The following is a 115,343-nucleotide window of genomic DNA, read 5'->3' on the forward strand; positions in this document are numbered from 1 at the left end:
ACTAACCTCCTCGGAGTCAAAGCTGTTATCACCGAGTCCTTCGAACGTATTCACCGCTCTAACCTCATTGGTATGGGCGTGATTCCACTGCAGTTCCCTGAAGGCGAGTCTCATGCAAGCCTCGGCTTGGATGGCACTGAGGTCTTTGACATCGAAGGCATCGAAGAGCTGAACAACGGAGTTACTCCAAAGACCGTTCATGTAACGGCTACAAAGGATTCCGGCGATAAGGTTGAATTCGATGCAGTCGTTCGTATCGATACACCAGGTGAGGCTGATTACTACCGTAACGGCGGTATCCTGCAATTCGTGCTCCGCCAGATGATTAAAGGCTAGTGTGCAGTCTTAATCATTTAGGATCATGAACTTCGAGGACTCCATTCTCGTTGAGTGGAGTCCTCGGTTCTTTAGACCAGATGGAAGGGGTCCTTCGTGCCCGTTGTAAGTAGCACCGAACTGACGTTGCGTCGCCAAGAGATCCTAGAAGGGGCTCGCAGGTGTTTCGCCGAGCACGGCTACGAGGGAGCGACCGTACGTCGTTTAGAAGAGACCATCGGGAAGTCTCGCGGCGCGATTTTTCATCATTTCAGCGACAAAGAAAATCTTTTTCTGGCGTTAGCGCGAGAAGACGCTGCGCGGATGGCAGAAGTTGTTGCAGAAAACGGTTTGGTTGAAGTCATGCGAGACATGCTTGACCATCCAGAACGCCACGATTGGCTAGCCACGCGGCTAGAGATCACCAAAATGCTCCGCACGGATCCGGCTTTTAGAGCTCGGTGGCAAGAGCATCAACGAGTGTTAGATGAAGCAGTAGTGACTCGCCTTGAGCGGAATGCGCATTTAGGAAGAATGCGTGACGACGTTCCCATACAGGTTCTTCACACCTACCTGGAAACAGTGATGGATGGCTTTATTTCCCGACTAGCCTCCGGGACCGCTACAGAAGATCTTGATCAAGTACTCGACCTTGTAGAAGAAACTGTGCGTTCTCACTCAAAGCCTACGTCGTAGGGCCCCACGCCAGACAAATCACATGATCACGGCACAGCATTCTGAAACTCTAGACCAAGTAGTCTAGAGTTTCTTCTATGGTCTCCGTTCTCTTAGTTTCTCCACGGTCTGGCGAGTCAGTGGCACACGCTGAATACAACGATGTCCTTCGCGCCACGGGCCTTTCTCCCGAACAGCTCACGCAGCGAATGCTGGATACCGCCGAAGCAACCGTGGGGTCTTTGGAAGGATTTGACGGAGTAATTGTCGGTGGTAGTCCGCTCAACGTTACCAACGATTCCTATGACCAATGGCAGATTCAAGTCCATTCAGAGTTACAGAAGCTTATCGACGCCCCTCTCCCAGCGTTTTTTATCTGTTACGGTACGGCGCTTGCTGTATCCCTGACAGGCGGAACCGTCGAGCGTTCACACCCTGAAGCATCTGGACCTACGATCGTTCAGCTCACTGTTGAGGGAAAACAAGACAGAATCACCCGCGATCTTCCCGCAGAGTTTAGCTCGCTCACCGGACACACAGAAAGTGCTGAGAGCCTCGGACACGGGGTTACATTATTAGCTACGGGACCCACTTGTCCGATCCAGATGGTTCGAATTAACAGCTCCACATGGGCGTGCCAGTTTCATGCAGAAATGGATGCCGCCGCGATGAAAACACGTATGGATTTCTATTTTGACTATGGGTATTTCACCCCCGAAGATTACGATTCCATCGTTGCGATGCTCCCCCATATTGACACGACGCATTCCAACAAAGTGCTACAAAATTTTGTTGAGGTCTGCCGGAACAACCGCTAGGTAACTCTCCCCCGAAAGATCCGCTTATGCGACCTCCCGCTAAGATAGCGTCATGTTCGCCATTATTTCCGTCACCGGTGCAGATCACACCGGAATCATTGCTGCAGTCGCTACCAAATGTGCAGAGCTTGAAATCAATATTAATAATGTGTCGCAGACAATCATGGATGGCTATTTCACCATGATTCTCCACGTCTCCTTTGACGATTCCGCGACAGACATCGCCACGATTCAAGAGCACATGGCAGGAGTGGAAAAGGATCAAAATCTGGTCATCCGGATTCAGTCCCAAGCCATTTTCGATGCTATGAACACAATCTAGCTCCTGAGGAACTTCAGACACATGACTACGCTTCATTCAAGCAGCAATATCTTGGAAACAATCGAGATGATTGAAAAGTATCGTCTTGATATCCGCACCGTGACTATGGGCATCAGCCTTCTAGATTGTGTCCGGGGAACGATGGAGGATACATGCGATGCGATTTATAATAAGATCACAACCGTAGCCAAAGATCTGGTATCCGAGTGTGAAGGTATCGAGCGCGAACTCGGGATCCCAATCGTCAACAAACGCATTTCCGTAACGCCCGTGGCCCTCATTGCTGCAGCTGTCGATGGCAGCCCTGTAGAAATTGCGAAGGCTCTCGATCGAGCGGCAAAGGCAGTGGGAGTCAACTTTATTGGCGGCTACTCCGCATTAGTCGAAAAGGGCATGACCTCAGGAGATAAGAAGCTTATTGATTCCATCCCTGAGGCGCTGACTGTCACGGACGTTGTTTGCTCTTCCGTGAATATTGGTTCCTCCCGCGCCGGCATCAACATGGATGCGGTAAGGGAAATGGGCAGGGTAATTAAAGAAGCAGCAGAACTGACTAAAGATAACAGTGCAATTGCTTGCGCTAAATTGGTCGTTTTTGCCAATGCAGTGGGCGATAACCCATTTATGGCCGGAGCTTTCCATGGTGTGGAAGAGCCAGACTGCGTGGTAAGCGTCGGTGTGTCTGGCCCTGGCGTTGTGGACAGGGCGCTTGGCTCTCTTGATGGAGCTAGCTTGGACCAGGTTGCAGAAGCCATTAAAAAGGCTGCTTTTAAAATCACCCGTGCAGGCCAACTGGTAGGAAATATGGCGTCCGAACGACTGGGAGTTCCTTTTGGCATCGTGGATCTCTCGCTGGCACCAACCGCGGAACTAGGTGATTCTGTTGCACACATTATGGAGCACATGGGACTCGATCAAGTAGGAACTCATGGAACAACCGCGGCTCTTGCGCTGCTTAATGATGCTGTTAAAAAGGGCGGTATGATGGCATGCTCCCGTGTGGGAGGACTCTCCGGCTCTTTCATCCCTGTTTCAGAAGACAAGGGCATGATCGATGCAGTACGCGCTGGAAATATTTCCGTGGATAAACTCGAAGCAATGACAGCGATCTGTTCGGTGGGCCTAGACATGATTGCTATTCCTGGAGATACCTCGGCAGAGCTGATTTCTGGCATGATCGCCGACGAAGCTGCAATCGGCGTCATGAACCATAAGACCACAGCCGTCCGCGTAATCCCTGTTCCTGGTACTCATCCTGGCGATGAAGTTAACTTTGGCGGCCTCCTGGGATACGCCCCGGTTATCCCCGTATCCACCGTTGATAATTCTGCCTTTATCCAGCGCGGTGGTTTCATCCCCGCTCCGGTACATGGTTTTAGGAACTAATCTTTTCTTCTAGCTTTATAGTGTGCTGAGTACCGCTATCCACCGATAGCTGCTCAGCACACTACTTTTTTATTCCGAAAGCCAAAAAAGCTGGTGCGCCCAGTCCCCCTATAAACGTAACTGGTAGCCACAACCATTTAGATCCCATTATTTTTTGAGCTGGAAGATGATAGAGAAAATGCCATGCAGCAGCCTTGCCTATCGCGTCCGCAACTAAAACAGAAATAACGATTTTTTGTTCAGTAGAGTTTAGGGTGAACCACTTTTTCATTTTCTTTCCATTCCATCGTGGCTATCGCCAACTAAGAAGCATCCTGTTGTATCCAATACTACGGGGTTCTTTTAGTTACCAACAGAGATTTACCTACAAAACCTACAAGCGACTTTATTACCTACAAAACCTACATCGGATACACTTAGGGATATGCGCAACCCTTTCCGCCCTAGCTTTGGAGTCAACCCCCTTGTTGTTGCCGGAAGAACTTCCATCGTGGATAACTTCGGCTTTGCACTAAGAGAAGGCATTGGCGCTCCCTATCGCTTCATACTTATTAGCGGGACTCGTGGAACCGGCAAAACCGTTCTCCTCAATCAACTAGAAGCAGAGGCCAAGGAATTGCAGTGGGAATGCGTTCGCGCCCGCGCGTCCGACCATGAACACCACGAGCTCATTCATGTCTCATTGCCACAGCTGCTTAAACAAGGACAACCTCGCGGGCCACATATAGGAGTTTCGGGCGTATCCATTGCCAATATTGGAGGGATAACCTTTGACAAGCCTTCTCAGTTGCCACCGCAGGTGTCGTTATGGTCGATAATGAATGATGTTGCAAAAGACCTCACTGCAAGAGGATCTGGCCTTTTGATCACAATGGATGAGGTGCAATCAGCATCACCCGAATCACTTCATTTCCTCATGGATGCCATCCAAGACTGCGTACGTAATGAATACAATATCGCGTTGGCCGTGGCGGGACTGCCGCTTGAGATATCAAAACTCCTTGCACATGAGGGAACCACATTCCTTCGTCGCGCAATGCATATCCCGATAGAAGCTTTGAATAATGATGATGTTCGCACAGCCATTGCCCAAACGGTCAGGCAGGGCGGAAAGGACATCGACAATCAGGCACTTAACACTCTTACCTACGCATGCCATGGGTACGCCTACCTCATTCAACTATGTGGTTCGATTGCATGGACCATGGCGGGATCTCATAACATATCTGAAGAGCACGTCAACAGATCCCTCCCCTTAGTCATCGAGCGCATGGGACAACAAGTTCATATGCCAGCGATGAAGGGCATCCCCTATCGTGAGATGCAATTCCTTATCAAACTTGCGGAATCTGAAGGGCCTGCCAATTTTAATGAACTGGGAGCCGAACTAGGTATACCAGGAAGCCAGCCTTCTACATATCGTAGGCGACTCCTTGACCGTGGCGTTATAGTTGCCACGGGGCGCGGACGCGCAGACTTTGCTCTCCCCTACCTGCGCGAGCACTTGAGGCTCAATGCCGAACAGTACCTGTAGCTGCTTGCGATTAAGTCAGTCATCACAGGTTGCGAATATTCAGCTTCCATGCGGGGTACCACCACTGGGGAAACAACCCAAAAACCTGTACCCGACATTCTCAGAAACCCCCGAATGAGAGCACGGGGGCCCTTAATATCACCCTTTCATTAGGGAAATAAATATTTTTCAGTGCCTTAATGTTGGTTTGTTGTCATGTCCCTATAAAAGTAGGCTACATATAAGACATCAACGAAAAAACATTTATTTTGCGTTGTCTCCCCCATTTAAATCTGAAGAAAATCTCAATTATTTTATTACCCATTCTTTCAAGGATGGCGATATGGAAAATTATGATGCTTACTAATGTAAAGCACGCCTCAGCCAAACGATTAACAAAAAACCCTTGGCTTAGTGTGCTGCTCGCCTTGCTTCTCATTGCAAGTTTCTCCCCTCTCCTAGCACAATCGCCTTCAGCTGCTGCACAAGAAACGTGTACAGGTGGTAGCTGGTCGAATATCAAATGGAAAGACGATAGTCCGAACATCAAGGACGGCAAATACGTAGGTCCGAGCGGATTTGCAGAAGTCCAATTTGATTGGAAAGCCAACAAAGACGCCAAAGCTGGCGATACTATTACTTTCACCCTTCCAAAAGAATTAAAAGCTGTGAACACTGGAACAGTTGCTCTTCGGGATAAAACTGGTGAGGTTGTTGCTACTGGTACGTGGTCCGGTAAAACTTTCGTTATCAAACTGACCGATTTTCAAAGTCATAACTTCAATGTGGAAGGCACCGCGTTCGTCTCTGTCTCATGGGACACTAACCAGAATTTTGACGGAGCCCTAAACTTCACCGGCTGCAATACTGGGAGCTTGTCAGGAAAATTTGAGCAGCGCGAGGGTGGGCTTTTCCACGATGACTCAAAAATCGGTGAATACACCGGTTACGATGAAAAGACTGGCAACTACAAAATCCAGTGGTCAGTAGGAATCGATCCTAAAAAGCATCAAAGCGACAATCATCGGGTTATTGTCACAGATAAAGCCCCTGAGGGGTGGAAGTTTACCTGTGACGCGAACGACACTAGCGGCTACTATCCAGTCTTTGTATCTTCCTTTATTCAGGGAGCAAATGGCCAAGCCCAACCTATCAAACATGCGATTTATGATGCTGGCGGGTACGCCAGTGCTGGCAATATTATTGGTGTTACTAATTTAAAAAATGAAGCAGCTCAATCAGGATATAATTACACAATTAACTGCACTCCGGGCGAAGTTTCCATTGAATTCCCACGTGGTTTGTACGAGCAGTCCGGTCCGGTGCTAACGCTTACGGCAGTAACAAAGACCAAGCCTGCTCCAGGTAGCATCGTGACGAACAAGGCCACAATCGACAATGTTGAGGTCGAAGGACACGTTCGTTTCCCCAACGCTGGTGGTCTAGGGCGCGGCAGCAAAGGTGGTTTCACCATCGAGAAAAACGTTGTAGGCACAGAAGAAGACAAGGCCAAGGAATATACATTCGACTACCAGTGCACATCTACTGCCGGTGGAATGGATAAAAATGGCCAAGTTAAGGTAAAACACGGCGACTTCGTGCATGTTAGCAACTTAGATAAAGGTCTAAAGTGCGCAGTCAAAGAACAAGACCCAGAGGTAGGAGAAGGCCGGAAGCTTACGACATCTTGGGTTGTGATCAATAAAGATAACCAGATCAGTAGTTTCGGTTCTGTTCCCCAGGTAGAGTTCACCGTTGATGAACCATACAACGAGGCTATCCATCTGGTTGCAACCAACAAATTTGAGCAAAAGCAAACCGGTAGTTTCACCCTTAAGAAAAAGGTAGAGGGTGTAAGCACCTCAGAGAAGTTCACGTTCAAGTGGGAATGCACAGCTAACGAGAGTACAAAGATCAGCGGTGAAAAGATGCTTGCTCATGATGAGGAAGCAAAAATTGAGAATCTCCCCCTCAATTCAACTTGTAAGATCACTGAAACGCCTGTGGAACTAGAAGGTTATACACATTCGTTGAGCTGGCTAACCAATGATGAAAAGAGCGGTTCTGACAATCCGTTCGCGGTAACTCCTCGTGATAACAGCTCCGAGATAACCCCACTGGTTGTAACTGCAGTGAATAAGTACACCCCTGTGGTACCTCCTGTAGAACCGACGTCTTCATCGTCTACGACTACGCAGACCACGGAACCAACGTCCTCGTCGTCTACGACTACGCAGACCACGGAACCAACGTCCTCGTCGTCTACGACTACGCAGACCACCGAACCGACATCCTCATCGTCCACCACCACGCAGACGACACACGCTATTCCACCGATTATTCCTATCCCAATCCCTATCCCGGTCCCTACGGTATTGCCCCCGGCACCTACTGTTTCGCCCAATGCCCCAACTCCGACGGCGACCCCTCAAGCACATCCTTCCTCTACAGCTCCACAGCCAGAACGCGGTAAAGGCGTGCTGGCGAAAACAGGTGCCTCTGTAATCTGGATGGCCTTGTTAGCTGTCCTGCTAGGCAGCCTTGGCGGCGTACTGATCTACATTACAAACGCTAAAAAGAAGAAATAACTTCTAGGCACTGAATCCACTAAATGCTCGGTCCTTAGTCATCAAACTAAGGACCGAGCATTTTTATCGTTGAAAATAAACACTAGCTAAGTGGTCAAAGCTTCTATTGCCCCTCATTGGTAACAACGGTTAATGTGCATGTGTTATTCAATGAGGTTATTCGCGAAACTTTTGCAGGTCAGGCTAAGCCAGTTCGACGATCTCCATGTAGGTCTCGCTCCATAGGTCTTCGTCTCCGTCAGGAAGCACTATGACGCGTTCGGGTTCTAGGGCTCGCACCGCTCCAGGGTCGTGAGTCACAAGCACCACAGCGCCTTTATAGGTTCGGAGTGCGTCAAGTACTTGTTCACGGGAAACCGGGTCAAGGTTGTTCGTTGGCTCGTCGAGAAGCAAGACGTTTGCACGCGAAGAAACCAAGGCTGCCAGCGCCAATCGTGTCTTCTCACCACCTGATAGCGTCCCAGCAGGCTGATCGAGCTGCTCACCGGTAAACATGAAGGCACCGAGGAGACCGCGGAGGTCTTGTTCGCCGGCTTCTGGGCAAGCATCGATAGTGTTCTGCCAGACAGATTTTTGTGGATCGATGGTGTCATGTTCCTGGGCAAAATAGCCGATTTTCAAGCCATGTCCGGAAACGATTCCGCCTTCACCATCCGTTCTTTCAACACCTGCAAGAAGCTTCAGAAGAGTCGTCTTACCAGCACCGTTGAATCCTAGGACCACTACTCGGGATCCTTTATCAATGGCCAGGTCCACGCCAGCAAATACTTCCAAAGAACCGTACATCTTGGTCAACCCGGTCGCATTCAGAGGGGTTTTCCCGCAAGGTGCTGGCTCGGGGAAAGAGATGTTAGCTACTCGGTCTGCAATGCGGATCTCATCAAGGTTGCCCATCATTTTTTCGGCGCGTGCCAGCATCTGTTTAGCAGCGGCAGCTTTGGTGGCTTTCGCCCCAAGTCGAGCGGCTTGATCCTTCAACGCGGCGGCTTTCTTCTCCGCGTTGGCCCGCTCACGACGGCGACGGGCCTCGTCAGTGGCTCGCGCATCTTTGTACTTAGAAAAGCTCATGTTGTAGATGTCGGCTTCGCCGCGCACAGCATCAAGGAACCAGACTTTATTACAGACCGCATCAAGCAGTTCTACATCGTGTGAAATCATGATGAGGCCACCCTCGTGCTTGCTCAAAAAATCGCGCAGCCACGTAATGGAATCGGCATCAAGGTGGTTCGTTGGCTCGTCGAGAAGCAATGTCGTGCTTGATTTTCCAGAGCCTGCCGACGCCGCGAAAAGGATTTGCGCCAGCTCTACCCTACGGCGTTGTCCGCCAGAAAGCGTCTTGAGTGGTTGGTCAAGGATCCGTGCGGGAAGACCCAAGTTATCGCAGATGCGAGCTGCTTCAGCAGCTGCCTCATAACCGCCAAGCGCATGATAGCGTTCCTCAAGCCGCGAATACTTGCGAATAGCGGCATCGCGCTTTTTATCATCCGTTGTGGTCTCCATGATTTCTTGCTGGCGTTCCATGGAGGTTTTGATTTGATCTAATCCACGCGCAGAAAGAACACGGTCGCGCGCGGATTGATCGATATTCCCCTCTCGCGAATCTTGCGGAAGATAACCAATGTCACCACTACGAGTCACTACGCCGGCATAGGGCTCAGTCTCCCCTGCCAAAATTCGCATCGTAGTAGTTTTGCCGGCACCGTTGCGGCCAACAAGTCCAATTCGATCTCCCGGCTGTACACGAAGATGCTGGCCAGGAGCATTCAGGAGGGTTCTTGCCCCTACACGGACTTCAAAATCATTGGTCACAATCACAACGGCGGATTATATCAAGTAACCATCCTTATCCTGTAACAGGATGTTGTTCCCCGCACATCATGGGACGCAGGGGGAACATATGCGAGCTATCGCATTAGGTTAAGAACCTAAACCGAGAAACCGAGGGCACGCAATTGGTCGCGGCCATCTTCCGTAATCATATGCGGGCCCCATGGAGGCATCCACACCCAATGAATGCTCAGCGACTCTGCGATCTTGTTTCCTACAACTGCAGATTGCGCCTGATCTTCTAGGACGTCGGTAAGCGGACACGCAGGCGAGGTAAGAGTCATGTTCACGTGTGCGTGAACGCCATCTACCATCCATACGTCATATACCAGGCCGAGGTCGACAACATTGATGCCTAGTTCGGGGTCAATGACATCACGAAGATACTCTTCTACATCGCTAGCTTTAGCAATGTCTTCCTCTGATTGCTCCGGACGCAAAGCACCTGCTGCGAGATCAGATTGTTCCTCAGAAGCTGCCTCGGTAGCGGCGCCATCAGATAGGTCTTCTGCTTGGGGCTCTACCGGAGTGCCCGCTGGCTCTTCCGTGGCTTTGTTTTCTACGTGTTCTTCGTTCACTTCTTCTCCTCTAAAGCATCAGCAGTGGCAGCCTGGAATGCTTTCCACCCCAGAAGCGCACACTTCACCCGCGCAGGATATTTGGACACTCCGGCAAAGGCAATGCCATCACCGATAAGGTCTTCATCTCCTTCTACCGTTCCGCGAGACGTAATCATTCGCTCAAATTCTTCGAGCTTATCCATGGCTTCTGCGACGCTCTTGCCCACGATTTCCTCCGCCATAACAGACGTGGAAGCTTGGCTAATGGAACAGCCTTCCGCGTCATAAGAAACGTCGGCGACGGTTAAGCCATCCTCTGAAAGATGCACCCGGAGTGTGATCTCATCGCCGCAGGAAGGGTTCACATGATGAACTTCGGACTCATAAGGTTCACGCAGACCGGCATGCATCGGGTTTTTATAGTGGTCAAGGATCACTTCTTGATACATGGACTCAAGGTTCATAGTGCTCCTCCTTCCGAGGCAGTAACTCCAAAGAATTTTTTAGCCGCTTCAATCGCCTCAACGAGTCGATCAATCTCTTCTAACGTGTTGTAGAAGTAGAAAGACGCTCGTGCAGTCGATTGCGCGTTAAGCGCACGGTGCACCGGCCACGCACAGTGATGTCCAACCCGAATGCACACACCGTGATCATCAAGAACTTGTCCAAGGTCATGTGGGTGTATTCCATCGACCTTAAAACTCACAGCAGAGCCACGATCTACATTGGTCGTAGGACCGTAAATACTGAGACCATCGATGCTACTGAGACGATTGAGCGCATAGTCCGTGAGCTTATGCTCATGACGAGCAATAGCGCTCATCCCTATCTCTTGCAAAAATTTTACAGCTTCCCCCAATCCCACCACTTGGCTGGTCATCTGTGTACCGGCTTCAAATCGTTGGGGAATGTCTGCAAACGTCGTTTTTTCCATAGTCACTACGGAAATCATCGAGCCACCGGTAAGGAAAGGCGGAAGTTGTTCCAGTAACTTTCGTTTTCCATAGACCGCGCCAACGCCACTCGGTCCGCACATTTTATGACCCGAGAATGCTGCAAAATCAACATCCAGATCGTGGAAATTTATCGGCATGTGCGGGACCGACTGACACGCATCGAGGACTACAAGCGCGCCTACCTCGCGGGCACGACGCACCAGCTCTGCAACCGGCGCTACTGCCCCTGTCACATTCGACTGATGCGTAAAAGCAACCACTTTTACCGTCTGATCAAGTTCTAGAGATTCAAGATCGATACGCCCGTCTTCGGTCACCGAGTACCACTTCAACGTGGCACCCGTGCGCGCACACAATTCTTGCCAAGGCACCAAATTAGCGTGATGCTCTAGCTCTGTTACTACTACAGTGTCGCCTTCCGTGACCTGGAGGTCACCGGCTCGGGGGTCTCCCAACACGTATGCGACTAGGTTAAGGGCTTCCGTAGCGTTTTTAGTGAACGCGATTTCGTCCCACGCAGCACCAACGAACCCTGCGATCGCGGCGCGAGCGTCTTCGTAGGCATCTGTGGCTTCCTCGGCAAGTTGGTAAGCGCCCCGGTGCACAGGAGCATTAGTGTGCAAAACAAAACGCTCTTCCGCGCGCCACACCCGCTCTGGGCGTTGCGACGTTGCACCGGAGTCCAAATAGACCAAGCTTTTACCATCGCGCACAGACCGCGACAATATAGGAAACTCTTGACGCAGCCGCTGCGTATCGAGTTCTCCTGACTCAGTCAGATATGCATTGCTCATGAGAGAAAACGATCGTATCCGTTAGCCTCAAGCTCATCGGCCAGTTCCGGGCCACCCGAGGTAATAATCTGGCCGTTGGCAAAGACATGCACGAAATCAGGCTGCACATAGTTAAGGATTCGCTTATAGTGCGTAATCATCAGGATGCCGCCATTGTTTTTCTCCTGATATCGGTTAATCCCTTCAGACACAATCCGAAGTGCATCTACGTCAAGTCCAGAGTCCGTCTCATCCATGACCGCAAACTTTGGGCGCAGCAAATCCAGCTGAAGGACCTCATGGCGCTTCTTTTCACCACCGGAGAAGCCCTCATTCACAGAGCGCTCACTAAAAGCCTTGTCGATTTTCAGATCTGCTTGCGCCTGTTTTACCTCTTTAACCCACTCACGCAACTTCGGAGCTTCTCCACGCACGGCGGTAGCTGCAGAGCGTAGGAAGTTAGCCATCGAAACTCCAGGAATTTCCGTGGGGTACTGCATGGCAAGGAAAAGACCTGCGCGAGCGCGCTCATCAACGTCTAGTTCCAGGATGTTCTCGCCGTCGAGAAGCACTTCGCCTTCCGTGATCTCGTAGCGAGGGTGTCCAGCAAGGGTGTAAGCGAGGGTAGATTTACCAGAGCCGTTGGGCCCCATGATTGCATGGGTCTCGCCGGACTTGATGGTGAGGTTTACCCCCTTGAGGATTTCTTTGGGCTGCGCGGTCTCATCAGTAGGTAGTACTTGGGCATGAAGGTTCTTGATTTCCAAGGTGCTCATTGGGTTTGTTCTCTTTTCGCTTCGTGTTATGGGCGCAATTTTTAGCGTGTTGCGGGAAGAACCCGGGCTAGGCTTATCGACGTTTCCTGCGCCCTGGGATCATCCATTGAGGGTTAACGCTGCTGCAGTGTGTTGAGTTCGACGGTAATGCGTTCTTCTAAATCATTTCGAACCGACTCCACCGGAATTCTTCCAATGACTTCGGAGAAGAAGCCCCGGACAATGAGCCGGCGAGCTTCATCTTCTGGGATTCCTCGGGAACGCAAATAAAATTCTTGCTCGTCATCAAAACGGCCAACGGTTGCAGCATGGCCGGCTCCTGCGATTTCCCCTGTTTCAATCTCCAGGTTAGGAATAGCATCTGCGCGAGCGCCGTCAGTCAGAACGAGATTTCGGTTAGCCTCATAGGTATCTGTGCCCTGTGCACCAGCGCGAATAAGAACATCTCCTACCCATGTGGCATGAGCATCAGGAAGCTTGGAGTTCTTGTCGCCTTGGATTGCGCCCTTGTACAGAACGTTAGAACGACAGTTGGGAACGGCATGATCTACGAGCAACCGCTGCTCAAAGTACTGTCCATCATCGGCAAAGTACACACCGAGCATCTCAGCATCCGCGCCTGGTTCTGTAAAACGGACACGAGGAACGAGTCGCACGACTTCGCCGCCGAAAACGGCAGCGTTATGACGGAAAACAGAGTCGCGTCCCAACACCGCTTGATGTCCTGAAAGGTGAACAGCATCATCGTTCCAGGAAGCATCAACAATAACTGTCAACCGAGCACCATCGCCCACAAGGAATTCAACGTTATCCGCATGCGTACCGGAACCGGTGTAGCGCAGGTCGATAAGAGCCTCAGCATTCGTACCGACTTCCACCACCAGGTGTCCAAAGGACGTGCTGCCATCGCCTTTACCTTCTACTTCAACGCGAATCGGCTCGTGCACCACAGCACCTGCGGCAACAGTCAAGAGATTAGCCTTGTCTGCTGATGTGAAAGCTTGAGCACCAACGCGATCAATGGGAGCCCCCGTGCGTCCAACCCTAGCGTCAGTCTTCTCCACCTGCTCGTGGGTAACTCCCTGTGCTTCCTCAGGGATAGTGATGCTTACGTTGGGAGTGGTTGCCGGGGCAAAGGTGCCGTCGTGAAGCCCGCGGAGGCGGCGGAGCGAAATAAAACGCCATACTTCATCTTTGCCGCGTGGGACGTCAAAATCATTAACGTCAAAGGATGAGAATAGATCGCCTTTGTTGTTGTGAACAGTACCGCGAGACTGTTGTTGTACCTGAGACATCGGAGTTAACCCACCGACCCTTCCATCTGCAATTCGATCAGTCGGTTAAGCTCCAGCGCGTACTCCATGGGGAGTTCCTTGGCGATTGGCTCAACAAATCCACGGACAATCATCGCCATGGCCTCGTCTTCTGCGATGCCACGCGATTGTAGATAAAACAGCTGTTCCTCTGACACCTGGGACACAGTAGCTTCATGTCCGAGAGAAACGTGGTCATTACGTATGTCGTTATACGGATACGTATCAGACCTAGAGATGTTATCCACCAACAACGCATCGCACTCGACGTTGGACACCGAATGGTGTGCGTTTGCGGACACACGCACCAGGCCTCGATAAGCGGCCCGTCCGCCAGAACGAGCAACAGACTTGGAGACGATGTTTGAGGAGGTATAAGGAGCCATGTGCTGCATTTTTGCTCCGGTGTCCTGAATCTGCCCCTCACCCGCAAAAGCAGCTGAAAGAACCTCGCCCTTAGCGTGAGGGCCAACCATCCATACAGCTGGGTACTTCATGGTGATCTTGGAACCAATGTTTCCATCAACCCATTCCATAGTCGCGCCTTCTTCGACTTTGGAACGCTGAGTAACCAAATTCAAAACGTTATTGGACCAGTTCTGAATAGTGGTATAGCGGCAACGAGCATTCTTTTTAACGATGATCTCTACGACCGCTGAATGCAAAGAATCAGACTGATAAATCGGTGCCGTACATCCCTCGACGTAGTGCACATACGCGCCCTCATCAACGATGATCAAAGTGCGCTCAAACTGTCCCATGTTTTCCGTATTGATACGGAAGTAAGCCTGAAGCGGAATTTCTACGTGTACGCCCTTGGGGACGTAAACAAAGGAACCGCCTGACCATACTGCGGAGTTAAGCGCCGAGAATTTATTGTCGCCGGCAGGAACTACAGTCCCAAAATACTCGCGGAATAATTCCGGGTGCTCACGCAGAGCCGTATCCGTATCAAGGAAGATAACGCCTTGCTCTTCCAGATCCTCCCGAATCTGGTGATAGACGACCTCGGACTCGTACTGAGCCGCTACGCCGGCAACAAGGCGCTGCTTCTCCGCCTCTGGGATACCGAGCTTGTCGTAGGTATTCTTAATATCTTCCGGAAGATCATCCCAGGTTGTTGCCTGTTTTTCCGTCGACCGCACATAGTACTTAAAGTCGTCGAAATTAATAAAGGAAAGGTCTGGTCCCCATGTTGGCATGGGCTTTTTCTCAAAGGTATTGAGCGCCTTTAAGCGTTGCTCTAGCATCCATTCCGGCTCGTTCTTCTGAGCAGAAATGTAGCGAACAACGTCCTCATCCAAACCACGTCGAGCATTCTGACCTGCTTCGTCAGAGTCATGCCAGCCGTAGTTGTACGGGCCCATGGACTCGATGATCTCATCGTCAGTCGAAGGTGCAGTTACACCAAGGTTCGGTGCCTTCGGCGTCGCCTGAGTCATGAACCACTCCTTTCATTGGGAGTCTTAGTTGTGGGGGTCAGAATTGGAGTTATCGGAATGTTGGTCGTGCATATGTCATGACCTTCAGCGATTGAAGCTAGCGGTTGCACATGGTGTCCCAGCAACATCGCAATGGCCTCATGCTCGGCTTCACAGAGCTCCGGGAACTCTGCTGCAACACCGGCAATGGGGCAATGATGCTGGCATATCTGGACACCATTCGCGGCGTTGGTCAGCGTTGCGGCGTAACCGCTCTCTGAAAATGCTTCTACCAAAGCAGATGCGGCTTTTTCCAAAGAGTCAGCATCTTCCACCGTGGGGATTTCAATCCCCTCGACAATTGTTGCAACGCGCTTACGCGCAAACTCTTTCACTGCGGTTTCGCCACCAGTTTCTTTCAATGTGGCTAGCGCCTGAGCAGCCAAAGAATCATAATCATGACCAAACTGCCCGCGCCCAGCTGCTGTAAGCCTGAAGCTTTTTGCAGGGCGACCGCGAGTTTTATCACCGGCGGTTTTCCTAGGTCGAGATATTTCAGCAAGGCCTTCCTCAACCAAGATATCGACATGGCGTCGAATGCCCGTTGCAGAAAGCCCGAGGGTTTCCCCTAGTTGAGTCGCAGTGACAGGACCAGACTTGAGCATAACCAGCATGATCTGTCGACGAGTCTCGCCATCAGTACTTCGCGTTTCCGTAACAGGATGATTCACTTTTCCTGAGGCTTTTCCGCGAGAAACCGATAAACCCCGCATGGTCGGTGTGGTTCCCATAGTCTTTGTGTCACCTTCTTCCATTCCAAAAGTTTCGTTGGATAGAACGCCCTACGGGACGTTATCCGCGGACACCATTTAGCAACATTAATATGTCGGTATTCATTCCAGCAACATGGACCCACCATAAAAGTGCTGGTTAGCACACCCTAACCAACCTTTGTCCCCCTCGGCATCGCCTTTAGATTTATCAGTTAAAACTTTCTACAGTCGACAGAGAAATAATCATGTCTAAAGAAAATAACTACGGCGACCACCTTTCCCCCTGCCGCATCCCTAACACTCATCTCTCTATCATCAACCCTGCCACGGCTCTACCGCTAGTATTTACGCTGTGAAGCTCAATCCCCATAAACTTTGGCAGTCCCTACGCGATGAGTTGCCCTCCTTAGGTCTACCCGGTTCACGTTCTGCCGAGCTTCATATATCTGCACATAGTGCATCGCCGGATCACGCAGATTTAAAGGACGGCTCGAAGATCCCGACCTTGGGTGAACACCATCCTTACCAAGGCGGCTCTACCCTCATTAATGCCGTCACCGGTGCCGATCTTTTGGATCCTGCAGCGCCACCAAAGCATAAAGCAGAGAGCATTCCCATAGCCTTCCCGAGAGAGCGCGCCGCTTCGGACTTAACTTTTTCAGAGTTACGCCGGTTTGCCATGTTCAGATGGATGGGAGCATTGGGGGCCCTGCTACTTGGCTTCGGCGCACTCGGAGCAGGTGCTCTCCCAGTAGTCAACAATCCATACACCAGCTTTATCGGCGGATCCATTATGGCCCGGATGCTTCAAAGCTCAATGATCGTTTGCTTTATTGGCGTAGCACTCCTCGTCATTTCCTGGCTTCTCATAGCACCCTTCACGGGAGCCCTTCCATCAAGGACCCGGCAGATCAGCAAGGGTGATGACGCTCGAATAGTAAGCATGTCTTTGCTCTGGCGAACATTTGCAGCATGGAGCCTTCCCATACTGCTCAGCGCCCCCATGTTCACCCAAGACATCTATTCATACTTAGCCAATGGCGCAATAGTCCGGATGGGGCTCGACCCTTATTCTGCAGGTCCGATAGATCTTTTAGGCACCGACCACCCCCTGGCCCGTAGTGTCCCCTTTATCTGGGCTCATTCCCCCTCTCCATATGGCCCTGTAGCGCTAGGTTTAGCTTCTTTCATCAGTCAGATCACCGGAGATAGCATTGCTTGGGGAGTGTTCCTACACCGTACCCTTTCCATCGCCGGCATCGCCCTTGCAGGCTGGGCCATCTCCCGGCTTGCGACGCGTTGCAAGGTAGCGCCTCAAGCGGCTTTATGGCTGGGAATACTGAACCCTTTGACTATCTTGCATCTGGTTGGCGGCATCCATAATGAAGCTATCCTCTTAGGGCTCCTTCTAGCCGGTTTTGAGCTTGGACTACGCGGCTGCAACTACTTAAGAGTAGGGATATTCGGACATGCAGCACTTTATCTCGGAGCTTCTGGCTTGCTGATTTCATGCGCGGGCATGGTGAAGGTAACCGGGTTTATTGGTCTCGGCTTCACGGGAATGGCTATCGCACGCTCTTTCCGTTTCCGCGAGCGTAGCCATGGCTTCTCCCTGGCATGCGCTGTGGGTATTCAAATTGCACTCCTAATACTCTCCATTCTCGTCATAACTTTTGTTTCAGGCATAGGGCTTGGCTGGGTTCACGCACAAGGTGGCGCTGTAGCAATTCGAAGTTGGATGTCTCTCTCTACTGCTGTTGGCGTTGCTGCCGGATGGTTTGGCATGCTGCTTGGGCTTGGCGATCAGACAGAGGCTATGTTGCAAATAACTCGCGGCTGCGGAATTTTACTAGCGGGTGTATTCATGCTCAGAATGCTGCTCGCAACATATTGGGGGCGCATACCCGCGATTGGCGGCCTTGGGGTTGCAACTTTTGTTTTAGTTGTCTTCTTCCCTGTGGTTCACCCTTGGTACATGCTATGGGCGATTCTTCCATTATCTGCATGGGCCAATAGGGCTTTCTTCCGCATGGGAGTCACGTTATATTCGGCGCTGCTCTCCTTCTTTGTCCTACCCCGAGGGCTTTCCCTACCCCCCGGCACCGTACTTTCGATTTACTTTACGGCAGCCCTTGGTTTGACTGTTCTTTTATTCCTCCTATGGTGGTCGTTTAAACGTGCTCGGCGTTGATGTTTTACACTTTCTAGTGTGACTACGTTCAACTCGACTTCTTCCGAGCCAACTGCGTCTTCTTCCCCTGTTCTTGAGCTAACTCAAGTGGTCAAGCGTTTTGGCACGAAGGAAGCCGTTGCAGGTTTAAGCCTTCGGGCTTACCCTGGCCAGGTTTTAGCATTCCTAGGCCCCAACGGTGCAGGTAAAACAACCACCATTGAAATGTGCGAGGGTTTCCAAAAACCAACTTCAGGCAGCATCCGCGTACTTGGCATCGATCCAGCAAAACACCCAGATGCTGTGCGCCAAAAAGTCGGAATAATGTTGCAAGGAGGGGGCTCCTATTCAGGCATTCGCGTACAGGAAATGCTTAACCTCACTGCGTCTTATAGCAAAGACCCACTCGACACAGATTGGTTACTTCACGTACTAGGCCTAGACTCGCACCGCACCACAACGTATCGGCGCCTCTCAGGCGGTCAAAAACAGCGGTTATCCCTAGCTCTCGCCTTAGTTGGCAGACCACAGCTCGTTTTTCTCGACGAACCCACCGCCGGCATGGATGCCCAATCCCGCCTGGTCGTTTGGAAACTCATCCGTTCGCTTAAAGCGGATGGTGTCACAGTCATCCTTACGACGCATCTCATGGATGAGGCTCAAGCACTGGCAGATCGAGTCGCGATTATCAATCAAGGGCAACTGGTCGCAGAAGGGACCACAGAGGAGCTCCGCACGAACGAAAAAGGCGGAACTTCTGCGGTCTTTTCCACCTCGACAGCTCTTCCTCTGAGTAACGACTCTCTCAAGGACCTTGCAGTACAGGAAATTAAGCCGCTTCATTACGGCGTTACTGGCGAGCTATCACCCGATACCCTCGCTAGGCTTTCTGCAGCTGCTGCAAAAGAAAACGTTCTTATCACGTCTTGGGAAACCAGGACAAAAAGCCTTGAGGACATATTTTTAGATTTAACCGGCCGTGAGCTGAGGAGTTAACGTGACACCACATCACCAACAAGAAAGCGCACTTTCGGCTGATTTTTTCCCGCCGGGAACATTCACCCCTAATCCGCAACGGGCCAGTGTTGCACGCATGGTGTGGTCGCAGGGGTTTGTCGAGGCCAAATTATTTCTAAGGCACGGAGAGCAGCAGCTTCTCAGCTTTATTATTCCCCTCGGAATGCTCTTAGCCCTGGCGTATTTACCGCTTCTCGACGATCCCAACCCCCTGACCAAGGGCTTTCCCATGATGCTTGCCCTCGCCTCTATGAGCTCAGGTTTTACTGGTCAAGCCATCTCCCTGGCATTTGACCGCCGTTACGGCGCTCTCCAGCGAACTGGAGCAAGCGGCGTTCCTGCATGGACGATCGTTTCAGGCAAAGTCCTGGGTGTTCTCTCGGTCAGTTTTATCCAGATAATGGTCCTCGGGGTGGTAGCGCTTGCTTTAGGGTGGACAACCACGACAGCAGGAGCCGCTATAGGCCTCCTAGTCTTTTTTATAGGTGTTGCGGCTTTTACATCACTCGGTTTGTTGATGGGCGGAACTCTGTCCTCCGAATTAGTTCTAGGGCTAGCTAACTTAATTTGGGTTGTACTCGTCGGAGTCGCCTCTTATATCTTGTTTCAGGGTTCTGCTGAGCCAACGATGTGGCTGAAATTAATCCCGTCTGTAGCCTTGTCTGACGGCCTCTATTCAGGTTTTCGCGGGTCCTTCCCCATCGAAGATGTGATTATTTTGTTGGGTTGGTTATCTCTCGGTTCTGTTATGGCGAACCGCTGGTTTAAATTTTCTGGATAATTATTTCCCTACAAAAGCGTTGAGGTGGCGCATCACACGCCGAAGTTATCTCAATAAAATCGCCTAATCTCTATGTACTCGGTAGAATTTGACGCCGTGACTACCGTTGACAAACCAGCCAAGGCGGAATGGTTCCGTACTCTCGCCCCAAAGACTTCTACGCAACGTGCGCTAGCTATGGCGCTCCTTGTAGCCCAAGGATCGATCACGGTGACAGGTTCGATTGTTCGAGTTACCGGCTCAGGGTTAGGTTGCAATACGTGGCCTAATTGCCACCCTGGCTCGCTTGTCCCGGTTAAAGGCGCTGCCCCGTGGCTTCATCAGGCAATCGAGTTCGGCAATAGGCTTCTGACATTTGTTCTTGTCGCCATTGCTGTTTCCCTTTTTGTTTCCATTGTTTCCGCTCACCGGCGAAAAGAAATCATTATTCACGGTCTAGCCCAGGGTATTGGCATTATCGTGCAGGCCGTCATTGGCGGTATTTCTGTCCACTTGGATCTTAAGTGGTGGGCGGTTGCGATTCACTTCTTGCCATCGGTGCTCCTAGTATGGCTCGCGGCTATTTTGTATGTTCGTATCTCAGAGCCTGACGACGGCACCCCTGAACGCGCTTACCCAAGCTCGCTACGTGGACTTGCTGCTTTGGGCGCAGCGCTGCTGACTCTCGTTCTCGTAACAGGAACGATGACCACAGGAGCAGGCGTGCACTCTGGTGATAGCAACGTTGGTATGGAAGGCCGACTTAACGTGGATATCGACTGGATTGCGCACGTTCACGCCTGGACTATGTATGTTTACCTGGCAACTACCGTGCTACTCGCGGCTGGACTTGTCCTACAGCTAGCGCCGAAGCGTTCGCAAAAACTCAGCTGGATGCTTATCTTGATGATCCTTATTCAAGCCGTCATCGGGGTGATTCAATACCGACTCGGTGTGCCTCGTTGGTCGGTTCCGGTTCACATTGGCATGTGCTCTGTCGTCGTTGCCTATAGCTCTTTGCTTTGGGCATCGGGTACCCAACGCGTCAACGGTGGAGACTACGTCACGGGTTCACCGAGCGGAGATCACAAACGGGCTCTGCTTAATAAGATGTAGCCAGCTGTCTGCATAAAGAAAGGCGGGATGGTACAGACCACTACAGTGGTTTTGCACCATCCCGCCTTTGGCATGAGACTCTCATCATCGAGTAACCCCATCGCGTTATCTCCGCAGTATAGGGCATAAGAGGATCCTTCTTAGAAGAAGGTTGTTACCCACCCCAACATCTGACCAACAGTTTCTAGTCCCAACACTGCATCGAGCGACAAGCCCACAAAGAGTATCGACAGATAATTGTTGGAAAGAATAAACAGTTTGAGCGGTTTAACCTCGCCACCGGCTTTAATGCCTTGGTGCAACCGGATTGCCATAATGAGGAACCAGATTCCTGAGACCACAGCTATGCTCCCGTAAATCCAACCTGCAGCCGGAATGATGAGGAACGTTGTGATCACAGTGGCCCACGTGTACCACACGATTTGGCGCGTCACTTCCACGGGTTTTCTGACCACGGGAAGCATCGGGACGCCTGCTCGCGCGTAGTCATCCTTATACTTCATGGCTAGTGCCCATGTGTGGGGCGGTGTCCAGAAGAAAATAATCAAGAACAAAACGATCGCTTGCCACCATTGCGCTGGGGTTCCTACCGGCGCATTATCCGTAATCACGGCCCAGCCAACGACAACTGGCATACATCCAGCCGCCCCACCCCACACAATATTGAGATGGGTTTTACGCTTGAGGTGCTTGGTGTAGACAAAAATGTAAAAGAAGATTGTCAACATAACAAACAAACCTGCGAGCAAAGAATCGCATAGTAGCCAGAGCCACAGGAAGCTCGTCACCGTGAGGATCCAGGCAAAAACGCTCGCATGTCGATTGCTCACAGTATGTTTGACCAACGGCCGTGCGCGCGTGCGCCCCATTTTCTGATCGATGTCTGAGTCGGCGACCATATTAAAGGTGTTGGCCGCCGCGGCTCCCATCCAACCGCCCAAAAGAGTAAGCAGAATCAGCCCAATGTTGCTGTGTCCACGGTCCGCTTGGAGCATGGCTGGAATTGTTGCAACCAATAGGAGCTCAATGACCCTTGGCTTTGTCAGCGCGATATAGGCCTTGATCTTCTCCAAGGGAGTCCTCCAACAGAAATATGCGTAAAACAGGATGTGCCATCACCGGCTAGTTCTCATACAGCAAGCGTGTAGCCCCACAAGTCTAGCGTCCATTCGTTTTTTCCCCACATCGACACCCCATAGGTGGAGGTGACGGCCCAATGCTATGTGGATTGTGGGGTTGAAGAGAAACGTCGAAAAGCTTTCCTCTGATGACAACTTTTTCCCTGCTTCTGCCAAATAACTCACACTCATTGCCCTCCCGAGCAATTATCGCTATTAAGGTAGGAAGAGGTAACAAAAGTTTAAGGGCCTTTGACCCCTTATGTACTTCCTTTGGTTTAACAACAAAGACCTACGCGATTTTAAGGACGGACTACGTGACTTTGTCTCCAGAGCTCAAGGCTTTGACAACCCCCCACTACCCTGACGACTGGTCTGAGGTAGATACCTTGGCAGTCGATACCGCACGTGTGCTCGCGGCAGACGCCGTCCAAAAGTGCGGATCAGGCCACCCCGGAACCGCTATGAGCTTGGCGCCTCTGGCCTATACCCTCTACCAACGCATCATGCACCATGATCCTGCTGATACCGAATGGACTGGCCGAGATCGCTTTGTCTTGTCCTGCGGACACAGTTCGCTCACCCAGTACATTCAGTTGTACCTAGGTGGTTTTGGTCTAGAGCTAGATGATCTGAAAGCCCTACGCACGTGGGGTGCCCTTACTCCTGGACACCCGGAATACCGCCATACAAAGGGCGTAGAAATTACCACGGGTCCGCTGGGACAGGGCCTAGCATCTGCGGTTGGCATGGCTATGGCTTCTCGACGCGAGCGTGGGCTTTTTGATCCGCAGGCAGAGGCAGGAACCTCACCTTTCGATCATTATGTATACGTCATTGCTTCTGACGGTGACCTACAAGAAGGTGTGACTGCAGAAGCAAGCTCACTAGCCGGAACACAGCAACTGGGCAACCTCATTGTCTTCTGGGACGACAACCACATCTCCATTGAGGAAGACACAGAAATCGCTTTCAATGAAAACGTTGTGGATCGCTACCGTGCATACAACTGGCAGGTCATTGAAATCGAGGGCGGCGAGGATATCGCGTCCATCGAAAAAGCTGTAGCGGAAGCCAAAGCAGACACTACTCGCCCCACCTTCATCCGTCTTCGCACTGTGATCGGTTATCCTGCTCCGACAAAGATGAACAGTGGAGCTGTTCACGGTGCTGCTCTAGGTGAAGAAGAAGTTGCCGCAACAAAGGAAGTTTTGGGCTTTGACCCTGCAAAATCCTTCGATGTGGCCGAGAGTGTCATAGAGCACACGCGTAAACTTTCTGCCCGCAGCGCAGATATTCGCGCAGCTTGGCAGGAAAAGTTCGACGCATGGGCCTCTGCAAACCCAGAAAACAAAGCCTTGTTTGATCGTCTTTCACGCCGAGAACTCCCTGAGGGCTTCGACGCCGAACTGCCCACCTGGGAACCAGATGACAAGGGAGTAGCCACCCGTAAGGCTTCCGAGGCTACACTTCAGGCTCTAGGCAAAACCATGCCTGAGCTATGGGGCGGCTCCGCGGATCTCGCAGGCTCCAACAACACAGTGATCAAAGGCGAACCATCTTTCGGTCCTGCGTCTATCACCACTGATACGTGGTCAACCGATCCTTATGGACGTAACCTGCACTTTGGTATCCGGGAACACGCCATGGGCGCGATCGTCAACGGAATCTCACTTCATGGGCCCACACGGCCTTATGCTGGAACCTTCTTAATTTTCTCCGATTACATGCGTCCGGCAGTTCGCCTCGCGGCTCTCATGGGAACTGACGCTTACTACGTATGGACCCACGATTCCATCGGTCTGGGCGAAGACGGTCCTACGCATCAGCCTATCGAGCAGATGGCTGCGCTCCGAGCAATTCCTGGAGTATCCATGCTGCGTCCCGCCGACGCTAATGAGACAGCAGCAGCATGGCGCGCTGCGCTGATGTACAAGGAAGGTCCTAAAGGCCTCGCGCTGACCCGCCAAAATGTTCCAGTCTTGGAAGGCACCAAGGAGAAGGCACGCGAGGGAGTACAGCGCGGTGCTTACATTCTCGTGGAGGCATCCAAAGCTACTCCTGACGTCATCCTGATGGCCAGCGGTTCTGAGGTCCAGCTCGCAGTTGAAGCTGCTCAGCGTCTAGAAGCAGAGGGCATTGCCACTCGGGTAGTCTCCGTTCCTTGCCTTGACTGGTTCGAGGAACAAGACCGGGACTACCAAGAATCCGTTTTGCCTGCTGAGGTTACTGCTCGTGTCTCTGTTGAAGCTGGCCTCGCATTGTCCTGGTACAGGCACCTCGGTACCCGCGGACGTGCAGTATCTCTAGAGCACTTCGGTGCATCTGCTCCTTATGAAAAGCTCTTTGAAGAATTTGGTATCACCACCGATGCCGTCGTCGCAGCTGCGCACGATTCCCTGAACGCCTAGAGTTAATTTCATCAAAATTAACTGATTATGTGTAAGCCGCATACAACCTCATAGATGTATGCGGCTTACACACTCGTTTCGGCCCCCACCTTCACAAAGAAATTGGTACTCAACATGAATGCAATCGATGCACTCGCACAAGCAGGAACTTCTACCTGGCTAGACGATCTTTCACGTGAACGCATTACCTCCGGAAATCTCTCCGAGCTCATCACCACTAAGTCCATCGTCGGTGTGACAACCAACCCAGCAATCTTTGCTGCGGCTATGAGCAAAGGCACCGCTTATGACGCGCAGATTGCGGATCTTAAGGCTCACGCTGTTGGCGTCGACGAAGCTGTCTACGCGATGAGCATCCAAGACGTACAGCAAGCATGCGATATTTTTGCTGATATCTACGAATCTTCCCATGGCGCTGATGGAAGAGTGAGCATTGAAGTAGACCCTCGCATCTCTGAAGATCGCGAAGCTACTCTCGCGCAAGCACGTGAGCTGTGGAAACAGGTAGATCGCCCCAACGTCATGATCAAAATTCCAGCAACCGCTGGTTCTCTACCTGCGATAGCCGACGCACTCGCAGAAGGCATCAGCGTTAACGTCACTCTTATTTTCTCCGTAGCCCGATACCGCGAGGTTATCGCCGCATACATTGAAGGCATCAACCGCGCAGCGGACAATGGTCTGGATGTATCCACCATCCATTCTGTAGCTTCTTTCTTTGTGTCGCGGCTGGATTCGGAAGTAGACAAACGACTGGAAGCCATCGGAACGGATGAGGCTTTAGCTTTGCGAGGCAAAGCAGGCGTTGCCAACGCACGTCGTGCCTACGCAGTTTTCAAAGAGCTCTTTTCCGCTGCGCAGCTTCCTGAAAATGCGAATATTCAACGTCCACTCTGGGCATCCACTGGAGTCAAGAACCCCGACTACTCCCCTACGCTGTATGTCACGGAACTTGCAGGACCAGATACCGTCAACACTATGCCGGAAGCAACCATCGACGCAGTATTAGCGGCCAACGATGGCGCAGGCGACACGTTGACAAATACCGCAACGGAAGCTGAAGAGACATTCTCTGCTATTGCTCAAGCCGGTGTCGATTTCGAGGATGTTTTTGCGGTTCTGGAGCAAGAAGGCGTCGATAAATTCGTAGCAGCATGGGACGAACTACTCGATTCTATGAAAGCTCGCTTGAGCTAAGCACCATCTGATTAAGAGCGTGGGATACGGGATTCCTCAAGACATACAGGAACGATTTTTCCGTATCCCACGTTATAAATTCCACACCACTAATGCTTTGTTTTGACTGCCTACATCACGAACTATATGGCAATGGTTACTTTGTAGGTAGAATCTAGGGACGTGATTGAACCTGTGACTTCAGAAGACACTACTGGCTTCGGTATATCCGAACACCAAGACCAAACCGAGGCCCCTACAGCGGTGAATCCTTGGGTTAACCCGCTTCGTGATTCTGAGGACAAACGTCTTCCGCGGATTGCCGGGCCAAGTGGCATGGTTATTTTCGGAGTAACCGGAGACTTGGCGCGGAAAAAACTCCTTCCCGCGATTTATGATCTTGCCAACCGCGGCCTGCTACCTGCGGGTTTTGCCCTAGTGGGCTATGGCCGTCGGGAGTGGTCCAAACAAGAGTTTGAAGACTACGTGCACGAGGCAGTAAAAGCTGGTGCACGTACGGAGTTTCGTGAAAACGTCTGGTCTAGGCTAGCCGAGGGAATCCATTTTGCTCGCGGAAACTTTGATGATGATCAAGCCTTTGATGATCTTGCCGCACTTTTGAGCCGTTTGGACAAAGAACAAGGAACCGCCGGAAACTGGGCATACTACCTATCCGTACCGCCGGATTATTTCTCTGATGTCTGCCACCAGCTGCAGCGCTCCGGAATGGCTCAAGCTGAGGGCAATTCATGGCGCCGAGTGATCGTGGAAAAACCGTTCGGACACGATCAAGAGTCAGCACGCGAACTCAACACCTTGATTAACTCAGTTTTCCCGGAAAAATCGGTCTTCCGTATCGATCACTATCTAGGAAAAGAAACTGTCCAGAATATTCTGGCGCTCCGTTTCGCAAACCAACTCTTTGACCCATTGTGGAACTCACATTACGTAGACCATGTGCAGATTACGATGGCAGAAGATATCGGCCTGGGTGGCCGTGCTGGCTATTACGATGGTATCGGGGCAGCTCGCGACGTTATTCAGAACCACCTGATTCAGCTTCTGGCCCTCGTAGCAATGGAAGAACCCATTGATTTCACGCCCCAGCAGCTGCAAGCAGAGAAAATCAAGGTCTTACGCGCAACCCGCCCCGTTGGGCCGTTTGCCAAGACAACCGCGCGCGGCCAATACGCCAGCGGATGGCAAGGTTCAGAGTTGGTCAAGGGCCTGCGCGAGGAAGACGGTTTTGATCCGCAATCAACCACAGAGACCTACGCAGCGTGCACTTTAGAAATCAATTCTCGCCGCTGGGCTGGAGTTCCATTCTATCTGCGTACAGGTAAGCGCCTCGGTCGACGCGTCACTGAGATCGCTTTGGTCTTCAAAGATGCTCCCCACCAGCCTTTCAGCGAGGGCACGCGCCATTCCCAGGGACAAAACGTTGTGGTTATTCGCGTTCAACCTGATGAAGGCATGTTGATGCGATTTGGTTCTAAAGTTCCAGGCTCGGCAATGGAAGTCCGCGATGTGAATATGGATTTCTCCTATTCCGAAGCATTCACTGAGGAATCTCCCGAGGCTTATGAGCGTCTGATATTAGATGCGCTCTTGGATGAGGCCAGCCTTTTCCCCACAAATGAAGAGGTTGAACTCAGCTGGAATATTTTGGACCCCATTCTTAATTTTTGGGCAGAGCGCGGGCAGCCAGAGGAATATGCGGCAGGAACATGGGGCCCGGCTTCAGCAGACCGCATGCTAGAGCGGGTAGATCGAGCATGGCGTCGACCTTAACCAGTGCCAGTTGTATTCCGTTTCCCTGTGTACGCATTTCCTTTTAGAAAAGAGACGCTGAAGTGATCTTTGAACTTCCCGATACCGATACACGCGAGATCTCCAAAGCCCTCGTCCGCCTCCGCGACAAAGGTGGGCAAGTCACTACTAGCAGGGTACTGACCCTTATTGTGGTGGCCAAAGAGTCGGATGATATTACGGCAATCACAAATGCCACTCACGATTCCTCACGAGAGCACCCTTCCCGCGTCATCGTATTAATCACCGGACCAGTAGAAGGCGACTCTCAGGTCGACGCAGAGGTCCGCATCGGCGGCGATGCCGGAGCCTCAGAGATAATCTTGATCCGACTTCGTGGGCGTGTGGCCAAACACCTTGTGCACGTGGTTACTCCCCTGCTGCTTCCGGATACTCCAATCGTCGCATGGTGGCCTACCTCCGCACCGATAAATCCCAGCGAGGACCCGATCGGAAAGATTGCGCAACGCAGGATCACCGACGCGCATTATGACCCACCGGTGGACGCTCTCTACAACCGACGCAACCACTATGCTCCAGGTGATTCGGATGTATCATGGGCTCGCTTGACCCCATGGCGCGGAGTTCTAGCATCGACTCTAGACCAGCCTCCTCATGAGCCAATCCAAAGTATCCGCCTCTATGGTGAATCTGATTGCCCTAGCGTCGATCTTGCCGCAGGGTGGCTTTTCAGAACGCTTGGTGTTTCGGTTCAGCGATTTAATACTGAAGGTGAATCTGTCCCCTTTGATGCTGATGGATTCTCGGAGATCCCAATTCGTAGGATCGAACTTGAACGCCCATCTGGCACTGTGATTGTGGAAGCTCTTGAAGACGAGCAAACACTTTCTGTTACGGTCCCGGGACGCGAAGCAGCCCTTGTCGCTATTAACCGACGCAGTCAGGCAGATTGCCTCGCAGAAGAGCTAAGACACCTCGACCCCGACGCAGCGTATGCGCGAGCGCTTCGCGGTCTCAGTAGAATCAGCTACCCCACCATCTAACCTCAAAAAAGGGACTTCATGGTTACTGTTTGTCCAGTATCTGACCTCGACGCCATCGCCTCAGCAGCAGCTGAAAAAATTGTAGGCTTGTGTCAATCCGCCGCGAAAGATGGCGGTGTTACCGGCGATGGCACGGTGCGCATCGTTCTTACTGGTGGCGGCGCAGGTATCCGAACGCTAGAAAAGCTTGTCGATGCCCCCATCAACTGGTCACGCGTTCATGTCTTTTTTGGAGATGAGCGTAATGTGTCAGTCACGGACCCTGAGTCCAACGAGGGCCAGGCACGTCAAGCACTACTGAATCATATCGATATCCCTGAAGAAAACATCCATGGGTATCGGTTGGGAGAACTTTCGCTCTCTGATGCTGTAGAAGAATACACACAGGTACTTCACAACTACGCGCCTCAAGGGTTTGATCTCCATCTGCTTGGTATGGGAGGCGAAGGGCATATCAACTCGATATTCCCCCATACTGAGGCTGCCGTTGAAGAAACTCGCTTGGTCATTCCGGTAACCGACTCTCCCAAGCCTCCAGCGGAAAGAGCAACCCTTACGTTCCCAGCAATCGCCCGCGCGCAACGTGTTTGGCTACTTGTTGCAGGAGCTGAAAAGGCCGAGGCTGCTCATCACGTAGCTGCTGGAGCGAATCCGCTTGAGTGGCCGGCTGCAGGCGCACGCGGCGTGCAGGAGACCCTGCTCATTGTTGCTCAGGATGCTACCCCTTAAACAGCCCTGAAAAGACAAAAGCGTCGGTAGATAATTACCGACGCTTTTTCGTGCTATCTCACTATTAGCGAGCGTAAGCCTGAATCAGGTTTAATGCTACGATGCAGGCGATCCAGATGATGCCCATGAAAATAGTGACTCGGTCAAGGTTCTTTTCCACCACAGTGGAACCAGACAGGTTAGACTGAACGCCACCGCCGAAGAGGCTCGAAAGTCCGCCACCTTTGCCCTTATGTAGCAGCACGAACACGGTCATCAGCACGCAAGAGATGACCAAAATGATCTGAAGTGCAAGTGCCATGAATTTCCTTAATTGTTAACAAAAGTACTTTTATCAGAACTAGAGTTCCTTTTCTCGAGGCAACTATACACCACCCAAGTCCAGGAACTCACTTTCAACCGCTAAGAACTAGCCAGAATTTCGCAGCGCGGTAGCCAAGCCGTTCATAGCTAGGCGAATGCCATGCACCACCTTCGGATCAGTATCACCTTCGCGATACCTACGTAGCATTTCGAGTTGCAGTGTATTAAGCGGCAACAGATACGGGTAACGCGAGCGAACTGACCGTGCAAGCATCGGGTTGTCGTCGAGAAGCCCCGAGAAGCCGGTGATCTTGAGGAACATCGTCTTAGTGAGATCGAATTCGGCAGAAATATCAGCAAATATTCTGTTTGCAGCTTCCTGATCTGCTACCAATCCCGAATAGAGCTTCGCAAGTTGCATCTCAGCTTTGCTCATCACCTGCGCCATATTAGACAGCACAGAAGAAAAGAACGGCCAGGAACCATTAAGCTTCTGCAAAATAGCAAGGCGCTCATCTGCTGAGAGTTCCGCTGTGCGCACACAGCCTTTTTCTACCCATTCATACAAAGCGCTGCCTACTCCATACCAGCCGGGCAGCATAACACGGGACTGCGACCAGCTGAGCACCCATGGAATTGCGCGTAAATCGTCGATACTTTGGGTTTGTTTTCGCGACGAAGGACGCGAGCCGATGTTAAGGTCGCCTATCTCTTCCAAAGGTGTGGAGGATGTGAAGTACTCAATAAAACCAGGGTCTTCATGCGCAAGCCTCGAATACTTTCGCTGACTCAAGCGTGAGATTTCACCCATAATCTCATACGCCTCAGGATATTGCTCTTCTACCTGATCGATTGTAAGCAGCGACGCCTCCAGCGTGGCTGAGGCCAAGGCTTCTAGGTTACGACGAGCCGCACCCACAGAACCATATTTTGCTGAGATGATCTCACCTTGTTCCGTAACACGTACACTGCCTTGCACAGCACCATGTGGCTGAGCAAGGATAGCGTCATAAGAGGGGCCGCCGCCGCGTCCTACGGTTCCACCGCGGCCATGGAAAAGCCTCAGCGCTACACCATGTTGTTTACACATGCTTACTAAATCAGTTTCGGCAGCATACAGAGCCCAGTTTGCGGCGAGATAGCCACCATCTTTATTGGAATCGGAATAGCCAAGCATGACCTCTTGAAGATTATTTCGTTGCTCCACATAACTGCGATACAACGGTATCCGCCATAGATCTTGGAGAATCTTGGCACCATTTTGCAGATCATCGATCGTTTCAAAAAGCGGTATGACGTCAATGTGCCCGGTAAGTTGTCCTTCCTGAATGCGGATTAATCCGAATTCTTTCAGGAGGACCATCGGTTCGAGGATATCGCTCGCAGATTCTGCCATCGAGATAATCGAATGTGGGATCATCATTGGGCCAAAGGCATCCACTGCACGCTTTGCTTCAGCAATAATGTCTAGCTCACGCTGGGTTACCTCACTATATGAGGCACCATCGCGCGGTATAAGGGGTCTCGGTGACGATAGCTCAGCAGTTAAAACGCGAATCTTTTCGTTCTCGTCCAATTCGCGATAGTGCTTGGTTACGTGGGCTTGCTCAAAGAGCTCGGTAAGCACATCCTCATAGCTCTCAGAATTTTGGCGCAAATCCATCGAATAGAGATGGAAACCAAAGCTTGATACCGCTGTCCTGATGCGCAACAAGCGATCATCTGCGATGAGTTCATCGTGCGTTCTCCGCAAGGAAGCATCAATGATATCCAAATCTGCTGCAAGCTCATTTGGATCAGAATAAGCATCATGACGGGCATACCACGAGCCTTCTACCGCTTCTGTACCAATCCGAGAAGCTAGCGTAGCAAGTACTCTACCGCGCACACCGTGGACGGCACGGCGATAAGGCTCGTCGACCCGCGATGGGACGTCGTTATGTCCTAAATCAGCAAGCACGCGCAGAGTCTGGCTCACATCAGTCAACCTATCCGACAGCGATAACTCATGTTCAAGTTGATGCAGTTCGCGTGCATAAAACTTTAATACAGTCTCGGCTGCTCGTGTCGTCGCATAGTGCAGAGTTTCCGCAGTGACATACGGGTTACCGTCATGATCGCCACCGATCCAGCTTCCAGGTTTAATGAATAGCGACCGCAAAGCATCTTCAGAGCTAACACCATATTCTCGCTGGATATGATCAGCCACTTGCTTGTTGATCTCAGGGATCGCAGTAAGCAAGGAGAGCTTATAGTATCGCAATCCAACTTCTACCTCGTCCTCAATCCTAGGGCGGGCCACCCGGATAAGCGCGGTCTGCCAGATGAGAGTCAGCCACCGGCGAATCCGACGAGTATTCTCTTCAAGACGCGTAGCCGTCAGCGCATTCGGATCTGCGCCCAGAATCGCATGACGTTCTTCGAGCAAAGTAGTCATATGCTCTTGCGCATCAAAAATCGTACGTCTACGGGTTTCCGTAGGGTGAGCGGTAAGCACCGGGGCAACTTGAAAGTTACCGAGTAAACCGGACACGTCTTCGCTCGTTACTCCAGCCTTAGCAAGCTTTTTCCAAGTCGCACCCAACGTTGAATCTGGGTCTTCTTCACCGGCTTCTTGTCGCCGGAGCCTACCCAGTTCATCGTGCAAGTCCTCCACCATGTTTGCTAGCAACGCAAAATGGCTAAACGCTCTAATAATCGATATCGCATCTGCTGCTGAAATATCTTTGAGCAGTGATACTAAGTCTTCAACCTGTGCCTCTTTGCGCGAGATTTTAAAAGCCAGCTGTCGCGCTGCTTCGACTCGGTCAAAGGCTGCCGTTCCCTCTTGTTCTTTGATCACCTCCCCCAAAAGTGCACCTAGAAAGCGTATATCCTCAACAAGCTGTTCGGATAGTGGACCTGCAGACGTAGCTTTTACAGGCATGAAGCTTAAGCTCCTCACGTTATACAGTGCAAAAGCACCGCCACTTCATCATGACGGTGCTTTCTTTTAGAAGGTGAGCGATAAAGGCTCACTGCTTATTTTTAAAGGTCGCTTTTCTAAAGACCAGTCGCTGCGTTAGCAGCAAGTTTGGCAAATGCCTCACCGTCGAGAGAAGCGCCACCAACAAGACCACCGTCTACGTCGGGCTGTCCGACTATTTCTGCGACCGTTTCTTCCTTTACAGAGCCACCGTAAAGAATACGAACGCCTTCAGCGATTTCCTCATTGGCAAGTTCTTTAACTAAACCACGGATCGCTTTACATACTTCTTGAGCATCAGCCGCAGAAGCGACCTTGCCAGTGCCAATTGCCCACACCGGCTCATAAGCAATAACGGTCTTAGCTAGTTCGGCTTCGGTCAGACCAGCGAGCGATTCACGGGTTTGCTCGACGACAAAATCTACGTGAGTGCCAGCTTCCCGGATCTCCAAAGGCTCACCGACGCAAACGATCGGGCTTATGCCTTTGCCCAGCGCTGCTTTAGCCTTCGCGGCAACAAGTTTCGATGACTCGCCATGGTATTCACGGCGCTCCGAGTGTCCAACGACAACCCATGTGCAGCCGAGTTTTGCAAGCATATCTGCAGAGATCTCGCCGGTATAAGCACCTGATTCATGCTCTGATACATCTTGGGCACCGTAGGTGATCTGAAGCTTATCGCCATCAACTACAGTCTGAACAGACCGCAGATCCGTAAAAGGTACGGTAACTGCAACATCGACCTTCTCGTAGTACTCCTTAGGAAGTGCAAAGGCTAGCTTCTGAACTGTTGCCACAGCTTTCAAGTGGTCTAAGTTCATCTTCCAGTTACCAGCGATGAGCGGCGTACGTTCCATTCGAAAGGTTCCTTTCTATTACAAAATCAGTGTTGACCCGCTAGAAAACTAGTGGTGCAGGCTATGGACTTTTGTTTGAGCTGCACCACATCAAGCGTTAAAAAGATGTAAAACTAGCTTTCCAAGACTGCAACGCCAGGTAATTCTTTGCCTTCCAGGAATTCCAGAGAAGCTCCGCCACCAGTAGAAATATGGCTGAAGCCGTCCTCATCAAGCCCCAGTAGACGCACTGCTGCAGCAGAGTCACCGCCGCCTACAACAGAGAATGCACCGTGAGTGGTCGCTTCAATGATGGATTCCGCAACACCTTGAGTTCCTTCGGCGAATGCAGGAAACTCAAAGACGCCCATTGGACCATTCCAGAAGATGGTCTTAGCTGTGGACAGAACCTCTGCATAGCGCTTTACAGTTTCAGGCCCTACGTCAAGTGATTGCCAGCCCTCTGGGATTCCGTCGAGAGCCACCACGGTTTTCTCTGCATCTGCTGCAAAGCTGTCTGCTGCGATGAGGTCCACTGGAAGAACGAGCTTCTCTCCGTACTCTTCCAACAAACGCTGACAATTCTCGATCTGGTCTTCCTGCAAAAGCGACTTCTGCACATTGATGCCCTGCGCAGCGAGGAACGTGTAGCACATTCCGCCACCGATGATGAGTTTGTCTGCCTTAGCGGCGAGAGCTTCAATAACGCCCAGCTTGTCGGAGACTTTGGCTCCACCAAGTACCACAACGTAAGGACGTTCTGGGGACTCCACTGCCTTCTGCAAAACAGTGATTTCTTTCTCTACCAACGTGCCAGCGTAATGAGGAAGCCGCTTGGCCACATCATAAACTGATGCTTGTGCTCGGTGAACCACACCGAATCCATCCGACACAAATGCACCGTTTTCTGCTGCTAGCGCAACAAGTTGATCTGCAAATTCTCCGCGCTCTGCCTCGTCTTTAGAGGTTTCACGGGGATCAAAACGAACGTTTTCCAGCAAGAGCACGTCGCCGTCATTAAGACCGTTAGCGCGTTCATGGGCGTCTTCACCAACAACATCAGCAGCCAGAGCCACATACTGTCCCAATGCTTCTGATAGGGCCTCTGCAACCGGAGCGAGGGAGAACTTCTCATTCACTTCGCCTTTAGGACGTCCGAGGTGCGCCATCAGGATCACGCGAGCGCCACCGTCGACCAATGTCTTAATGGTAGGCAGCGATGCGGTGATGCGTCCGGCATCCGTGATCTCTCGTGCGTCGTTAAGCGGAACGTTAAAATCCGAACGTACAAGAACGTGTCGTCCTTCCACGCCTTCGGCTATCAGATCTTTCAAGGTCTTTACAGTCATTGCTTCTTCCGTTTCGTCGTTTGTGCTGCGGTGCTGTGTTTGGATAAAACAGCCCTCATATAGGCACGCTACCAAAGCATGATGCTCCCAAAATAGCCCGGGGTGCACCACGGAGGCACACCCCGGGCTACAGGGTTAGATGAGCCATAGGTGGCTCTATATCGAAAGCTTAGAGGCGCTCGCCAACATACTCGGTCAGGGTAACGAGCTGGTTGGAGTAACCCCACTCGTTGTCGTACCAAGAAACAACCTTGACCTGGTTGCCAATAACCTTGGTCAGGCCAGAGTCGAAGATCGATGCGTGAGGATCAGTCACGATGTCGGTAGAGACGATTGGGTCCTCGGTGTAAGCAAGAACACCCTTGAGCTCGCCCTCGGCAGCTTCCTTGATTGCAGCGTTGACTGCCTCAACGGAAACGTCCTTGGAAGCGTAGAAGGTCAAGTCGGTTGCAGATCCGGTGATCACAGGAACTCGAAGCGCGTAACCATCAAGCTTGCCCTTCAGCTGAGGAAGAACCAATGCGACAGCCTTTGCAGCGCCCGTAGATGTTGGAACAATGTTCTGTGCAGCAGCACGTGCACGACGCAGATCACGGTGCGGAGCATCATGGAGACGCTGATCGCCGGTGTAAGCGTGAACGGTGGTCATCAGACCGTTCTCAATTCCGAACTTCTCATCCAAGACCTTCGCCATAGGTGCCAGGCAGTTGGTGGTGCAAGAAGCGTTAGAAATGATGTGATGGTTAGCCGGATCGTAGTCGGTGTGGTTAACGCCGACAACGAAGGTGGCGTCTTCGTTCTTTGCAGGGGCAGAAATGATAACTTTCTTTGCGCCAGCATCAATGTGTGCCTGAGCAGCATGAGCGTCTGTAAAGAATCCGGTGGACTCAATAACGATGTCTACGCCCCACTCGCCCCACTTCAGGTCCTTGGGATCACGTTCTGCAGTGACGATGATGCGGTGGCCATCGACCGTGATGGACTCATCGTCGTAGGTAACATCCTTGCCCAAACGACCCAAGATAGAGTCGTATTTAAGAAGGTGGGAAAGCGTGTGGTTATCCGTAAGGTCATTGATAGCTACGACCTCAACGTCAGCACCACGCTCGGTCAGAGCACGGTAGAAGTTACGTCCGATGCGGCCAAAGCCGTTGATTCCTACGCGAATCGTCACTGTTTTATCTCCTCACAATAGAGTGATCGTGTTTGGAAGAAGAGCGTGTGTTCTTTTCCGAATATGTCCGAAAATTTCCACTTTGATGCCCGTTACAACCTCGATTTCATAGTGTACCGACACAATCGGAAACTTGCAGATGTTTTCTCTCACCTCGACCACTATTTTTAGCAATCCCACCCCACCTTTACAGGGGGCAATATGGGACGAAATGTTGTTTCTGTTGCGATCTTGCCCGTTTACATCCACACAGAGCTGGGAGAATACCCCCTAACCGGAGGGGCATAGCCCACAAACATTTACCGCAGCTTGTTGAGACCGGAAAGGAGAAAACTTCCCAATGTAATACTAGTCACATTGGGAAGTTTTAGTGCTTAACCGCGCTAAACCTCATCAAGAAGATCGTCTGTAACCGCTACGGAAGTATCCGGCATACCAAGTTCTTCCGCACGCTTATCGGCCATAGAGAGCAATCGGCGTATGCGGCCAGCAACCGCGTCCTTGGTCATCTGAGGATCCGCCAACCGACCAAGCTCCTCTAGTGAAGCCTGACGATGCTGCACCCTCAGCTGCCCGGCCTGCGCAAGATGATCAGGAACATCATCCCCGAGAATCGCCATAGCACGCTCCACACGAGCAGCAGCAGCGACAGCAGCCCTCGCGGAACGTCGAAGATTCGCATCATCAAAATTAGCCAGACGATTTCCCACAGGGCGAGACTCCCTACGTTGCCGCTTTTGATCCCACAAGAGTCTCGTAGCATGTGCGCCCATGCGTGATAACAGAGCACCTACGGCGTCTCCGTCACGAATCACTACTTTCTCCACACCACGGGTCTCTTTGGTTTTTGCAGATAAACCGAGACGACGCGCGCATCCCACCAACGCCAAAGAGGCTTCCTGGCAGGGGCATGCAACTTCCAAACCGGAAGTTCTACCGGGATCAGATAGGCTTCCAGCCGCTAGGAAGGCGCCTCGCCATGCGGCTTCTGAGTCCGCAATAGATCCTGCAATAATGTGCGGAGGAAGACCTCGAACCTGATGCCCACTTCGGGTGACTAACCCCACTCTACGAATGAGATTATCGGCGTTGTCCGCTACCCGAACGACCTGCCGCGGTGCCTTCCTACTGCTATTCACAGGACCCAAATCGAGTACCTGTGATTCCACGCCACATAGGTCTTTGATCTCAGCAGCAATTCTTTGGGCCAGCGCCTCCTCGCCTACCTCAATATCCACAACGACTCGCCCAGCCACAGCGTCGATAGTTCCCGCAAAGCGGATCACGGCTGCCAGCTCAGCAATACGAGCTGATTGCCGAGGCACCGATACTTTGATGAGTTCTTCTTTAGCCTGGTCCGAAAGGTTGGGCACGGATTCTCCATCCTTGTGAGTGAGTCAAATCTTGTCTGCAAAAGCAGCTAAGGAAACAAAGTGCTAGCTTAACCTGTTTCTATCAAGCATTAGATTACAGGTGCACTATGCCTACGACGGCATGCTCATTGCTCTTTCTCTGCTTATTTCTAAGCGCAATGCACGTGCCAATTTTTCTGGATCATGCCGATGGATAACCCGTCCGCGTTGATCAATCTCGCTGAGATCATGGAAAGCAACCCGCGCACCAAGTGCTTGAGCAGCACGCTCCAGGTGCTTGCGATCTGCGCTATTAGGAAGCATCTGTGATTCCACCACAACAACATCCGCGCGCAAACTTTGTGCATGTTGTGCAAGGATATGCAGATGGCGTTCAGCGCTAAAACCCGCGGTCTCCCCTGGTTCTGCTGTGAGATTGAGGACTATCACTCGCACGGCCTGAGTTTCCTCTAACGCTTCAGGAACACCGTCAGTAAGAAGATGCGGTATTACACTAGAAAACCATGAACCAGGCCCTAGAGTCACCACGTCTGCCTGCTTAATTGCGGCTATCGCTTCTTCCGTGGCACGCGGGCGTTCGGGAATGAGCCGCACGCGACGAACCGTTCCCGGAGTTGATGCCACAGCCACCTGCCCCCTAACCTCACGCATTATACGAGGGTCCTCATCCAGCCCAGAAACCTCTGCCGCGATATCAAGGGCTTCCGCACACACTGGTAGGACGCGCCCCTCAGCACGAATAAGCTTTGCGACGACATCTAATGCCTTGATCTCGCATCCCAGCGTGGCAAAAAGCCCCGCGATCAGTAAGTTTCCCACCGCGTGACCAGCCAAGGCACCATGTCCGCCAAACCGGTGTTGGAGTGTTTGCTCCCACACATGTCCTTCCTCATCGAAAGGGGCCAAAGCGGCAAGTGCCATTCTTAGATCACCTGGGGGAACTTGACCTAGTTCTCTGCGAATGCGGCCAGAGGAACCTCCGTCGTCTGCAACGGTCACGATTGCGTCAATCGAAGAGGGCTCAAGCAGCCTTACAGCCCGTAGGGTTTGGAACAACCCATGTCCACCGCCAAGGCTTGCTACTTTGAGGCCCTTACGATCTGTTACAAGGCTAGAGTCAGATACTTTCTGAGATGCCATAACTCCTGCCTCGCCTATCCTCGTTGAATGTCTCGGTGCGACACACTCACGTCAAGGTCCGGAACTTCGCGTAATCTGCGGCCGAGCTCTTCAGCGATGGCAACTGACCGATGGTGTCCGCCTGTGCACCCTATGGAAACAGTAATAAAGTTCTTTCCCTCGTGCTTAAACCCAGGCTGCATGTCCAAGAGCATGGTGATGAAGTTGTCCAAAAACTTTTTTGCACCTTCATCCGCAAGAACGTAATCAGATACTGGTTTATCCACGCCACGGAATGGCCGAAGCTCTGGGATCCAGAAGGGGTTCGGGAGGAATCGAACGTCGACAAGCACATCCGTGTCGCGTGGCGATCCATGCTTAAATCCAAAGGATTGCACCGTGACATGTTGGATCTTTGTAGCAATACCCGCAAAGTTTAGTTCAATAGAACGTCGCAGGTCATGTACAGATAAATCCGAGGTATCAATAACTAAATCGGCAGACTCTTTAATCTCGTTCATGATTTCGCGTTCACGCTCAATGCCGATGGACAACGTGCCGCTTCCTTGCAGAGGATGAGTACGACGCAAATTGTCAAAGCGCTTAATGAGTACGTCGTCACGCGCGTCCATAAAAAGTACAAGCGGATTTAAACCGAGCTCGGAGAGATCCGTGATCACTTGCTCAAGACTGCCGCTGAACTCGCGCGAACGGACATCTGAGACAAAAGCGACTTTGTCTACTGGCGAATGCGGGTCAGCGCACAACTGTACAAAATCAACGACCAGCTGCGAAGGAACATTTTGGGCAACATACCAGCCCATATCCTCTAGGACGCGGGCAGCGGAGCTCAGCCCTGCACCAGAAAGCCCCGTAATAACGACAGGAGGAATCTTCATCTGTGGTTCTTTATCAGTTTTAACATTTACATTCACAAAGGCCAGTGTAGCGAGATACCTTCTCCGTTGTCTTAGTTTGATAAACCGCCGAAGTGATTGCACAGATTCAGGTTGTGCTCGAAGTCATTCAGCGCGCAGAGCATCAAATACGTTCTGAGCTAACCGTGGGCCGAATCCCTTAACCGCGGCTATGTCCTCGACTGATGCACCCTTCAATTTTTTCACCGAACCAAAGTGTTTGACCAGCTCGCTTCGCCGTGCCTGACCTAGGCCTTTGATGTCATCCAACGCAGAAGCACGCATCCTCTTAGAGCGTTGCTGACGATGAAACGTAATGGCAAACCTGTGGGCTTCGTCTCGTATTTGCTGAATGAGATACATGGCCTGCGAATTACGCGGAAGAATGACTGGTTCATCGTCTTGAGGCACCCACAGTTCCTCCAAGCGTTTCGCGATGCCAACCAAGGCAACGTCATGTACTCCGAGTTCTTCAAAGACCTCATCAGCGGACGCCACCTGTGGCGCACCACCATCGACAATGAATAATTGCGGCGGATAAGCAAACCTTTTACTGTGTTCCACCGTTTCATCTGAAAAAGTCGAACCATCAAATTCTTCGGCCTCCGGAACAACGAGTTTGTCCTTGTTATGCCGGATGAACCGCCGGCGCACGACTTCTGCAATAGAAGCCACATCATTCGAATGACCATCGCCCGCGGCATCCTTGATTTTGTACCTTCGATAATCGGATTTCTTGGGCAAACCGTCTTCAAAAACAACGAGAGAGGCGACGACGTCTGTTCCTTGGATATGCGAAATATCAATGCATTCAATCCGTAGCGGTGCTTCTTCCAAAAATAGCGCTTCCTGCAGTTCCTGCAACGCCGCCGAACGGGCAGTAAGGTCACCAACTCGTTTAAGCTTATGCTGACGCAGTGCTTCCACTGCATTCGCATGCACAGTCTCCGTGAGCGCCCGCTTATCACCACGCGCCGGTACACGTAGGTCTACCGAACTCCCACGCAATTGTGAAAGAACTACTTTGGTGTGCTCCATATCCAAAGGCTCAATTTCTACAAGGACTTCTTTAGGGACCATGCTTCCTCGTAGTTGATAGGAGCTTAAATGTTCATCGACGTATGAGAACTGGTCTACCCCACGCCGTACAACGTTCGCCTCTTCTTTGCTGGTTTCCTCCTCCAACTGCACTGCATCTGAATAGAAACGGATAAGAAAAGCCTGTAGCAGTTCTTGTAGCTCCTCTTTCGAATTATCCGTGCGCTCTACGATCCACCCGCGCTGCCCTTTGATTCGGCCCGCACGAACGTGGAAAAGCTGAATGGAAGCTTCTAGGTCGTCTGCGCTTATTGCTATAACGTCAGCATCGGTACCATCACCCAACACCACGGCCTGTTGTTCCGTGATCTTCTGTACAGCCTGCAGGTCATCCCGCAGCCGTGCTGCGCGCTCAAAATCCAGATCCTCGGCAGCTGTAAGCATCTGTGAATTGAGAGAGGCCACCACTGCATCTGTTTTCCCGGCCATAAACGAACAAAATCCATTGACAATATCGCGATGCTCTTGCTCAGTCACTCTGCCGACGCACGGAGCAGAGCACTTATCTATATAGCCCAAGAGGCAAGGACGTCCTAAAGACTCATGTCTATTAAAGACTCCTTTTGAACACGTTCGGACAGGAAACACTCGTGTTAATAGATCTAGGGTTTCCCTCACTGCCCAAGCATGAGAATAAGGACCGAAATAACGGATACCTTTGCGCTGCGGACCACGGTAGAAGAATGCCCGAGGGAACCTTTCTCCCACGGAAACAGCAAGGACTGGGTAGGTTTTATCATCCCTATACTTCACATTGAAGCGAGGATCGAATTTCTTAATCCATGTATATTCCAGTTGCAGCGCTTCAACTTCGCTGCTTACCACGGTCCACTCCACAGACGATGCTGTGGTTACCATCTGTCGAGTACGCGGATGCAGTACAGATAAATCCTGAAAATAATTAGACAGGCGTGAGCGAAGATTCTTCGCTTTTCCCACGTACACTACCCGGCCATGAGAATCACGAAATTTATATACCCCTGGGTCCGTAGGGATGGAACCAGGGGCGGGACGATACGTTGAAGGATCAGCCACGATGCGCCTTAATCTTCCGGCATATAGCTTGCTTCAAGCGCTCGGAAGCGTTCTACAGCTTGCAGCCCCTCAAGACCATCTGCAGATTGGAAAGCCCAGAGTGGGACATATTCAAAGTCAGGAAGCTCAAGTCGCGCCATGCGGCTTCCCTCTGGAAAGTTAAGACCATACACCAAAACCCATGGGTAGAATCGAGATCCGATGAAGTTACGTACATCGACGCCGTCTTCATTGACTCGGACACGAGGACGAGATAAGGCTAGGAAAAATAGTCCAGCGAAAACAACTCCGACGAGAAGATAACCCCACTGATCAATCAATGTGACAGTCGTACCGGTATCTCCGATTGCGACGACGATTGCCAAAAAAATGTGAAGCCCAAGAACAACAGCAGCGCTCACCCAAGCCCATATTTTTAACTTTCGGGAAGTGACCACTTGCTCCCAAGGTTTGGTCGTAGTCAGCGGCGCATCTTGTGCGACATACTGGTGAATCTCCGCCTCAGTGAGACGCCCGGATTGTGCCTCGGAGCTCGGGCTACCCAGTTTCACATTTTCTTCCGACTGTGCGTCCACTGTACGTTCTCCACGACCTTCTCAACGTTGCCTTCACTGATCAGCGAGGCAGATAAAACGGCGCTCTTACCTGCCTTACACGAATCGCTGAATATCCTACTCGGTTACAGAGCCAGCCACATACTTGTTGGCTGCTCAGCTGTTTCTTTTCACCATATTTAGAAAAATTTTACCTTATCTCTCTACCATACTCCCGTGACTTTTTAGGCACCGTCTAAAGAACGAAGCACCACCGCTGTATGGAGAGCCGCCACGGTAGCCTCTGCCCCCTTGTTTTCTACAGAATCTTCAAATCCAGCTCTGTCTCTGGCTTGGTCTTCAGTCTCTGTAGTCAAGACACCGTTACCGATGGGAGTCTGCTCATCAAGAGCAATCCGGGTAAGCCCTTGCGTTACGGAATCACAGACATAGTCAAAATGGGGCGTACCACCGCGGATGACGCATCCTGACGCCACGACGGCGTCGCAAAGCTTAGCCAAACGTTGCGCCACTATCGGGAGTTCTAATGCCCCTATCACCCGGCGCTCAATCACCTGCGCATGGCAGCGCTGTGCTGCTGCGATCGCTTCTGAGTGCAATCTCTGGCAGATCTCTTCATTCCACGTCGATGTAACGATGCCGATAGTCAAGCCTGTAGCGTCGACATGCGTAATATCCGGTAGTCCATCTTTGCTCATAAAGCTTCCTTTTACTCGTGCTCGTTCACATACGTTTCAATCCATGGCAGATCATGACGCATCCGATCCCGCTTTGTGGTCAAATAGCGAAGATTGTCTTCATTCACTGAGACTTCTACGGGCGTCCGACCGGATACCTCCAAGCCGTAACGAGTCAAGCCCTCATGCTTGCTGGGATTATTGCTTAACAAGTTAGCTGATTGAACTCCCAGGTCATGCAGGATAAAAGCCGCTATGCCATAATCACGGGCGTCTGCGGGCAAGCCCAAAGCAAGGTTCGCGTCTACGGTGTCTGCCCCACCATCTTGAAGATGATATGCCCGTAGTTTCTCAGCTAAGCCGATTCCCCGACCCTCTTGGCCTCGCAGATATAACACCACGCCGCGCCCTTTTTCCTGAACCATTGCCATCGATGCATGAAGTTGCTGACCACAATCACAACGCCTGGACCCGAACACATCTCCCGTCAAGCATTCCGAGTGGACACGAACGAGGACATCTGCGCCGTCATTATCAGCGATATCACCGACCACGAGTGCCACGTGTTCCACTCCGTCAGACAGGGCTCGGTATCCCACGGCCGTGAAAAATCCAAAGTCTGTGGGCAGCCGGGTGGATGCCACACGTTCAGCTACTGGCGTAACAACCTGTACATCTGTGCCCGCTGGGTCCTCATAGGGCTTCACTGGGTCATGTTGTGTACGCCACTCGATCATCTGATCAATGGAGATCAGGGATAGACCGTGTTTATCTGCAAATCGACGCAACTCAGGACCCCGGGCCATGTCGGTGGGATCGTCCTCGCTTACCACTTCACACAACACACCCGCGGGGCGTAAACCAGCTAGTCGGGCTAAATCAACAGCCGCTTCCGTATGTCCAGGCCTTTCAAGAACGCCACCAGGTAAAGCTCGTAGCGGAACCACATGTCCTGGTCGAGTAAAGTCTCCTGGGGTTGAAGCAGGATCCACCAATGCTTGAATGGTATGTGCCCGGCTAGTAGCGGAAATTCCGGTAGAACCCGTGTTGGCGTCCACGGTTACCGTATATGCAGTTCCTCGGGCATCTTGGTTATGGGCGACCATCGGAGGAAGCCCTAGCCTGTCACAATCTTTGCCAGTCAAAGACGCACAGATGTATCCCGAAGAATATCGGACCATAAAAGCTACAAGCTCAGGCGTTGCTTTTTCCGCAGCGAAAATAATATCGCCTTCGTTTTCACGATCCTCGTTATCAACGACGATAACGGCTTTCCCCGCAGCAATATCCGCAATCGCAGTATCCACGGAGTCGAGGCGGACGCGATCAGAGTATTCAGCGTCATCGTGAGCTGTCTGACCGGGTGTGTCGATATGGATAGTCACGATGATAACTCTAGCGCGCGTCCAGGTTCACGATGCTCGCCGGGGGAACCGCTTGCGCTGTGAGCATCCGCTCCACATATTTGGCTAATACGTCTACTTCGAGGTTCACGCGGTCACCCAGCTGACGCTGTCCATGTGTTGTTGCTTGCAAAGTAGTAGGGATAAGGGATACTTCAAACCAATGATTCCCCTCGGTTTCCCCTAACCCGGAGACAGTAAGCGAGGTTCCGTCCACAGAAATCGAACCTTTTTCTACTACATAGCGAGACAGCTCTTGAGGCAGTGTGAACCGCAGAACAGTCCAATGCTCTGATTGTTCTTGCGTTATCAACTCCGCAGTGCCATCCACATGACCTTGGACGATATGGCCGTCGAGACGCCCATCTGCACGTAATGCGCGTTCCAGATTAACCGGTGCCCCTACCGTAAGCTCCCCTAAAGACGAGCGTACGAGTGATTCCTGCATGACATCCGCGCTAAAAAATCCTTTTTGGATATCAGTAACAGTCAAACACACCCCATTCACCGCTATGGAGTCCCCCAACGACGTGCCTTCAAGCACCTTATGCGCTGCAATGGAAAGAACAACGGAATCCGATAGCTCCTCCAGGGCTGCCACAGTACCGACTTCTTCTACTATTCCGCTAAACATTTTTCCCTTTCATTCTCTTATCCACGATTGTTGTACTACGAAATGCTTATCGACGCCCCACGCATTCTGAACTATCCCCAGAAAGGCCGCCAACCACACGGCTCCGCGAAAAGCGTCTTGTTCCTGGAGCTTGAATTATTGCTGTCTTACCAAGACCCGCAGGACGTCCTCTCCCAGTAGCTCTACCCGTTGCGTGTGCATGTGCGTGGCATCACTCAGAGTGGGAGAAATGCTGCGAGCAAGAGCGTTCCTACCCGCCCCTAGGAATAGCGGTGCGGAATAATCATGAAATTCATCAATAACGCCGCTCTCAAATGCTGAGGCAATAAGCCCTGCGCCTCCTTCTAAAAGCACATACCTGCATCCCCTGTCCCACAGATTGTGCAGAGCCTCATCCAGATCCAAAAACTTCAAGACAGTCGGATCATTGAGGTGTGCGTTCTCAGGTAGTGTTCGCGAGCCGACGACAACACGAAGAGGTTGAGATAGAAGCTCTTTCCCCTTAGGGTCTCTCGCGGTAAGCCTCGGGTTATCCGCCAAAGCAGTTCCGGTTCCTACGACAATTGCGTCAAACATTTTCCGTTGGTTGGTTGCATAACTACGTGCCGCTTCACCAGTAATCCATTGAGAGGTGCCGTCAACTGCTGCAATAAAACCGTCTATTGTGTGAGCCGATTTCCCCACTACATAGGGGCGTTGTAAGTGCTGAGCCTGTAGCCAGGGGCGTAGAGCCCGAATCGGCAAATCCAAAAAAGTAACGCGAACTCCATTTTTCTGCAAAAACTCGTGCCCACCGCCTTCTTTCCCACCTGGATCTTTAAGGCAATAGATGACCTCAGCGATTCCTGAGTCAAGAAGAGCTTGTGTACAAGGGCCAGTTCTTCCTTGGTGCTGGCAAGGTTCCAGTGTCACCATAATCGTGGCACCACGAGCAGCAGTGCCGGCCGCTTGAAGCGCCATGACTTCAGCATGCGGACCCCCTACTGGTTGGGTACATCCAACTCCAACGATGTCTCCTTGCGAAGAAACCACGGCGGCCCCTACTGGTGGGTTAGGACTCGTCGATCCCTGGGCTTTTTCTCCTTGTTCAACTGCTGCGTATAAACCAGCCATGACTGACGCAGAAAGCTCATAAGTAGTGAGATCTCTGTGTTCAGCAAAAAGGCCCGCCCCTTGACTATTCAGTCCAAAGGGCAAGCCAATTCTCTTGTTATCGTGCACGCTGCGCCAATTCCCGAAGCTCATCAATCGCAGCATTGCGATCACTGTGCTTATATACCGCCGAACCAGCCACAAAAGCATCGCAACCGGCTTCCGCAGCCTGCGCTATGGTCTCTGCGGAAATTCCGCCATCGATTTCGATAATGACGTCTAGATTTCGCGTATCGATCTCTTGACGCAACGTCCGAACTTTCTCAAGCTGATCAGGCATAAATTTTTGCCCACCGAACCCAGGTTCCACGCTCATCACCAAAACCTGATCAAACTCCTCCAGGTGTGGAAGATACGGCTCAATAGCCGTGCCAGGGCGCAAAGAGAACCCGGCGCGAACGCCTCGTTCTCTGATGTGTTGTGCCAGTGCACTGGGGTTGGAGGTGGCTTCTACATGGAAGATCACGCAGCTAGCGCCAGCATCGATGTAGTTATCTACCCATTTCTCAGGGTTTTCGATCATCAGATGGACGTCAAGAGGTTGATCCGTCGATTTATGTGCGGCCTTGGTGATGTCCGCACCAAAAGAGAGGTTGGGGACAAAATGGCCATCCATAATGTCCACATGGATCCAATCGGCGTGTGACACCTCTGCGATCTCTTCCCCTAACTTGGAAAAGTCAGCGGAAAGGATCGACGGAGCGATAATGGGTTGGCGCGCTTCTGTAGTCATAACTCAGTATCTTAGCTACGACCTAAGCAGCAAGAAATGAGAAGCACTATTCGGGGCGGCCAATCCAGGTATGAAAAATGGATTTATTCGCTTGGTTTTTTCAGCACGGCAAAGAACATGGCATCGGTTCCATGATGATGGGGCCACATCTGAACGGATTTATATTCTCCGGTGTGGGACATCTCAGGCACCAAAGCAGCTGCGTCTTCTTCCACCATTCCTAGATGAGTGAGCGCATGGTCAACGATGTCGCGGGTCTCGCGTAGATCTGGTGAGCAGGTTGAGTACACCACAACACCGCCAGGGCGGACGAGTGTGCATGCTGAGGCGAGAAGTTCCTTTTGGAGCGGGACCAGCTCAGTGATATCTGATTCCTTTTTGCGCCAGCGAGCATCGGGGCGACGGCGCAGGGCTCCAAGCCCTGAGCAGGGGGCGTCGACGAGGACGCGGTCGTATCCATAGCTGAGGCCTGGGTTGCGTCCGTCAGCGACTTTTACTCGGACGGGCAGGCCGGCAACGGTCTTTTCGATAAGGCGCGCGCGGTGCTCGGAGATCTCTATGGCGTCTACGTGGGCGGCGTCGATACGCGCGAGTGCGCCGAGTAGTGCTGCCTTGCCTCCGGGTCCTGCGCAGAGGTCCAGCCAGCGGCCAGTATCAGTTCCGTCAACGGGTGCTTCTGCTAGGGCGCGTGCGATGAGTTGGCTTCCTTCATCTTGCACGGCTGCGAGTTGTTGCTGAAATGGTTCTAGTTCGCCGGGATCGCCACTTTCAAGATAGACAGCATAAGGCGAGTATTTTCCTTGTTCTCCACCGGTGATGAGGGATAGCTCTAATGCACTGATCTCGCCGGGGCGGGCAACCAGGTGCACGATCGGTCGATCTGAGTCTGCTCGAAGTGTTTCTTCCAGGTTGGAGAGTCCCACGACGCGTGAGAAACTATGTGCTATCCATTCGGGATGCGCGGTGCGGAATGCTATGTTTGCAACTTCGCTCTGTGGCGCGAGTCGATCCATCCATTCTGCGGGTGTGCTCCGAGAAATGGTGCGCAGGATTCCGTTAACAAATCCTTTGGCTTTATCGTGCCCTAGAGCTTCTACGATACGGACTGTTGTGTCTACGGCCGCGTGGGGTTCCACTCGCATGTACATCAGCTGGTAAGCGCCAAGGCGTAGCGCATCCAATAGCTCAGGGTGAATCGTATTCAGTCCCCGTGATGAGCACTCCCCAATCAATGCGTCGAGTACGCCTACTGTACGTAATGTTCCATAAGTCAGTTCAGTGGCAAAGGCGGCGTCTCTGCCATGAACGTTGGCTTTGTTCAACAGTTTGGGAAGGGTGAGGTTGGCAAAGGCGTTCTCTGAGCTTACGCGGTGGAGAACATGAAAAGCAACGCTTCGCGCGGTATCAACTCCGGATAGTTTCCGGAATCCGCCCTGTGGTGCACGGTTTTCCTGGGCACGGTCACCGGATCTGCGGTTGCCTTGCGGTCGCTTTTTTTGCCCGTATCTGCGTTGTGCTTCTGGTTCTCTGCCCGCAGTTCTATCAGGGTTAGGTTTTCCTGCAGACCGCGATCGAGATCTGAATCCTCCTTGGCTCATTCGAACCTCAGTCCTTCCTTATTGTGCAGACCACGGGCCCAATCCGACGCCTGCATCCGTTTCTTCCCCTGCGGCTGGATCATGTCTAGCTTCACGCATCCGTGGTGGGTGCCTACTAGAACTCGATTTTTCTCGATCACGATCTCCCCTGCCTCCGCCGAGTATTCCTCTGCGGATATATACGTTACGGGGCTAAGTTTAAAGCGTTGGCCATCCAGTGTTGTCCATGCACCGGGGCCGGGAGTGACTGAACGGATGAGTCGGTCGATATCTGCGCCGGTCGCGTCCCACTTTACTCGTGCATCGTCAGTGAGAATCTTGTGGGCGTACGAAGGCTCGCCGACCTGTGGCCGTGGTTCTGCCTTCCCCGCTGCCAGATCGTCCATCGTTTTTACCAACAAGTCTGCGCCGGCATAGGCCAGACGGGTGAGCAGATCATCTGAGGTGTCTGTGGGGTTGATGGGTTCTTCCAAAGTGCCCAGGATGTCACCGGTGTCTAGGCCTTGGTCTATGCGGAATGTTGTAGCACCGGTGATGGCGTCTCCATTGCGAATGGCCGATTGCACTGGTGCTGCTCCACGCCACGCAGGAAGCAAGGAAAAATGAAGGTTAACCCACCCGTGAGGTACTGCGTCGAGCAGATCTTGCGTGATCAAATTGCCATAGGCGACTACGGGGACGCAGTCCGGGGATAGTTCTTCCAGCCGGGCGCGGAAGGCTTCCCCATCGGGGGTTCCAGGCTTGATGCTGGTCGGGGTGAGTATTTCTATCCCGTGTTGTTGTGCGAGCGCAGAAACAGGAGAGGGCTGTAGAGTTCTCCCTCGTCCTTTGGGCGCATCAGGGCGAGTGAGGACCGCGATCACCTCGTGATCACTGGCGAGTAGTTTTTCCAGAGCAACGACTGCGGGTTCTGGAGTCCCCGCAAATATAAGACGCATTTTATCCTTCTTGGGTATGCTGATCCGACTGATTGTCCCGGCTAAGCGTTGAACCATTCAGACTGTCTGATGGTTGCCATTGCATCTTTACGGTGTTCTTTATCAAGCCTCTTAAGGAACAAAATCCCGTCGAGATGGTCTGTCTCATGCTGGATGCAGCGTGCCATCAAACCGGAGGCCACCATGGAAAAAGTTTTTCCGGACACGTCTTGACCTGTGACTTTCACTGTCTCAAAACGAACTGTGTCTTCCTGAACATCAGGAATCGACAAACACCCTTCTGGCCCTAGTTGAGTGTTCTCCCCGATAGGCTCCCATACGGGGTTGATGATGTGGCCTCGCAGCCCGTCCTCTATATGCGAGCAGTCGTAAACAAATACTCTCTTGGTCACTCCCACTTGGTTGGCGGCAAGCCCTACGCCACCTGCCGCATCCATTGTTTCAAGCATATCGTTGACCAAGTTTCCTAAACTCTTGTCAAAGACGGTTACTTCATCTGCACGTGTAGTAAGGACCGGATCGCCAAAAAATCTGATGTCACGAATGGTCAAGAGAATACAGTTCCTTTTTTAAGTTCATAGGTTCACATAAAATTTTGCCTGCTGGCTGCGCTATATCGCGATGAAGCTTGTCGACGCTCGCCAGCATCCTTTTATTTAAGGTAGCAGGGCTACATAAGCTTTAGCCCACCTTAATGGGATCTACCTTAATGCGAAGCGGCAGTTCTTCCTTACGTGCCCCACGTTCAATCAGCCCGGCACGTAAGGCTTGACCTAATTGGTTACGCCCAGCCAGTGGTGTCCTAATCAAGATCCGTTGGGGCGGCCCATACTCACGTTCATCATATTCACCAGGAAGTTTACTTCCTGGAGGTAGATCGACTGGTCCTAAAATCTCAGCGTGGGGCGGCAAATGAGTAAACGAAAGAAAAGCATCCAACGCAGTGCGTGCTCCGTCGATAGCCGCCATATGCGCTGCAGGTGGAAAGTGTACTTCTCGTCGCTCCAGCAGTTCTCGATGGGCAGCACCGACCATATCCCATCGGATAAGGGCTTGAACCTGCGGCAAACTAGCATCCGCCGCAATGATGACTTCCCCACCTGCATCGTGCGGGGCAACCAACGTCGCTGCAGCCGCCCATTTAGCGAGCGTATCTTCCCCTGCCCGAAGATCCTGTCTGCCAATCAAAGCCCAAGCATCCAAGAACACAGCAGCGCCGTAGCGCCCCGCTATAACTTCTGGCTCAGCACCGGGTGTGGTCACGACCAAAGCGGGTTCGTTGGGTACCCAGTCGATAACCCTTTGACCACCAGAGGTAATCACCTTCACTCCGGGAAAGGCCCTACCTATTTCTTCAGCAGTTCGCTCAGCTCCCAGCACGACGGCACGAAGCTTGATTGAACCACATTGTGGGCAGCGATAATGCGAATCTGGACGCCCGCACCAACGACATGTGGGTAAAGCCCCCATCCCATTCATCTCTGAGCCGGAGGGCAACTCCAAAGGACCATTGCAGTGTCTGCACCTGGCAGGAGAACGGCACGTTCCACAAGAAAGCGTGGGAACGTATCCTTTGCGCGGTACTTGAATCAACACTGGTTCTTCGCGTTGAAGTCCTGCTCGTAATGCTTTAAACGCGGTAGAGGACATACGTGCAGAAAACGCCAAGGGGTCGCGTTCCAATGCGCTATTGGAATCAGCAACAGCGCGAATCCTCGGCATCTGAGCGCGAATTCTGTCGCGAGAAGCAACAAGATCGTGCGCCCATCCAGACTCGACCAACAACTGGGTCTCTGCAGTGCGCGAGTGTCCTGCTAACAGCAGCGAACACTGTTGCTGGCTCACCCGTGTGGTCAAAACCTCGCGAGCATGAACGTACGGAGCTCTAGGATCAGAAAGGTTCTCATCGCCATCGTCTTTTATGATTGCCAGAGCAAGATTGGCTACTGGTGCAAAGGCCGCGCTGCGAGTACCTACTACCAACCTGCCCTGGCCGTGGAGAATACTTAAAAACCTGCGGTAGCGGGCCTGCGGTCCAAGTGCAGATGTAAGCACAGTGATGTGTTTGGCGGAAACGTGGTTGCGCAGCGCCTGTTCCATCTTGTCTACGTCACGTTGATCGGGAACCACGATGAGCACCCCGCCACCATCCTTGGCCACTTTAGCTGCTAATGCTGCTATGGCGGCTGACCAATCATCCCCTGGAGTAATTTGCCACGCCGCACGGGCAGTTTTGCCAGAAATTATCGCATCCACAAAAGACTGACCGTGCATGTATGTAGCCCATGCGGATAAATCTGGTTCTTCTACCTCGCCAAAGTCTTCCCATGGCTGAGCCGTATCGGATTCTTCGGCCTTTGCATGACGTGAGGGAAGAGCGGCGCGGATAAGGTCCGACGTGACCGCGGCATAACGGACAGCTAGGGCGTCGACAAGCTGCCGCATCTCCGGGGTGAAGACTTTTTCCGGAGAGATTACTCGTTCCAACCATTTAAGTTGTCCCTGATGCTCTTGATCCGAGGTCCGCTCAAGCAGCAACGCATCAACTAAGCGCCCTCCGAATCGGACTCTCACTCTCACCCCTGGCTGAGCTATTGCGTCTTGTGTCGAGTCGATGAGGTATTCAAAAGGACGATCGAGGTGAGCAATACCCAAAAGAGGTAAGACCCGTGCCACTGGCAAATGCGGAGCAGGTTCACGGGTCTTAGGCATGTGGAAATCATACATTCTGACTCCACGATTGTGGTGGAGTGGGTAAACCACTCGAAGGTTCTCTACACAATCATGAGAGAACTAGAAGCCCACAGCCGAGCGCAGAGCATCCACTCGGTCAGTCTTTTCCCAAGGCAGATCTAGATCATCTCGACCAAAATGGCCGTATGCTGCGGTATCAGCATAGATGGGGCGCAATAGGTCTAGATCGCGGATAATCGCGGCCGGCCGCAGGTCGAAAACCTCTAGCACGGCCTGCTGAATCTTTTCATCGGTGAGCTCCGCGTGCGCGGTACCAAAGGTCTCCACATAGAGCCCCACGGGTTTAGCGCGACCAATCGCATAAGCAACTTGGACTTCTGCTCGATCGGCAAGACCAGCCGCCACTATGTTTTTGGCCACCCATCGCATTGCATAGGCGCCAGATCGGTCAACTTTGCTCGGATCTTTTCCGGAGAAAGCCCCGCCACCATGCCGAGCCATTCCACCATACGTGTCCACGATTATTTTGCGGCCAGTCAAACCAGCGTCACCCATGGGGCCGCCAACGATGAAGGAGCCTGAAGGGTTAACCAGCAGCGTGTACTCATTATCGGCTAGGTTTCCAGCAATTCCGGCGTCACGGAGAACCCAATCCACAACGTTTTCACGAATCTGCTCATGCAACCATTCTTGGGTGACCTGTGGATCGTGCTGCGTAGATACCACAACGGTGTCCAGGTGTACCGGTTTCCCGGCCTCATCATAGGCAAAGGTGACCTGTGTTTTTCCATCAGGGCGCAGGTTGGGCACGATGCCTTCTTTACGAACCTGTGTTAAACGGCGCGACAACCGGTGGGCCAGATCAATAGGCAGTGGCATCAAAGTAGAGGTTTCCTTGGTTGCGTAACCAAACATCAGCCCCTGATCGCCAGCCCCCGCCTGATCGTCCTCGTCCGTTTGAGAACCAGAACGCACCTCATGTGACTGATCTACGCCTGCACCAATTTCTTGGGACTGCTCGCCGATGGAAACGCTAACTCCGCAGGTGCGACCATCGAAGCCTACCTCGGAAGAGTTGAATCCGATCTCAATCAGTTTGTCACGGACAAGCTTGGGAATCTCAACGTATCCCGATGTCCGAACCTCGCCAACCACGTGAACCAAACCGGTTGTAGTCACGGTTTCTACCGCAACACGTGCGTGAGGATCGACGGTGAGCAACGCATCCAAAATCGTGTCTGAGACAGCGTCACAGATTTTGTCTGGGTGGCCTTCGGTCACCGATTCGCTGGTAAACAGGCGAAGCTTCGCCTGAGAGTGTTGAGTCACTAAGTTTTGTCCTTACCTAAGAGTGCTGAAGGCATTACGCCATAACAACTGGTGTGCGCTCACAAGACGATTCCTAATCGCCTATATCCGACACATAATATAGACCAAGCTGTCTAACAAGACAAGCCCGAAGAATGAGACGAACCTTACTGGTGTTGCCAGGATGGTCTAGTCCGCTCCTCGTCGCTGATCAAGATTTTTCACTGCCGCATCCAGGATGCTAGAAGCCACACGCAGTTTAGAGCCATCGGGAATTTCCTGATACTCACCAGAAGAATGCAGCAAAAAGCCTCGGTTACGCGTCTCCCCAAAGACCAAACCCTCTCCGACCTCATTACACATCAAAAGGTCGCAGCCTTTACGCAAGATTTTTTCTCGAGCAAAATCGAGTGCACTATGTGAGGAATCCCCCGTTTCTGCGGCAAACCCCACGATAACGGTTGTTTCCTTGATCTGACTATCGTGCCGTGCTTCCACTAGGGATTTAAGAATATCTGGATTCTCCACCAGCTCTATACGAGACAGCGCAGCATCAGCAGAGCCCTTCTTTAATTTCAAAGGTGCCTCAGATGCTGGCCTATAATCCGCAACAGCCGCAGACATCACCACGATATCCGCATCCATAGCTTCAGCCATACACGCCTCATGCATATCCCGTGCAGAAGCAACACGAATCACGCGCGCCCCCAACGGCACAGGTAATTCATCAGTACGCCCTGCAACTACCACAACTTCTGCCCCTCGCTGTGCGGCAATTTCCGCGCATGCAAATCCCTGGCGACCTGAAGAGCTATTGGTAATACAGCGCACCGGATCAATCCGTTCTTGCGTTCCCCCGGCAGAGATCACCACTTTGCGGTTTTCTAAGTCCCGAGGCAGGTCAGCACCTTCATACACAGCTAATGCTAAATCGACAATCTGCTGGGGGTCGGGCAACCGACCAGGGCCAGAGTCGGCCCCAGTAAGGCGGCCATGTGCTGGGTCAAGAACTTTAATTCCTCGACGTCGGAGAGTACGAACATTTTCTTGAGTCGCTGGATGCAGCCACATTTCCGTGTGCATAGCTGGCGCTACAACCACAGGGCATGTAGCAACCAACAGCGTAGCCGTGAGGAGATCGTCAGCACGTCCCGCAACCATCCGCGCGAGAAGGTCCGCAGTAGCAGGCGCTATGACGATAAGATCTGCTTGCTTGCCGACGTTCACATGTTGCACTTCATCCACGCGATCATAAACGCTGGCGGTGACGGGGTTCCCCGACAACGCTTCCAGCGTCGCAGCACCGATGAATTTTAATGCATTCGCAGTAGGTACTACTCGTACATCATCACCAAGCTCTTTAAAGGCTCGCACCACATGACAAGCCTTATACGCTGCAACTCCCCCAGCGATACCTACTACAACCTTCCGAGTTTTAGGCACGGAAAGCACCCAACCTTTCTCATTGAAGAAGACCCCTTTACACCGAAACCGGAGGTAAAGGGGTCTAAGTAAGAGCAAACCAGAGCGGTTACACCGCGGTGGTTATTAGCCTTCCTCGTGATCGAGCAGTCCCTGCTCGATCTCGCGAAGTGCAATAGACAGCGGCTTTTCCTGAGCCTCAGGCGTGACCAGAGGACCAACGAATTCGAAGACGCCTTCGTCCGCCTGCTGGTAGTAGCTATTGATCTGGCGAGCTCGCTTTGCCGCGAAAATCACCAATGCGTACTTCGACGATACTCGCTTCAGTAGATCGTCGATCGGCGGAGCGGTAATGCCGGTTGGCGCATCATAAACGCCATCGTTGTTCTCAGTAACGTTGGTCACGTTGCTCACTGACACCTTTTCTTAAAAAGCTTGGTAGTTGTGCTGTACTAGGCCGCATAAAACCTCAAGGTTTCATTCTGCGGCGTTGCCACGGTTCCTGCCGCACCCCCGAAACGGGAGATTAGCAACACCCGAGCAGGATATCCCGAATCTCAGCGACCGTCTCATTAACCTTATCGTTGGTTACAACGTGCTTAAACTCACCCTGGGATGCTAGCTCCTGACGTGCAGTCTCCAGCCGCCTCTTGATCACGTCTTCGGGCTCCGTTCCCCGCCCAGTAAGACGATCTACAAGGACTTCCCACGATGGCGGAGCTAGGAAAACGGTCTCTGCTTCGGGCTTCAGCGCCGCGACGTTACGAGCACCAACAAGATCGACTTCAACCAGCACAGGACGGCCGGCTGACAACGCGTCTTCCACAGGCCCCGCGGGAGTTCCAGACCTCTGCAACCCACCATGGATTTCTGCCCATTCGAGCATATCCCCACCGTCGATACGAGACTGAAACTCCTCGGGAGTCACGAAGAAGTAATCCACACCATCAACTTCACCGGGGCGCGGTGCCCTCGTGGTCATCGAAACACTGAAGTAGAGGTTCGGTACTTCCTCGCGAAGGCGATGAACCACCGTGGACTTCCCCACAGCAGATGGTCCAGCTAAAACGACTAGCCGACCTTTTGGGTTATCGCCTGTCATTGATTAATCCTCGGAGAAGCCAAAGCGCTCAAGCAGAGCGCGACGCTGACGATCGCCAAGACCACGCAGACGGCGTGTCTGAGCAATCTCCAGCTCCTCCATGATTTCCTTGGCCTTAACTTTGCCTACCTTAGGAAGAGACTCGAGGAGAGCGGAAACCTTGGTCTTGCCGATAATCTCGTCAGAAGATGCCTTATTCAGTACCTCTTTGAGCGTGATGTCACCGCGCTTGAGCTGTTCTTTCAGCTCTGCACGTGCCTTGCGGGCCTCAGCAGCCTTAGCGAGGGCTTCCTTACGCTGCTCGTCGGTCAACTTGGGAAGGGCCACGGGGTTCCTCCGATTCGAAATTTATTATTGGGGATTTGTGACGCTATATGCGCCGGCAATCAACGATACACATTTCTTGAAGTCTCCACTGCACAAACACTCTCAAAAATTTTGCTCAGCTTCTTTGAAAGCGCCACACTGAAAACTTCAATCCTAGTGCCGCATTCAATGAGCTTTAGTCATCCACCGCGCTGCGATGAAACATACTAAAACCCGCGGCACTGCGTTGATTTCCGGTTTAGTCTAGCATCAGATTGCAAAAGTCTAGGTAATCAACCTAAAAAGTTGAAAAACCGCAGGTCACCAAACGGCAACCTGCGATCTCTCAAACTCCCACTAGCTGGGAAAACATTAATCTCTAAAATCTAATACGGCGAGAGCTGCTGCTTCTTTAAGGGCTGCCACCGACGGCCCCTGCGCAAGAATCGCACGAGAGATATTTGGGAAAGCAAGGTCCTTTATTCCCTCAGTAATCCGCGAGATATCCTCCGCTGTCGCGCCCTGTGCGCCCACTCCGGGGAGTAAGACAGGACCAGCAAGCTGAGACAGCTGTGGAGGCTCAGCAAGGGTTGCTCCCACTACTACTCCGATATTTCCGGCGCCACCGGCCTCAGCATGCCTAGAGTTAGTCTGAGCTACTGAATCCACAATCTGCTGCGATATCGTTCTCCCCTGGCTATCCTGCTGATCTTGCAACGCGCGCGCCTCTGGGTTAGATGTCGCAGCTAAAACAAAGACCCCTCGGTTTTTCTGCTCTGCAATGTCCAATACTGGTTTCAGCGAACCATAGCCCAGATAGGGAGACACCGTAACTGCATCACAGCACAGCGGTGACGCATCGTTTAGCCATGCGGTGGCATAGCCCGCCATTGTGGATCCAATATCCCCACGCTTGGCGTCGGCAAGCACTAACGTGCCCGCGTCACGCAGGTGCGCGATTGCGTCTTCCAGAATGGCGAATCCCGAGGAGCCATAAGATTCATAGAAGGCAACCTGCGGTTTTACCAGTGCAGTATTCCCGGCAAAAGCCTCCACGCAGATCTCTGTGAAAGCCGCTAAGCCCCGAACATCCGAAGAAAGCCCCCACTGCTCCATCAAAGCTGCATGTGGATCAATGCCTACACAAAGCCTGCCGTGGGCAGCTCCAGCGCGTCGAAGCCGCTCACCGAAAGTTATCTGTGGTTGTTCCACTATGCCTTACTTTCCGCTCAATGAATGATCTAGCTCTTGCAGCGGACGCACGCTGAGCTCGCCTTGTTGCAGCGCCTCGATACCCTGCACCGCAGCCGTAACACCTTGAACTGTGGTTACAAGCGGAACTCCAACAGAAACCGCCGCTGCACGGATCTGGTAACCATCATGGCGTGCACCAGACGAGCCGGCAGGCGTGTTTAAGATGAGATCAACTTCACCTGCATTGATGATGTCGACGATCGAACGACGTCCGCCCAGATCGCCTTGCTCTGCAGCTTCCCTCGCCTGCGTCTGTTTGAGGACGACCTCGCACTCAATGCCATTACGACGCAGCATCCCCGCGGTACCGGATGTTGCCAGCACTTTAAAGCCTAACGACGCCAAGCGCTGAATCGGGAAGATGAGCGTCCTTTTATCCCTGTTAGCTACCGAGACAAAGACCGTGCCAGAGGTAGGTAACGCCCCGAAGGCGGCTTGTTCTGCCTTAGCGTAGGCCGCACCGAAGTTATCTGCGAGCCCCATGACCTCGCCAGTGGATTTCATCTCCGGACTCAGAAGAGTATCGAGCATGCTTCCATCTGGCCGGCGGAAACGGTTAAACGGCAGCACAGCCTCCTTGACCGCGATAGGAGAATGCTCCGGCAAAGAACCTCCATCGAAGTCCGTGGGAATCATCCCCTCTTGTTGCAGCTCAGGAATTGTCGCCCCAGCCATAATGCGAGCTGCTGCCTTAGCAAGTGGCACTCCTGTGGCCTTTGAAACGAATGGGACCGTGCGCGATGCGCGAGGGTTGGCCTCAATGACATACAGGATGTCGTCCTTGAGTGCGTATTGGACGTTCATCAGTCCTCGCACGCCAATGCCATGTGCAAGCGCCTCAGTAGAACGTCTGACGGTCTCAATATCTTCTGCACCCAGGGTCATAGGTGGAAGTGCGCAAGCCGAATCGCCCGAGTGGATTCCGGCTTCCTCGATGTGCTCCATCACGCCGGCGAGGTAGACATGTTCGCCGTCGCATAGCGCGTCAACATCGATCTCAATGGCGTTATCCAGGAATCTATCCACAAGAACTGGGTGATCGCTAGTGATCTCTGTGGCCCGATCAATATAACTATGCAGCGCTTTTTCGTCATATACGATCTCCATTCCTCTGCCGCCTAGGACATAGGAAGGACGCACAAGCACTGGATAGCCAATCCGGGAGGCGACTTCCTTGGCATCCTCAAACGAGGTAGCCGTGCCAAATTCCGGCGCAGGCAGCTGCGCTGCTTTAAGGACGTTTCCAAACTCGCCGCGGTCCTCAGCCAGGTCGATTGCCTCTGGGCTGGTGCCAATAACAGGAAGTCCCGCATCTCTCAGTTTCTCTGCTAGCCCCAGCGGAGTTTGCCCGCCTAGCTGGACAATAACTCCTGCCACCGTGCCAGATTGAGACTCTGCGTGGTAGACCTCCATGACGTCTTCAAAGGTCAACGGCTCAAAGTAAAGACGATCCGCAGTGTCATAATCAGTAGAAACAGTCTCAGGGTTGCAGTTAATCATCACTGTTTCATAGCCCACGCGTGAGAGCTCAAGTGCGGCATGGACACAGGAATAGTCAAACTCAATACCCTGACCAATCCGGTTCGGACCCGAACCCAGGATAATCATTTTCTCTTTTTCTACCTGCGGGCGGACCTCGGACTCAGCGTTCGGGTCCAATTCATAGGCGGAATAGTGGTACGGAGTAGTAGCTTCGAACTCCGCAGCACACGTATCTACTGTTTTGAAAACAGGACGCACGCCTAGAGACCAGCGCAGACGACGCACGCCGTCTTCCCCCGCAAACTCCGGACGCAGAGCAGCAATCTGTTTATCGGACAGACCCAGGAACTTTGCACGACGTAGCAAAGGCTCATCGAGAACTGGTGCAGCGACTAACTCCTCACGGAAATCCACAAGCGATTGCAGTTCTGCAAGGAACCATGGGTCAAGCCCTGAGGCTTCATGTACTTGCTCGATGCTAGCGCCCAGCCGAAGCGCAAGTTCTGCGTCATAAATTCGTCCTTGCGTAGGACGCTTCAGATCCTCCAGCACTGCAACAACGTCTTGTGCTCGCTCCCCTGCAAAAGCCTCATCGCTGGTGGTCCAGAAACCTGCCTGCTTATTCTCCAAAGAACGCATGACTTTGCCTAACGACGCAATGTAGTTGCGTCCCAGCGCCATAGCTTCGCCGACTGATTTCATCGTGGTAGTCAGGGTGTCATCAGACCCCACAAATTTTTCAAAGGCAAAACGAGGTGCCTTCACCACGACGTAGTCCAGCGTCGGCTCAAAAGCTGCAGGAGTAACTCCTGTGATGTCGTTAGTGATTTCATCCAACGTGTAGCCAATAGCCAGTTTCGCTGCGATCTTTGCGATCGGGAAGCCCGTGGCCTTTGAAGCCAAAGCCGAGGAACGAGACACACGCGGATTCATCTCGATAGTAATCAATCGGCCGTCTGCCGGGTTCACTGCGAATTGGATGTTACAGCCGCCGGTATCTACGCCAACTTCCCGAATGATGGCGATACCTTGATCGCGCATCTTCTGATACTCGCGGTCTGTGAGGGTCAGCGCAGGCGCGACCGTTACGGAGTCCCCTGTGTGAACACCCAGTGCGTCGACATTTTCAATGGAGCAGACAATAACCACGTTGTCCGCACCATCACGCATCAATTCAAGCTCGTATTCTTTCCACCCCAGAATCGATTCCTCGATCAAGACATTCGCCTCCGGTGATGCCGCTAAGCCACCACCAGCGATGCGCTCCAAGTCTTCTTGGTTAAATGCCAGGCCGGAACCAAGCCCACCCATAGTAAAGGAAGGACGTACCACCACTGGAAGACCGAGTTCCTCAACGGTCTCATAGACTTCATCCATATTGTGGCACACACGGGAACGAGCGGATTCGCCGCCGACCTTGGCAACGATATCTTTGAATTTCTGTCGATCTTCGCCGCGTTCGATCGCATCGATGTCAGCGCCGATGAGCTCCACATCATATTTTTTCAGGGATCCACGGCGATCAAGTTGGATAGCCACATTCAGTGCGGTTTGACCACCAAGCGTGGCAAGCACAGCATCAACCGGATGGCCTTCGGCCATCTCTTTTTCAAAGATCTTTTCAATGTATTCCGGCTGAATAGGCTCAACATACGTGTGGTCTGCAAACTCCGGATCCGTCATGATGGTTGCTGGATTGGAGTTGATCAAGGTCACGCGAAGGCCCTCTTCTTTAAGCACCCGGCATGCTTGAGTGCCCGAATAGTCAAATTCGCAGGCTTGACCGATAACGATAGGGCCAGATCCGATAACCAGGACGTGTTTAATGTCAGTACGCTTAGGCATATTTTAAAAACCTTCCTGGTTTTAGTTCGCAGTAACAGCGGAGTTGTGGGTGGACATCAGTTCAACAAACTGATCGAACAGCGGGTTTGCATCGTGAGGACCAGCTGCAGCTTCGGGGTGATACTGAACGGAGTAAGCAAGTCCGTTAACCAAGGCGACGCCTTCTACAGTGTCGTCATTAAGGCACGTATGCGTTACGTGTGCATCACCAAACGGAGTTTCAAATGTCTCTCCGGCTTTGCCTTCTAACGCAAAACCATGGTTTTGCGCTGTGATGTCGATTTTCCCCGTGAGGTGGTTGAGGACGGGAACGTTAATCCCTCGGTGCCCGAATTTCATCTTGTAAGTCTTCAGGCCTAAGGCCCGCCCAAGGATCTGGTTGCCAAAACAAATGCCGAATAGTGGGATTTTGCGCTCAAGAATTTCTTGGACGATCCCCACCATAACGTCTGCGGTAGCAGGATCACCAGGACCATTGGAGATAAACACACCATCAGGGTTGTATCCCACAATCTCCTGATATGGGGTGTTGGCTGGAATCACGATTGTCCGTATGCCCCGCGCCGCAAAGTTTCGAGGAGTATTTGTTTTAATGCCCATGTCATAGGCGACCACTGTAAACGTGGTCTCCCCCTCTGCCTCGACCACATACGGTGCATCGGTTGATACTTCACCGGCAAGATCAGCACCAGCCATGCTCGGCTGTCCTTTAACAATCTCTACGAGTTCTTCAGGGCTCCGAGCAGCGTCCTCCCCTGAGAAAATTCCTGCCGAGATCGAGCCAAAATTGCGGAGATGTCGGACAATGGTCCTGGTATCTAGTCCGGAGATTCCGACAATATTCTGAGCCTGCATCTCTTCTTCAAGGCTGCGAGAAGCCCTCCAGTTGGAAACACGGTGAGAAAGATCTCGGATCGCTAGTCCGGCAACCCAGATCTTTTCTCCATAAGACTCACTGTCTTCATCATTCCATCCGGTGTTACCAATGTGAGGTGCCGCGGATACAACGATCTGGCGATGATAGGAAGGATCTGTCATGGTCTCTTGGTAACCAGTCATCGCAGTAGTAAATACGGCTTCGCCAAGCGTGGTCCCTAAAGCACCAAAGGATTGACCTCGGAAGATGCGTCCGTCTGCAAGAACAAGGACGGCTTCGGATCGATTCTGGAACGTCGACGTCACTGTGTCGCCTTTCTTAGCTGTATTTATATCCGCACCGCGATAATCGCGCTGGGGTGAATAAGTTGTGGTCATTTTCCCTTTAAAAATTTTTGGGGAGCATGCTGTAAACCTGCTTACCTCAGGTTTACGTGCTTTGCAGAGCCTGAGGTAACAAATCAGAGAAAACTAAAGTTTCTAGACGAATCGCGGGCTCGCAGGTTGACCATCGATGCAGGTCAATCGGCCGCGCAGGATCGTGGTGGTCACCTTGGCACTAAACTCCATCCCTTCAAAGGGGGTGTTGTCTGCCTTGGAGGCCATATCGCAACCATGCGCAGTCCAAGGGCTATGGGGATTAACCACAGTCAAGTTTGCTGGTTCTCCCACTGCGATAGGCCGTCCATGCCCAGGAAGATGCAGAATCTCTGCAGGCCGCTCACTCATGACCTTTGCGACGAATCTCCAGTCGGCCAGGCCGCTATCCACAAAAATCTGTGCAATGATCGGCAGCGATGTTTCAAGCCCTAGCATTCCCGGCTTCGCGTGCTCAAATTCGCAGCATTTATCCTCAGATCCGTGCGGTGCATGATCTGTGGCAACACAATCGATAAAACCATTCAAAAGCGCATCTCGTAGCGCTAGTGTATCCCGAGCTTCCCGCAGCGGCGGATTGACTCGGTTAACGCCGTCATAGGTGCGCAGGCGCTCGTCGGTAAGCAAAAGATGATGCGGGGTTACTTCCGCAGTCAGCGGAATATCCTGAGATTTTGCCCATTTAAGCAGCTCCACGGTGCCTTCAGTAGAGGCATGGCAGATATGCATTCTGCCGCCGTAATCACGAGCCAGGATAGCATCGCGGGCAACAATGGATTCCTCTGCAACGCGGGGCCAGCCACCAAGACCAAGCTCAGCAGCAATCTTTCCTTCATGGGCCACAGCACCATCGGTCAAACGAGGATCCTCGCAATGTTGGGCTAAGAGAACGTCCATTCCCTTGGCGTATTCCACGGCCCTACGCATGATAAGCGGGTTATCAACGCATTTTCCATCGTCCGAGAACATGCGAACCTTGGCATCTGAATTTGCCATCATGCCAAACTCAGTGAGCTCTTTACCTTGGAGTCCTTTTGTTATTGACCCAACAGGATGGACGTCGCATAAACCGATCTGTTGCGACTTAGCCCATACTGATTCGGCGATAATCGGCTGATCCAACACCGGAAGAGTATTGGCCATAGTAAAAACTGCGGTAAAGCCGCCTTTAGCTGCTGCTGCGGAACCGGTCGCAATCGTTTCTGTGTCTTCGCGCCCTGGTTCACGTAGATGAACGTGCATATCCACAAGGCCTGGCAGAAGAATATTGCCTTCTCCATCGACAACGTCATCTGCGGAGTGCTTATGTGCGTCATCCCCTATAGCTGTGATCATGCCATGAGAGATAAATACGCTGGTCGGTTCGCCCTCACCATAGGGGCGAACATTGGTGAGTAGAAGAGTACGCTCTGGGGCAGGAGCAAGTTGTCCAGTCTCTGGGTAGTCGTTAGGGGTAGTCACTTCGAGCCAAACTCCTTTAGAAACCGGGGGTATTTGTACCGGCAATGAGGGTAAACAGAACTGCCATGCGAGTGTGCACACCGTTATTTACTTGCTGAAGCACCGCTGTGCGGGGGGCATCAGCAACGGCGTAGTTATTTTCCATGCCTCGCAGCATTGGTCCGGGGTGCATAACAATTGCGTGATCTTGCAACCGTGACTCACGTTCCTTAGACATGCCATACAAGGCTGCGTATTCGCGATGCGACGGGAAAAATCCGCCATGCATACGCTCCTGCTGCACGCGGAGCATCATCACCACATCCGCGTCTTTAATCTCGTCGTCCATGGTGTACGAGCAACGAACGGGCCATTGCTCTATACCCGAGGGCAGTAGCGTCGGAGGTGCAACAAGCACCACTTCTGCCCCCAAGCAGGTGAGCAGGTCTACGTTAGAACGAACAACACGTGAGTGAAGGCAATCCCCCACAATGACAATTTTGCGCCCTTCAATGTTTCCGAGTCGCTGCCGAATCGTGAGGGCGTCGAGAAGCGCCTGCGTGGGGTGTTGGTGAGAACCGTCGCCGGCATTAATAACGCTGGGTCCTTGTCCCTCCGGCGCAACCCACTGCGCCAATTGTTGGGCTGCACCGGAAGAAGGGTGCCGGATGATGATGGCGTCACGCCCGATAGCGGACAGCGTCAAGCCGGTGTCCTTGAGAGACTCCCCCTTTTTCACGGAAGAAGAACTAGCGGAAATGTTAATAACATCAGCGCTCATCCATTTTCCAGCGGTTTCAAAAGAAGAACGAGTTCTCGTAGAGTTCTCATAGAACAACGTGAAGATAGTCCGACCACGAAGAGTAGGAAGCTTTTTAATCTCACGGCCAGTGAGTGCTTCGCGGAAGCGGTCAGCCTCATCCATAATTCCGAGAATTTCGTCTTTGCTGAGATCTGAGATAGACAGAAGGTGCTTCATGGCTAGGCCTCCGATGCTTCACGAGTCAGGATGACAGCGTCTCGGCCATCAATTGCCTCGACCAGGACTTTCACGTCTTCTTCACGAGAAGTTGGAAGGTTTTTGCCTACATAATCAGCACGAATAGGCAGTTGACGATGTCCACGATCAACGAGAACAGCTAATTGGATGGTCTCTGGACGTCCAATGTCGCGAAGAGCGTCTAATGCGGCACGGATGGTACGGCCTGAATAGAGAACATCATCAACAATAATGATGTGCGTACCGTCAATTCCCCCCTGAGGAATCAGAGTCGGTTGTAACGCACGGTGGGGTTTTGTCCGCAGGTCATCCCGGTACAACGTAATGTCCAAAGATCCTACGGGAACAGCGACACCGGCAAATTCAGAAATCTTCGCAGCCAAGTGGTGCGCTAAAGGAACACCTCCGGACGGAATGCCCAGCAGTATTACCGGTAAAGAGCTCTCAGAATCAAGAGCCGTTTTTTCAATGATCTGGTGCGCGATGCGTGCGACAGTTCGAGAGACATCGTCGCTGCCAAGCAGCTCGATAATCCCTTGCGAGTTTTCGCTCATCGTGACCTCCTTTCCCGCCTCTCTGTGCGGTCTGTTAAAGGATGTCGAACATATATATTTATAAGCTCACAAGCCATCTCTTTCACTCACGGGATTCTCCATAGAGAGTCCATGAGCAATATGTGATGTCCGGCGAAAACACGGCGCGAAACCGTGACTGCAAGAGATAGTAGCACTTAATTTCCCGATCCGATACCAAGGCTGCACATTTGTCTATATCCAAATGATGGAGATATCCCCCTTAAGCTGAACAGTATCCAGAAAAGTCGAGTTCACAAGCATCACAGTGCAGTTTTCCCACGCACCCCAGAACCCCTCCTAGAGCATAGAATTTTAAGCGCTATACATACTAGTTTTTTAGACAAAATAAAATCACCCGCTACTCTAGGATGCAGAAATCTAGGGAAGTTATAGCTATTTACAATCCCGTACAGCCACTCAACACATAACGAGATCTTTAAACAGTACGCCCCTCCAATCCCCACACAGTACCCACTTAACGGATACACTCGTTCAAGTATTGCCCTAGGATGCTGACCTAACGATATAGCTGTACCCCATGCCATGTTTAAGGAGTCCCATGAGCTTTAGCACCACCCACGTGGTCCCAGCTTCCCGCAATGATGTTTGGACATGGCATACTCGACCAGGCGCTATTGCACGTCTTACTCCCCCTTTCTTTCCACTGACCCCCACACAAGAGACCCCCGATTTAGCAGCAGGAACGACTGTTTTTTCCCTTCCTGCAGGACTCCGATGGGAAGCCCGGCATGACTTATCGGGGTACGTCAAAGGGTACAGATTCACTAATGTATGCGTAACGTCTCCGATTAAAGCCCTAGCTCATTGGCGGCACGTACACGAGTTTTCCGACCATACAGACGGCACAGCGATCACGGATACGGTATACACCCGCGCCCCCAGATCTACGCTCGCCCCTTTCTTTGCTTATCGCCAGCAACAGCTAATTCAGGACATTGCAGCGAGCCAAAGATTTACAGAGATACAACGGTACAATTCAGGTGCTACGACCGCTTTAACCGTAGCCATGACCGGTTCTCGCGGCTTAGTAGGCAAAGCACTTCGCGCTCAACTGACGTCTTTAGGGCACACGGTCATTCCGCTTGTTCGCTCGCATGCATCTGACGGCGAACGTCTATGGGATCCTCTAAACCCCAGTAGCAATCTCCTTGAGGGGGTGGATGCCCTAGTGCACCTCGCAGGTGAGCCAATAGCCGGACGATTCACGGATTCTCACAAAAAAGCGATTCGCGATTCCCGTGTCGAGCCATCTCAACATCTTGCCGCGTTGGTTGCCAAGAGTTCTACCTGCCACATCCTTATACAAGCGTCCTCTATAGGTTTTTATGGAGTCCAACGCGAAGATGAAGTGCTGGATGAGAGCTCATCCGTAGGATCCGGTTTCCTCGCAGACGTTGTTCAGGATTGGGAGCTTGCCAGCGCAGCAGTTGCAGCAGCCGGTAAGCGCGCAGTCTATCTACGTACGGGAGCAACTCTGAGCGGTCGCGGTGGAGTACTTCCCGTGCTTAAGACTCTTTTCTCTGTGGGCTTAGGGGGTTCTTTTGAAGGTGGCGCCCCGTGGGTCTCGTGGATCTCCATAGATGACCTGTGCGATCTTTATGTGAGAGCGCTAGTCGACCCCTCCATGTCTGGCCCCATCAACGCTGTTGCACCTAACCCTATTCGTAACCAGGATTTTGCCAAAGCCCTGGGAGCTCAGCTCAAACGTCCATCCAAGTTTCCTATTCCATCGATCGGCCCCAAACTGATTCTGGGTACTCAGGGAGCGGAAGAAGTTGCTTTTGCTAATCAACGAGTCTCCCCCTTCCGGATGCTCCAGATCGATCACGCATTCCGCTACCTACACGTTGATGCCTGCCTAGCACATGAATTAGGCGGGGAACATCTAGCTGATGATCCCGATACCACCGCAAGGTAACAGCATGAATACTTCTCATACCACCCCGACAACGGAGCACGACCGACTCGACGTCGGCCCACTCAGCCTTGACGTACTAGAGACCGTCCTTATCCAAGAAAACCTCCACTATGTGCGGGATGAAGACATGCTGCACACCGGCTTTATCAATAATTCCATCAGCCTTGCTATCTCCGATGGTTATCTTCTGACGCGAAGCCACTGGCGTGCGCTTGTTCCAGCTGATCAAGCTTCCCAGCTATTAGCACACGTTAACGAGTGGAATCTCACTACGCTGCTGCCGACAGTAAAATTCTATGAGACGCCCGAGCGCAACCTACAGGTCATTTCCCACCGAGTGTTGCGAGTGGCCGAGGGAGCTAGTTTCAACCAGGTCGGTGCTTTCTTGGTGTCCACCATCGATGCTTTCGTTGGTTTATGGAACCACTTTGATGTTGCTTTCCCGCACCTCGTCAGTTGGGAGAATCCTGATGTCTAAGCCGCTAGCTATAAATCTGGATCGAGTGACTGCGGCGATGTCCACGTTTGGGATCACGTTGCGAGTTATTGATCCACAACGAGGAATCGCAATGGCAAATCTTAACGGCGCAGAATTTGTTTTCATGGCGCTGCCCTCGACCCTCGTCATACGCTCCGACCGGGCGTGTCCATCCGGTGCGATCTCCGGCTTATGCATCGCTGCCAATAGCGTTAATAATTCAACAGTAGTGGGTTCGGTGACCATTGTAGACAGAACAACCCCGCCGCTTCTTCGAGCAGAGGTAGAGAACCCATGTGCAGCCGGATTGACAGATAAGCAGCTAGGCGCAGCCCTAGAGACATCAATCAATATAATTTTTAAGCTTTTCGACGCCTTTGACATGGCCACTAGCTCACTCACAGAAGCAGCACCTTAAAAAATAATAAGACCAAGGCCGCTATCCCTCTCAACGATGGGAACGGCTTTGGTCTTTGACGGCACTTTCCGGCGTATTTTATATACGCTACTCCGGAGTTTATTCAGGAACGATACGATCCTCGTCGGCTGTTTTTACTGAAGAATCCTCTACCGTAACTTCCATGGTTTCGTCCGCTGATTCTGGTTGTTCCAACGGCTCTTCCACAGGTGTTTCAGTAGGCTCAGCACGATGCTTTTCAATACTCTGCGCGATGCTATCGAGCAGAGCGTTGACATAAGCAGGTGCCACGTCAGTTGAGTACTGACTTACCAGTTCCACGCCTTCAACAACCGCAGTAGCAACAGGGACGTCTTCATTGAAGATGAGTTCCCATACCGCGACGCGCAAAATAGCTCGATCAACAGCAGAAATTCGCTCAAGTTCCCAGTTCTCAGCTAGGTTCGCAGCGATAAGTCCGTCGATACGATCAAGTTCCTGGGCAGCGCCCGCTACGATTTCTTTTGTATAAGCAGCAACGGGAGCGACCCCAAGATCCTGGTGATAGGACAGAGAAATTCGATCTTCTACGATCGCTACTGGGTCTACGTCTCGAACTTCGGCTTCATAAAGAACTTCCGCTGCACGACGCCGCGCCTTATACCGGGAACCATGGCGCTTACGCCCACGTACTCGTGAGGACTCCGAGGCCTTCCCAGCCTCGGAGTTTTTCGTTTCAGATTCGCTCATACCCACAACTAGTTATTAACACGAGACAAGTAGGAGCCGTCACGCGTATCAACTTTGACTACGTTTCCGGTCTCGATGAACAAAGGAACCTGAATCTCTGCGCCAGTTTCCAAGGTAGCAGGCTTGGTTCCACCGGTAGAGCGGTCTCCCTGCAGGCCTGGATCAGTGTGCTCGACGCGAAGATCAACGGACACAGGAAGCTCTGCGAACAGTGGCTCTCCCTCATGGAAAGAGACCTGGACCGAAGTGTTCTCCAAGAGGAAACGGGCGGCCTCACCCATGATGTGAGGAGCAAGTTCTACCTGCTCATAGTTCTTTTCATCCATGACCACGTAGCTGGTGCCGTCATTGTAGAGGTATGTCATGTCACGGCGGTCAACCGTGGCGGTCTCTACCTTCACACCAGCATTGAAGGTTTTATCCGTGACCTTGCCCGAAACAACGTCCTTCAGCTTGGTACGAACAAACGCAGGACCTTTACCTGGCTTGACGTGCTGGAATTCGATAATCTGCTGCAGTTTATTATCGATCTTAAGTACAAGACCGTTCTTGAAATCAGCGGTGGTTGCCACGCTTAGAACTTCTTTCTGTGGTTGGAAAGCCTAGTGCTGTCAATAGCCTACCAAGGGTACACCATGAAACCTGATGTAATCATAACGAGGGTGCCCTTAACATTTAAGAATGAAACACTAACGCCCTATGTAGACCAGCACATGACTGTGTATTTTCGTTTTACGGGAGAATCAACAGATCTTTGGACAGCTTGGTCAGATTTTCAGCGCCACCATGCTTAATGATGAGGGAATCTTCAATCCGTACCCCGCCTTGACCTGGGACATAAATGCCAGGCTCAATAGTCAATGTCATGTTCTCTTCAAGCACGCCGGTACCGGTCTGTGCTGCAGAAGGTGCTTCGTGTACATCTAGACCAAGCCCATGCCCCGTGGAATGAACAAAAAAATCACCGTAGCCAGCTTTTTCGATCACAGCTCGGCAAGCACGGTCTACCTCCACTAGCTCTACGCCGGGCACAGCAGCAGCGCAGCCAGCCAATTGAGCTTCTAGCACGATGCCATAAATCTCTTGCGCAAAATCCGTCGCGTGCCCCACCATAACGGTGCGAGTGGTATCAGAGTTATAGCCATGAGCATGGGCTCCAAAGTCAATCGTGACGATGTCCCCTGCCTGGATAACCCGAGAGCCAGCTCCATGATGTGGCTTAGCGGAGTTAGGCCCGGAAGCCACGATTGAGTCAAAGCTGGGACGCTCTGAGCCCTTACGCCTCATCCGGTATTCCAAGTCTGCTGCGACCTCCATTTCTGTACGGCCCGCTGCGATCTCGCCGGCGTCGATAAGCTCTTGAAACGCCGAGTTAGCAATATCTGCGACTTCACGGAGCCGATCAAGCTCATGTGGGTCCTTGCGCAATCGTATATTTTCGATCACTCCGGAAACCGGAACTAGCGTGATGTCGTCGCCACAATTTTTTTGCAGCGCCTCTTTGTGAGCATAGGAAACATAGTCGGCCTCAAATCCAATTCGACGCGGACCGTCAACCTGAGCTAGCAGCTCTTGAGCTGAATTACGCTTGATCAAAGCCTCAATATCAGGGACTTCCTCCGCTACCTGCGTGGTATAACGGCCATCCGTGCATATACGAGCAGACAGGTCCTTGTTGATAAGGAGGGCAGCGTTGGAACCCGAGAATCCGGATAAATACCTCACGTGTGTGAGGTGCGTAATCAACATGGAATCGATACGCTGACTGGCTAGCTCAGCAGCCAGTGCTCTACGACGCGTCTCAAATCGTGTGTCGTGCAAAGCCATTTCTGTTCTCCATCTGAAATTGATCTTTAGACAATTCGTGCTTTTAAGTGCTCCGTAACGCCTCACTCTTGTGTAGTTCAAGAATGGCTATTGGCCACCAAATACTCAAGGGCTAGCTCATATCCCATCACGCCTAAACCAGCTATGACTCCTCGCGCAATAGGAGAAAGGAAACTGTGATGGCGGAATTCCTCTCGCGCATGGATGTTAGAGATATGCACCTCTACAAAACCCGCCCCCTCATGGACTTCTGCGAGAGCATCACGAAGCGCCACTGAGGTATGCGTCAATCCACCAGGATTAATAATCACAGGCCAGCCAGCATCCGCAGCCTCGTGCACCCACTCTATGAGTTCTCCCTCATGGTTGGATTGTTTAACGGCAACTGTCACACCCAACGCGGCTGCCCGCTCCACGAGCGATTTTTCTACGTCCGCTAACGTGGTCCGGCCATAGACTTCCGGCTGCCGTTTGCCCAACCGGTCAAGATTGGGGCCGTTAAGAACCAGAATATTCATGGCTACGCACTCCTTGTGTTCAGAGTCTCATATGCAGCAATCAGTTCGGCTTTTTCTGCATCTTCTATGCGAGTAGTCTCCCCCGCTCCGGTCAAGGCAACAAACCGGATACGACCATCTCGATTCTTCTTATCTCGCAGCATGGCTTGATAGAGCTCATCAAAATATCCTTCTGGATAAGCTGTAGGTAGCCCTACGGAGCTAAGGATATTTTTATGGCGCAGGTATAGCTCATCCGTGATCAAGCCTCGATTACGAGCCAGTGCTGCCACAAACATCATTCCCACAGCCACAGCATTGCCGTGCCGCCATTCAAAATTTTCTTTTAGCTCTACTGCATGGCCAAAGGTATGCCCGTAATTGAGAGTCTCCCGCAAGCCTGCTTCCTTCAAATCTGAAGCGACTACACGAGCTTTTACGGCCACAGACCTAGCAATAAGTTCAGGAAGATATCCTTCCACGCTGAAACAGGCTTCCGGATCCTCCTCATAGAGCGAGAGGATCCTAGTATCCGCGATAAATCCTGTCTTAATGATCTCTGCTGATCCCGAGATTTTTTCTTGATCCGGCAGCGTGGCGATCATGTCTAGGTCAATAAAAACACCAGAAGGCTCATGAAACGCGCCCACGAGGTTCTTTCCCACTGCCGTGTTAATCCCGGTCTTTCCCCCCACGGCAGCATCCACCATTGATAAGAGTGTGGTCGGCACCTGTATCACTGCAATCCCACGCATCCAGCATGCCGCGACAAAACCTGCAAGGTCAGTCACGGCTCCACCACCAAGACCGATAATGACGTCTTTACGCCCAAAGGTCTTCCTCCCCAACGTATCCCAGCAATCCCCGGCCACGGTTAGGGTTTTTCCATCTTCAGCATCGGGAACAGTAATGATTGTTACTTCTTGTCCCTGAGATTCAATGGCTCGCGCTAGTTCTTTAGCCGCATCGCTCATCACTGGTTGGGTGATAATAGCAGCCTGCACTGCCCCCACTTCTTTCACGCGCTTGGCAACGTCTTCAAAAAGACTATGCCCTATCGTTACTTTGTATGGTGCTGCCCCATTGACTTCAATCGTTTGCATATTTTCCCGTCTTATACTGCGCGAAAAGGAAAGCGTGAATAGCTTCTGTATTAATGCTCTTTGATGGACTCTAAATAACCCAGTATGTCTGCAACTACTCGTTGCGGGCCTCTTCCCGTGGTGTTAGAGCGATGCCGCGATACTTCCCGGTACAGCGAACGACGAGACTCGACGAGCTCACGATAATGTGCGATAGGATCCTGCGATTGAAGAATCGGCCTGGAGTTATCTGCACCTGTTCGCTTAGCTCCTTCCTCCGGGTTCACATCTATCCATATCACGGTGTGCCCGAGCAATAAGCTCCGCGTGAGTGGGCTTAAGACTGCGCCTCCACCCAAACTGACTACGCCGGAGGTGCCGAGGGCTTCTCGTACTTTGTCCTCTTCGAGTTTTCTAAATTCAGGCTCGCCCATCTGGCTAAAGATCACACCACACGGTTGCCCAGCGGACTGCTCTATCAATACGTCAGTATCCACAAAAGTAGTGTGTAGTGCGTTAGCCAGTCGCTTCCCCACTGTGGTTTTCCCCGCACCTGGTGGTCCTACAAGCACTACTAAAGGACGCACCCTGGAAATAGGCTGCTCCACGGTGCCTTCCTCAAGGTCTTTCATCGCAGAGTCATCAGGAATCTTAGTCTGATCAAGCATTTCCCCTCTTAGCTTTCTACACCAAAGCACAGTCGGTTCTGTACGTACTCTAAATAAGAATTCACATTCCGTTTAGTTTCCGCAACTGAGTCTCCGCCAAACTTCTCCAACGCGGCACGAGCCAATACCAATGCCACCATCGACTCCGCGACTACGCCAGCTGCAGGAACAGCACAGACATCCGAGCGTTGATGTATTCCTGTCGCAGGTTTTCCATCCGCCATATCTATAGTTTTCAGAGCACGAGGAACTGTTGATATCGGCTTCATAGCTGCACGCAAACGCAGGGTTTCTCCGTTGGTCATACCACCTTCCAGACCGCCTGCTCGATTGCTCAGACGCTGAATACCATCGGCTGTACGCACAATCTCATCGTGAGCTTCAGAACCTCTACGACGTGCCTCTTCAAAGCCATCACCGACCTCAACCCCTTTAATGGCTTGAATACTCATCAACGCAGCTGCCAGTTGTGCATCAAGACGATTGTCACCAGAGATATGCGAGCCTAATCCAATGGGGAGGCCAGAAACCACTACTTCGACGATTCCGCCGAGCGTATCCCCTTGCTTCTTCGCTTGCTCGATCTCGCTCACCATCGAGGCTTCTGATGCCGCATCTGCTGCACGCACTGGCGACGCATCGATTCTGTCGAGGTCTTCCACTGCAGGCAGCGGTCCCTCATATGGCTCAGAGCGCCCGATAGAAACGACATAAGATAACACGTCTACATTGAACACTTCGCGCAAGAACGCTCGAGCTACGGTTCCTGCAGCTACCCGTGCAGCGGTCTCCCGAGCAGATGACCGTTCAAGAACTGGTCGTGCCTCATCAAAACCGTATTTGATCATGCCAGAAAAATCAGCGTGACCTGGGCGAGGACGAGTCAGCCGAGCGCCACGACCAGAGTTCATCGCATCAGTGGCTTCTTGATCATGGGGATCCAATGGGTCGGCAGACATAATGGCAGTCCATTTAGGCCATTCAGTGTTACCGATCATGATAGCGATCGGGCTCCCCAGGGTCTTACCATGCCGGACTCCGCCAAGAATCGTGACCTCGTCGGCTTCAAATTTCATCCGAGCACCTCGCCCGTATCCGAGCCGGCGCCGCGCGAGTTGAGCAGAAATGTCTTCTCTAGAAAGAGAGACACCAGCGGGCATATTCTCAAGCATGGCAACGAGCGCCTGGCCGTGAGATTCTCCTGAAGTAGTCCAACGAAGCATGGTTCGCATTATGACATGAAGGTATGACATTAGCCCTCTTTCGGTGCCCAAAATGACGCCTATCCCGCCTCATGAGACACCTTTAGGGGGTAACCATATAGGAGAAAGCCGTGGCCAGGAGCATTGCCGGTCCATGTGGGATACGTACTGCGCACTGTTGGACAGAGTCTTCGATGCCATGGCCTTTTACCTGCACACTGCGCGGCTTTCGGTACAAGCGCATAATGACCCCTGTAAATAGAGTAACCAGCTGAGCCGTTATCATCGCGCATACTACGGCTAGCGGCGAATGCATGGCAGCAATGGCGCCGGTAGTAAGTGCTAATTTAATGTCCCCGCCGCCTATGACACCTTGCAGGTTTAGCCCTAATAGAAAATACATCCCTGCCCACACCATTCCGCCCACTAACCAGCCCGGTTGCCCAACCACCACGGATCCCACAACAATTCCTATAGCCACGGGAATAGTGAGTACGTCCGGTAGCGTGCGATGCCGCACATCGTAGAGGCACAGACCGCCTGCCCATGCCGCGACAACGAGCACTAGCGCTGCGTCAGCATATTCTTCCAGCATTAATACGTTATATTGCTCCCCCATGCTGCTAACACTAGCGCTCTTAGCTTTTCGACGTCTGTAGGTCCCCCCCCTCGCCGTTTTATCCCTCCGGAGAGATACGCAGCACCCGATATAAAGCAGATCTCATTGTCTCACGCGGAGCATCTTTTCCGGTAAAGAGCCTGAATTGCCCAAAGGCCTGATGCGCAAGCATGACATGCCCACCTACCACAGGAGTTCCATGAGCGATTGCTGCTTGAGTTAACGGAGTCGGCCACGGGGAATAGATAACGTCGAGAAGCGGCGCATGAATAGCCTGATGCGCTAGCTGGCTGCTTCCCTGAGCCGGAATGGTAGAAATCGTTACTGCAGACTTTGCGGCGAGCTCGTTTATGCCCGCATCAAGACAAGCGAAGGATAAGGATGTATCCGTACCCTCTACTAGAGGATAAAACTCCGCGCTACGCTCACTACGGTTAGCTATCGTGATGTGTTTGATTCCCGATTGAATCAAGGACCACACAGCAGGCCTAGCCGTCCCCCCTGCACCAAGAACAAGCGCATGCGCCCCCTGCAGTGGGGTGAGGTCACCGTCAAATAATTCACTAAGAGCGCCTGTCACCCCATCTACATCTGTATTATCCGCAATCCATCCGGCATCGCTGCGAATTAACGTGTTTGCTGCACCAATCCGGGCAGCCCTAGGAGTGGCTTCAGTGGCGTAGTTCAACGCCGCAAACTTTGCCGGCATAGTCACAGAAAAGCCTTGATACGTGGTGTCTGCGTTGCCTACTACATCGGGCAATTGCGTCTCTGTGCACAGGATTCGACCATAATCCCAATGAGTTAGTCCCAGCGCCTGGTAACCAGCGTTATGCAGCGTAGGAGATAAAGAATGCTCAATGGGGCTGCCCAGTACCGCAGCACGGTGTGTGATTGTTTCTGAAGACGCGGACGATGCAGACAGTGTGGTCATGGTAGCTAAGTATAGAAAGAGCCTCCGACCCATGTCTCATGTTCACTATAAAAGTGCCATCTAAAACATGGTCGGAGGTTTTCTTGTGTCTATCCCAGAATCTAGTATCCGTTTTTAACGGTTACTATCTAGAACGCCATTTTCGATCGAATCGCGCGTTGCTCGCTGATGATCGTCGAAATTATTACTAAATACCGTTGTTCCATCGCGGTGGGTCGTAACAAAGTAGAGCCAGTCGCCGGTCGCTGGGTTTTCCATTGCGTCGATAGCTTCTTTGGAAGGGCTAGCAATCGGAGTAGCTGGCAATCCTTCCATAGCGTATGTGTTCCACGCAGTCTTTTTTCCGCGGTCTTCATCCGTGGTAGCAACTTCTTGCTCGCTCAGCCCATAGTTAACTGTGGAGTCGAATTCCAGCCGCATCGGCTTAGCCAGACGATTCAAGATCACTCGGGCGACCTTATCAAAGTCTCCCGCGGGTGCTTCTCGTTCTACGAGTGATGCTGCGGTAAGCAGATCATATGGCTTAATTCCCATGGCATCGGCACGTCCTTCTATGTCCGTGCTTTCAAATGCCTTAGCGCCACGGGTAATCAAATCATTCAAGATTCCCTTAGCATCACTCGTGGGGTTCACTATGTACGTTCCGGGGACAATAAGTCCTTCAAGGCGCTTAGGATCATTACCTCGAGCTTTTACTGCTTCAACCGCCCACGCAGGGACACCCAACTCCGAAGGATCTGCGGTGCCCGCCACTTTTTGGAGTTCCTCTGGAGCAATGCAGTTTGTAGATCCCTGGGTGCAGGTTACATCGGAGATCATCGAGTAAATACCCTTGCGAGTATTCCCCTTAACAACTGTGACGTCCAATAATGTAGCGCCGCCGGGGATACCCAGGGCCTCGACCTTATTAGCAGGATCAAGAAGAGCATTAACGGCCTCAGCAGCGCTCATATGCTGCTGCAGCCTATAAAAACCCGGCTCAATGCGGCTAGCGTTGGGGTGGGAAAATGCTGCGGATTGGAAAGCGTTATTTGTTGCTACTACCTTGCGTTTTTCTAGCTCAGGTCCTAGCTCAGAAAGAGAAGAGCCCTCAGGAATCTCCACTAACTCATAATTTCCGTTACCAGCACCCTTGTAATCTGATCCACCGTTAAAAAGATGCACACCAATATAAGTAACAGCACCGATGATCAAGACAAGCGCTGCTACTAAAACAGCTAGGCCACGCTGACGGCGCTTGACATACTTACTTTCCATTCGCATCGATCAACGCCTTTCATTCGGGGATTCTGGATTCAAAGCTGTCTCTGGAATGGCTAACGCGTCTGTGCTGCCTTCTTCTGTCGAGCTTGCCATATCATTCCGCTCTTTATATGCGTGTCGCCCATCCAACCACGATTGTAAAATTTCTACCGCAGCGGCTTGGTCGATTACTTTGCGCCCTGTTTTCTCGGAAATACCAGAAGCTCGAAGCGCTTGCGTGGCTACAACCGTGGTAAGCCGCTCATCAGCTAACCGTACGGGAATCGAAGATTCAGCGGCTTGGAGGCGTCGAGAAATCCTAAAAGCTATGTCTTTGGCATGTTTGACACTTTTAGAACCGTTTCCCTTGAGATCCCGAGGAAGCCCTACTACAACTTCAACCACACTGTACTCACGGATAAGCTCCAACAGCCGGTCTATGTCACCCTGATCTCGATCCCTCAGTCCTGTTTTACGAGGAACAGTTTCCACTGGCATTGCTAATCGAGCATCTCGATCAGATGCAGCCACACCGATTCGCACGGTGCCTACGTCAATACCCAGTCGTCGCCCATTTCCGGGATCATCAATACCAGGGGTATCGGGGGTAATCGGCATAGGTATCCTTTGAATTCTTATAGCTAAAACATGGACTGAACACCTATGCATGTCGCGACATTCTCAAAAAAAGAATGCGTATACCTGCACAAAAGGTGAATCACTCAAAAACTGTGCTCCAAAGAATGGAACGGGACATAACAACGTTACCTTTTTGTGACCGTGATCGTCCAACGATCATTTATTCAGTCTCAAGTTTGCACACATAGGCAGTTCCATAAAATGTTGTTTTTCTACCACTAACTCAGCGCCTCAACCCCACCATATATAAAAGAGCACCGACCTCTAGAGAAACCTCATTTTCCTAGAGAGCCAGTGCCCTTTTCCTTGTATCGTATGACCTACGTTATGTACGTCGTACTGCGACTAGCTGCGGATTTCATCTTTAATAGCCGCGACACCAGATTCAAAGCCTGCGATGTCTCGCGCAGATCCTTGAGCCATATCTGGTTTACCGCCACCATTACCTTGGATGTACCCACCGAGTACCTTGGCCAGCTCATTAGCTTTCATGCCTTGTGCTACCCCCGCCTTCGTTGCGGCAACCACAAATGGAGTCTTGCCTGTGCCATCTTCCGCGATCAAAGCGATCACAGCTGGTTTATCCCCTAGCCGTGACTTCAAATCAATAGCCAAAGCACGCACATCATTGCTAGAAACGTGTTCTGCCAAGCGATGCGCTACAACAGCTACTCCGTTAACCTCATCGGCCTCTGCCAGAAGTGTCGCGGCCTGATTACGCAATTGTGCTGCGCGAAGATCGGCCACGGCTTTTTCAGCTTCCTTGAGCTTCTGGGTAAGAGATGCGATCCGCTCAGGAACATCATCCGTCTTGGCCTTCATTGAAGCAGCGATCCCCTCAACCAGCGCCCGTTCTTTTGCCAAATATTGGAAAGAATCAAGGCCGGAATACGCCTCGATACGACGCACACCAGAACCCACAGAAGACTCGCCTAGGATAGCCACTGGACCAATCTGTGAGGAATGCTCAACGTGAGTTCCACCGCAAAGTTCCATGGAGAATGGGCCACCGATTTCTACAACACGCACGGTAGAGCCGTAGTTCTCACCGAACAGAGCCATGGCGCCCATAGCTTTCGCCTCATCAAGCGAAGTTTCAATGGTATTCACGGCCCAGTCAACGTCTACAGCTTGATTAGTGATCAACTGAATCTGCGCGAGTTGGTCAGCAGTAAGGGCCTCAGTGTAGTTGAAGTCAAAGCGAAGATACCCTGGCCGGTTCAAAGAACCTGCCTGAACAGCAGTAGGACCGAGTACGTCACGCAGTGCCGCGTGAATCAAGTGCGTAGCCGAGTGCGCTTGACGCGCGCTATGGCGCCATTGCTTATCGACGTTCGCGGAAACCGTATCCCCGACGCTTAATCCGCCTTGAACCACAGTTGCCTTGTGCACCCATAGTTTCTTACCGATCTTCTGCACATCGTTGACGTTTACGATGGTGTCGCCCATGACAATGGTGCCGCGATCTCCTATCTGACCGCCGGCTTCGGCGTACAGCGGAGATGCCTCCAAGATAATTTCGACCTCTTCGCCCGTGGCGACCTCATCAACTTTAGCCCCGCCGGCGATCATGCCGAGCACCTTCGATTCCGTGCTGAGCTCGCTATAACCCGTGAACTCGGTCGGATGCTCGTCTACCCACTCGCGGTAGATACTGAGGTCCACGTGTCCGTGCTTCTTAGCCCGGTTATCGGCCTTAGCACGCGCACGCTGTTCAGCCATGAGCGAATCAAAACCAGCGGTGTCCACTTCTAGCCCGGCTTCAGCAGCCATTTCTAGGGTCAAATCAATGGGGAAACCGTAAGTATCGTGCAGCTTGAAGGCAGATGCGCCGTCGAGAAGCTTCTTGCCCTCGGTTTTCACCTCGTCCGCTTTTTCTTCAAAAAGCTGTGTTCCGGAAGCAAGGGTCTTGAGGAAGGCTTTCTCCTCTGTAAGAGCGACCTTGAGGATACGCTCACGGTTATCCGCGATCTCAGGATAAGACGGAGTCATCGTATCCATGATGGTGTTCATGAATTGTTCCAAGGTAGTGCCCTTGGCCCCAAGAAGGTGAGCGGAACGAATGATACGGCGCAGGAGACGGCGCAAGATGTACCCACGACCCTCATTACCTGGCGTTACGCCATCAAGGATCAGCATCATACCTGTGCGTGAATGATCCGCGATCACGCGGAATCGGATGAGGTCTTGTTGCGGTGCACCCTCGCCATAGGAAGCGCCCGTGAGCTTCTCTGCTACATCAATCACCGGACGCAGCAGATCTGTCTCATAGACGTTGTCTACGCCTTGGAGAATACACGCGACTCGCTCGACGCCCAGGCCGGTATCAATGTTCTTTTTAGGCAGCGGGCCCAGAATCTCAAAGTTATCTTTTCCAATTCCCTCGCCGCGCTCATTCTGCATGAAGACCAGATTCCAGATCTCCATGTAGCGGTTGTCGTCGGCAATTGGACCGCCTTCTTTGCCGTAAGCAGCACCACGGTCATAATAAATCTCAGAGCACGGACCGCAAGGTCCTGGGATGCCCATTGACCAGTAGTTATCTGCCATCCCTAGCCGCTGGATGCGCTCCGCGGGAATGCCGATCTTTTTGTTCCAGATATCGGCAGCCTCATCGTCGTCAAGATAAACGGTGACCCAGAGGCGTTCTGGATCAAGCCCAAATCCGCCTTCAGCTACGGGGTCTGTGAGTAGCGACCATGCGTGGGTAATCGCGCCTTCTTTAAAGTACTGGCCGAAAGAAAAGTTGCCGGCCATCTGGAAAAACGTGTTGTGACGGGTGGTAATTCCGACTTCTTCAATATCCAGAGTGCGCACGCACTTTTGAATCGACGTAGCAGTGCCGTTGGGGAACGGCGGATTCTGTTGGCCAAGGAAGTATGGCTTAAACGGAACCATACCGGCGTTAACAAAAAGCAGGTTCGGGTCATCCAAGATCAGCGACGCACTTGGCACAGCCTGGTGGCCAGCTTTAACAAAGTGATTGGTGAAGCGTTCCCGAATTTCATGGGTCTGCACGGCAGTGTTCCTCGCTTGTTGTCTTGAGAATCTAGTAATACTCACGAGGCCAGCAACAGCTTTTCGACGCATCCAGCATCACACGTCACCACGCCTCATGAGGCCCTTCATCACCCTACCCGGGAGAATCTAGGCAGTCGGGCTACTACTCTACCCGCTCGCAGCGCTGATTCCATGCTGGGCTCCCAGAATTACCACCGAGCCCCCTCGAAAATAACCAAGAAGGGCACCGCTACGAGGGCCGAATCATGCGACGAAGCCGACCAATGTAATCAGAAATCCGCTTTTCTGCCCCGTGTTCCGTAGGTTGGTAATACACTGCATTATCTAGCTCAGGCGGCACATAACGTTGTTGCACCACACCACGCGGATCATCGTGCGGATATTTATACCCCACAGCATTTCCCAGCTGCTTTGCCCCCGCATAATGCCCATCACGTAAATGTGCTGGTACTGGTCCGAATTTTCCTTTTTTAATGTCAGTGAGAGCCCCGTCAACTGCACAAATCACGGCATTGGACTTCGGTGCAGTAGCTAAATGAATCGTCGCTTGAGCCAACGTTATCCGAGCCTCAGGCATTCCTATCATCTGAACAGCTTGTCCCGCAGCTACAGCTGTTTGCAGTGCAGAGGGATCAGCCATACCAATATCTTCGCTCGCGTGAATTATCAGCCTTCTAGCGATAAATCGCGGGTCCTCCCCTGCGTCGATCATTCGCGCCAAATAATGCAACGCAGCGTCCACGTCTGAGCCTCTAATTGATTTAATAAAGGCACTGGTCACGTCATAATGCTGATCGCCATCGCGGTCATAGCGCACGATAGCGCGGTCTACGTTCTCGCGAATAGCGTCGACCGTGAGCGGCTCGTTATCAGGAATCGCTTCTGCTGCAGCCTCAAGATATGTAAGCGCCCTGCGTGCGTCTCCACCCGCTAGCAGCACCAGTTGTTCAAGAGCTTCATCCGTTACCTGAATTCGCTCTCCTAGCCCGCGGGGATCAACGATGGCGCGTTGGAGTACTTCTTTAACAGCATCCGGGTCTAATGGTTGCAGTTGTAATACTAAAGAGCGGGAAAGAAGTGGAGAAACGACAGAAAAAGAAGGATTCTCTGTAGTGGCAGCGACAAGAAGTACGGTTCTGTTTTCCACTGCAGCAAGTAACGCATCTTGCTGTGTTTTAGAAAAGCGGTGTACCTCGTCGATAAACAGAACAGTCCTCTTGCCATGTATAAGGCTGCGTCGTGCCTCCTCGATGACAGCACGCACTTCCTTTACACCGGAATTCAACGCCGATAGACCAACAAAATGATGGCCGGTGGCCGAACTAATAAGCGACGCGATCGTCGTCTTGCCGGTACCCGGTGGCCCGTACAGAATCACGGATGCCTCACCTGAGCCCTCGATGAGGCGCCGTAGTGGCCGCCCTTGTCCCAGTAGGTGCTGTTGCCCCACGACCTCATCAAGCGAACGTGGACGCATTCTCGCAGCGAGAGGAGAGTGTGCACCGGCTGCGAAGACTTCAGGTTTAACACTGTCCCCTGTGTCCCCGGTGCTAAAAAGATCCTCCATGATGTGTTCGCCCCTCCTCTGTGAATTCAGCACAAACCTGACAGTTACACGTTAAGTCCCAATTCTTGAGGCATTAATGTGGGCCCGTCGAAAAAACATAGAGGCGCCAGTAATATCCCTAGCACCTCTACATAATGTAGGACTTACTAATCAGCCACTTTGTTTGCCCAGCGTTAGTTTCAACACTGTTAATCGAGCTTTTCTACAAGCTTACCTGCAAAATCCGCTACGACGGGGAATCGTGAATCTGACTCACGACGTGCAAACCTGTACAGGGCTTCAAATGTTTCATACAGATCTCTTCTGATGAGGACCAGAGCTTCTCTGTCCTCATCAAAAACGGCGTTTTCCTCGTCCTCTTCATCAGAAATATGGAAAATGTCGTGCAACAACGTATTACCCGAAGTCGTCAGTCTCGAAACTATTGCATCAACGTTCATGGACTCGGCTCCATCGGACACCATGCCTTGGTAGAGGTCCTCAAACGCCTCATTGTCATAGCCCATGTGCATCATGGCCACGGAAGAAAACGCCCAGCCAACCAATGCTGTAAGAATACGGGCATGGAGCCGCGAGAGATTCCGAACGTTGGGCCACATGCCAGCTACTTGTTGCGCCCAAGAATCAATAAAGATGTCTGCTTCATCGTCCATGACTGGACGTGCAAAGAGGAACTGCGGGAAACCCGCCACCACGCATGCGACATCGAAAGCAGCGTCACGGAACCCCGCCCACTCATAGTCCAAGAAATGCGTCTTATCGGAAACAATGATGTTGTCTGGGGACAAGTCAAAAGGAGTAAACGCTCGATGCTGCCCCGAGGTCAAACGACGCCGGGCATTATCAGCAAATTCCTTTACTACCTCGGGGATAACGATCCCCTGTTGCTCGATGAGCTTGATGCCTACCTCGATATACATTCGGAGCAAGCGCTCACGGAAATCGTGCATCTCCGTGATCTCAGGATGCTTGGTCAGCATTCGATGCAAGAGGATGTCAAAATCCTGCTCTTTGGATGCCGTTCCCACGTGCAGCTTGCCTATGGCTTCTCCCAGATTTCGGAGAATCTCAATACGCAAATCTGCGTTCGAGCTATCCAGTAAGTCAGCAAAAGTATCGCCATCACCAGAATCTGAAATGACCAGGATATGTTCGTCAACGTCATACGCCAACAGCACGGGGCCAGGTCGGACTTCTTCGCTCAAGGAAGTCGTGAACTGATAAGAAACCACTTCCCGCATTAACGTGGATTCGTCGATTAGCCGACCCGTTGGGGGAATATATTTAAGGACCACCGAACGTTGCTGCAAAAACGGCGATGGCGCAACCCTAGCTCTTAGCACAATCGCGGTACCCGAGCCGTTTAGTTGTTCTACTTCTAGTAGTTCTTGACGTCCGCCATATCGCTTTGAAAGAAGCTCTTGTGCTGCTTCCACTATAGATTCGACAGATGTTTTGTTTTCAGCATGGTCAACGACCACTTGGACTCCAAGTTTGCTGTTCTTGCTCATTCGGCCCATGTGCACTGCCCTCCTCGAGCATGTCGTGCCACATCCGAGCCGAACTGTAGGTGCACAACCAAACACAACGACTCGGATGATGATCGAGGCAAGCCTCGGTAATTCTCACAAAATGCAGAATCGCTTAAAACCAGACTATTCCGCAGACTTCTTCTTAGGTTTGAAATCTACTCCTGTTTCACGACGCTGTTCCAGTGGAATCGGCGCAGGAGCATCAGTCAGCGGATCAACTCCGCCACCGGACTTGGGGAAGGCAATGACGTCACGAATAGAATCAAAGCCACCTAGCAAGGAGACAATGCGATCCCAACCAAAGGCGATTCCGCCGTGTGGCGGCGCGCCGAAAGCGAAGGCATCGAGCAAGAAGCCAAACTTCTCACGAGCTTCTTCTTCCGTAATGCCCATGACCTTGAACACGCGTTCTTGTACATCACGTCGGTGGATACGAATCGAACCGCCGCCGATCTCGTTGCCGTTGCACACGATATCGTAAGCGTAGGCCGTAGCCTCCCCTGGGTTTTCGTCGAAGGAATCCATCCACTCCGGCTTTGGAGAAGTAAACGCATGGTGCACAGCGGTCCACTTGGAATGTCCTAGAGCTACGTCACCAGAAGCAGTAGCGTCCGCGGCAGACTCGAACAAAGGCGCGTCGACGACCCAGGTAAAGGCCCAATCGCCGTCCTTGATAAGGTCCAGTTTGCGAGCAATCTCACCACGGGCTGCGCCAAGCAGGGCGCGAGAGCTCTTTGTGTCACCAGCCGCAAAGAAAATGCAGTCGCCTGGTTTTGCCCCAACATGCTCAGCAATTCCGGCGCGTTCTGCCTCAGTGATGTTCTTGGCCACTGGGCCAGACAGTTCCCCGTCTTCTCCTACCAAAATGTATGCAAGGCCCTTTGCTCCACGCTGCTTAGCCCACTCTTGCCATGCATCGAGCTGACGACGTGGCTGCGACGCTCCGCCTTCCATGACCACAGCGCCCACGTATTCGTTTTGGAAAACGCGGAAAGTGGTGTCCTTGAAGTAATCGGTGCACTCTACGATCTTGATGTTAAAGCGCAGATCTGGTTTATCAGAACCATAAAGACGCATAGCGTCGGCATAGGTCATGCGCGGAATCGGGGTAGGAATGTTGTAACCAATGAGCTTCCAGAGCTCGGTAACAATTTCTTCTGCAAGAGCAATGACATCATCTTGGTCGACGAAGCTCATCTCGATGTCGAGCTGGGTGAACTCCGGCTGACGGTCAGCACGGAAGTCCTCGTCTCGATAACAACGCGCAATCTGGTAATAGCGCTCCATGCCTGCGACCATCAACAGCTGCTTAAAAAGCTGTGGGGATTGAGGAAGCGCGTACCATGAGCCTGGCTTCAAACGAGCAGGTACGAGGAAGTCTCGTGCGCCTTCAGGGGTAGAACGAGTCAGCGTAGGAGTCTCGATCTCCACGAAGTCATGGGTATCGAGTACTCGACGTGCTGCCTGGTTAGCTTTAGAACGTAGACGCAGCGCCCCGCCCTGTGTAGGACGGCGGAGGTCGAGGTAACGGTACTTTAGTCGCGCTTCCTCTCCCACTTCTCCACCGCTTTGGGATGCATCGTCGATTTGGAACGGCAGTGCTGCTGCTTCGTTCAGGATCTCAAGATCGCTAACGTTAACCTCGATCTCACCCGACGCTAGGTTAGGGTTCTCAGATCCTTCGGGGCGGGCTTCCACCACACCGGTAACCTTGACACAGAACTCACTGCGTAAATGGTGAGCCTTCTCGGCCACGTCGTTCTCACGGAAGACCACCTGCACAAGACCAGAAGAGTCCCTTAGGTCGATGAAGATAACGCCACCGTGATCACGACGGCGAGAAACCCAACCAGTGAGGGTAACAGTCTGCCCAGCGGTATCCTTACGGAGATCACCCGCGAGATGAGTGCGCAACACGTGCACCAAATCCTTTCGCTTGTGCGGATTCAATCCGCCCTTTGCTTATCAACTGCTCGATTCTACCCCTTGAGGTACGCCCCGCGCGACAGCGGGCGCCACAATTATTATTCCGCAATTGACGAGCCAGAGAGATACCGGAAACCTTTGCCCGTGAGGCCGCGCAAGAACCTGGACTAGTGCAAGCACGTGACAGGGGGCATTCTTTTGACGGATTCCTCTTCTTTTCTCGGCTTTTAGGTGAAGTCTTGCTGAATCTTTCCTTCTTTTCCTCTTGAGCGCCGATGAAAGAGTCAAGTCGTGTGGCATGATAATTCCATGACTTTCCGTGGCGGTATAGAAAAGCCTGAAAACCTTGCGCGTTCCGGCGGTAGTGGTGGAAAAATCGCGGCCGGCGGCGGCATCGGAACTCTCCTCCTCGTGGGCATCTTTTTGCTCATGGGTGGAAATCCCTCTGACCTGGGTCAGTTTTTGGGCGACACAAACCAGCCACAAACCTCTCAAAGCTCTGGCACATTGGAGCACTGTAAAACGACTGATGACGCGAATCAGCACGCAGATTGCCGTGTAGAGTTCACCGGCATTTCCGTCAACCAAATGTGGGCGGAACAACTCCCGGCTCAAGCCGGCTTAGCCTTTAAAAAACCTCAACTAGTTGTGTTTAACAACGCCACCAACACGGGGTGTGGCGCTGCCTCCGCCGCTACAGGTCCTTTTTATTGCCCTAGTGATCAGACTGCTTATTTTGACGTGAGTTTCTTCGATCAACTGTCCAAATACGGCGGTAAAAACACTCCGTTTGCACAGGAATACATCGTTGCCCACGAGATCGGCCACCACATCCAAAACATTGAGGGCACGCTAGGCCTATCCAATTACAATGATCCTGGCCCCAATTCTAATGCAGTGAAAATCGAGCTTCAGGCAGACTGTTACGCAGGGGTCTGGGGACATTACGCAGATAAAGGCGAGAACGCTTTCCTGGAGCCAATCACCGAAGCACAGGTTAACGACGCTATCAACGCGGCACGTGCGGTGGGAGACGATAATATTCAAGAGCGCGCTACCGGACGCGTAAACAAAGAATCCTTTACACACGGCTCTTCGCAACAGCGCCAAGAGGCGTTCCTTGCAGGGTATCGCTCAGGGAAGATGAGCTCCTGCGATTTCCTCCAACGCAACGTCTACAAATAAGTGCCCCCAAGATAGGCGCTTACCTGCCTCTTGAGACCAGGATCCTATTCCGAATCCGCAACGATTTCTGTAGTATCTGCGGTCTCAAGAAGCTCAGCAGAATCCAGTCCAAGCCGCACGCGCTCGGCAGCTAAAATATCTTTAGCCAGCTGGGCTTCAGACACATCGACCGCGTCGTGTATGTCTGCCGATGCTGCTTCGCGCGCGTATTCGTCGAAAAGCTTACGTTTCTGAGCGTTGATCTCCAGTAATCGTTCATCGATGGTCTCATCTCCGAGCAGCCTATACACGCTTACTGGTTTCGTCTGTCCCATGCGGTGTGCTCTGGCAATAGCTTGATCTTCTAACGCAGGCTTCACCTGTACCTCGGTAAGCATGACCACGCTAGCCTTTTGGATATTAAGCCCTACGCCTCCGGCGCCTATCTGAGCCAACAAAACGTCTTGCCCGTTGGTTCCCAGCGCGTCCACAAGCTCTTGTCTTTTAATCGGGGCAACATCGCCGTTGATGATTCCGACACTTCGCTGTCCAAACTCAAGATGTAGGCGATCAAGGACGTCTCGGAAGTAACTGAAGATAAGGATGTTCCTCCCTTCAGTGGCTGCTTCATCAGCTAGTTCGATGATTCGTTCAACTTTTGCGCACAGCGGACGCTGCGCAACCATCGCGGCCCGGCGCGCGGACATCCAATTACCTTCTGCCACGGCATGTTTATATTCTGCGAGGTCCTGTTCTGTGAGATCGATCCACTCATCTGTCTCGATTTTTGTGGGGAGCTCATCAAGGACGTCTGTTTGGTTTCTACGGAGATAAGCTGGTGCGATTGCGTTTTTAAATTGTTGTGGGCGGAGGTTGTCTTTGTGAGTCAGTAGGTCTGGTTGTATGTAAGTGACTAGTTGGCGGAATTCGCTCAGTCGATTTTCTAGTGGAGTGCCTGTCATAAGCAGTGCATATTCAGATTTTTCGATGAGCGCTTTGACGGCTTGGGATCGCTGGGCGGCGGGATTTTTGATGAAGTGTGCCTCATCAATGATGGAAATAGTTGGCGCTGGGATGTGCAGGGATCGTGCGCCCTCATAGGTAACGATCAACACTCCGCCTTTGGTGGTCCAGGTGGAAAGGGCTGATTCTTTGAGTTCTCCGTGGGCTACGTGAACAGGGATTGTTGAGAATTTGCCGAATTCTCGGCGCCAGTTAACGATGAGGGACGCTGGAACTACAACGAGTATTCGTGCGTCTTCTGCGGTGTCGGCTTGTGCGACGATATGTGCTGCGGCAGCGATAGCTTGGACTGTTTTTCCTAGGCCCATTTCATCGCCAAGGATGACTTTCTTTTGAACTATGGCAAATTTGGCGCCAAAGCTTTGGTATCCGCGAAGGTAGAGCTCTGTGAGCAGGGATTGATCGAGGCGAAGAGCTCGTATCTTGGCGATTGTCTCTTCTGGTAGAGCGGATTGTCCTGATTCATTGCTTTCTACCTGTCTTAGAGCAGACCATAGGGTTTGATAGTGTGCCGGGCGCGTCTGATAGTCCTCCCACACGGCTTCACCAGGGTCTGTTACGGGAGGTGTGGCAAATGTTTGGGGTGCTGCGTTAGCCCACGAGATGTCTTCAATGAACTGTTCGTAATCTGAGTCGGTGCTGTTATGAGGTGCTGTGGGATCGATAAGCCCTGTGGGATTTGTCGCACGGGCGACAAGGAAGGGGGCGCCGATAAGCGCGATGTCGCGTGGGGTGCCGCGGAAGTATCCGATGAGTCGGTCTCTTCTGTTGCGTTGTTCTTCCGACAAGTTGTCGGCTTGTTCAAAGCGCGCCAGTATTTGTAGCAGCTGCACTAGTTCGGGAGTGCGGGTGTCTCCGAGGTTGGTCAGTGGTGCTGCCATGGCTTCAGAGTGAAGTGTCTGTGCAGCGCCTTTGATTCTTTTGGCCGTGGCGGCTCCGATCCCGGATACCTGGGTGAGCGTGGTCTCTGGAGTGGAAAGCGCATCAAGCACGCTGAAAACTCCCACGTTCTCCAGCCCGGTAAATCTTAGGCGCTCATTGGTTACTTCTTTCAGCGCGTCCAGTGGTAAACCCCGTACTAGTTCGGAGGCTTGACGTGATGTGATTGTTCGTGCGACGTGCTCTGCTTGGGTGCGCAGGTTAGGCACAGAATTGGGGTCATTTTCAATGTGGGTTACTAGTTTCCTGGCAGGAATCACATAGTTGCGGTCGAGGGAATCGAAAGTCGCGGTATCCATCCCCTCGCCTATCCCAAGGGCCTGAGCCAGAGAGCCGCGGGCAGCAGCAAGATAGCGTTCTGGTGTGCCGTGGATGCCTGGTGTGAGGTGTACGCCTAGGTGTTGGGCTTGGTTGGCTTCGTCGGCACGCGAAAGAATATGCGTAATGCTCAGCATGGCGCTATCAATGGCGGGATTTGATAGGAGCCGTTCAAGCTCGGCTGCTGCTTGTTGAGCGGCAGCGACATTAGTGGAACTAAAGAAGCTGAAAAGCCGGCCGTTTGCGGCGTTTGCGGACTTATCTAGTAAAGGGACCAGTGGGTTAATGAGTGCGGTATAGCTCTGCACCGTGGCCAGTACCGTGTCTTTGTCCTCTGCGAACTCTGCGTGTAGATAGAGTCCGTATGGCCACGTGATAGTGGATGTGTCAATTAATCGCACCGATCCGGCTTCAATCCCCATGTGTACGGCTCGAGCTGTGGGGAGGTCTCCAGAAACATATGAGGCCACGGCAACGGCTCGATCTTTGAGTGAGATGAGCTGTTGCGCGCGGCCTCGAAGAGCGGTGAGGTGACTACGATCCATGTATTAGAAGTCTAGGTCACTGCCTGCTTTTAACGTTAGACGGAAACTTCTGGGTGTAGGTCCTTCATCTTCATTTGTCGTTCCCGTAACGCCGCAAAGGTGGAGAAGGTAAGGAATAATGCGGCGATGAAGAAGAGTACGAGCAAAGACTGAAGTGCCCTATGATCCAGCGTCATATCAGTGTCGTAGATCATCTGACGCAGGAGGTTTACCGAGTAGGTCATTGGATCATACGTATGGAACCAGCGCAGTGGTGCAGGCTGTGTCTCCGGTGGATATAGTCCGCCGGAGGAGACAATCTGCAAGGACATAAAGGCAATACAAAGTACTCGGCCTACGGTAGAGCCAAAGACTGCGTTGAGACCTTGGGTGATAGCCATAAACGCCATAGAGGATACACACATGGCTGCCCAAAGACCGATCTCATTGTGTGCATCTAGACCGATCGCGTAGCGCTGTACAAAAAACATCACCGTCGCCTGGGAGCAACCCACGATGACTGCAGGAAGGTACGAGGCGAGCACCGCTCTGAAGGGAGCTACTCCGGTTTCAATGGCTCGGCGCTGTAGAGGACGCATCAGCATAAACGTGACGGTTCCACCCATGAAGAGTCCGAGTGCAATAAACATCGGTGAGAGCCCCACGCCAAAGAGGGACATAGTATCTTTGGTTACTTCTTGTTTGACTGGGGTCGACACATTCCGGGCGGCATCGTCTATTGTTTTTTCGCCGAAGGAAGGAACTTTATCTGCACTCTGGTTGAGTTTAAGGGATAATTCGCCAGAGCCTTCGGAAAGTTTGACTAGCCCAGAGCTCAATTGTGCAGCGCCAACGGTGAGTTGCTGGGAGCCTTCAGAAAGACGGCTCGTTCCATCCGCAAGAGTCTGTGTTCCCACGACAAGTTGTTCGGATCCATCGGAAAGTTTGTGTAGACCAGTAGAGAGTTTCTGTGCCCCGTCTGTTGCTTGGTTGACACCAGAACGGTAAGGAGCCGCGGGGTCTGAGAGCTGGCGATGAATCTCCGCAGCGCCTTGGGAAAGCTTATTGAGCTGCCCAATAATTTCAGAGTTTCCACCTATGCCTTGAGCGCTAATGGACGCAATGATTGCATCCGCACTATTAGCTAGGTCAATTGCTTGTGGAATACCTGTTGCCCGTAGTTGTGCGCTCAAGTTGACCAGCGGAATAGTCAGCTGATCCTGGGCGCTACTTGCCTGACGTGCAACGCCCACAAGCTTATCGACGCCCGCCGATACTTGTCCTGCTCCATCACCCAACGTATCTGTCGCGGTATTGAGACGTTGAAGCCCAGAAGCCAGTGTGTCTGCACCGTCTTTTGCGGTTCCGATGCCGTTATGAAGCTGCTTCGCGCCGTCGGCAAGCTTATGCGCGCCTTGATCTGCAGTATTGATGCCGTTATGAAGCTGCTTCGTACCGTCCTCAAGTTTTTGTGCACCGTCTTTTGCGGTTCCCGTGCCGTCGGCAAGCTTATGCGCGCCATCGCCTGCTGCATGTAGTCCGCTGCCGATTGTGTTAAACCCCACCAACAGCTGGTTTGCTACTTGCGCTCCAAGGCGCTCATTCACGCTTGCTAGCACACGTGCCACCACCTGATTGCCCACAGTCGTGGCTAGGAAACCATTGGCGTTGTTATATACGGCGTTGAGCTTGGCTTGGTGTGGCTTATCCGTGCTCGCACTGATTGCTGCTTCAGAGAAGTCAGAGGGTAATTCGATGGCAAAATAATAGGTGCCGTTAGCTATGCCCTCTTTTGCCGTCTCCGGATCAACTTCAATAAATTTAGCCGCCGGATTGTTGATGAGGTTTTCCACAATCTGGTCGCCGGCTTTAATATCTTTGCCGTCCTTTTTTGCGCCTTGATCAGAATTGACCACAGCCACAGGAAGCTTGTTAAGACGCCCGATCGGATCCCAGTAGGACCAGACAAAAAGGCCACCGAACAGCAGGGGCATCAAAACGATAACCACGATAGCCAGCGGGGGAAGCTTGCCATGGCCGAACCGACGAAACTCGGTTCCAATATGGAATAGGTTCACTGGCCTATCCCCTTTCCTATCCGTTGGCGTTGTTGCTTCATATCATTCATTGCTCTCCCCCAGCTGCAGCAGATTATCGAGTACATTTTTCTCCCGATCCTGCGCCCGTTTTAACGCACCAGCAACCGGTATATCTGCATCACAAATTCCATCTACGTCCGAGTTAGCAGATACCGTGACTACCGGCAGCACTTCGGATACTATTTTCAGCTGCCGTAAGAGATCAGCTCGTAGACGCAGACTCCTGATCTGGTCAATATCATCCACGATAAGAAGATCCGCATCAGGTCGCGATGTCAATGCCAAAGCAATCCTTAGCGCGAAACGCTCCAGTGGGTCCAGCTCGCCAACCTTCTTTTTACCAAAGCTTGCGGTGACCTGGATGCCAAGCAGCTCTGCCGCATGTACAAAGCTATCGATCTTCTCAATCGAAGAAGGCACCCGACGCCACCAGGTACTTGTCCACGCCGCTTGCTCGCGCACCACGGCTTTGACCGGAACAAGCCGCTCCAGGGAATCAAATTCAGGGATTCCAGCCAAAGCCACATGCTTATGGAGCTGTCGCGGAGTAGTCATTTCTCCTGATGCCGAGTTAAGCACCACTGTTCCAGACTTAGGCTTCATGCGCCCAGCCAGGGTCAATGACAACGTGGTCGCAGAGTTTTCGCGACCGCAGTGCAGCAATGTCAACCCCGGCTCAACATCGAGATACGGCAATTCAGTACCGCTAGTGAGTACGAGGTCTCGAGCGGCCAGTACCACCGGCTCGTCGGGAGCCTGCGATGACGTATGTGCTTCAGACGGGTTCATTTATTCCTCTGCTTCACTGGTTTACGAGAACCAAAGTGAGATGTTACCCTCCACATTGGAGTCAACAACATATTTCTCTCCCTGTGCTGCAATGTCAAACAGGCCTGCGCACAGATGCTTCATCAAAGCCCATGCCCCTCCCAGCACAAGGAAACCCATAATGCGATCCGACGCCATGCGTAGACGTAACAGTCTCATTGAAGCCGGGATGTCCCTACTTATTAAAGATGGAAAGGACATGACGCTTGAATCAGTAGCCGAAGAAGCCGGAGTGGGCATTGCCACCCTGTACCGTAATTTCCCCACCCGTAACGACCTCGTTCATAGCTGCATCATCGCTATTGCCGAGCGAGGAATAGCTGAGCTCAAGCGTATAGCCGACGATCCACCTTGCGATCAGGAAACCGCACTAAACCAACTTAATGAGCTGGTTAACCTCATCACGACTGTCGGCCTCAATATACTCATTCCGGCGTTGGTCCAACCAGAGGAAAAACAACTTCCTCCCGATTTTATGAGACCGCGCGAAGCACTTTTCACCCAGATTCGCAGAATCGACACGAATCTCCGTACCACAGGCCTTATCCATTCCAGTATCTCCGGCATTGACTTTTACACTGGAATTATCGCGCTATGCGCGCCCCCACACTTTGATATGGGGACGCACCCAACCCCATCGACGAAACACCTCATCACTATCTATCTAGCCGGGTGCCGCGCCGGAATATCCGCTAAGGAGGCCTCTTCATCGTGCGAACAGTGACCATTGTGTCAGCAGGATTATCCACACCATCAAGTTCTTTAGCTCTCGCTCAAGAAATCGCGACTGAGGTTCGCAAAGAGGTTGCTGCCTCAGGACAAACACTCACCGTACAGGTCATAGAGTTACGCAATCTTGCGGTTGACCTCGCACACTCGGTGACAGAAAATGCTACGTCCTTGCAATTACAGCAAGCCATCGATTCCGTACGATCTGCAGACGCTCTCATTGCGGTAACCCCGGTGTTTAAAGCCAGCTATTCCGGCCTTTTCAAGATGTTCTTTGACGTGTTACATCCCCAAGACATTCATGAAATGCCAGTGATCATCGCTGCTAATGCAGGATCCCAGCGGCATGCACTCGTCCTTGAATACGCCGTACGCCCCTTGTTTACTTATCTCAAAGCGGCAACTGTTCCCACTGCAATTCTGGCCACACCACACGACAGGTTGCCGGAAAACTCCGATGCATTCTGCCACCGAATCCGCCGCGCTGCACACGAGCTTGCGCTTCTTTTAACCCCCTAGGACTCCAAAAAATACGGTGTTTTCTTCTGATCACACGGCAATAACAATAAATTCTGACTATGAATGTAGAATCATCACACCCTGCATTACCCCAGAAAACAGACTTATGTAGTGCCACAATCACAAGCCGATAGATCGCTAGACGCCATATCACCGCCATTCGGGGGCTGATTTTGTTGTGCTCTATCTCTACTATGGATCTCACTCACCCGTTTTAAAAGGAGCACAGATGACCATCAGCATCATCGACTTGTTCAGCATCGGCATCGGCCCCTCGTCCTCACACACTGTAGGACCGATGCGCGCTGCAAACCATTTTTCCAGTGCACATCCAGAACTCTTAGAGGCAAAAATTTCCGTCACTTTGCACGGTTCCCTTGCCGCGACCGGAGTCGGCCACGGAACTGACCGCGCAACCATACTTGGCCTTGTAGGTTATGAACCAACCACTACTACTCCCGATATTGCCCCAGCATTCGGCGAACCAGTAGCCACCGAAGGCACAGTCACTGGCCCTGACGGCACTGTCTCTTACCAGCTTATTTTTGATCCCACGCCTCTTCCAGAGCATCCCAACGCGATGACTTTTATCGCCTATGATGCCGAGGGAAACCAGCTAGCCGACCCCGAGGTGTATTTCTCCGTCGGCGGCGGGTTCATCCTGACCAAGCAGGAATTCCAGGCGCAACAAGAGCCCCTTGGCTCTGGGGCATCCACGACCTCCCGGGTTTCTTCAGAAGACCCCCTACCGTATCGGTTCCGTACAGGCGACGAGCTGTTATCCGTATGCAAGCAATCCGGTCTTTCCGTAGCAGAAATCATGATGGCCAACGAGATAGCAATCCATGGAGATGCAGCACCCGTCATCCGGCACATTGATGCAGTCTGGGAAGCCATGCAAGAATGCGTAGTCCAGGGCATTAAAACGCCAGGCATTTTGCCAGGTGGTCTTGACGTCCAACGCCGCGCACCTGAACTCCATGAGTACCTTCAACGCAGCATAGATAATGCTCACGACGATGCACTGCGCGCAATGGAGTGGGTCAACCTCTACGCTCTTGCGGTCAACGAGGAGAATGCCGCAGGCGGCCGCATTGTCACAGCCCCTACCAACGGTGCGGCAGGCATTATTCCGGCAGTCATGCACTACGCCCGGGACTTCCGCAAAGATTTGTCCCCTCATTGGCACCGCGACTTCCTCCTATCCGCAGCAGCGGTAGGAGTGATCATTAAACTTAACGCTTCCATTTCAGGAGCAGAGGTCGGATGCCAAGGAGAAGTCGGCTCGGCCTCGGCAATGGCAGCAGCCGGTCTATGCCAAGTCATGGGCGGCACCCCCGAGCAGGTAGAGCATGCAGGAGAAATAGCACTTGAACATAATCTTGGTCTCACCTGCGACCCAGTAGCTGGCTTAGTTCAGATTCCCTGTATCGAGCGCAACGCAATCGGCGGCGTGAAATCCATCAACGCAGCACGCTTGTCGCTTATTGAGACCGGGCCTCACCGCGTTAAGCTCGACGAAGTTGTCAAAACGATGGCAGATACCGGCAGAGACATGCTCACAAAGTATAAAGAGACCTCCATGGGAGGCCTGGCAGTTAACCTCGGACTTCCAGTTAACCTTACCGAGTGCTAATTACAGTTGAAGGCCTTGACCCCAGAGAAGATGTTTCTGGGATCAAGGCCTTTTGCCTATCGCATGGTTAAAGACGTGCTTTTAGATCAGCTACTAGCTCATCTATAGCTACATCGCGTTGTTCCTTGGAGACCATATCTTTTACTGCAACAACGCCTTGTTCCAGTTCGCGGTCTCCCACCACAAGCGTAAAACGAGCTCCCGCACGATCGGCACCTTTCATAGCGCCTTTCAAGCCACGGTCACCATAGGACATGTCCGCAGAGACCCCCTGTGCACGCAGCTTATCGACGATGCCGACCATACTCCGCTTGGCCGCTGCTCCCATAGGAACGCCAAAAACAGCAACACGGGATCCGTCAGTAACAGTTTTTTCTTCTGCCTGAAGTGCCAACAGGCAACGATCAACGCCCAAGGCATAACCGATTCCAGAAAGTTCCTGTCCTCCGAGCTGTGCCATCAAGCCGTCATAGCGGCCTCCACCACCGATGCCCGACTGTGCGCCAAGGCCATCGTGAACAAACTCGAATGTGGTCTTGGTGTAGTAATCCAAGCCGCGCACCATTCGTGGGTTGACTGTATACGCCACCCTGAGGTCATCAAGAAGGCCCGTCACCGTTTCAAAGTGCTCGCGGCATTCAGAAGAAAGGTTATCCAGCATGAGAGGCGCATCAGCCGTCATCTCACGCACCTCAGGGCGTTTGTCATCGAGAACACGCAGCGGATTGATCTCAGCCCTGCGGCGAGTTTCTTCGTCGAGAGGCAACGCAAAGAGAAAATCCTGGAGCTTTTGACGGTACGCCGGGCGGCAGGAGTCGTCGCCAAGCGAGGTTAGTTCCAGCCTATATCCCTGCAGTCCGATGGCTTTAAGAGATCTGTCAGCAAGAGCAATGACTTCTGCGTCCAACGCTGGGTCATCAATGCCGATCGCCTCGACACCCACTTGCTGCAGCTGCCGATACCGGCCAGCTTGCGGACGCTCATAGCGGAAAAAGGGGCCATAATAATTGAGCTTTACCGGAAGCTGTCCGCGGTCAAGGTTGTGTTCGATCACTGCCCGCATAACGCCGGCGGTACCCTCAGGACGCAACGTCACGGAGCGTTCTCCGCGGTCAGCAAAGGTATACATCTCCTTGGACACAACATCGGTTGACTCACCAACGCCCCGAGCAAAAAGTGTTGTCTCTTCAAACACAGGAAGCTCGATGTGCTCGTAACCGGCAAGATGTGCCTGATGTGCGAAGGTGTCTCGAACACCAAGGAATTCCGGCGATACCGGCGGAATATAGTCAGGCACGCCTTTCGGTGCCGAGATTGTCTGAAGCTTCTTTGTACTCACAACGAACCACTCTAGTCATGAGTAGCCAAGAACGCGCAGTGGGTTACACACAATCGCGCGCACATTTGACCTCTAGCGGGTTTTTAGGCAAAGGGGCGCAAGTATGGATTGTTCATCCGTTCAGCGCGCATCGTTGTCATTGGGCCATGCCCCGGCAAAATCTGAAGGGAATTATCAAGGGAAAGAACTTGATTTTTTAGAGTTTCCTGCATTGCTTGAGGGTCGGAGTGCATCAGATCAGTCCGCCCGATGGATCCCTTGAAAAGAATATCTCCTGAAAAACAAAACTCCGAACCCACTAAAAGTACAGAACCTGGCGAATGTCCAGGTCCATGCCGCACCTCAAACTTTTCTCCCCCAAGTTCAATGCGTTGCCCGTGCTCTAGGCTTTGGACGTTATTGGGGAACGGCATATCCTCGGCAGCAAAAAGCAACAGAGACTCTTTGGACATTCCTTTACCTTTATCCAGGAAAGCGGCATCCGCATCGTGGATATACACCGGAACGCCCCACTTGTTTGCCAATACTGCTGCATCACGGACGTGATCTATATGTCCGTGCGTAAGCACTATCTGAACAAGAGATACCTTCCGCTCAGTCAGGAACGCCTCAATCTGAGGCTGAGCATGCATCCCAGGATCAACAACGCTGACTTGACTGCCGTGAACCACGACATAACAGTTTGTTTGATAGGGGCCCGTAGCAAAGCCGAGAATTTCCATAACATCCTACTTTAGGCCCCTACCGTGCCGAACACGAGAATTACTTGCGTCAATGAACCTAGCGCAGCGCAGCTAGAGCCGTGTCATAGTTTGGTTCCTCAGTAATCTCTGAAACCAACTCTCGATGCTGAACAACGCCTTGTTCATCAGTAACTACTACAGCTCGTCCAAACAGGCCTTTCAACGGTGAGCCCTCTAGAACAACACCAAAATCTTGACCAAAATCCGAGCGGAAAGCCGATGCAGGGATCACGTTATCCAAACCTTCTGCGGCACAGAAGCGGCTAAGAGCGAACGGAAGATCCATAGATACGCACAAAACAACTGTGTTATCCATTTCGCTTGCAAGCTCATTAAAGCGGCGAACGGATGCTGCACACACATCAGTATCTACTGACGGGAAGATATTAAAAACAATGCGCTTTCCCGCAAAAGTAGCCTCGTTAAGATCAGCAAGGTCAACCCCTGTGAGTGTGAATCGTTTAATCTGCTCCCCCATATCCGGGAGATTTCCAACAGTGCTTACGTCAGTTCCATGAAAATGTGTCGTTGCCATGCCAGCCACAATAGGTGCCGATGCCAAACTTCGCCATAGTGAAGTCAGAAAAACCTGAAATTACTCACAGATTCAGCTTTCACATCGGTCTAGATATCGACCTAGATAACGGCATCAGTTTTAATCAAGTGTTGCCTCCCACTAGGCTCAGGTTAGAATAATTCGCGACTTCATCCGCGCAAAGTTCAACAAAACGTAAGGAAACTAACCTGTGAGCAATAATAAACAGCGTCGCGAAGAATCAATGCGCGCGCTAGAAAAAGAAATTAAGTCGCGGGATCGTTCCGAGAAGACCAAGCCACTCGGAGTTGTAGCCACGGCTGCGGTAGCTGTTCTGGCTATCGTCGGTGGAATCTATTGGGCAAATTCTTCCGGATCCAACGAGGAGCAGGTTTCCGCAGAGTCTTCCTCTGCCGCCACAACCACGCCAGAAAAGCCGGATTTCAAACCGTTATCGCTCACACGTGAAAAAGCTCTCCCCGACTCCGTGTCCTGTGAGTACAAGGATGCAGGCAAGGCTTCCAAAGAAGTGTCCAAGCCTAAGACCTCTGACGTAACCACCAAAGGCACGGTCACGGTTGATCTCAAGACCAATAAAGGCGACGTGGGACTAGAACTGGACCGCTCGGTCTCCCCGTGCACAGTTAATGCTATTGAGCATCTAGCCTCCGAAGGCTACTACAACAACACCGTTTGCCACCGTCTGACCACCAACGGCATCTTTGTACTCCAGTGCGGCGACCCAAGCGGCGCTGGCTCCGGCGGCCCAGGCTTCCAATTTGCCAACGAGTACCCAACGGATGAAATGAAGGGCGCAACCACACCCGTTGTTTATGGGCGCGGGACCATCGCCATGGCTAACGCTGGCAACGACACCAACGGCTCCCAGTTCTTCCTCAACTACAAGGACTCGCCACTCCCACCGAACTACACCTACTTTGGCAAGATCTCGGACAGCGGACTGAAGACTCTCGACGCCATCGCAGAAGCAGGTGTCAAGGGTGGCGCCACCGATGGCGCGCCTGCTGAAGAGGTTAAGATCGAAAAAGCAACCGTGAAATCATAGAAAACAACACAGCCATTCCCGCTTCAAGGAGAACCTTATATAGGCCATCCTGAGGACAATACCCCGAGAGCCTCATTGAGATCCCGTTGTACCGCGGAGACTCAATGAGGCTCTCGAATTTTTGCCACATGATTACATGAAGCAAAACACACAGCTAAAAACTTAATAAAAGTTGAGCAAATACTGGCATAAATATATAGTTGACCTAAAATAAGTTTCACCATTCCCCCGAATCGGAAATGCAATCTTTGCAGACTCCCTACTTTTTACACATAAGTAAGGTGATACTCATTTCCCCTGACAGCGTGTGAAAAAGAAAAGTTGCGCAAAGGTGTGCGACTAGACTACCATCACCGTCAGTCTAGATTTCCCTTAACCTAAAGGACCCATTAGCTATGAAGCTCCTCTCCCGCAAGGCTCTCATCTCGGTTGCTACCGCTACCGCCATTGCAGCAGGTTCCCTTTCCACCCCAGCTTTCGCTGCGGACACAACCACTAACGAAAACGTTAGCGAAGTTAAAGGCAACGGAAGCTCTAGCAGCTCCGACAGCGATATCAAGGCAAAAGATATCAAAGAGTGGATCGGCGTTGTTTCCGCAATCATCGGTATCATCACCACCATCCTGACCTTCGCTGGTCGCCTGGACAAGTTCTTCAAGTAAATCTTGAATAACGCAGCCCTGGCTGCTCTCCTCCTCGTCGGTGTTACGGGGAGGATATTTTTATACTCACTTCACGCAGTGCTTCGTGGCGCTTCATTGCCATGCTTATAGCAATGGGGCCGCCTTGTGCTAAAAAAGGCGGCCCCATCGTATACGCGCGTCTACCCGCCAGATGTCAACCGATAGACGTCAAAAACACCCTCAGTGTTTCGCAGCTGAGTCATCAATGATCCCAGCTGCTTCGTGTCCGATACGGAGAATGTAAAGCGCACAGTAGCCACATGGTCATCAGAAGCATTCGAACTCATGGCAATAACCTGGACTCGTTGCTCATTGATCACCCGGGTCAGATCCATCAGCAGACCGTCGCGATCTAGTGCTTCCAATTGCAGTGTGGCAGCGAAGACCGAGCCGCCTTCCGATGCCCACGAGACAGAGATGAGACGCTGGGGCTCGTTTTTCAAGCTATCCGCGTTGGTACAGTCCGTCCGGTGTACCGATACGCCGCCACCACGTGTGACAAAGCCAAAGATATCGTCTCCGGGAACTGGCATACAGCATTTAGCCAGCTTTGCCATAACGTCGGGGCTTCCCTCGACTAGGATGCCATTTTTGTCCGTGACCTGAGTCTTAGAGTTAACAAGCTCGCTAAAAGGCGTACGCGCCACCAGAGTGTCTTCAGCATCGTCTGTACTGCCAAATGTGGCCATGAGTCGGTTAACCACATGCGCTGCGGACACTGATCCCGAGCCAATGGCTGTGTAGAGAGCGTCCACATCGGGGTAATGCAGCTCTGTTGACACCTGCTTCATTGAATGCGCGGTAAACAGGCGATGCATAGGAAGCCCACCCCGCTGCACTTCTGCGGCAAGGGCATCGCGTCCAGCCTCAAGGTATTCCTCGCGGCGTTCCTTGGCAAACCATTGCCGGATCTTAGCTTTAGCGCGCGGAGAGATAACAAAGTCTTGCCAATCGCGCGAGGGGCCTGCATTTTGATCTTTCGAGGTAAATACCTCGACTCGGTCGCCGGACTTGAGTTTAGTTTCAAGCGCTACGAGTTTGCCGTTGATCTTGGCGCCGATGCATCTGTGCCCCACTTCTGTGTGCACTGCATAGGCAAAATCTACAGGAGTAGAGTCCACCGGCAAGTTGACTACATCACCTTTGGGAGTGAAAACAAAGATCTGTTTGCTGGTGAGGTCATAGCGCAGGCTATCCAAGAACTCGTTAGGGTCAGCTGCTTCTTTTTGCCAATCCAATAGCTGCCGCATCCACGACATCTGGTCGATCTCGGCCTGCTCACCGCTATTTTTACCCTTGGTCTCTTTGTAACGCCAGTGCGCAGCAATGCCGTATTCAGCATTGAAGTGCATCTCATGGGTGCGTACCTGTACCTCTAGTGGTTTACCCTCGTCCCCCATCACCGTGGTATGAAGAGACTGGTAAACGCCGAATTTGGGCGAAGAAATATAGTCTTTAAATCGCCCTGGCATTGCCGCATAAAGGGCATGGACAACACCAATCGCTGCGTAACAATTATTAATGCTGTCTACGAGGATGCGGATGCCAACGAGGTCAAAGATATCTTCAAAGTCTTTTCCTCGAACAATCATCTTCTGGTAAATCGACCAGTAGTGCTTTGGCCGCCCCATAACCTCAGCTTCAATATGGTTTTCCCTCAAAGCTTGTTGCAGCTGAGACGTGATTTCTTTCAGATAACGATCCCGCGATGGCGCCCGATCAGCAACCAAGCGCACGACTTCCTCATACTTTTTGGGATAAAGGATTGCAAAAGAGAGGTCTTCAAGCTCCCATTTCACGCTGGCCATTCCCAACCGGTGAGCCAGAGGCGCAATTACTTCAAGAGTCTGACGCGCCTTCTTTGCTTGCTTCTCCGGCGGCAGGAAACGCATAGTACGCATGTTATGAAGACGATCGGCTACTTTGATCACCAGCACGCGAGGATCCTGACTCATAGCCACGATCATTTTACGGATTGTTTCTGCTTCCGCAGCGGCGCCTAGGGCGACTTTATCCAGCTTGGTCACGCCGTCGACAAGCCGCGCTACTTCTTCTCCGAAGTCGCGCGTGAGGTCTTCTAAAGAATAATCAGTATCTTCTACGGTGTCATGGAGCAGCGCTGCTACCAGCGTTGTGGTGTCCATGCCGATTTCCGCAGCAATCGTTGCAACGGCAAGCGGATGGGTGATGTACGGATCACCCGATTTTCGGAACACTCCCTCATGAAGGTGCTCCGCGGTAGTATAAGCCCGATCTAAAAGCACGGGATCGGCCTTTGGATGGAACTCCCGGTGAATGGCCAATAATGGTTCCAATACCGGATTCACGCGGACTCGGTTCCCCGTAAGGCTTCGTGCCAAACGCGCCGACATGCTCCGCATCGAGCTTTGCTGCTTTTGCGGTCGTTTTTCTTGCGCCATCACCGCACCCATATGCCCTTTCCGTATACGCAGGGCCGATAAGGAAGCCCCTTGTATCCATCCACTACCCGGAACTTAATTTATGGTCTCCGGCTCATTTACTACTACAAGAGGTGCATCGCTGAGACGCTCTCGCCCTTTGAGGTTTTTTACTTCTAGGACAACTGCATAACCCGCAACTGTTCCGCCACAATTCTCAATTAGCGACTTCGCTGCTACGAGTGTACCGCCTGTGGCCAAAACATCATCAATGAGGACTACCTTTTTACCATGAAGATCAATCCCCTCACCTGGCAACTCTAGGGCAGCCGTACCATATTCAAGCTCGTACTCTTGAGTATGCACAGGAGGTGGAAGCTTGCCTTTCTTCCTAATAGCGAGGATTCCTTTACCCGTGTTATACGCAACCGCCGAACCAAGAAGAAAACCACGTGCATCCAATCCGCCGATGAGGTCCGCCCCCATCGCTTTCGCCGCTGCCGACAGCTCATCAACGACAAGCCGAAATGCCTCAGGGTCTGCCAGTACAGGGGTCAAGTCTTCAAAAAGAATGCCAGGGGCAGGAAAATCCGGCACAAATCTCGTCTTCGAGGCAAGCGCATCTCGTGCGTTCATGTAAGTCTGGTGGCTCATGCTTTATCCTTGGAGCAACGTATTCAAATGATGGGGGTAGAAATTGTGCATCCCTACCATGGTGTCAGCGGGAATCTCGGCAAAATAACGCTTGTCGACGCCCTCTTAAGCGCCGCATTCAGCATTATCTCCAGCGAGTCATAAAAACGAACTAAAGCTATCGAGCCCCCACTACGTTCCAGCGATCCATATTCCAACCAATTCCAGATAAGTCTGTATTAGTAACCACGTTACCCACTGCCTTATCCACTACAAACACTCGGGGCTGGGAAGCCAAAGGAATAGTGGGCACTTCTTCCCAAGAGCGCCGCTCCGCAGCTCGCGTTGCTTGGACGTTATTGCTCAAGCTAGCCACGTCTGCATACTCCGATGATGGATCGACTGCCATCAAGATGGCGTCGATAGTGCCTTCCTCGATGAGGCCTACACCGGAATCTGTGACGTGAGTATGGCTCAGATCGGCTAACGACGCAGCTTCTTTGGCGGCATCCTCAATCGTAATTCCAGCAGCAGCACACGACTTACGAATTTCCTCGACCATAGCTTTCTTGCGAGGATCAGGGCCGTCATATCCCACCTTGATGGTCCTGCCCTCTAGCCTCTTAGCTACATCGATATTAACGTGGACATGAGGCTCAATAATGTCCCTTAACTGTGCATTGACAGCATCAGTTGCGCGCACGGTTCTCGCATAGACTGGCTGGACGTCTACTCCCGACGCTGTACTTGAAGCCTTAGCTACGCTTGCTTGATCCACGCATGCAGCCAAAGCACGACGTGCTTCCACATCTGAAAATATTCCGGCGTCTCCCAAAATCAACGAGTCCGTTAACAAACCAGTTTCTGCTGCCACTGTATAGGGATTGTGGGAATCATTGCGATCGAGCCAACTAATCAAATCCGTATTAGTCACATCTGCGATCTGCAGGCTACCTTTATTGCGCAACTCGTTGAGATCAATGCCACGCGGCCACACAACCAGCCGGTCGAGCGCAGCTTTTTCTCCGTTGTACAGGTCATTACGGACAAAGACTACTTCGCCTTTGTCCCCCACCGACTCTATTTTGAAAGGTCCAGAGGCAACCTGAAGTTCTGGATCAAAATGCTTCAGATTAAAACCGTTGTTCCAGATCTCTGCGATTCTAGATAAAGCTGCATAATCCCTGGATTTAAGAAGTCTATTGAGTTCTTCAAGGCTTATTCCCGCTTTAGCAGCCACTGCGTGTGCAGGCATGAGTACACCGGCGCCAAAAAGCTGACGCCATCGAGCACCAAAGTTTTCTTTGTATACTACTGTCGCTTGCTTTGAGCCAGCTGCGCATTCAACATGGTCAACCTGCTGAGCTAAGGGCATGTGTGACTCAAACAAAGAGTTCATGCTGCCTGCGGTGAAAGCTAAAAGAAAAGCATCACACGTTACAGGTTTTCCATCCGAATACACGGCACTATCAGCAATTTTATAGATAACCTGCTGATTAGGCCCCGGAAGGACCTGGGTTTCTACCAAAGTTCTGTTGGGAATCAATTGGCCTTTAGGCCCTGAAACATAGGCCGAGGGATAGAGTCTTCCGGCCATCAGCTGGGCATTCGTAGAAACTCCGACATTAGTGCCTGCGTTTGTGGTCACTAGATAATCGTCTACGGCATACCCAAAATGCTTGCCGTTACCTGCTGTTCCATCCCGAGTACTATCGCTACCACAAGCCGTCAAAAGAACTGAGGACACAAGTACTGCGGCAAGAGCTTTCAAAGCAAAACCTATGGTCCAACCATGGTTTACCGACAATGGCCGACGCGTATGGCTACGTCCGTGGTCTTTTGGTGCTCTCAATTAGACGGGCCCTTCATGTAGCTCAATGAGTGAGAAGCTTACGCTCCCATACCAAAAAGTATAGAACGCAATACCCTGACCACATCAATCCTTATTATATTCTTCCACTACACCCGATACCGCTGAGCGGTTTCTACACAACTGCCCCTTGTCCAGACAGGGACAAGGGGCAGTTAATCTACTGTTGTGGGCTAACGACGCTGTGGCCGCCAGCTCGCACCGGTAGATGTGGGGGAACTTACGGTGCGCTTGTGAGCGTCGGAAAGCTCAGTGTCATGCGCATCATCAGAACTCTCCGTGGAGTCTTGATCTCCGTTCTGCGAATTTCGATGTTCAGCAACCTTTGCGTTGTGTGCTTTTGTCTCCTTCGAGCGGTTTTTCAGGCTCACAAGGATGGGCGTTGCAAGGAAGACAGAGGAGAAAGTTCCTTCAATAACACCGATAAGCTGTACGAGTGCCAAGTCCTTGAGCGTTCCCACACCCAACAGCCATACCGCGATCACTATCAACGCAAGAATCGGGAGCGCCGAAATAACGGTAGTAGAGATGGAGCGCATCACAGTTTGATTCACGGCTAGGTTTGCATGCTCTGCATACGTTCTCGACCGGTTTCCTAAATAACCGGCTGTATTTTCGCGAACCTTGTCAAAGACAATAACGGTGTCATATAGCGAGAATGCAAGGACTGTAAGCAGACCAATAATTGTTGCGGGGGAAACCTCAAAGCCCAGGAGGGCATAAATACCGGCGATAGCGACAAAGTCCACAAGAAGTGCCGCAATAGCTGCCACTGCCATTTCACGCTCCAGGCGTACAGCAATGTAAATAAACACGGCAACCAAAAAGACGAACATGGAGATCAACATCCGCTTAGTGATCGTGGAACCCCACGATTCTGACACCGTGGAATCGCCGATAGCATCTGGCGTTTGTTTCCCGGAAGTATCAGCAGGCTTATAGGCCTCAAAAAGTGCCTGGCGGGCGCTACCGATCTGTTCCTCCGAAAGCCGCTTGGAATTAATCTCCAGAATTCGGGTATCGCCAGAGCCTACGATCTGAACTAATTTTGGCTCAACGCCTGTGGCTTCCTCAAAGGTCTTGGACACTGAGGTAGTTTCCAAGTTTCCTGCCGGCATGTTGATTTTTGTACCACCAACAAAGTCAATCCCCAGGCTAAACCCGCGAAGAGCGATGCTGACAAGGCATACAAGCAAGATTGCCGCCGTTGTCCAGTACCAGGTACGGCGCTTTCCTACAAAGTCAAGGCCGCCGTCGCCGGTATAAAGCTTATTTAGAACTCCTTTGGAACTCACTTGTTGTCTCCCTCATGCTTATCAGCCTCTTTGGAGTCGGCGGATGCCCCGACGAGCCCCTGTTCGGAGTCGGTTACTGCGGAATTCTGCAGCTTCCGTTCCTGTTCACGCTGTTGGGCGATCTTAAAGATCTTGCTCATTCCATTCGCGCTTGGTTGAGAGGTCCACGGCTTACGTGAAGCCATAATCACCAACGGAGCAGTGACCAAGAAGGTCACCACAATATCAAAGAGCGTGGTAAGACCCAGGGTAAACGCGAAGCCCTTAACGTCACCCACGGCGAGGATGTAGATGATGACCGCACCAATAAGCGTGACGGCATTACCCGTAATGATCGTTTGCTTAGCGCGCTCCCAACCACGCGGAACCGCTGAACGGAACGTGCGTCCATCTCGGACCTCGTCCTTGATGCGTTCATAAAGAACCACAAAGGAGTCAGCTGTAGTACCAATACCGATAATCAAACCTGCAATGCCTGCTAGATCCAATGAATAGCCTATCCAGCGGCCAAGCAAGACCAACGAGCCATACACCAGAGTGAAAGAGGTGAACAGGGAGAAGATCGAGATGATTCCGAAGAACCGGTAGAAGTAGAAGGAGAATGCTGCTACCAATGCCAGGCCCACGAGTCCTGCGATCAAACCGGCCTTCAACGACGCAGTTCCCAACGACGCAGGAACGGTGGTGGTGGTTCCACCGGACTCACCGTTTTCGCCTGCGAAGCTCAGCGGGAGTGCTCCGTATTTCAGGTTGTTAGCCAGCTCTTGAGCTTCCTGTTGGCTAAAGTCACCGGTAATCGACGTTGCCGAGCCAACTGGTGTCGGAGACTGGATCACAGGAGCAGAAATGATCTGTGAGTCAAGGGTGATTGCGATCTGCTTCCGCAGATACTTCTGAGTCAAATCAGCCCAGGTGGCGCTACCTTGATCGCCATTTTCTGACTTGAAGGAAAAACCAATCTCCATCTGGCCTGTTTGGCTATTAAGGCCACCGGTAATCGGACGGTTGGTATCAATCTCGTTGCCGGTAAGACGCTTCGCGTCCTTGTTCTCCGGGTTCTCACCGATCAGAGTAGGAGCTGGATCGAGCACGTACACACGTCCGCTACTAGGATCGCACGTAACCAGCGGCAGAGCTGCGTCGTCAGTTCCCTGAAGCGGATCTGGCTGGTCTGTGCACTTGAGCAAAGAACTCGCAGCCAGCTGCGTTGTCGCATCAGTCGACTGACGATCCTTCTTCAGCGCATCAATGACTTTCTTACGGAAGGCATCCGCTTCGATGGAGTTAGCTGGAGCCTCAGGCGCAGCGGCAGTAACTTTGGGAGCCTTTGCGTCTTTTTCCTCTTTGCCTTGAGCTTTAGCTAAAGCTTTGGATGTGTTCTCAAGCGCAGTGTTTGCCTCATCGGCGTTAAGCACCCCGATAGAGACCCAACGGTTTGCCATGGCCTCCAAAGACTCCAACAGTTTTGCAGTATCTGGCTGGGCTGGAGTTGCAACAGGACGGAACAATAACTGAGACGTTTGCCCAAGTGCACGTGCCTGAGAAGTGTCTTCACCGGGAACAGTAATAACGAGGGTGTTGCCATCTGTGACAACGCTTGCGCCTGAAACTCCCATGCCGTTCACACGGTTTTCGAGGATCGTCCGCGCCTGACGCAACTGTTCATCAGTCGGGTTTGCGCCTTGTGGTACCAAAGTAACGCGGGTACCGCCCTGCAGGTCAATACCAAGCTTTGGTGTGGCCTTATGGTCACCTGTGGCAAAGATCAATGCATAGATCACGGCGATAATCAGGATAAAAAGAGCAAGTGCCTGCTTGGGCCACGCTCTGGATCCTTTAGCCGCCTTCTGTGATTGCGAAGGCAATTGAAGTTCTCCTCTTAACAATTCTGCTCTCCCCTTTTATGCACAGAAGAGAGCGACGATGATTCAGCAAACGTGCACGATGGCTCGTCGTCAGCAAAATCAAATCTATGTGTGATACTGGCCGAGGCTCACGGTAAAACCGACGCCCCAACCACTCCGTTCCACGCCTGAGAAAACGCTAACAGAAATATCCTCGGCTAATGGTACGGCATAACTCCGGCAGAATGTCATGCACCCCACCCGGTTCAGGTGACCCTAATAATTAAAAATCTTTTACGCTCGTTACGTACCAGAACACTGACACGCTGCATTCCATGAGACGCTTAGCAACCAGGGTTTAGTTATGCGGATCCAGAGAATTGTCGTCTTCCTGAGTTTCCGTCTTAGCCTCCGCAGCTGTTTTATTGGTCTCTGCAGTCAGATTCTTCACCACAGCAAACTTTTCATATGTGCTGACCACGCCAGGGCTTGTCTCAAGCTCAACAGTGTCAGCATCAATGCCACGGATCGTTGCGTGCAATCCAGCCGTGGTAACAACAACGTCTCCGATCATCACGTTATCTTGTAGGTCCTTGAGTTCTTGTATGCGCCGTTTCTGCTTCTGCTGGAACAAAAACGACGGAAGCACGAGAACGAGTAGAAGGACGATAAGCAAGATGAAATTAGTAGACATAGGACCTCAGTCTGCCAGAAAGGGGACACTAACGGTAGCCGCCCCCTAGCTGTGCTCGTCGCTAAAGTGCGCGAGACCTTCAGGAGGTACTAATCCTAAGTGTCGCCACGCTGCAGCCGTAGCAACACGTCCACGCCCTGTCCTGGTCACCATCCCTGCACGTACCAGATAGGGCTCACAGACTTCTTCCACGGTTGAGGGTTCTTCACCCACGGCGATAGCGAGCGTGCTTACACCCACTGGTCCTCCCCCGTGGCCTTTAATAAGCGCTTCCAAGACCGCACGATCAAGGCGGTCAAGACCTTTTTCGTCCACGTCAAACACCACTAAAGCTGCGCGTGCGGCCTCTACATCGATATGTCCATCAGAATGGACTTCCGCAAAATCCCGCACCCGACGCAAAAGCCGGTTAGCAATACGAGGTGTTCCCCTAGATCTCGAAGCTATTTCGACGGCGGCGGCATCGTCGATAGTAACGCCCAAGATCTTAGCGGCGCGCAGCACAACCTTAGTCAGATCAGAGTTTTCATAGAATTCCATCTGCGCGGTGAAACCGAATCGGTCTCGCAATGGACCGGTAAGCATTCCAGAACGAGTAGTAGCACCCACAAGAGTAAACGGTGCGAGTTCGAGCGGAATCGACGTTGCTCCTGGCCCTTTGCCCACAATCACGTCAATACGAAAATCTTCCATCGCCATGTACAGCATTTCTTCTGCAGGGCGTGCCATCCGGTGAATCTCATCGATAAAAAGCACATCGCCTTCCATCAGATTAGACAGCATCGCCGCCAGGTCACCGGCGCGCTCCAACGCCGGGCCTGAGGTCATTCGCAAACTCGTCCCTAGTTCATAGGCGATGATCATTGCCATCGTTGTTTTGCCCAAACCAGGTGGACCGGACAGCAACACATGATCTGGGGTCACACCACGGTTTTTTGCGCCTGTCAGCACAAGATTAAGTTGGTCCCGAACTTTAGGCTGGCCAATAAACTCATCAATGCTTCTTGGCCGCAGTGTTGTTTCTGTGTCGTTTTCCCCTGCCTGCTGCCGCGCGTCCACTGGGGCGTCCTGAGGCCTGCCGGTTTCAGAAACCCGACCTCCAGACGGAACAATGTTGAATTCAGTCTTTTCTACATTTGCCATGAGTTATAGCCGTCCCTCGTCCTATTTCTTTGTACCCAGCGCGCTCAGAGCTAGGCGCAAGACCTGGGACGTGGTCGCATTCGGAGACTCTGCCAACACGGAAACGACCACAGGTTCTGCAACTTTTTCTGTAAAGCCGAGTCCGAGGAGAGCCTCGAGTACTTGCGTAGCAACATCATTGGTCGCTAAGGAAGCGCCTCCCGATGCGGGAACAGCAGTATCTCCAGCGGTAATAAACGCTGAAACCTTGTCTTTGAGGTCAACGATGATGCGCTCTGCAACTCGTTTTCCCACTCCTGGTATGCGCTGGAGAGTCTTTGCATCCTGATGAGCAATCGCATGCGCTAGATCTGTTGCGGACAAAACCGATTGCGCTGCCAGAGCCAGTTTTGGCCCCAGGCCAGAGACTGTTTGCAGCAGCGTAAACATCTGCCGAGCTTCATCGCTGGCAAACCCGTAAAGGGTTTGGGAATCTTCTCTGACCACCATGGTAGTCAGAACAAAGAATTCTTCCCCCCTGCTCATTTGTGCCAAGGTGCTGGGGCTAGCAAGTACTTCATATCCAACCCCGTTGCACTCAATAACTGCGCTACCAAGACCGATGGAGGCTACAGTCCCTCGGAGGGAAACGATCATGGTTAATACCTTTCATTGAAAATCTTTTCCACACAGATGGGAAAATTGTTCGCCTCATCAAGAAACGGTCCGCAGCGAGTCAGCTTTCTTCCGTCAATCGTATCGCCAAAATTATCAGTCTACGGATTGTGCGGAACCGAATCTGGCTTTTATGAGTTGTCCGACGCAGCAGTTTTAGCTAGCAGCGCCAATCGTTTTTTCTGTTCTGCACTCTGTTTTTCAGTTCTACGTTGAATTTCCAGCATCGGGGCACGCCAGCAGTGACAGACTGCAAGTGCCAACGCGTCTGCGGCATCAGCAGGTTTGGGAGGTTCGCTCAAACCCAAAATCCGCGTAATCATTGCGGTCATTTGTTTCTTATCTGCCCGCCCATTTCCTGAGATAGCTTTTTTAGCTTCACTGGGCGTGTACATGTGTACATCGATTCCACGTTGAGCTGCTGCCAACACCAGCACACCAACGCCATGGGCGGTGTGCATAACAGTGGAAACGTTGCCCCTCTCAAAAATCCGCTCAATGGCCACGACGTCAGGTTGATATTCATCCATCCATTCGTTCACCGCATCGCTAAGTTCTAGCAGGCGCACAGTGAGGTCAGCCTGAGGCGGTGTCCGCACAACTCCCACAGCAATGGGCATCACTTGCCGACCTCGCCCAGCTTGCACCACAGATAGGCCGCACCGAGTAAGGCCAGGATCTATTCCCATCACGCGTAAGCCCTCGGTGCTCATTCCCATGTTCCCCTATCAGTGCGCTTAGGGATTCACACCTAAGGCCATTGTTGCCAAATATTCGTATGCATCACCACAGTGGAAAGACGATACTTTCCTGCATGGCTGTCCGTGGTTATCCAAAAATAACAGTCCGCTTAGAACACGATTGCTTTCCGACGCTTCCCGTTTTCCTAGCAAGCCACGGATTCCACACTTCCCCTAAATTTAGCACATAATTGCGAAACTCTTCGTTTTATAGGTCCTGAAAGACACAGCGAGTCCGCTCTCAACCACCAACTAATGCAAGAGCAAAGCCCACCACAGTATCCATAGCACTGACTGCGGTGGGCTAATAACTGGTGAGTTATCTATTAGATATCAAGCTCTGCAAGAACCTCATCGCTGAGATCCATGTTGGTAAACACATTCTGAACATCATCAGAATCTTCAAGAGCATCGATCAAGCGGAAAATCTTCCGAGCATCGTTCGCTTCAAGAGGAACCAGGACGTCTGCACGGAAATCAGAGTCTGCGTCCTCTACCTCAATATCGTTTTCCGTGAGCGCATCGCGGATAGCAGGAGTATCGCCCGGCGCGGATAGCACCTCAAATTTATCGCCGATCTCGTTGACTTCTTCTGCGCCAGCGTCCAGCACGGCCATGAGCACGTCGTCCTCAGTAAGCTCACCTTTGTTTACTATGACAACGCCGCGGCGTTTAAACATGTAGGAAACCGCACCGGATTCCGCCATGTTTCCACCGTTTTTGCTCATAGCGGTACGAACTTCGGAGGCCGCCCGATTGCGATTATCGGTAAGGCACTCGATAAGTACTGCGACTCCGTTGGGGCCATAGCCTTCATACATGATGTTTTGCCAGTCAGCGCCACCGGCTTCTTCGCCGGATCCGCGCTTACGAGCACGCTCGATATTATCGTTGGGAACGGAGGCCTTCTTAGCCTTCTTAATCATGTCATCCAAGGTTGGATTCGCAGAGGGGTCTCCACCACCGGTACGTGCAGCAACCTCGATGTTCTTGATCAGCTTGGCGAATTCTTTACCACGCTTAGCATCGTTAGCAGCTTTCTTATGCTTGGTGGTAGCCCATTTGGAGTGGCCTGACATTGACTCCCTTTCATAGTGGTGCGCCGTACAATCCCCACTTCTTACAAGGTGAGCACTGATATGTTGGTTCCGATGCCATTACTAGCTTTGCCTAAACGAGTTGCATTTTTATAGACAGCAAACTCATAACCGCAATGCCATAAAACCGAACGTACGACGTCGTCATGTAACGCAACGGCGCCATTATACGGCAGAATCCGTAATTTTTAGTGTTCGACCTAGGTTTCGGTCTGCATTCCCCTCCCACACTGTCCTTCCACATCGTTCTCGTGTCCCTCTTTATGCCTCAGGTGCAATAAAGGGAAGCGGGTCTTCGGCAGCCGAGATGGTTCTGGTTAAACCTTCTTGCGTAGTCATAGCAATAAGATCACCAGAGCTATTAAAAATCCGTCCTTGAGTGAGTGCGCGACCTGCATGCGCCGAAGGAGAAACCTGATCATAAAGAAGCCATTCGTCTGCCCTAAACGGGCGAAGAAACCACATCGCATGATCTAGTGATGCTAATTTGACGCGTTCGTTTGGATGCGGAACCAACGAAGAATGCAATAACGTCATGTCAGACATATAGGCGAGTGTGCAGATATGAAAGGTTTCATCGTCAGGCAGTACTTCTTTTGACTTGAACCAGATCACCTGCTGACTTGCGGTATAGGGGTTGTGGTCAAAGTCGGTGTCGGGCACTTTTCTAATGTCCCAATCTCCCCATTCGTCCAGGAGGGCCCTAGAGCTGGCGGGGAGAGCTTCTCTGTCTACATGAACGTCTTCTGGATGAGGGACCCGGCGCATGAGGTCGGAGTGTTCCGGCCCGGCGTCGTCTCGCCGATGAAAGCTCGACTGCATGCTAAATATAGGGCGTCCGTCCTGGATTGCAGTCACATGACGAGCAATAAAACTCCTACCGTCTTTTACCCGATCAACCTGAAAAATCGTGGGCTGCGAAGAATCTCCGGCGCTGACAAAATATGCGTGAAGGGAATGCACAATAAAGGCATCCGTAGGAACCGTCCGAGTAGCCGCTACCAATGCTTGTGCAGCTACTTGACCACCAAAAGTTCGAGTAAGTGAAGACGCTACCGCGGGACCACGGAAAATATCTCTATCAATATTTTCCAGATTTAACACTTCATATATTTTGCTCATAGAAAAACCTCGCCGTCATCCGCGTATTTTCTCTAACCCTTTTCGCCAAATTTACCCGCACCCCGACCCAATTTCAGAGCTATATTCATATGGTTAGACATAGGTACCCCTAGCTAGCTTTACCCCCCTCACTGTGTCCAGTCCCCTAATACTATTGGGGGTGCGGTATGTTTTCTTACGTATGCTGTCCGTTGGTCGTAGGGTGCACGTAGTGAAAAAACTGATACCAAGCACCGCCTTGGTGAGTCTTGTGTTGTGGTTGTTGTGGGTGGCTTCGCGAGTGACGTTAGTACGGCTCGTTTTACAAGAGACCAGCCCCGTAGGCGACGTAAAATACTATTTTGTCGGCGTGTTCCGTCTCGTACCCGGTGCGTTAAAAGAGTATCCCGAGGTAGGCACATGGCCCATTAACCTGCTCGGATGGATTACCGGCAGCAATCTAGAGCATTTCATCATTGGTTTTGTCATCATGTGTTTGCTTGTCGACGCTCTCTTCTACGCCTTTCTGGTCACCTCGCGGTGGCGAGGCCGTATCATAGCCGCTCTTTATTGGTGTCTTTTTGGCCTGGCGACTATGCAGGTGTTCATCCTCAGACTGGATATCGTTCCTGGTGTGCTTGTAGGCCTGGCCGCATTATCGCTGTTTTCGCATCCGTATGTAGCCTCCTGGGTACTGGCTTTCGCAACAAGCATGAAGCTGTGGCCGGGAGTCCTTGCTGCTGGACTGGTAGGAAAATTTTCCTCGGGCAAAAGTTGGTTACGTCTCCTTTCCTTTGCGATTGCCCTCGTAGCCTTTGGCTCCATCGTTTATATCCAAGGTGGATGGGAGCGCCTTCTTTCACCTCTGACATATCAAAGCGATCGCGGATTACAGATCGAGTCTTTGCCAGCCACTCTCTTTATGTATCGGGCAATAGCCTCGCCTGAAGAGTATGAGGTCTTCTACGCGGCGTCGAAAAGCTTTGAAATTGTAGGCCCTGGTGTGGAAACCGCGGCGACTATAAGCACCTGGCTTATGGGAGCTACCGTTATTTTTGCTTTATTGTGGGCGCTCAAGCATTTTCTTTTTGGCACGTGGCGAGCCTATTCCACGCTATGCTGGTCGATTGCGGTTGTCCTGCTGTTAATCGTGACCAATAAGGTGTTATCACCCCAGTACATCATCTGGGTGGGGCCGCTCGTCGCTATTGCTTTATTGGTTAAACCCAAGTCCGTCTTTGCGGTTATCGAGGCCTTGCTCATGATAGCGCTGGCTTATTTCAGTTGGCAGGTATACCCGCAAAACTATCCCAGCATTATGCAGGTCCCCTTTGACCACACCAATGGCGTTAATGCGCTGGTAATCCGCAATGTCTTGTACCTCGTGGCTACTATCATTGCTCTCGTGTGGGCGATATGGGCTTCCGTGGTAGATCGCGACCCCACACTGGCAACCACAAAGGCTGCCGAAGTACTGCCGTCATCACCAGATCACGCAGAAGAAAGTCCCGCTGCAGAGATCACACCACTTCCGACAACAGAAAAGCTTTCTACCCGGGCGCATCTCCCCGAGAACGCGCAATCACATGCTGTCCAGCAAGCGACAGACTGGGCCGCGCAAGCACCGCGCATCGTATCCGATCAGTCATCATATTCTCGCGGGGCCGTTACTTTCCCTTCCAATACGCCGCAGGCACAGCGTGAGAACACCGGAAAATGATTGAACAACGTTCAAATCGGTGACTTATACTTACACAACTATGACCTTTTACAGCGTTAGGATGCGGGCGAGCTTCCAAGGCCAACACATCTCCGGGGCCGAAACTCTTGTTCCCTGCCCCACAGATGTCCCCCGCATCACCGCGCAGTTCATTCAGCGCGCGATGAACCACGCAAAAGGCGCCCCAGACTCAATCACCACAAAAATAACGCATATTGCAGACTCCGATATTCAACGTGTACCCCGGCTTCTCACGCGAGAATATCAAGCGGAAAACTGCCACGATGCCCATAGCTTTGTACAACAACAGCTTGCAACAGTGTGCTCCCCTGAAATTGCGCACAAAGCCCTAGAGCTACTCCTCAGCATCCGTAACATGCGCGGGGCCGTGCTACTAGATGCGCACTCTGCACGCCGACTAGAGCCTGACCATAAAAGAGGTGTCCGTGCCTCCAACTTCGGCGCTGCACCACCACCAGCAGCGCCGCACAGCGCAGAATCAGAAACAAAGAAAAACCACTACCACGAGGCCCTCACCTTATCTTCCAAAGTTATGAGCGCGCCGGGAATCATCGCCGAGATCTGCATCTCAGACGATCCCGATTACACCACTGGGTATGTTTCCCTCAACGGCGTTTATACTCGGGTACACACTATGAAGCGTTTGGGTTCTCCCCTGGGTGGAAGGGTATTCATCCTAGAGTCGAAGAAAGCAAGCGTTGCCGCAGCAATCGATTACATAGAAAACACCCCGGTTTTAATTTTATGACTCTTCCAGATTCTCCATCTCCCGCAGCGTCTTCCTGCCCGCATCCTGCACCA

Annotated in this window: 100 protein-coding genes (2 of these 100 cut by a window edge); 28 read left to right on the plus strand and 72 right to left on the minus strand. The window is 52.0% G+C overall.

The window, feature by feature from the left end; all coding sequences use genetic code 11:
- From can to CULFRC11_RS05770, 5 genes are all read left to right on the plus strand, one after another.
- Nucleotides 1-336, plus strand: the final stretch of a protein-coding gene (gene can / locus CULFRC11_RS05750) for an aconitate hydratase (protein ID WP_031270296.1). Its footprint begins 2,472 nt before the window's first position; the window shows 336 of its 2,808 coding nt (coding positions 2,473-2,808); its start codon lies off the left edge, out of view; its stop codon occupies nucleotides 334-336.
- Between the two features lie 96 nt (nucleotides 337-432).
- Nucleotides 433-1,011 carry a TetR/AcrR family transcriptional regulator gene (locus CULFRC11_RS05755; protein WP_013911513.1) on the plus strand — a complete coding sequence of 193 codons (579 nt, stop codon included), beginning with the start codon at nucleotides 433-435 and terminating at the stop codon, nucleotides 1,009-1,011.
- Nucleotides 1,012-1,088: 77 nt separating this feature from the next.
- On the plus strand, nucleotides 1,089-1,808 hold the full coding sequence (locus tag CULFRC11_RS05760) for a glutamine amidotransferase (protein ID WP_023635721.1): 720 nt from the start codon (nucleotides 1,089-1,091) through the stop codon (nucleotides 1,806-1,808).
- A gap of 52 nt (nucleotides 1,809-1,860) precedes the next feature.
- Nucleotides 1,861-2,130, plus strand: a complete 270-nt coding sequence (locus CULFRC11_RS05765; protein WP_013241939.1) for an ACT domain-containing protein — start codon at nucleotides 1,861-1,863, stop codon at nucleotides 2,128-2,130.
- Between the two features lie 21 nt (nucleotides 2,131-2,151).
- On the plus strand, nucleotides 2,152-3,516 hold the full coding sequence (locus CULFRC11_RS05770) for a PFL family protein (RefSeq protein WP_023635722.1): 1,365 nt from the start codon (nucleotides 2,152-2,154) through the stop codon (nucleotides 3,514-3,516).
- Between the two features lie 61 nt (nucleotides 3,517-3,577).
- Here CULFRC11_RS05770 and CULFRC11_RS05775 read toward each other — a convergent pair whose 3' ends face one another.
- Complete coding sequence (locus CULFRC11_RS05775) at nucleotides 3,578-3,787, minus strand: hypothetical protein (protein ID WP_023635723.1); 210 nt, start codon at nucleotides 3,785-3,787, stop codon at nucleotides 3,578-3,580.
- Between the two features lie 153 nt (nucleotides 3,788-3,940).
- On the opposite strand from CULFRC11_RS05775, the gene CULFRC11_RS05780 reads away from it, so the two are divergent.
- Together CULFRC11_RS05780 and CULFRC11_RS05785 are read left to right on the plus strand one after the other, a co-directional pair.
- Nucleotides 3,941-5,050: an ATP-binding protein gene (locus CULFRC11_RS05780; RefSeq protein ID WP_023635724.1), complete on the plus strand. Its 1,110-nt coding sequence runs from the start codon at nucleotides 3,941-3,943 to the stop codon at nucleotides 5,048-5,050.
- A gap of 332 nt (nucleotides 5,051-5,382) precedes the next feature.
- Entirely contained in the window at nucleotides 5,383-7,617 is a 2,235-nt protein-coding gene (locus tag CULFRC11_RS05785; RefSeq protein WP_080742803.1) for a DUF5979 domain-containing protein, read from the plus strand.
- A 183-nt stretch (nucleotides 7,618-7,800) separates the two neighbouring features.
- Here CULFRC11_RS05785 and CULFRC11_RS05790 read toward each other — a convergent pair whose 3' ends face one another.
- From CULFRC11_RS05790 to CULFRC11_RS05825, 8 genes are all read right to left on the minus strand, one after another.
- A complete protein-coding gene (locus CULFRC11_RS05790) occupies nucleotides 7,801-9,432 on the minus strand; it encodes an ABC-F family ATP-binding cassette domain-containing protein (protein ID WP_023635734.1) in 1,632 nt (543 codons plus the stop codon).
- Between the two features lie 110 nt (nucleotides 9,433-9,542).
- Nucleotides 9,543-10,022, minus strand: coding sequence for a metal-sulfur cluster assembly factor (locus CULFRC11_RS05795; protein WP_023635735.1), 480 nt, complete (start codon nucleotides 10,020-10,022; stop codon nucleotides 9,543-9,545).
- On the minus strand, nucleotides 10,019-10,468 hold the full coding sequence (sufU, locus tag CULFRC11_RS05800) for a Fe-S cluster assembly sulfur transfer protein SufU (RefSeq protein ID WP_014525806.1): 450 nt from the start codon (nucleotides 10,466-10,468) through the stop codon (nucleotides 10,019-10,021). The genes CULFRC11_RS05795 and sufU overlap by 4 nt, the downstream gene beginning before the upstream one ends.
- Nucleotides 10,465-11,754, minus strand: a complete 1,290-nt coding sequence (locus CULFRC11_RS05805; protein WP_038620577.1) for a cysteine desulfurase — start codon at nucleotides 11,752-11,754, stop codon at nucleotides 10,465-10,467. The genes sufU and CULFRC11_RS05805 overlap by 4 nt, the downstream gene beginning before the upstream one ends.
- Nucleotides 11,751-12,509 carry a Fe-S cluster assembly ATPase SufC gene (gene sufC, locus CULFRC11_RS05810; protein ID WP_023635737.1) on the minus strand — a complete coding sequence of 253 codons (759 nt, stop codon included), beginning with the start codon at nucleotides 12,507-12,509 and terminating at the stop codon, nucleotides 11,751-11,753. The genes CULFRC11_RS05805 and sufC overlap by 4 nt, the downstream gene beginning before the upstream one ends.
- Before the next feature lie 113 nt (nucleotides 12,510-12,622).
- Nucleotides 12,623-13,804, minus strand: a complete 1,182-nt coding sequence (gene sufD / locus CULFRC11_RS05815) for a Fe-S cluster assembly protein SufD (protein ID WP_023635738.1) — start codon at nucleotides 13,802-13,804, stop codon at nucleotides 12,623-12,625.
- A 5-nt stretch (nucleotides 13,805-13,809) separates the two neighbouring features.
- Nucleotides 13,810-15,264 carry a Fe-S cluster assembly protein SufB gene (gene sufB / locus CULFRC11_RS05820; protein WP_013911567.1) on the minus strand — a complete coding sequence of 485 codons (1,455 nt, stop codon included), beginning with the start codon at nucleotides 15,262-15,264 and terminating at the stop codon, nucleotides 13,810-13,812.
- Nucleotides 15,261-16,034 carry a helix-turn-helix transcriptional regulator gene (locus CULFRC11_RS05825; RefSeq protein ID WP_023635739.1) on the minus strand — a complete coding sequence of 258 codons (774 nt, stop codon included), beginning with the start codon at nucleotides 16,032-16,034 and terminating at the stop codon, nucleotides 15,261-15,263. Before CULFRC11_RS05825 ends, sufB begins: the two co-directional genes overlap by 4 nt.
- Nucleotides 16,035-16,368: 334 nt before the next feature.
- Here CULFRC11_RS05825 and mptB point away from each other — a divergent pair, with 334 nt between their 5' ends.
- The 4 genes from mptB (at nucleotide 16,369) to CULFRC11_RS05845 (ending at nucleotide 21,079) form a co-directional block, all read left to right on the plus strand.
- On the plus strand, nucleotides 16,369-18,207 hold the full coding sequence (gene mptB / locus CULFRC11_RS05830; protein ID WP_023635740.1) for a polyprenol phosphomannose-dependent alpha 1,6 mannosyltransferase MptB: 1,839 nt from the start codon (nucleotides 16,369-16,371) through the stop codon (nucleotides 18,205-18,207).
- Nucleotides 18,208-18,225: 18 nt separating this feature from the next.
- Nucleotides 18,226-19,182 (plus strand): ABC transporter ATP-binding protein, encoded by a 957-nt coding sequence (locus CULFRC11_RS05835; RefSeq protein WP_023635741.1) that lies wholly within the window; start codon nucleotides 18,226-18,228, stop codon nucleotides 19,180-19,182.
- Between the two features lies 1 nt (nucleotide 19,183).
- Nucleotides 19,184-19,984, plus strand: coding sequence for an ABC transporter permease (locus CULFRC11_RS05840; RefSeq protein WP_023635742.1), 801 nt, complete (start codon nucleotides 19,184-19,186; stop codon nucleotides 19,982-19,984).
- Between the two features lie 96 nt (nucleotides 19,985-20,080).
- Nucleotides 20,081-21,079 (plus strand): COX15/CtaA family protein, encoded by a 999-nt coding sequence (locus tag CULFRC11_RS05845; RefSeq protein WP_031270329.1) that lies wholly within the window; start codon nucleotides 20,081-20,083, stop codon nucleotides 21,077-21,079.
- Nucleotides 21,080-21,219: 140 nt separating this feature from the next.
- Here CULFRC11_RS05845 and CULFRC11_RS05850 read toward each other — a convergent pair whose 3' ends face one another.
- Nucleotides 21,220-22,152 (minus strand): heme o synthase, encoded by a 933-nt coding sequence (locus CULFRC11_RS05850; RefSeq protein WP_023635744.1) that lies wholly within the window; start codon nucleotides 22,150-22,152, stop codon nucleotides 21,220-21,222.
- A gap of 362 nt (nucleotides 22,153-22,514) precedes the next feature.
- On the opposite strand from CULFRC11_RS05850, the gene tkt reads away from it, so the two are divergent.
- The 5 genes from tkt to pgl all read left to right on the plus strand — a co-directional run bounded on the left by tkt (nucleotide 22,515) and on the right by pgl (nucleotide 29,326).
- The gene (gene tkt, locus CULFRC11_RS05855) at nucleotides 22,515-24,608 is read left to right on the plus strand and encodes a transketolase (RefSeq protein WP_023635745.1); all 2,094 of its coding nucleotides are present in this window, start codon (nucleotides 22,515-22,517) and stop codon (nucleotides 24,606-24,608) included.
- A 114-nt stretch (nucleotides 24,609-24,722) separates the two neighbouring features.
- Nucleotides 24,723-25,805 carry a transaldolase gene (gene tal, locus CULFRC11_RS05860; protein WP_038620581.1) on the plus strand — a complete coding sequence of 361 codons (1,083 nt, stop codon included), beginning with the start codon at nucleotides 24,723-24,725 and terminating at the stop codon, nucleotides 25,803-25,805.
- 204 nt (nucleotides 25,806-26,009) lie between these two features.
- Entirely contained in the window at nucleotides 26,010-27,575 is a 1,566-nt protein-coding gene (gene zwf, locus CULFRC11_RS05865; protein ID WP_230478289.1) for a glucose-6-phosphate dehydrogenase, read from the plus strand.
- A 62-nt stretch (nucleotides 27,576-27,637) separates the two neighbouring features.
- Complete coding sequence (locus CULFRC11_RS05870; RefSeq protein WP_038620584.1) at nucleotides 27,638-28,597, plus strand: glucose-6-phosphate dehydrogenase assembly protein OpcA; 960 nt, start codon at nucleotides 27,638-27,640, stop codon at nucleotides 28,595-28,597.
- Between the two features lie 18 nt (nucleotides 28,598-28,615).
- Nucleotides 28,616-29,326, plus strand: coding sequence for a 6-phosphogluconolactonase (pgl, locus tag CULFRC11_RS05875; RefSeq protein WP_023635748.1), 711 nt, complete (start codon nucleotides 28,616-28,618; stop codon nucleotides 29,324-29,326).
- A gap of 64 nt (nucleotides 29,327-29,390) precedes the next feature.
- Here pgl and secG read toward each other — a convergent pair whose 3' ends face one another.
- The 30 genes from secG to pyrR form a co-directional block, all read right to left on the minus strand.
- Nucleotides 29,391-29,627, minus strand: a complete 237-nt coding sequence (gene secG, locus CULFRC11_RS05880; protein ID WP_013911579.1) for a preprotein translocase subunit SecG — start codon at nucleotides 29,625-29,627, stop codon at nucleotides 29,391-29,393.
- Nucleotides 29,628-29,735: 108 nt separating this feature from the next.
- Entirely contained in the window at nucleotides 29,736-32,555 is a 2,820-nt protein-coding gene (gene ppc, locus CULFRC11_RS05885; protein WP_023635749.1) for a phosphoenolpyruvate carboxylase, read from the minus strand.
- 116 nt (nucleotides 32,556-32,671) lie between these two features.
- The gene (tpiA, locus tag CULFRC11_RS05890; protein WP_013911581.1) at nucleotides 32,672-33,451 is read right to left on the minus strand and encodes a triose-phosphate isomerase; all 780 of its coding nucleotides are present in this window, start codon (nucleotides 33,449-33,451) and stop codon (nucleotides 32,672-32,674) included.
- 113 nt (nucleotides 33,452-33,564) lie between these two features.
- Complete coding sequence (locus CULFRC11_RS05895; RefSeq protein WP_023635750.1) at nucleotides 33,565-34,779, minus strand: phosphoglycerate kinase; 1,215 nt, start codon at nucleotides 34,777-34,779, stop codon at nucleotides 33,565-33,567.
- A 169-nt stretch (nucleotides 34,780-34,948) separates the two neighbouring features.
- On the minus strand, nucleotides 34,949-35,953 hold the full coding sequence (gene gap, locus CULFRC11_RS05900; protein ID WP_023635751.1) for a type I glyceraldehyde-3-phosphate dehydrogenase: 1,005 nt from the start codon (nucleotides 35,951-35,953) through the stop codon (nucleotides 34,949-34,951).
- Between the two features lie 383 nt (nucleotides 35,954-36,336).
- The gene (gene whiA, locus CULFRC11_RS05905; RefSeq protein WP_023635752.1) at nucleotides 36,337-37,326 is read right to left on the minus strand and encodes a DNA-binding protein WhiA; all 990 of its coding nucleotides are present in this window, start codon (nucleotides 37,324-37,326) and stop codon (nucleotides 36,337-36,339) included.
- 111 nt (nucleotides 37,327-37,437) lie between these two features.
- Nucleotides 37,438-38,466, minus strand: coding sequence for a gluconeogenesis factor YvcK family protein (locus CULFRC11_RS05910; RefSeq protein WP_023635753.1), 1,029 nt, complete (start codon nucleotides 38,464-38,466; stop codon nucleotides 37,438-37,440).
- A 14-nt stretch (nucleotides 38,467-38,480) separates the two neighbouring features.
- A complete protein-coding gene (gene rapZ / locus CULFRC11_RS05915; RefSeq protein WP_230478290.1) occupies nucleotides 38,481-39,344 on the minus strand; it encodes an RNase adapter RapZ in 864 nt (287 codons plus the stop codon).
- Between the two features lie 123 nt (nucleotides 39,345-39,467).
- Nucleotides 39,468-41,495, minus strand: coding sequence for an excinuclease ABC subunit UvrC (gene uvrC / locus CULFRC11_RS05920; protein WP_023635755.1), 2,028 nt, complete (start codon nucleotides 41,493-41,495; stop codon nucleotides 39,468-39,470).
- Nucleotides 41,496-41,503: 8 nt separating this feature from the next.
- Nucleotides 41,504-42,070, minus strand: coding sequence for a PH domain-containing protein (locus CULFRC11_RS05925; RefSeq protein ID WP_023635756.1), 567 nt, complete (start codon nucleotides 42,068-42,070; stop codon nucleotides 41,504-41,506).
- Between the two features lie 203 nt (nucleotides 42,071-42,273).
- Complete coding sequence (ribH, locus tag CULFRC11_RS05930; protein WP_023635757.1) at nucleotides 42,274-42,747, minus strand: 6,7-dimethyl-8-ribityllumazine synthase; 474 nt, start codon at nucleotides 42,745-42,747, stop codon at nucleotides 42,274-42,276.
- 11 nt (nucleotides 42,748-42,758) lie between these two features.
- Nucleotides 42,759-44,105 carry a bifunctional 3,4-dihydroxy-2-butanone-4-phosphate synthase/GTP cyclohydrolase II gene (locus CULFRC11_RS05935; RefSeq protein ID WP_309543733.1) on the minus strand — a complete coding sequence of 449 codons (1,347 nt, stop codon included), beginning with the start codon at nucleotides 44,103-44,105 and terminating at the stop codon, nucleotides 42,759-42,761.
- 16 nt (nucleotides 44,106-44,121) lie between these two features.
- Entirely contained in the window at nucleotides 44,122-44,763 is a 642-nt protein-coding gene (locus tag CULFRC11_RS05940; protein ID WP_023635759.1) for a riboflavin synthase, read from the minus strand.
- Between the two features lie 135 nt (nucleotides 44,764-44,898).
- A complete protein-coding gene (gene ribD, locus CULFRC11_RS05945; protein WP_031270334.1) occupies nucleotides 44,899-45,960 on the minus strand; it encodes a bifunctional diaminohydroxyphosphoribosylaminopyrimidine deaminase/5-amino-6-(5-phosphoribosylamino)uracil reductase RibD in 1,062 nt (353 codons plus the stop codon).
- Nucleotides 45,961-45,973: 13 nt separating this feature from the next.
- Complete coding sequence (rpe, locus tag CULFRC11_RS05950; protein WP_013911593.1) at nucleotides 45,974-46,648, minus strand: ribulose-phosphate 3-epimerase; 675 nt, start codon at nucleotides 46,646-46,648, stop codon at nucleotides 45,974-45,976.
- An 83-nt stretch (nucleotides 46,649-46,731) separates the two neighbouring features.
- Nucleotides 46,732-48,246: an RsmB/NOP family class I SAM-dependent RNA methyltransferase gene (locus CULFRC11_RS05955; protein WP_023635760.1), complete on the minus strand. Its 1,515-nt coding sequence runs from the start codon at nucleotides 48,244-48,246 to the stop codon at nucleotides 46,732-46,734.
- On the minus strand, nucleotides 48,243-49,184 hold the full coding sequence (fmt, locus tag CULFRC11_RS05960; RefSeq protein ID WP_023635761.1) for a methionyl-tRNA formyltransferase: 942 nt from the start codon (nucleotides 49,182-49,184) through the stop codon (nucleotides 48,243-48,245). Before fmt ends, CULFRC11_RS05955 begins: the two co-directional genes overlap by 4 nt.
- A gap of 41 nt (nucleotides 49,185-49,225) precedes the next feature.
- Nucleotides 49,226-49,735, minus strand: coding sequence for a peptide deformylase (gene def, locus CULFRC11_RS05965; protein WP_023635762.1), 510 nt, complete (start codon nucleotides 49,733-49,735; stop codon nucleotides 49,226-49,228).
- Nucleotides 49,736-49,865: 130 nt separating this feature from the next.
- Nucleotides 49,866-51,911: a primosomal protein N' gene (locus CULFRC11_RS05970; RefSeq protein WP_023635763.1), complete on the minus strand. Its 2,046-nt coding sequence runs from the start codon at nucleotides 51,909-51,911 to the stop codon at nucleotides 49,866-49,868.
- A gap of 66 nt (nucleotides 51,912-51,977) precedes the next feature.
- Nucleotides 51,978-53,207 (minus strand): methionine adenosyltransferase, encoded by a 1,230-nt coding sequence (metK, locus tag CULFRC11_RS05975; protein ID WP_023635764.1) that lies wholly within the window; start codon nucleotides 53,205-53,207, stop codon nucleotides 51,978-51,980.
- Nucleotides 53,208-53,375: 168 nt separating this feature from the next.
- On the minus strand, nucleotides 53,376-54,629 hold the full coding sequence (gene coaBC / locus CULFRC11_RS05980; protein ID WP_038620988.1) for a bifunctional phosphopantothenoylcysteine decarboxylase/phosphopantothenate--cysteine ligase CoaBC: 1,254 nt from the start codon (nucleotides 54,627-54,629) through the stop codon (nucleotides 53,376-53,378).
- Between the two features lie 105 nt (nucleotides 54,630-54,734).
- Nucleotides 54,735-55,013: a DNA-directed RNA polymerase subunit omega gene (gene rpoZ, locus CULFRC11_RS05985; protein ID WP_013911601.1), complete on the minus strand. Its 279-nt coding sequence runs from the start codon at nucleotides 55,011-55,013 to the stop codon at nucleotides 54,735-54,737.
- A 121-nt stretch (nucleotides 55,014-55,134) separates the two neighbouring features.
- Nucleotides 55,135-55,710: a guanylate kinase gene (gmk, locus tag CULFRC11_RS05990; protein WP_023635767.1), complete on the minus strand. Its 576-nt coding sequence runs from the start codon at nucleotides 55,708-55,710 to the stop codon at nucleotides 55,135-55,137.
- Between the two features lie 3 nt (nucleotides 55,711-55,713).
- Nucleotides 55,714-56,037, minus strand: a complete 324-nt coding sequence (gene mihF / locus CULFRC11_RS05995; protein WP_013911603.1) for an integration host factor, actinobacterial type — start codon at nucleotides 56,035-56,037, stop codon at nucleotides 55,714-55,716.
- Nucleotides 56,038-56,388: 351 nt separating this feature from the next.
- Complete coding sequence (pyrF, locus tag CULFRC11_RS06000) at nucleotides 56,389-57,213, minus strand: orotidine-5'-phosphate decarboxylase (RefSeq protein ID WP_181878574.1); 825 nt, start codon at nucleotides 57,211-57,213, stop codon at nucleotides 56,389-56,391.
- Nucleotides 57,214-57,234: 21 nt separating this feature from the next.
- Nucleotides 57,235-60,597 carry a carbamoyl-phosphate synthase large subunit gene (gene carB, locus CULFRC11_RS06005; protein ID WP_023635769.1) on the minus strand — a complete coding sequence of 1,121 codons (3,363 nt, stop codon included), beginning with the start codon at nucleotides 60,595-60,597 and terminating at the stop codon, nucleotides 57,235-57,237.
- A 21-nt stretch (nucleotides 60,598-60,618) separates the two neighbouring features.
- Nucleotides 60,619-61,851, minus strand: a complete 1,233-nt coding sequence (gene carA, locus CULFRC11_RS06010; protein WP_023635770.1) for a glutamine-hydrolyzing carbamoyl-phosphate synthase small subunit — start codon at nucleotides 61,849-61,851, stop codon at nucleotides 60,619-60,621.
- 102 nt (nucleotides 61,852-61,953) lie between these two features.
- The gene (locus CULFRC11_RS06015) at nucleotides 61,954-63,312 is read right to left on the minus strand and encodes a dihydroorotase (protein WP_023635771.1); all 1,359 of its coding nucleotides are present in this window, start codon (nucleotides 63,310-63,312) and stop codon (nucleotides 61,954-61,956) included.
- A gap of 16 nt (nucleotides 63,313-63,328) precedes the next feature.
- On the minus strand, nucleotides 63,329-64,270 hold the full coding sequence (locus CULFRC11_RS06020; RefSeq protein WP_038620589.1) for an aspartate carbamoyltransferase catalytic subunit: 942 nt from the start codon (nucleotides 64,268-64,270) through the stop codon (nucleotides 63,329-63,331).
- A 2-nt stretch (nucleotides 64,271-64,272) separates the two neighbouring features.
- The gene (gene pyrR, locus CULFRC11_RS06025) at nucleotides 64,273-64,845 is read right to left on the minus strand and encodes a bifunctional pyr operon transcriptional regulator/uracil phosphoribosyltransferase PyrR (protein WP_014525835.1); all 573 of its coding nucleotides are present in this window, start codon (nucleotides 64,843-64,845) and stop codon (nucleotides 64,273-64,275) included.
- A 580-nt stretch (nucleotides 64,846-65,425) separates the two neighbouring features.
- Here pyrR and CULFRC11_RS06030 point away from each other — a divergent pair.
- From CULFRC11_RS06030 to CULFRC11_RS06040, 3 genes are read left to right on the plus strand one after another with little or no spacing between them, the layout of a single operon-like run.
- Nucleotides 65,426-66,805 carry a TIGR01777 family oxidoreductase gene (locus CULFRC11_RS06030; protein WP_023635772.1) on the plus strand — a complete coding sequence of 460 codons (1,380 nt, stop codon included), beginning with the start codon at nucleotides 65,426-65,428 and terminating at the stop codon, nucleotides 66,803-66,805.
- Between the two features lie 4 nt (nucleotides 66,806-66,809).
- Complete coding sequence (locus CULFRC11_RS06035) at nucleotides 66,810-67,283, plus strand: YbjN domain-containing protein (protein WP_023635773.1); 474 nt, start codon at nucleotides 66,810-66,812, stop codon at nucleotides 67,281-67,283.
- Entirely contained in the window at nucleotides 67,276-67,701 is a 426-nt protein-coding gene (locus tag CULFRC11_RS06040) for a YbjN domain-containing protein (protein ID WP_023635774.1), read from the plus strand. Before CULFRC11_RS06035 ends, CULFRC11_RS06040 begins: the two co-directional genes overlap by 8 nt.
- A gap of 99 nt (nucleotides 67,702-67,800) precedes the next feature.
- Here CULFRC11_RS06040 and nusB read toward each other — a convergent pair whose 3' ends face one another.
- From nusB to aspS, 15 genes are all read right to left on the minus strand, one after another.
- Nucleotides 67,801-68,430: a transcription antitermination factor NusB gene (gene nusB / locus CULFRC11_RS06045; protein WP_023635775.1), complete on the minus strand. Its 630-nt coding sequence runs from the start codon at nucleotides 68,428-68,430 to the stop codon at nucleotides 67,801-67,803.
- Between the two features lie 8 nt (nucleotides 68,431-68,438).
- A complete protein-coding gene (gene efp / locus CULFRC11_RS06050) occupies nucleotides 68,439-69,002 on the minus strand; it encodes an elongation factor P (protein WP_023635776.1) in 564 nt (187 codons plus the stop codon).
- A 160-nt stretch (nucleotides 69,003-69,162) separates the two neighbouring features.
- Nucleotides 69,163-70,257 (minus strand): M24 family metallopeptidase, encoded by a 1,095-nt coding sequence (locus CULFRC11_RS06055; protein WP_023635777.1) that lies wholly within the window; start codon nucleotides 70,255-70,257, stop codon nucleotides 69,163-69,165.
- A gap of 77 nt (nucleotides 70,258-70,334) precedes the next feature.
- Nucleotides 70,335-70,775: a type II 3-dehydroquinate dehydratase gene (gene aroQ, locus CULFRC11_RS06060; protein WP_023635778.1), complete on the minus strand. Its 441-nt coding sequence runs from the start codon at nucleotides 70,773-70,775 to the stop codon at nucleotides 70,335-70,337.
- Between the two features lie 2 nt (nucleotides 70,776-70,777).
- Nucleotides 70,778-71,857, minus strand: a complete 1,080-nt coding sequence (gene aroB / locus CULFRC11_RS06065) for a 3-dehydroquinate synthase (protein WP_023635779.1) — start codon at nucleotides 71,855-71,857, stop codon at nucleotides 70,778-70,780.
- Between the two features lie 50 nt (nucleotides 71,858-71,907).
- Complete coding sequence (locus CULFRC11_RS06070) at nucleotides 71,908-72,504, minus strand: shikimate kinase (RefSeq protein ID WP_023635780.1); 597 nt, start codon at nucleotides 72,502-72,504, stop codon at nucleotides 71,908-71,910.
- A gap of 8 nt (nucleotides 72,505-72,512) precedes the next feature.
- A complete protein-coding gene (gene aroC, locus CULFRC11_RS06075; protein ID WP_181878568.1) occupies nucleotides 72,513-73,727 on the minus strand; it encodes a chorismate synthase in 1,215 nt (404 codons plus the stop codon).
- 82 nt (nucleotides 73,728-73,809) lie between these two features.
- Nucleotides 73,810-74,325, minus strand: coding sequence for a prepilin peptidase (locus CULFRC11_RS06080; protein WP_023635782.1), 516 nt, complete (start codon nucleotides 74,323-74,325; stop codon nucleotides 73,810-73,812).
- Nucleotides 74,326-74,383: 58 nt separating this feature from the next.
- Entirely contained in the window at nucleotides 74,384-75,259 is an 876-nt protein-coding gene (locus tag CULFRC11_RS06085) for a shikimate dehydrogenase (protein ID WP_023635783.1), read from the minus strand.
- A 114-nt stretch (nucleotides 75,260-75,373) separates the two neighbouring features.
- A complete protein-coding gene (mltG, locus tag CULFRC11_RS06090; RefSeq protein WP_023635784.1) occupies nucleotides 75,374-76,522 on the minus strand; it encodes an endolytic transglycosylase MltG in 1,149 nt (382 codons plus the stop codon).
- A 3-nt stretch (nucleotides 76,523-76,525) separates the two neighbouring features.
- Nucleotides 76,526-77,119, minus strand: a complete 594-nt coding sequence (ruvX, locus tag CULFRC11_RS06095) for a Holliday junction resolvase RuvX (protein WP_014525846.1) — start codon at nucleotides 77,117-77,119, stop codon at nucleotides 76,526-76,528.
- 366 nt (nucleotides 77,120-77,485) lie between these two features.
- Nucleotides 77,486-80,158, minus strand: a complete 2,673-nt coding sequence (alaS, locus tag CULFRC11_RS06100) for an alanine--tRNA ligase (RefSeq protein ID WP_023635785.1) — start codon at nucleotides 80,156-80,158, stop codon at nucleotides 77,486-77,488.
- Nucleotides 80,159-80,390: 232 nt separating this feature from the next.
- A complete protein-coding gene (locus CULFRC11_RS06105) occupies nucleotides 80,391-81,728 on the minus strand; it encodes a replication-associated recombination protein A (protein ID WP_023635786.1) in 1,338 nt (445 codons plus the stop codon).
- Nucleotides 81,729-81,916: 188 nt separating this feature from the next.
- Nucleotides 81,917-83,248: a phosphotransferase family protein gene (locus tag CULFRC11_RS06110; RefSeq protein WP_023635787.1), complete on the minus strand. Its 1,332-nt coding sequence runs from the start codon at nucleotides 83,246-83,248 to the stop codon at nucleotides 81,917-81,919.
- 135 nt (nucleotides 83,249-83,383) lie between these two features.
- Nucleotides 83,384-85,177, minus strand: a complete 1,794-nt coding sequence (gene aspS / locus CULFRC11_RS06115) for an aspartate--tRNA ligase (protein ID WP_038620594.1) — start codon at nucleotides 85,175-85,177, stop codon at nucleotides 83,384-83,386.
- Nucleotides 85,178-85,495: 318 nt separating this feature from the next.
- On the opposite strand from aspS, the gene ypfJ reads away from it, so the two are divergent.
- Complete coding sequence (gene ypfJ / locus CULFRC11_RS06120; protein WP_031270349.1) at nucleotides 85,496-86,371, plus strand: KPN_02809 family neutral zinc metallopeptidase; 876 nt, start codon at nucleotides 85,496-85,498, stop codon at nucleotides 86,369-86,371.
- A gap of 44 nt (nucleotides 86,372-86,415) precedes the next feature.
- On the opposite strand, the gene CULFRC11_RS06125 is transcribed toward ypfJ, so the two are convergent.
- The 3 genes from CULFRC11_RS06125 to CULFRC11_RS06135 are packed head-to-tail and all read right to left on the minus strand — an operon-like array spanning nucleotide 86,416 to nucleotide 92,042.
- A complete protein-coding gene (locus CULFRC11_RS06125) occupies nucleotides 86,416-89,175 on the minus strand; it encodes a DEAD/DEAH box helicase (protein ID WP_023635790.1) in 2,760 nt (919 codons plus the stop codon).
- Nucleotides 89,176-89,210: 35 nt separating this feature from the next.
- A complete protein-coding gene (locus CULFRC11_RS06130; protein ID WP_023635791.1) occupies nucleotides 89,211-91,232 on the minus strand; it encodes a YhgE/Pip family protein in 2,022 nt (673 codons plus the stop codon).
- A gap of 42 nt (nucleotides 91,233-91,274) precedes the next feature.
- On the minus strand, nucleotides 91,275-92,042 hold the full coding sequence (locus tag CULFRC11_RS06135) for an ATP-binding cassette domain-containing protein (RefSeq protein WP_023635792.1): 768 nt from the start codon (nucleotides 92,040-92,042) through the stop codon (nucleotides 91,275-91,277).
- Nucleotides 92,043-92,202: 160 nt separating this feature from the next.
- On the opposite strand from CULFRC11_RS06135, the gene CULFRC11_RS06140 reads away from it, so the two are divergent.
- From CULFRC11_RS06140 to CULFRC11_RS06150, 3 genes are all read left to right on the plus strand, one after another.
- Nucleotides 92,203-92,805 carry a TetR/AcrR family transcriptional regulator gene (locus CULFRC11_RS06140; protein WP_023635794.1) on the plus strand — a complete coding sequence of 201 codons (603 nt, stop codon included), beginning with the start codon at nucleotides 92,203-92,205 and terminating at the stop codon, nucleotides 92,803-92,805.
- The gene (locus tag CULFRC11_RS06145) at nucleotides 92,793-93,329 is read left to right on the plus strand and encodes a CE1759 family FMN reductase (RefSeq protein ID WP_023635795.1); all 537 of its coding nucleotides are present in this window, start codon (nucleotides 92,793-92,795) and stop codon (nucleotides 93,327-93,329) included. The genes CULFRC11_RS06140 and CULFRC11_RS06145 overlap by 13 nt, the downstream gene beginning before the upstream one ends.
- A gap of 229 nt (nucleotides 93,330-93,558) precedes the next feature.
- Nucleotides 93,559-94,965 carry an L-serine ammonia-lyase gene (locus tag CULFRC11_RS06150; protein WP_023635796.1) on the plus strand — a complete coding sequence of 469 codons (1,407 nt, stop codon included), beginning with the start codon at nucleotides 93,559-93,561 and terminating at the stop codon, nucleotides 94,963-94,965.
- Nucleotides 94,966-95,032: 67 nt separating this feature from the next.
- Here the strand turns inward: CULFRC11_RS06150 and hisS are convergent, their stop codons facing one another.
- The 3 genes from hisS to tpx form a co-directional block, all read right to left on the minus strand.
- Nucleotides 95,033-96,304, minus strand: coding sequence for a histidine--tRNA ligase (gene hisS, locus CULFRC11_RS06155; protein WP_023635797.1), 1,272 nt, complete (start codon nucleotides 96,302-96,304; stop codon nucleotides 95,033-95,035).
- 83 nt (nucleotides 96,305-96,387) lie between these two features.
- Nucleotides 96,388-97,026 (minus strand): MBL fold metallo-hydrolase, encoded by a 639-nt coding sequence (locus CULFRC11_RS06160; RefSeq protein ID WP_031270352.1) that lies wholly within the window; start codon nucleotides 97,024-97,026, stop codon nucleotides 96,388-96,390.
- A 58-nt stretch (nucleotides 97,027-97,084) separates the two neighbouring features.
- Complete coding sequence (gene tpx, locus CULFRC11_RS06165; protein WP_031270354.1) at nucleotides 97,085-97,582, minus strand: thiol peroxidase; 498 nt, start codon at nucleotides 97,580-97,582, stop codon at nucleotides 97,085-97,087.
- 211 nt (nucleotides 97,583-97,793) lie between these two features.
- Between tpx and CULFRC11_RS06170 the strand changes: the two genes are divergently transcribed.
- Nucleotides 97,794-98,648, plus strand: coding sequence for a peptidylprolyl isomerase (locus CULFRC11_RS06170; RefSeq protein ID WP_023635799.1), 855 nt, complete (start codon nucleotides 97,794-97,796; stop codon nucleotides 98,646-98,648).
- A 395-nt stretch (nucleotides 98,649-99,043) separates the two neighbouring features.
- Nucleotides 99,044-99,310, plus strand: coding sequence for a hypothetical protein (locus tag CULFRC11_RS06175; RefSeq protein ID WP_014525861.1), 267 nt, complete (start codon nucleotides 99,044-99,046; stop codon nucleotides 99,308-99,310).
- Between the two features lie 161 nt (nucleotides 99,311-99,471).
- Here CULFRC11_RS06175 and CULFRC11_RS06180 read toward each other — a convergent pair whose 3' ends face one another.
- From CULFRC11_RS06180 to CULFRC11_RS06230, 11 genes are all read right to left on the minus strand, one after another.
- Entirely contained in the window at nucleotides 99,472-101,751 is a 2,280-nt protein-coding gene (locus CULFRC11_RS06180; protein WP_014525862.1) for a RelA/SpoT family protein, read from the minus strand.
- Between the two features lie 75 nt (nucleotides 101,752-101,826).
- On the minus strand, nucleotides 101,827-102,384 hold the full coding sequence (locus CULFRC11_RS06185) for an adenine phosphoribosyltransferase (protein ID WP_023635801.1): 558 nt from the start codon (nucleotides 102,382-102,384) through the stop codon (nucleotides 101,827-101,829).
- Between the two features lie 157 nt (nucleotides 102,385-102,541).
- A complete protein-coding gene (locus CULFRC11_RS06190) occupies nucleotides 102,542-104,215 on the minus strand; it encodes an ABC transporter substrate-binding protein (RefSeq protein WP_023635802.1) in 1,674 nt (557 codons plus the stop codon).
- 191 nt (nucleotides 104,216-104,406) lie between these two features.
- Nucleotides 104,407-105,528, minus strand: coding sequence for a protein translocase subunit SecF (secF, locus tag CULFRC11_RS06195; protein WP_023635803.1), 1,122 nt, complete (start codon nucleotides 105,526-105,528; stop codon nucleotides 104,407-104,409).
- The gene (secD, locus tag CULFRC11_RS06200) at nucleotides 105,525-107,393 is read right to left on the minus strand and encodes a protein translocase subunit SecD (protein ID WP_023635804.1); all 1,869 of its coding nucleotides are present in this window, start codon (nucleotides 107,391-107,393) and stop codon (nucleotides 105,525-105,527) included. Before secD ends, secF begins: the two co-directional genes overlap by 4 nt.
- Before the next feature lie 337 nt (nucleotides 107,394-107,730).
- Nucleotides 107,731-108,066: a preprotein translocase subunit YajC gene (gene yajC / locus CULFRC11_RS06205; RefSeq protein WP_013911645.1), complete on the minus strand. Its 336-nt coding sequence runs from the start codon at nucleotides 108,064-108,066 to the stop codon at nucleotides 107,731-107,733.
- Nucleotides 108,067-108,111: 45 nt separating this feature from the next.
- Nucleotides 108,112-109,209, minus strand: a complete 1,098-nt coding sequence (gene ruvB / locus CULFRC11_RS06210) for a Holliday junction branch migration DNA helicase RuvB (RefSeq protein WP_023635805.1) — start codon at nucleotides 109,207-109,209, stop codon at nucleotides 108,112-108,114.
- A 21-nt stretch (nucleotides 109,210-109,230) separates the two neighbouring features.
- Nucleotides 109,231-109,845 carry a Holliday junction branch migration protein RuvA gene (gene ruvA, locus CULFRC11_RS06215; RefSeq protein ID WP_023635806.1) on the minus strand — a complete coding sequence of 205 codons (615 nt, stop codon included), beginning with the start codon at nucleotides 109,843-109,845 and terminating at the stop codon, nucleotides 109,231-109,233.
- A gap of 149 nt (nucleotides 109,846-109,994) precedes the next feature.
- Nucleotides 109,995-110,576, minus strand: coding sequence for a crossover junction endodeoxyribonuclease RuvC (ruvC, locus tag CULFRC11_RS06220; RefSeq protein WP_023635807.1), 582 nt, complete (start codon nucleotides 110,574-110,576; stop codon nucleotides 109,995-109,997).
- A gap of 353 nt (nucleotides 110,577-110,929) precedes the next feature.
- On the minus strand, nucleotides 110,930-111,682 hold the full coding sequence (locus CULFRC11_RS06225) for a YebC/PmpR family DNA-binding transcriptional regulator (RefSeq protein ID WP_013911649.1): 753 nt from the start codon (nucleotides 111,680-111,682) through the stop codon (nucleotides 110,930-110,932).
- 279 nt (nucleotides 111,683-111,961) lie between these two features.
- On the minus strand, nucleotides 111,962-112,822 hold the full coding sequence (locus tag CULFRC11_RS06230; RefSeq protein ID WP_023635808.1) for an acyl-CoA thioesterase: 861 nt from the start codon (nucleotides 112,820-112,822) through the stop codon (nucleotides 111,962-111,964).
- Between the two features lie 211 nt (nucleotides 112,823-113,033).
- Between CULFRC11_RS06230 and CULFRC11_RS06235 the strand changes: the two genes are divergently transcribed.
- The 3 genes in view from CULFRC11_RS06235 to CULFRC11_RS06245 are tightly spaced (at most 40 nt apart) and all read left to right on the plus strand, a layout consistent with a single transcriptional unit that may run on beyond the window.
- Nucleotides 113,034-114,521, plus strand: coding sequence for a glycosyltransferase family protein (locus tag CULFRC11_RS06235; protein ID WP_023635809.1), 1,488 nt, complete (start codon nucleotides 113,034-113,036; stop codon nucleotides 114,519-114,521).
- Nucleotides 114,522-114,561: 40 nt separating this feature from the next.
- Nucleotides 114,562-115,290, plus strand: a complete 729-nt coding sequence (locus tag CULFRC11_RS06240) for a 6-carboxyhexanoate--CoA ligase (protein ID WP_038620599.1) — start codon at nucleotides 114,562-114,564, stop codon at nucleotides 115,288-115,290.
- Nucleotides 115,287-115,343: the start of an aminotransferase class I/II-fold pyridoxal phosphate-dependent enzyme gene (locus CULFRC11_RS06245; RefSeq protein ID WP_038620601.1), read on the plus strand. Its footprint extends 1,158 nt past the window's final position; 57 of the gene's 1,215 nt are visible here — the first part of the coding sequence; the start codon lies at nucleotides 115,287-115,289; the stop codon falls past the right edge of the window. Before CULFRC11_RS06240 ends, CULFRC11_RS06245 begins: the two co-directional genes overlap by 4 nt.

The sequence above is a fragment of the Corynebacterium ulcerans genome (assembly GCF_000767685.1).
Classification (GTDB): Bacteria; Actinomycetota; Actinomycetes; order Mycobacteriales; family Mycobacteriaceae; genus Corynebacterium; species Corynebacterium ulcerans.

Coding starts and splice junctions, on each gene's coding strand:
- CULFRC11_RS06020 (WP_038620589.1), bottom strand. CDS start 64,270: ATGAAGCACCTTCTGTCTATCTCAGATCTCAGCAAAGACGAAATTCTC.
- CULFRC11_RS05910 (WP_023635753.1), bottom strand. CDS start 38,466: ATGGCATCTCAGAAAGTATCTGACTCTAGCCTTGTAACAGATCGTAAG.
- CULFRC11_RS06150 (WP_023635796.1), top strand. CDS start 93,559: ATGACCATCAGCATCATCGACTTGTTCAGCATCGGCATCGGCCCCTCG.
- ypfJ (WP_031270349.1), top strand. CDS start 85,496: ATGACTTTCCGTGGCGGTATAGAAAAGCCTGAAAACCTTGCGCGTTCC.
- CULFRC11_RS05970 (WP_023635763.1), bottom strand. CDS start 51,911: ATGTATGATTTCCACATGCCTAAGACCCGTGAACCTGCTCCGCATTTG.
- aroB (WP_023635779.1), bottom strand. CDS start 71,857: ATGCAAACGATTGAAGTCAATGGGGCAGCACCATACAAAGTAACGATA.
- nusB (WP_023635775.1), bottom strand. CDS start 68,430: ATGAGCGAATCTGAAACGAAAAACTCCGAGGCTGGGAAGGCCTCGGAG.
- ribH (WP_023635757.1), bottom strand. CDS start 42,747: ATGAGCAAAGATGGACTACCGGATATTACGCATGTCGACGCTACAGGC.
- sufB (WP_013911567.1), bottom strand. CDS start 15,264: ATGACTCAGGCGACGCCGAAGGCACCGAACCTTGGTGTAACTGCACCT.
- CULFRC11_RS06110 (WP_023635787.1), bottom strand. CDS start 83,248: ATGGGCCGAATGAGCAAGAACAGCAAACTTGGAGTCCAAGTGGTCGTT.
- CULFRC11_RS06080 (WP_023635782.1), bottom strand. CDS start 74,325: ATGGGGGAGCAATATAACGTATTAATGCTGGAAGAATATGCTGACGCA.
- ruvX (WP_014525846.1), bottom strand. CDS start 77,119: ATGCCGATTACCCCCGATACCCCTGGTATTGATGATCCCGGAAATGGG.
- CULFRC11_RS05895 (WP_023635750.1), bottom strand. CDS start 34,779: ATGACTGTAAAGACCTTGAAAGATCTGATAGCCGAAGGCGTGGAAGGA.
- CULFRC11_RS06225 (WP_013911649.1), bottom strand. CDS start 111,682: ATGTCAGGCCACTCCAAATGGGCTACCACCAAGCATAAGAAAGCTGCT.
- pgl (WP_023635748.1), top strand. CDS start 28,616: ATGGTTACTGTTTGTCCAGTATCTGACCTCGACGCCATCGCCTCAGCA.
- aroQ (WP_023635778.1), bottom strand. CDS start 70,775: ATGAATATTCTGGTTCTTAACGGCCCCAATCTTGACCGGTTGGGCAAA.
- tal (WP_038620581.1), top strand. CDS start 24,723: ATGAATGCAATCGATGCACTCGCACAAGCAGGAACTTCTACCTGGCTA.
- CULFRC11_RS06105 (WP_023635786.1), bottom strand. CDS start 81,728: ATGGAGGATCTTTTTAGCACCGGGGACACAGGGGACAGTGTTAAACCT.
- carB (WP_023635769.1), bottom strand. CDS start 60,597: ATGCCTAAGCGTACTGACATTAAACACGTCCTGGTTATCGGATCTGGC.
- CULFRC11_RS06240 (WP_038620599.1), top strand. CDS start 114,562: ATGACCTTTTACAGCGTTAGGATGCGGGCGAGCTTCCAAGGCCAACAC.
- ruvB (WP_023635805.1), bottom strand. CDS start 109,209: ATGGCAAATGTAGAAAAGACTGAATTCAACATTGTTCCGTCTGGAGGT.
- CULFRC11_RS05770 (WP_023635722.1), top strand. CDS start 2,152: ATGACTACGCTTCATTCAAGCAGCAATATCTTGGAAACAATCGAGATG.
- rpe (WP_013911593.1), bottom strand. CDS start 46,648: ATGACTACAGAAGCGCGCCAACCCATTATCGCTCCGTCGATCCTTTCC.
- mltG (WP_023635784.1), bottom strand. CDS start 76,522: ATGCGAATGGAAAGTAAGTATGTCAAGCGCCGTCAGCGTGGCCTAGCT.
- CULFRC11_RS06055 (WP_023635777.1), bottom strand. CDS start 70,257: ATGGCTTTGCACGACACACGATTTGAGACGCGTCGTAGAGCACTGGCT.
- CULFRC11_RS06175 (WP_014525861.1), top strand. CDS start 99,044: ATGAAGCTCCTCTCCCGCAAGGCTCTCATCTCGGTTGCTACCGCTACC.
- tpiA (WP_013911581.1), bottom strand. CDS start 33,451: ATGGAACGTACGCCGCTCATCGCTGGTAACTGGAAGATGAACTTAGAC.
- sufU (WP_014525806.1), bottom strand. CDS start 10,468: ATGAACCTTGAGTCCATGTATCAAGAAGTGATCCTTGACCACTATAAA.
- CULFRC11_RS05805 (WP_038620577.1), bottom strand. CDS start 11,754: ATGAGCAATGCATATCTGACTGAGTCAGGAGAACTCGATACGCAGCGG.
- ruvA (WP_023635806.1), bottom strand. CDS start 109,845: ATGATCGTTTCCCTCCGAGGGACTGTAGCCTCCATCGGTCTTGGTAGC.
- CULFRC11_RS05825 (WP_023635739.1), bottom strand. CDS start 16,034: ATGGGAACCACACCGACCATGCGGGGTTTATCGGTTTCTCGCGGAAAA.
- aroC (WP_181878568.1), bottom strand. CDS start 73,727: ATGCTTCGTTGGACTACTTCAGGAGAATCTCACGGCCAGGCGCTCGTT.
- CULFRC11_RS06070 (WP_023635780.1), bottom strand. CDS start 72,504: ATGCTTGATCAGACTAAGATTCCTGATGACTCTGCGATGAAAGACCTT.
- CULFRC11_RS06135 (WP_023635792.1), bottom strand. CDS start 92,042: ATGAACCCGTCTGAAGCACATACGTCATCGCAGGCTCCCGACGAGCCG.
- carA (WP_023635770.1), bottom strand. CDS start 61,851: ATGACCACAACTTATTCACCCCAGCGCGATTATCGCGGTGCGGATATA.
- CULFRC11_RS05780 (WP_023635724.1), top strand. CDS start 3,941: ATGCGCAACCCTTTCCGCCCTAGCTTTGGAGTCAACCCCCTTGTTGTT.
- CULFRC11_RS06030 (WP_023635772.1), top strand. CDS start 65,426: ATGAGCTTTAGCACCACCCACGTGGTCCCAGCTTCCCGCAATGATGTT.
- CULFRC11_RS05775 (WP_023635723.1), bottom strand. CDS start 3,787: ATGAAAAAGTGGTTCACCCTAAACTCTACTGAACAAAAAATCGTTATT.
- ruvC (WP_023635807.1), bottom strand. CDS start 110,576: ATGAGCACCGAGGGCTTACGCGTGATGGGAATAGATCCTGGCCTTACT.
- CULFRC11_RS06040 (WP_023635774.1), top strand. CDS start 67,276: ATGTCTAAGCCGCTAGCTATAAATCTGGATCGAGTGACTGCGGCGATG.
- CULFRC11_RS06160 (WP_031270352.1), bottom strand. CDS start 97,026: ATGGAAATTCTCGGCTTTGCTACGGGCCCCTATCAAACAAACTGTTAT.
- secG (WP_013911579.1), bottom strand. CDS start 29,627: ATGGCACTTGCACTTCAGATCATTTTGGTCATCTCTTGCGTGCTGATG.
- tpx (WP_031270354.1), bottom strand. CDS start 97,582: ATGGCAACGACACATTTTCATGGAACTGACGTAAGCACTGTTGGAAAT.
- gmk (WP_023635767.1), bottom strand. CDS start 55,710: ATGACAGGCGATAACCCAAAAGGTCGGCTAGTCGTTTTAGCTGGACCA.
- CULFRC11_RS05940 (WP_023635759.1), bottom strand. CDS start 44,763: ATGTTTAGCGGAATAGTAGAAGAAGTCGGTACTGTGGCAGCCCTGGAG.
- rapZ (WP_230478290.1), bottom strand. CDS start 39,344: ATGAAGATTCCTCCTGTCGTTATTACGGGGCTTTCTGGTGCAGGGCTG.
- CULFRC11_RS06085 (WP_023635783.1), bottom strand. CDS start 75,259: ATGACCACACTGTCTGCATCGTCCGCGTCTTCAGAAACAATCACACAC.
- CULFRC11_RS06230 (WP_023635808.1), bottom strand. CDS start 112,822: ATGAGCAAAATATATGAAGTGTTAAATCTGGAAAATATTGATAGAGAT.
- CULFRC11_RS06140 (WP_023635794.1), top strand. CDS start 92,203: ATGCGATCCGACGCCATGCGTAGACGTAACAGTCTCATTGAAGCCGGG.
- ppc (WP_023635749.1), bottom strand. CDS start 32,555: ATGCCTGTAAAAGCTACGTCTGCAGGTCCACTATCCGAACAGCTTGTT.
- CULFRC11_RS05955 (WP_023635760.1), bottom strand. CDS start 48,246: ATGAGCCAAGGAGGATTCAGATCTCGATCGCGGTCTGCAGGAAAACCT.
- CULFRC11_RS06185 (WP_023635801.1), bottom strand. CDS start 102,384: ATGAGCCACCAGACTTACATGAACGCACGAGATGCGCTTGCCTCGAAG.
- yajC (WP_013911645.1), bottom strand. CDS start 108,066: ATGTCTACTAATTTCATCTTGCTTATCGTCCTTCTACTCGTTCTCGTG.
- sufD (WP_023635738.1), bottom strand. CDS start 13,804: ATGTCTCAGGTACAACAACAGTCTCGCGGTACTGTTCACAACAACAAA.
- CULFRC11_RS05765 (WP_013241939.1), top strand. CDS start 1,861: ATGTTCGCCATTATTTCCGTCACCGGTGCAGATCACACCGGAATCATT.
- CULFRC11_RS05785 (WP_080742803.1), top strand. CDS start 5,383: ATGATGCTTACTAATGTAAAGCACGCCTCAGCCAAACGATTAACAAAA.
- fmt (WP_023635761.1), bottom strand. CDS start 49,184: ATGCGTCTTATATTTGCGGGGACTCCAGAACCCGCAGTCGTTGCTCTG.
- sufC (WP_023635737.1), bottom strand. CDS start 12,509: ATGAGCACCTTGGAAATCAAGAACCTTCATGCCCAAGTACTACCTACT.
- CULFRC11_RS06180 (WP_014525862.1), bottom strand. CDS start 101,751: ATGGCGCAAGAAAAACGACCGCAAAAGCAGCAAAGCTCGATGCGGAGC.
- CULFRC11_RS06035 (WP_023635773.1), top strand. CDS start 66,810: ATGAATACTTCTCATACCACCCCGACAACGGAGCACGACCGACTCGAC.
- pyrR (WP_014525835.1), bottom strand. CDS start 64,845: ATGAGCGAAAACTCGCAAGGGATTATCGAGCTGCTTGGCAGCGACGAT.
- CULFRC11_RS05760 (WP_023635721.1), top strand. CDS start 1,089: ATGGTCTCCGTTCTCTTAGTTTCTCCACGGTCTGGCGAGTCAGTGGCA.
- CULFRC11_RS06125 (WP_023635790.1), bottom strand. CDS start 89,175: ATGGATCGTAGTCACCTCACCGCTCTTCGAGGCCGCGCGCAACAGCTC.